This is a genomic window from Kitasatospora sp. NPDC052868 (assembly GCF_044547105.1).
Taxonomy (GTDB): Bacteria; Actinomycetota; Actinomycetes; order Streptomycetales; family Streptomycetaceae; genus Kitasatospora.
The window spans coordinates 115,343-223,095 of sequence record NZ_JBITZW010000009.1; the positions used below are offsets into that span (position 1 = coordinate 115,343).

Here is a 107,753-nt window from a genome sequence, read left to right on the forward strand (position 1 = left end):
ACTCGGCCGACCGGTAGTAGTTCGACGCCCGCAGGAAACCGTCCCGCGCACTCACCCGGTGCCCCGCCGCCAACGCCTTCCCCGCCTCGCCCGACACCCGGTCGGCAGTGGCGGCCGTTGACGGCGGCCGTTGACGGCGGCCGGGGACGGGACCGGGCCGGCTCCGGTGGCGGGAGACCCATCGTCCGGGGCCGGTCGCGCTCACCCACTGCTCACCCGCTGCTCACCAAGCCTAAGAACCTTCAAACAACAGGCCAACTCTCCATCATGGCCATGAATTGGTGCCCAATGCTCGGATGTTGGCGTAGAATCAGAGGAGCAAGGGAAGCCTCGGGTCGATGCCGAAGCCATCGACGGGCTACCCGCCGACAGGGGGAACCGCCATGAACCACCACCTCGACACCGCGCGCGCCATCGCCGACGAGCGGATCCGGGAAGCCGAGCAGCACCGCCTGGCCCGCGCGCTCCACCTGAAGAGCCGCGCCGAGGCCAAGAGCCGACGGGCGCGCCTGCTCCTGGCCCGCCTCGGCGGCTGAGCACCGCACCCTCGCGCCGGGGAGCGACAACGTGTAGGCGTACGAGGGAGGCGAGTTCGGCACCCAGGCGTACAGCGGTTGACGGCGTCGGTCCGCCGGAGCCAGGGGTGCCTGACGGCGCCGACCGGCAGGCCCGTATCCTGGGGTGGACGATGCGGGCACGGCTTCAGACGCGGGCACGGCTCATGCGTCGCAGCCGCTCGGCGCAGCCGGGTGCCGCCCCACTCCGGGTACGAGATTCCCGGCAAGCGATCGGGAGTTGACCGGTGATCAGTCCGGCCACAGCAGGGGCAGTGGCCCTGGTCGAACTGGGCATGGCCCTGACGCCGGGACCGAACATGATCCACCTCGCCTCTCGCGCGATCACCCAGGGCCGCAGGGCGGGGCTGGTCAGTCTGAGCGGGACCGCCGTGGGGTTCCTGTGCTACCTGCTGGCCGCGGCCGCGGGCCTGTCCGCGTTGTTCGCCGCCGTGCCGCTGGCGTTCACGGTGGTCAAGCTCGCCGGGGCCGCCTACCTGGCCTACCTGGCGTGGGGCATGCTCAAGCCCGGAGGCCGCTCGCCGTTCGCACCGGCCCGGGACCTGCCTGCGGTCTCCGACGCCCGCCTGTTCTCGATGGGGCTCCTGACCAACCTGCTCAACCCCAAGATCGCGCTCATGTACGCCGCTCTTCTGCCCCAGTTCATGGATCCGCAGGCGGGCCCGGACTGGGCGCAACTGCTCCAGCTCGGTGGTGTGCAGGTCATCGTGGGGCTGTCCGTGAACGCTCTGATCATGCTCGGTGCGGCCAGGGTGTCGGGGTTCCTGGCCGCCCGGCCTCGCGTGATGACCGCTCAGCGGTTCGCGTCAGGCGGCCTGCTCGGCGTCTTCGCGCTGCGCACCGCTCTGTCCCGTGCGGCCGTCTCGGCCTGAGCCGTGCCTGCGGGAAGGGCGATTCCCACGATCCCGGTGTGATCGGCATACTTCCGCGCATGGACATCGCGGACAACGCCGGCCACGGGTCCGGCCGGCAGCGGCAGCCTGGCCGCCTCGGCCTCGCGGGCCGGCCGTCGGAGTCCTGCGTGCCGAGGACGCCGACTCGGTGGATCAGCGGGCGATCGAGATCGCGAAGGGCGCGAATCCGGTGGACCGGATCACGTGCGGCACGAACAGTACCGCGGCCTCCGTGGCGCGGGCGGTCCTGATCCCGCCGAGGTCGGTGATCCACTCGGTGCGCCAGCCGAGGTCGGTGAGCAGCTCGCGGACGGTCTGCTTGGCCTGCGGGTCCTCGCCGGAGAGGAAGGCGTCGGGCGCCTGGGTGAGGATGGTGGGTGCGGTCATCACCGGGAAGAGCATGGTGTTGAGGGTCTTGACGACGCGTGTGTCCGGGAGCGCTTCCTGGATCTGCTCGGCGAGGCTGGAGCCGGGGTGGAGCAGGTCGGCGGGCAGTCCGTCCGGTCCGTCGGTGGTGGCGTTGGAGACGTCGACGAGGATCTTGCCCCGCAGTTCCCCGCGCAGGGCGGTGAGCCGCTCCAGCGAGCCGGCGCCGGGGGTGGCGTTGATGACGACCTCCGCGGCCCTGGCCGCGCCGGCGGCGGCGCCGGGCGAGCGGTCCGCCACCGTCACCTCGTGCCCCGCGCGGGCGAGGGCCGCGGCCAGGTTGCCGCCGACGCGGCCGTTTCCGAGTACTGCGATCGTGGTCATGGTGGGGAGGTCCTTCCGTAGGGGTGGGTCGGGGCGTGCGGTCAGCGCGAGAGCGTGGTCACGGCTTCGGCGTGGATGCCGGGGGCGGTGGCCAGGAAGCTCTCGCTCTGCGGGGTCCAGGGGCGGCCCTGGGTGTCGGAGACGCGTCCGCCGGCCTCGGTGACGAGCAGCGCTCCGGGGAGGAGGTCCGCGCGGGCGCCGGCGAACTGCCAGAAGGCGTCGACCCGGCCGGCGGCCACGTTCGCCAGGTGCAGGGTCGCGGGCACGGCGGTGCGCACGACGAGCGCGTCGAGGAGCATCTCGGTGATCGAGGAGCCGACGCGCCGCACCACCGTCTCGTCCTCGTCCGGCCGGGCCTGGCTGGTGGCCACGATGCCCAGGCCGAGATCCGTGGTCGGGGAGACGTGCAGCGGCCGGCCGTCGAGGTGGGCGCCCGCCCCGGTGAGCGCGGTGTAGGTCTCGCCGGTCAGCGGAAGGTGGACCACGGTGAGCACCGGGCGGTTCTCGCGCACGAGGGTGGCGGTGACCGCCCAGTCCGGCAGGCCGTGCAGGTGGTTGACGTTGCCTTCGGCCGGATCCACCACCCACCACTCGCCGGACGGCAGCGCCCCGCCGTCGAGCTCGTCCTCCACCCACCGGGCTTGCGGGCGCAGCCGTGTGAGGCGGGGCCGCAGGATCTCCAGGGCCGTGTCGTCGTTGGCGGCGAGCGCGCGCATCAGCTCGTCGCGGGTCCGGTGGCGGACCACGTCGCCGAAGCGCTCGCGCAGCGCGGAGCCGGCCTCGCGCACGGCGATCGCGGTCCGGCCGAGCAGGTCGGCGTCGGAGGCGGCGACGTCGGTGGTCTGAGGCGTTTCGGACATGGTGAACTCCCTTTTGAATGAGGGGTGATGAGGCCGTTCGGGCTGAACTGTGTGCTCTGTTCGGCGCCCTGTTCGGCGCTCTGGTCTCGAAGGTATAGAGCCCGATGATTAACTTCAAATGCATGTCAGGAACGTCTAGAGTTACCCGCATGCAATTGGATTTGAATCTGCTCGCCGCGCTCGACGCGCTGCTGGAGGAGGGCAGCGTGGCCGGCGCGGCCGCGCGCCTTCATGTCACCGCCCCCGCGATGAGCCGCAGCCTCGGCCGGATCCGGCGCACGACCGGGGATCAGATCCTGGTGCGCACGGGCCGGACGATGACACCGACGCCGTACGCGATCGCCGTACGGGCACAGGTGCACGAGCTCCTGCAGCAGGTCCAAGGGGTGCTGGCACCGAGCCGTGAACTCGATCTGGCGACGTTGGAGCGCACCTTCACGCTCCGCTGGCACGATTCCCTGGTCGCCGCGAGCGGCCCCGCGCTGCTCGCGGCCGTGCGCGCCCGGGCGCCGGGGGTGCGGCTGCGTTTCGTCGCGGAATCGAGCACCGACACCCCCGAGTTGCAGCGCGGCGAGGTCGACCTGGAGGCGAACGCCAACCGCCCGGGCACACCGGACATCCGCGCCGAGAAGGTGGGCGAGACCCGCCTCGTCGTCGCCCTGCGGCAGGGGCATCCCCTCACCCGCGACCGGACCGTCACCGCGGAGCGGTTCGCCGCCGCCGAGCACATCACCGTCTCCCGGCGCGGAAACCTCACCAACGCCCTCGACGACGCCCTCGCCCGGCTCGGCCTCACCCGCCGGGTGGTGGCGACCGCGCCCACCGAGGCCGCCGCACTGGAGTTCGCGCGCGACTCCGACCTCCTGGTCGGCGTCCCCGAGGCCACCACCCGCCGCGCGGTCACCGACCTCGGCCTGGCCGTACTCCCCCTGCCGCTCGAACTACCGCCGGCACCCGTCTACCTGTCATGGCATCAGCGCTACGACACCGACCCCGCCCACGCCTGGCTACGCGGGCAGGCGCGCACCGCACTGACGATGGGCGAGGCCTCCGCGTGACCGGCGCCGTCCGGGGGCCGGCTCGCAGGGTGCGGCAGGGGGCCTCTCCCCCGCGGGCGAGTACGGGGGCCGAGGGCCGGCGGGATCCGGGCCTCTTCCCGCGCGGCGCCGGGCTTCGAATACTGGGCGCATGGAAATCGTCGCGGTGGTCGGTTCGGGACTGGTCGCTCTTGCGGTTGCCCTGCTCGGCTACCTGCAGTGGAAGCGGACCGAGGACCGGCAGGCCGCAACCGAGGCCGCGAACCTTCGACTCGCGGAGATCGAGAGAACACGTGCATTGCGCGTTGTCTATCAGCAGGAACGCCTCCAGGCACTGCGTGAACTGACGCAGATGCTCAAGGCGATGGAACTCGCTTCACGCTGGCACGTAGGCGGCCATGACATGAGGTCGGAAGAACCCCGGCTGAATGCCTTCCTCATCACGCATCGGGCTGTACTGACCGATGAAGAGAAAGAACTGGCCCTCCAGTTCTTCGAGGGATTGACCTGGATCGACCGGGAGGTCGAGCGGGATCGCTTGAATTGGGAGCGGGAAAGGCAGTCCGGGCTGGAGAGCGGTGGAATCGACATCGGCTCCTACGAGAGCTCGTGGGGCACGACGAGGGAGCAGTCAGGCCTGGCCGATGCATGGAGTTTCGAACGGCGGTGGAGATCCGCATCAGCCGCCCTCGACGCGCGGCTGCGCGACGCCCTCCAAGGCATGTGACGCACTCAGGACCGGTGCCGCGTGTCAGCGGCCGATCATGCGGAGGGCGTCGACGGCGGCGGGAGAGAGGACCGGGTCGGCGAGGTCGGACAGGGGCAGCCAGCGGGCCTCGGCGGTGGATCCGTCGGTCTCGGTGACCTTGAGGGTGCCGAGCTTGAGGTCGACCCGGTAGAAGAGGCCGACGAGGTGCCAGTCCAGGCCGAGGCGGTGGGCGCTGTAGCTGCGGGCGTCGACGAGGCGGGAGTCGGCGAGTTCGAGGCCGGTCTCCTCGTGGAGCTCGCGGGCGAGGGTCTCCTGCGGCTGCTCGCCGGGGTCTATTCCGCCGCCGGGCAGGTGCCACAGGCCGGGCAGGAAGACCGGTGACGCCTCCGAGAGCCGGGTCAGCAGCAGTTGGTCCTCCATCGTCGCGATCGCGTACGCCGAGATGCGCGAGCGTATCTGCCCGGCCATGGGCCACCTCCGGGGATGGTGTGTCGTGAGGGTGAACTTCCGTACCCGGAAGTACTTCTGATCATGAGCCTAATGCCCGGGAGGCCGGGAGGCCGGGAGGCCGGGCGGCCGGGAGGCCGGGAGGCCGGGCGGGTGGTCAGCCGGTCGGGGCGGGGTCGGCCGCGGTGGCCGGCTGGCGGCCGCAGAAGGCGGTCGCCAGCAGCTTCTGCGAGGCCCTCCAGCCCTGGCCGGTGTTGCGGTAGCCGTTGGTCGAGACCGCCACCAGCCGGCGGCCGTCCGGGGTGCCGTAGAGGGCGCTGTTGTGCCCGCGGCCGGTGCTGCCGTTGTTGCCCCAGACCTCGCCGCAGGGCTCGGAAGCAGCGTCCTTCACCCGGTGCCGGTCCGTCCCGGCAGGGGGTCAGGGCCGGGGGGAAGCCAGGGCAGGAGGCCGTCCCGGTCCGCCGTGAGGGCTCCCGGCATGGTGGCCGCAGTGCAGAACCCGTATACGTACATGTCGAGCGGCTGCGAGCCGTTGTTCCGCCCGCCGGCGAACCATCCCCTGGGGCCCTGGTCCCACCACGGAGTGCTGGCGGTCATGGTGAAGGCGCCGGGGTTCCCGCCCGCGAACACGCCGCCGCTGACGGCCATCTCACCGGCCGGACACTGCCTGCTCCTCACCGTGGCCTCCTGTCCCGGCTGCAGGGTGATGTAGTTGCCCACTGTGTGGAGCTCGATCGGCTCTGCTGCGACCCGGGCGGGTCCGGCCTGCTGAGCGAAGGCGATTCCCGATCCGACGGCGAACGCCCCCACGACCGACACGGCGATGACACGGCTGCGTTTCACGAAGACCTCCCGTACGGCTGATGCGTCGCGAGGTTCCATCACCGCTCAGCGGGCCCTCCACCCCTGTGTTCACCCGGAGGCCGCAAGAGGCAACGATTCGCCACCGCCTGTTCGGGTGAGGCCGACGGCCGCCACCCGCGTCGACCACCCGGCCCCGCACACCACCCGCACCGGCAGCCGACCCGGGCGAGGTCGGGCCGACCACGGGCCGTACACCGCGTAGCCGGGGCCACGCCCCGTCAGAGGCGTCCGGACCGCACGATGTTCGTCAGCGTCCGCACGAGCGCGCTCACCAGGTCCGCCTTGGTGCGTCTGGCCACGACCGTGTCGACGTAGGCGGAGTTCAGGTGGAGCCCCGTGTCGTTGCGGTGCAGCCACAGGATGATGCCGTTGTGGCGCTCCAGCCAGACGTGGAGCCGGGGGCGCCACGTGGTGTGGTGCTCGGCTCCGGGTGAGCGGCGGTAGTCGCTGTAGGAGAAGAAGTTCACGGCGTGCGGCCAGTAGTGCATCGACGCGTACTCCGCCGGGGACAGCAGCCGCCACGCCTTCACGAAGTGCACATCGGAGTAGCGGCCCTGAAGGTCGACGGCGGCGTGGACGTGGGCCAGGAGGTCGGGGAGGTCCGTCCCTTCCGGTACCGGGAACTCGATGGGCACGGTGTTGATGAACCAGCCCACGGAGTGGGCGTAGGTGCCTCGTCCGCGCTCGTTGATCGGCATCAGCCCGCGGTAGACGTCGGGTCCGCCTTGTTCCCTGATCGCGACGCCGACCGCGGCCAGGAGGCCTGTGAAGAGCTTCCCTCCCGCCTCCTGGCAGCGGGTCTCCAGTGCGGCGGTCGCGGCGTCGTCCAGCAGGGTCACCGTGTCGTGCGCCGTCGGGTAGAAGCGGCCGGGCCGGGTACCCAGGTCGAGCGGGAAGCGCGGGAAGAAGTCGCCGCTGCGGGCCATGAACCCCCTCCAGTGCTCCAGCCGCTCGTCGTCGGCGGTCAGGGCCCGGTTGAGCTCCCGCTCCTCGCGGCTGAAGTCGAGGTAGCTGCCCGCTTGCGGCAGCTCGGGCTGCTCGTTGCGGGCGTACGCCGTGTATGCCGTGGCGATGTCGCGTACGGCGAGCGGGTTCGACAGGCCGTCCGTGACGAGGTGGTCCCAGGACAGGTGCACCGTGGCCGATGCCTCCCGGACCACGGCGCCCATGACGATCAGTGGCCAGCCCAGGGGGTCCACCCCCTGGAAGAACTCGTGGAGGTAGGCGCGGACCTCGTCGGCGGAATCGAGCCTTCCGACGTCGACGAGCTTGAGCTCGATGTCGTCCGGGTCGAGGGCCTCGCCGATGAGGTCGCCGGCGCTGGTCCGGTAGCGGCAGCGCAGCACCTCGTGCCGCCGCACGAAGTGCAACAGCGCGGCTCCGAGCGCGTCCAGTTCGACCGGACCGGGCAGCTCGAACGTCGTCGCCACGTAGGTGGGGACGGTCTCGCCCGCGTCGTGCGTGTGCTGGGCGACCGCGAAGTGCTTGACCTGGTTGTAGCCGGTGGTCCGCCGCCCCGCGCCGGATCCGCCGCCGCGCATCCGGGGGGCGGTCAGCCTCCACTCGTAGACGTGCCCCGGTTCGACCTCCGTATCGTCGATGGATGCCTGAAGCACGCTGTCCCCTTCCGCCCTCTGCGCCGGCCGCCATGACCTCGTCGACCTAACGAGACGGTTGGACAAGGGCAACGGCCGACCTGCTCGGACGCCGCCTTCGGCTTCCCGCGCGGCCACGCCGTCCTGCGGCGCGAAGGCACCCGCGGGGGCCGCAGACGGGCTCCGCACACCGTGTTCCGCGTGCAGCCCGGCCCGGGCCGGCCGGGCCCGTTCCTGCATGATGACGGGATGGACCACAGCGACCAGCGCTTCCACGTCATCGTGCTGTCGAACTTCGCGAGGGGCTTCGACAAATACGCGCTCACTTACGGTAAGTCGGGAATTCCGGAGAGCACCTATCCCGACCGGTTCCACCTGCTGACCCGTGCGGAGCTGGGAATCGGCATCGGCAAGGCGCGACGCCTGCTGGACCGCCTGGCCGTTCCGGGCGACCGGCTGCTGGTGCTGGAGACCACGGTGGACCCCGGCAAGCTGGTGCCCAACGTGTCGACCGGCCTCGGCATGGAACTGCACGAGGCCCGCATCCGGTTGTCGGCGGTCCACGAGCTCGACCGGGCGGGCGAGGAGTTCACTCTGCGCCCGACAACCGTCGAGGATGCGATGGCGGCCTCCCTGAACCTGCACGGATCGGCGCAGCGTCGCTACGCCGACACCCGACCGCGCTCGGTTTCGCTTCTTCCGGTCGCCTCCGCCTGCCAGGCCCGGTGTTCGTTCTGCTTCTCCTCGGCTTCGATCTCCAGCGACCAGGCGCCGGCCCGACTCCCGTGGGACGCGGTCGACCACTGGCTGGAGCGCGCCCGTGCGGCGGGTGCCGAGCGTGCGGTGATCACCGGCGGCGGGGAGCCCACGCTCATACCGTTCGAACAGCAGCTGCGCCTGGTGTCCGCCTGCTCTGCCGCCTTCCCGAAGGTCGTCCTGATCACCAACGCGCACACCTTGGCGAAGGGCGGGCACGCCGACCGGGCCGGCCGGCTCGAAGCCCTGAGCGCGGCCGGCCTGAGCGTGCTGGCGATCTCCCGGCACCATCAGGACGACGCCGCCAGCGAGCGGCTGATGATGCTGCGCACGCCGGTGGGCTCCGTGATCGACACCTGGCGCGTGGAACGCGACCGCTGGCCGGGGCTGCGGATGAGGCTGATCTGCGTGCTCCAGCACGGCGGCGTCGCCGACGCGGCCGGCGTCGCCCGCTACCTCTCGTGGGCCGCGGCTCTCGGTGTCGAGGAAGTCTGCTTCAAGGAGCTCTACGTCTCCACCAGTACGGAGTCGCTCTACTTCGACCGCGCCGCCAACCTCTGGAGCCGACAGCACCAGGTCTCGCTGTCCGTCGTCACCGGGTTCGCCGAACAGCACGGCTTCGAACCGGCGAGCCGCCTGCCCTGGGGCGCACCGGTCTACCACGGCAGTTGGGAGGGCCGGCCGATGCGGATCGCCGCCTACACCGAGCCCAGCCTGCTCTGGGAGCGCACCAACGGGATCGCGCGCAGCTGGAACGTCCTGGCCGACGGACGCTGCTACGCCTCCCTGGAGGACCGGGCCAGCGAGATCGTGCCGGAAGGTGCGGCGGCATGAGGTTCGACGAGTTCCAGGATTTCCGGCAGCGGCAACTCGGCGGTTCCCCGTCGCTTCTGGACGCCGCCGAGACCAACGTGTACCGGGCGCTTGCTCCGCTGCGACCGCAACCGCCGACCGGCACCGACACGGTGCACCGGTGCGATCTCGCCCGTGCCTGGCTTCGGCGCTTCGAGCTGCCGCAGGAGTGGTCCGGCCGCACCATGGTCTGCCGAGGGGTCCGGCACGGGCTCGGTGTGGTGTTCCACCGGCTGCGAGCCGAACAGGCCCGGTTGTGGCTGCCCGGCGACGTGTACCCGGTCTACTTCGAGCTGGCCCGCGCTGCGGGCCTGGCGCCCGCGTCCTACCCCACGCTGCCGGAGCCGGCCCTGCCGGGGTCGCCGGCGGACGACCGGCCCGAGTACCTGCTGCTCGCCAACCCCAGCAAGCCGCTCGGCCGGTACCTTTCCGATGCCGAGTGCGCCGCGGTGGTTTCGTGGCTGCGGGAATCACCACGCCGCCGCCTGCTGATCGACTGCGTCTACGACCTGGGAGCCCCGTTCGCCGCCGGCACACGGCGGTTGCTGGACACCGGCCGTGCGGTCCTGCTGCATTCGGTCACCAAGGGATGGCTGTGGCCGCGCACGTTCGGCGTGGTCCTGCTGGGTCCGGCGCAAACCGAACTGGCCGAGGCGTTCCGGGCGGATCCGCCGACGCCGGCCCAGCTGAGGCTCGCCGACCGCCTGCTGACCGAGCACAGCGACGTGCCCCGCCAGGTCGTCGACGAACTGGCCGCCCGGGCCGAGCGGTTGTTCGAGCGGTTGCCGGACGACGTGCTCGGGGCGATCCCCGTGGCGAGCCGGACCTGCCCCGGCAACTACTTCTTCCCGGTCGGGATCCCGGCGGAGACGCTCCGACGCGAGTACGGGGTGCTCGCCGTCCCGGCCGGCGTGTTCGGGGAGGGCGACTGGTCCGGCTCCATCCTGACCAGCCTTGCCGACGCCTTCGGCCCGACGCCGGTTTCGACCGCGCAGGCCGGCGGGCGCCAGGCCGGGCCGCGGGTGTAGGTCACCCGTCCGCGGACCGGGGCGAGCATCTCCTGCGAGGCGCTCTGCTGCGCGGGTGTGTCGTCCTGCGACACCTGGCTGACCGTCCGCAGCTGGCTCAGCAGCCCCCAGCCGTCCGGGCGTCTGGCACTCGGGACCACCTGGCAGTGGCGGGGCGGCCGAACGGCTGGGCCCGGCAAGGCCGAACGGCGATTGCGTGGCCGGAAGGGCCGCCCCGAAAGCCAATTGACCCATGGTTTCGGTCCTGGAATGCACCATTCCAGCGGTCGACCACCGGACTAGAGTGATCATCACAAGGTCGCGGCAGGGAGCCGGGACCGCCCGACACGGGGGATACCACCATGACCGCCAACCCGCTGAAGCCGCTGCTGACCCGCGCCGCCACCGCCGAGACCACCAGCGACCCGAGCAGCGTCATGACCCTGCTCGCCGACTGCGGGACCGACGGCAGCTCGATCACCAGCTACCGCTCCTCCTTCGCCAAGGGCGCCGTCGGCGCCCCGGCCCACTTCCACACCCGGGCCTCCGAGCTGTTCTTCGTCATCGGCGGCGAGCTCCAGGTACTGGTCGAGGACAAGGTCGAGATCCTCGGCTCGGGCGACTTCCTGCTCGTCCCCCCGCACACCCCGCACGCCTTCGCCGCCGCACCCGGCTCCGAGGCCGATGTGCTCTTCGTCTTCACCCCCGGCATGCCCCGCTTCGACTACCTGCGCCTGCTCGGCCGGGTCATGCGCGGCGAGGCCAGCCCGCAGGAGATCAAGGACTCCTCCGAGCAGTACGACAACCACTACGTCGACAGCCCGATCTGGCGCGCCGCCCTGGAGACCGCAGCCGGCAGCTGACCCAGGGGCGCAGAACACCGCCAAGGAGCCGCCAGGGTACGGGCCGGGGGCCGGACAACGGCGGAGGTGGAGGCCGGCCCCGCCGGCACCCGCACCCGGACCGGCACCGACCGGCACGGGCGGCCCGGGTCCGGGCCGGGTCCGGGCCGGGTCCGGGCCGGGTCCGGGCCGGGTCCGGGCCGGGTCCGGGCCGGGTCCGGGCCGGGTCCGGGCCGGGTCCGGGCCGGTGGTCAACTCCGGCGCATCGGGCGGGGTTCGCCGAAGCGCTCCTCGAACTCGGCGTCGCTCAGCGTCCGCAGCTCCTCCCCCGTGATCCGGCCCGCCAGCAGATCGGCGAGGAAGCCGGGGAGGGGCTCGGCGCGCATGGCGTCGGTGATCCCGCCGGGCACGGTGCGGATCTCGCTGTCGACGCGGCCGTCCGGGTACAGCGTGTAGGTACGGTAACCGGGCCCTTCCAGGCGCCGGTTCGCGTGGTCGATGCTGAAGAAGGTCGACGGGCACACGTACACGGGGCGTCCCTCGAACTCGCCCGACCGGTCACCGTGCAGGTGGCCGGCCCCGATCGCCCGGATCTTCGGGAAGTCACGTACGAGCAGAGCGAGTTCACTGTCCCCCTGGGCGTCCGGCGCGGTCTGCGGAAGCGGCGGCTGGTGCAGCCACACGAAGACGTGGTCGGCCCCCGTCGCCGCCAGGACCGCGCGGGCGCGTGCCTCCTCGAACGGGGTGAGGGCCGGCTGGGCAGCCGCGTGGACCCGGTCGTCGCGGTCGCGGTAGGTACCGTCACCGACGGCCTCGCGACCGTGCGCGTTGGTGTCGAGGAACAACATCAGCCAGTTCCCGACCCGGACCGCGGGTTCGAGGTGCACGTTGGGGCGGGGCAGGAAGGCCTGCAGTTCGTCCTGCCGGTCGTGGTTGCCGGCGAGGCAGTAGACCGGGGCGGGCAGGGCGTCCAGGACCTCACCCATGCGCTCGTACGCGCCCGCCTCACCCGTGTCCGCCAGGTCCCCGGTGGCGACCACCAGCGAAGCCTCCCCGATCTCCCGCTCCGCGTCGGCGAGGACGGCGGCGAGCCCGTCGTCGGGTTCGTGCGCGGCGAACGTCCGCGCGCCGGGAGCTTCCCGCAGGTGCAGGTCGGATATCTGGACGATGCCGATGGCTCCGGCGCCCTGGTTAGCCGCGGCCGGGGTGGTGTGTCGTTTCATGTGCCCTCGCTCGCTCGGTGGGGAAGGACCGACCGGCCTCCGGTCGGCACCGATCAACGTAGAGAAGTGGCAGAACTGCCATATGACAGTCATGCAAACTTCTGCCGAGCAGCTTCCGGCGTTCCGGGAACGCCACCCGCTCCGTCCGGCCTGTCGGCGTCGGCGCCGCCGCCGGCCCGGACCGGATGCCGAGTACCGCACTCGCCGATCCGGACGCCGGCCGGGACCGGGCCCGACAGGCACCCGGCGACCGTACGGCGGTTCAACCCGGCCTCCTTGGCGAACTGCTGCGGGCTCATCGCGCCGGACTCGGACAGCGCGCGGAACCGCCTCAACTCCAGCCGGCTCCCTTGGTCCCGTCCTTGGCGGCCGGAGCACTCCAACTGGTGCGGGAGGCCACCGTCCTGCCAGTGGTGTTCCCACGGTCCATGGTCGGGCCCGGCGGGGCCCGGACGGAAGTGGAACGCCCGGATTTCCCGGCGGCCGGAGGTCCGCGGGCGAGCTGCGCCTCCGGCCGTGGGGCACCCCGGGAACACGAGCCGGAACAGGGACCGGGGACCGGGCGCTGGAGCCGGCGCGCCCCAAGGGGCCGCAGGAGCACGCGTTGTCCCCTTCCGCCCACCGGCTCTGCCCACCGACGCTTCTTCACCAGGTCTTCACCGGTGACGTCACGACGAGCGCAGGTCCGTCCCGCATGCCGACGGGCCCTGCGTCAGTTCGCGGCAGCCCGCAGGTCGACGATCTTCTGATCGGTCGCGAAGGTGACGAGGCGCGGCCAGCCACTGGGCGCCGTCTCCCACAGCTGCAGGCTCGTGACGACCTGGGCCGGACCGACCTTCACAAGGGGCCCCGGGTTGGGCCTGCCACGGCTTACCCACGTGTGATCGGCACCGTCGCAGATGGCAGAGGCACCGATGGCGACCATCCCCTGCACCGAACTGTTGACGACGGCGTAGGACTTGGGTCCTGTGCAGCGGTACGTGCCCGAGAGGGTCACAATCGCGTTGCCGTCCACCGTCCCGGCGGGGTCAAGGGAGACCGTCCCGGTGAAGTTGGCGGGCGTCGTCCCCGAGGTGGCCGCCTGGGCCGGCGATGCAGCCCAGAACCCCGAGAGCAACGTGACGGATACGGCCGTGGACAGAGCAGCGGAAACAGAGCGGCGCAACGAACTTCCCTTCGCTGAATGATTATTGAGTTGTCTAGACCTGTCGCCGGGGACCGTACCACCCCCGCCCGAACGATCTGACACGAACTCAGTGCCCGTCAGCCGCAGGGCTTCCGCCGGGTCGCACTGCGGTAGCGCCGCCCGGGTGCGGCCGGCCCCGCACACCTGATCCACCCGCCGACACGCTCGACAGCGGCGTGGCGCCGGCTACCGGCTGCGCTCTTGGCCAGCGCTTTTGCCCTCTCCCCCGAGCAGCCGGCATCCTGCCGATCCACCACCGGGATGCCGCCCGTTCCCACGAGCCTCCGGTTCAGGCGCCGCCTCCCCAACCGCTGCTCTGCAAGCTGAACAGAGCCGGCACTGGAACGCGCGCAACGGCATCCGTTCCCCATCGGGCACGGCGCCACCGCCCGAAAGGGATACCGCCCCCGGGTGCCGCCCTCGACCCCGCCACCGGCGATGTGTTCGCCGGTGGCGGCGGCGGTTGATGAGCGGCAAGCCCGTGGATGTTCACGGGAGATGACGGCGGTGTCGCCCTGGGGCGGTCATATTCCGATGCGTGGAGTCCGGCGGGGTCCCAGACTGCGGGCATGGATGAAGCCAACAATCCCTCAGCGGTCACGCCTGCAGGGCAGTCGAGTGAGCTGCTGGGGTATCCGCCTGATGCGCGGCTGCTGATCGTCAACTGCGACGACTTCGGGATGTATCCGGCGATCAACGCGGCGGTGGTCGAGTCGGTCGAGGAGGGCATCGCCAGTTCGTGCAGCCTGATGGTCCCGTGTCCCGCGGCGCCGCAGGCCATGGAGATGCTTGGCCGACGGCCTCGGATCCCGTTCGGAATCCACCTCACCCTGGTGTGCGAGATGCCCCGCTTCCGGTGGGGGCCGCTGACCGCCAGGGAGCGAGTCCCCTCGCTGCTGGACCCTGCGGGCGAGCTGTTCCCGCCGTCGCCCGCCGGACGGGCGGCCCTGCTCGGCCAGGCCCGGCTCGACGAGGTCGAACTCGAGTTCCGCGCCCAGATCAACGCCGTCGCCGGCGCCGGGCTCACGCCGACCCACCTCGACTTCCACTGCCTGGCCGACGGCGGCCGCGACGACATCCTCGACCTGAGCGTCACGCTGGCCGCGGAGTACGGCCTCGCGGTCCGGGTCTGGCTCGAACCCGGGCGCCGGACGATGCGCACTCGCGGGCTGCCGGTCGTCGACAACGACTTCCTGGACAGCTTCTCCCTGGGCCTCGAAGGAAAGGCCGCCCGATACGTTCGGATGCTGCGCGACCTGCCTGCGGGACTCAGCGAATGGGCGGTGCACCCCGGCCTGGGCGACGAGGAGTCGCAGGCCGTCGACGGCGGCTGGCCCGTGCGCCGGACGGACTACGAGTTCCTGACTTCGCAGCGGGCCCGCGATGTGCTCCGGCAGGAGGACATCACCGTGATCGACTACCGGACGGTCCAGCAGGCCTGGTCCCGGCGCACGGGCTTGGGCTGAGCCGTCCGTCCTGCCCCCGGCTCGCCGTTCCTCCTTCACTCGCCGTGCTCCTGGCTCCAGCGGCGGCGAGCATCGCGGCCGGCAGGGTTACGGGGCGGACGTGGCCGGTGCGGAGGGGGGCTTGAGGCAGGGGGTGGTGACCCCCAGGACCATGCGGTTGTCGCCGGCGGTGCTGGAGACGTCGACGACATACCTGCTCTCGGGATGGCGTGCGATGACGGTCGAGCTCGGTTGGGCGGCGGGCGTCTCCTGGTAGGACGAGATCTTGAGACCTTCGTTCGTGAGGAGGTCCCTGACCTTGCGGACCACGTCGTTGTGCTGGGTGTTGGGCACGTAGCTGTGGACGGCGTAGATGAGGGTGTAGCGGTCGTCGGGCGCGGATTCCCCGTTCCTGCCGACACAGGGACTGAACAGCGGGTCGACCGGCTCGGCGTTGATCTGGATTCCGGCGATCTGGGCCAGGTGATCGGTGATCTGTCGCGCCCAGGCGAGTGCGTCGTCGCGGGACTTGACCGGCAGGGGAGCGTCCTTGCCCGTGCTGGGGTTCGCCATACAGGCTCCAAGACTTGAGACCGCCAGGGTCGCTGCCGCGAGGTACTTCAGCGCGGTGGCGAATGGACGGATGGGTGGGCTGACCATGGGTTTCTCCGGGTCGAGGCTCAGTGGGGGATCGAGCCCCAGAACGGGTCTTCCTTGAGGGTCGTGGTGGGTTTCCGACCGGCAATGATATTGCCCTGGTTGATCATGCTCTGCGTCTTGTCGTCCCAGTAACCGCCGTGCCCCGAGGTGTCGATTTCGATGTTGTGTCCTCCGAATCCCACGATGTGGGGGCTGGGCCCCAGGGAGAATCCGCCGACCAGGCGGGTGGGGTCGTCGGTGGCTTCTCCGATCCAGAGGTGGTCCGGATTGACTGTCAGCTGGTCTGCGGTCAGGACCCCCATGCCCGGGCTGCCGAGGGTCACGATGTCGTCGGCTTGAAGGCCGCCCTTCTCGCTGTCGGCAACGCCGACGGCGAAGCTGCCATAGCTGTGTGCGATGTAGCTGAGGTGGGTCTTCGGCTCGCCGTGCGCCACCCTGAGCCCGTCGGAGAAGCGGCGCATGTCATCGGCGGCATCGAGGCCGCGCATGGGGTTCGACGCCTTCGGGATGCTCTCCGGCGTGTCGTAGCCGAGGTACGAGATCACGGCGACGGTCTCGCCTTCCTTCGCGGCCCCGACGGCGTAGGTCTGGAGCCTGCGAATGAGGTCGATCTGCCCCGGAACACCTGGCAGCTCGGTGTTGGTCCCGGGAACGAAGACGGAGGTGTGGGTGGCCTTGTCCGGGTTGCCGGTGGCAACGATGGCGCGTCCGTCCCCGCCGTAGGCCTCGGGGTCGATGCCGAGGAGGAACATCTGGTGTGTCTCGTTCTTCGCGTCGGCAGTCTCCTCGAGCTTCTTCTTGATCTCGGCCAGCGCTGCCTTGCGCTTGTCGTACGTCGTCTGGTCAAGGCCGAAGGAGGCTGGAGTGCCGGCCTGCAGGGCGTCGAGCTTCTGGTCCAGCACGAGCCGGTTGGCCTCGTCCCGGACGGTGGCCGGCAGGCCGTCCAGACTCCCGATCCTGGCTGCGTTCAGGGCGAGGTAGGTCTCCTGCTGGCCGGGCGTGAGGCCCTTCCACCACTCGGCGTTCTTCTGCGGGTCCTTGCCGTCCGGGATGTAGGACTCGGCCAGGCCCAGGTCCTTCATCACGTCCGCAGAATCGGTGCGCGTCTCGGCGACGGCCCCGTTCACCCGCTGGCCGTTCAGGATGTCCCCGCTCAAACGCCCCAGGGCGGTGTTGCCCTGGTCGCTCGCCGCCTGGGCGTCTTTCAGCGCCTGGTCGATCCGGGTCTGGTATCCGGCTTTGAGGCCCATGAGGTTGCGGCGTGCGGTCTGGGCGTCCGGATCGTTGCGATCCTCCGGGAGCTCCGGCGCAAGGTCGACCTTCCCGTCGGCCGAGACCGTCAGGCCGGAGTCCTGCGCGCGGTGCACCGCGTTCGTCAGGTTCGTCCGAGCCTGGTACATACGGTCGGCAACCGTGTTCAGCGTCAGCGCGACCGTCTCCGCCTCGACCCGGACAACATCCAGCTGCTGCTCGGTTCGCGCCATGAACGGGAACGCCGCCTGGGCGTCGGCACCCTCCCAGTGCTGGTGAAGAGGCCCGTTCACCTGGTTGCGGTGACGCGAGCCCACGGTCTCCGCTGTGTGCGCCAACGCCTTCCAGTTCTTCGCGACGTCGCGCAGCCCTTGCGGGTCGAACTTCACCAGCAGCTCGTAGAGGTTGCTCACTGCTTCGCCCCCTGCTGGCTCCAGGCACCTGCCACCGCCTGCTCGTTGTGGTTGTGGGCATCGGCGTTCGCGTCGAGGTTGGTCCCCGTGGCCGCGATCCGCTGCTGGAGTGCCGCGAGCGGTGCGCTCCAACTGCTCCCCAACTGCCCGAGCCCGACGGAGACCGACCAGCCCGCGAGCTGACTGCTTGTCGTCGTGGCCGAGGTCAGCGCGGTCTGGACAGGAGTGCCGAGTTCCTCCGAGAGCCCCCTCACCACCTGCGCCGATGCATGCAGTTCCTGCAGAACGACGTTGACGTCAGCCAATGTAATCTCCCCCCGGAGTCAAAGTCCGCTGCGGTACCCAGCCGCAGCGAAGATCCGGCACCACCATACGCTGCGCATCCGTTCGAACACTCAAACGGCGGGCATCCGGCGCGCCGTCCGATCGTGCCGTAGGCAGCGAACGGGCCGGCGCCATGGGCCAGCAGGCCCCTGCGAGGGGGCTTGACGTCGGGGGTGTGGAGCGGTGCCATGGATCCGGGTGGAGGGGGGCGCAGGGTGGCCGATGAGGGTGGCGACGCCGAGGGCCGGGGCGATGACGGGGACGGCGGTCGGCCGGATCGCCCGCGCGGCCCGTATCGTCCAGGGCCCGAGGACACTTTCTGGGTGGTGGTGCTCGGGCTGATCGTGGTGGGGCTCTTCCTGGTCGGTCTGCTGTCCGGGACGGGTGCGGACAGCGGACCCGCGAACCAGGACTGGAACAGCGGCTGGCACTGAGCGGGTGAGCCGTGGGCGGGGTGCGGCCGCAGCGTCCGTACCCGGCCGGGGTCGTCATGGGGGGCCGGTGAGGTCGGCCAGGAGTTCGGCGACCAGCTCGCGGCGGCTGTGGACGCCGAACTTGTCGAAGACCGCCGTGAGGTGTTCCTGGACGGTGCCGGCGCTGATGTGGAGTTCGGCCACCATCTCGCGGGTGGAGCGGCCGCGGGCGACGAGGGCGGCGACGCGGCTCTGCGCGGGGGTGAGGCCGCGGGCGCTGAGCAGGATCGGCCCGAGGTCGGCGGGGCGGGCGGGTTCGATGACGACGCCGGTCTGCTCGCCTGCCCGGGTGGTGTGCAGGGCGATCCACCGGCCGGAGCGGCCGCGGAGCCGGACCGTGGAGGGCACCGGCCCCGCGGCGGCGGCGAGGATGGCGACGGGGATCCGGTCGGGGCCGTGCCGCTCCGGGTCGGGGAACTCCGCGAGCCACTGCTCCGCTTCGGGACTCATCGAGACCAGGCGCCGGCCGTGGGAGAAGAGCATCAGGCCGACCGCGCTCGGACCGGACGAGGGGTCCCGGGGCGGCGTGGTCGCTGTCGCCCGCAGGGCCCGGGCGAGGTGCGGGCCGAGTGCGCGCACGAGCGCGATGTCGCGGTCGGTGAAGCCGGGCGCCGTGTCCTGCCGGTGCAGGCACAGCACGCCCCAGCAGCGGCCCGCGCTGACCAGGGCGGCGCGCAGTTCGTCCCCGAGGCCGAGCGGGGCCATGATCTCCCGGTAGCGGGGGCTGGCCGCGCGGTCCTGTCCGGTGGCCCGGTCGAGCGAGGCCACCGGGTCCGCGGCCTGCGCCAGGGCGGTGAACTTGTTGACGTCCTCACGCCCGAACTCGTTGTCCAGGAACGCGGCCGTGGTCCCGCCCAGCGGGTCCTCGGCCCGGGCGGAGGTGAACAGCAGCGTCACCGGGTCGACCGCGGCGAGGAACGCCGCGTCCATCGGCACCACCCGGCGAAGCCGGGGAAGGATCTCCTGGTGCAGTGCGGTGGTGTCGAGGCCGGTCCGGCACCGCTCTCTGATGCCGGCGACCCTGCACCGAGCACCCGACCGCGGTCGGGTGCTCGAACCGGTGCGGTTCAGCGGGGCGTCTACGACGGTCGCACCGGCCCGAACCCGGCGGCGGGGGTGGTTCATTCGGTCGCGGGGGCCTCGTCCTCCCAGCGGAGCAGGTCGCCCGGCTGGCAGTCGAGGGCCTCGCAGAGTGCGGCGAGCGTGGCGAAGCGCACGGCCTTGGCGCGGCCGTTCTTGAGTACCGCCAGGTTGGCGGGCGTGATTCCCACGCGCTCTGCGAGTTCGCCCACGGACATCTTCCGCCTGGCCAGCATCACGTCGATGTCGACGGCGATCGGCATCAGATCACCGTGTCCAACTCGGCCTGCATCTGCGCCGCTTCGACGTCGCGGGCGACGGCCTGGGCGAGCAGCATCCGCAGGATGAGCACGATGAGCGCGACTCCCAGGATGGCCAGGGCGATGCCGCCCATGATGAGGGTGACGCCCGGGTCGTCCCGCTGGCCGGGGGCGTTGATCGCCGTGACCGTCAGCCAGACGAGAGCGGCCGCGACGATCGCGCCGATGATGGTGTCCACGTACCGGAAGGCGGCGTGGGAGAACACGGTTCCGTGCCGCACCATCGTCACCAGTCGCCAGACGCAGACCAGGGCGACCTGGGCCGTCCCGATGCCCAGGATCGTGATCACGCGCAGCGGGGTCAGCGGGAGCGAGCCGTCCTCCGGGTCGTTTCCGCTGACCAGCGCCCACGCCATCAAGGCCTGTACGAACACGGTGCCGGTGAGCACCACCACGAGCACGGCGCGCAGCGCGCGTACTGTCAGCTTTCCCATGACCCATCCTTGTATCGATCTACGATGGGAATCTATCGAGTTTCGATAGATGAGGCAAGGGCTCGGCCAATGGGTGCGGAAACCAGGTGTCGGCGTGGCGATGAGTTTTCCGGCTCCGGGGGGTCTACATCTCGAAGGGGCAACCACACACTCCGGGAGTACAGACATGGGCCTCATCCACATCGAGATGTTCGCGACCCTCGACCTCGTCGGGCAGGCACCCGGCGGACCGGACGAGGACCCGGCGGGGTTCCCGTACGGCGGCTGGCAGGCACCCCTGCTGGACGAGGCCACCGGGGCGCAGATCATCGCCGCCTACCAGGGCACGGACGCCCTGCTGCTCGGCCGGCGCACCTACGACATCTTCGCCGCGTACTGGCCGCACCAGAAGGACGGCGAGATCGCCGAGCTGTTCAACCGCGTTCCCAAGTACGTGGCCTCCCGCGGCACGCCGGACCTCCCCTGGGACGGGTCCACGCAGCTCGGCCCGGACCTCGCCGCCGCCGTCCGCGAGATCCGCGACCGGCACGAGAACGTGAAGGTCGTCGGGAGCCTGGACCTGGTGCAGACCCTGCTGCGGGAGAGGCTCTTCGACCGCCTCGACCTCTGGGTGCACCCGATCGTGCTCGGCGTCGGGAAGAAGGTGTTCGACGAAGGCGCGGTGCCCGCGAACCTCGCCCTCCTCGAACCGCCGGTGGCCGGTCCGCAGGGCACCGTGTACCTGCGCTACGCGCTCGCCGAGGGCACCCCCGCGACGGGCGACATGAGCGCACCCGACCGCGGCCTCGGACACGACGACGTCCGGTGATCCGATGACCACCGTCAGCGCCAACGGGATCTCCTTGGGCATCGAGTCGTTCGGTGACGACGGCGCGCCGCTCGTCCTGCTCGCGGGCGGGACGACGATGCTCTCCTGGCCCGACGCGCTGTGCGAGCGCCTCGCCGCCGGCGGGCGCCGTGTGGTGCGCTACGACCTGCGCGACAGCGGGGAGTCGACGACGGCGGATCCGCAGGCACCCGCCTACACCCTGCGCGGCCTCGCCGCCGACGCCGCTGCCCTTGCCGAAGCGCTCGGCGGGGCGCCCGCACACCTCGCGGGGATCGGCGTCGGCGGGATGGTCGCCCAGGTGGCCGTGCTCGACCATCCTGGCGCCTTCTGCGCGCTCACCCTGGTCGGCACCCGCGCGGTCGCCCCCGGCCCGGCCGACGACGACCTCCCCGACCACGACCAGGCGGCGATGGGCCGACTGTTCGCACGTCCGATGCCCGATTGGGCCGACCGCGGGGCGGTCGCGCGGTTCGCCGCCGCCGGCGCGGAGATCCTCGGCGACGACCCCGTCGCCGCGCACGCGCGCGCCGCACGCATCTGGGACCGAACCCCCGGCACCGCGCCCCCGGTCCAGATGGCCAACCAGATGGGCATGGTGTTCTCCAGGCTCGACTGCAGCCCCCGCTGGCGCGAGCGGCTGCCCGGGATCGAGGCCCCCACGCTCGTCGTCCACGGCCGCCGCGACCGGTTCTTCCCCGTCGGCAACGGCGAGGCGATCGCGCGCGAGATCCCCCGGGCACGGCTGCTCGTCCTCGAGGAGGCCGCCACCGCGATCCCCCACGCGGCGGTCGGCGAGATCACCGAGGCGATGCTCGCACTCGGGTAGGGAACGGCCCGGTGGAGGCCCGGGCCTGCCCCGCCCTGCCCCGCCCTGCTGTGGCTGCTCCTGCGGACGGCCGCCCCCGCCGGAGCACGGCTCCGGCGGGGGCTGGGGGCGTCACGCCGCGGCCGTCAGCTGTCCGCGCGCAGCGCCCCGTGGACCCGCAGGTCGCCCTGGATCGCCACCATGCCGTCGTTGACGTGCATGAGCTGCTGGCCCTTGTTGCGGACCGACAGGCACCCGTTGGCATTCACCTTCCCGAGGAACACCGAGTCCCCGTCGACGTGCAGGTCGCCCTTGGCGTTCACCCTCCCCTCGAGCTCCGATACCCCGTGGACGGTCAGGCCGCCGTTCAGGGTGAGGCGTTCCTCGACCTGGGCCCGGCGGGTGACCAGGTCGTTCAGGTCCGCCTTGTCCGCGGCGACGGTTCCCCACTGGCGGTCTCCGGCGCCCTGGAACACGTTCAGCCCGGCAGCGGGGAATTCGATCCAACCGTCGTCGGCCGTGCGCCCCTGCACCCACCTGGTGTTGACGCCGTTGAGGTCGGCCTTGTCCGCGGCGACGGTTCCCCACTCCTGGCCGCCGTCCTTGCGGACGTTGATCCCGGACTGGGGGAACTCCAGCCAGCCGCTGGCGCTGTTGCGGTCGCCGACCCACTTGGTGTTGACACCGAGGACGTCCAACCGGTCGGCGGTGACCACGCCGAGGTCCCGGTTCGGACCGTGGAAGACGTCGACACCACTGTCGGGGAAGTCGATCCACCCGGACGCCGGGGTCCGCCCCTTCACCGACCCCGTCCTCACATCCTGCACGTCCGCGGTGGCGGCGGTGACGGTGCCCAGGGCCTGGTTCCGGTCGTCGACCGTCACGCCGTCCGGCGTGAAGGTGACCCGGCCCCTGTCCGACGCCCCCTCGATCCACGGGGTGCGCGTCCCGCTCTCGAACTCGGGGACGAGCGCGTGCACGGTGGTGGTGAGGAAGTACCCGTGCTGCGCCTGCCCGCCGACGTTCGTCCCGGCGATCAGCGTGTACGTGGTGCCGCGCTTCGGGGCGGGGACGGGGGTGGCGCCGGGGGCGGGCCAGGTGTAGGGCTGGTCGACCACCGAGGGCCCCGGCCCCGCCTGGGCGACGTGCTCCGACGTGCCGTCCGGAAAGCGGATCCAGTAGTCGAGGTTGCTGGGCCCGTTCCACTCCAGCTTGACCTGCTCGCCCGCGTCCACGTCCAACCGGGTGCGCGCCGGGCGGAAGTTGCGCGGGACCTTCGGAACGTTCTTGAGCAGCCCGAGCGTGACCACGCGGGATTCGTCGGCCTTGGGCTTGCGGAAGGGGTGGGCCTTCTCGTGGATCTTCAGGAGGGCCAGTCCCGCCGCCGCGGCAACGGTGATGTTCTCCAGTTTCAGGACTATGGAGTCACCGGGGTCCACGTTGAGGGACATCCGCGGCTGCAACGTCAGCTGGAAGGCGCCCTTCGCCCCGTCCCAGTCGAACGTGATCGGCGGGTTGGGGAACTGGGGGTAGATCTCGAAACCCCTCTCGACCCGCTCGGGGTGGGGGGTCAGGTCGCCGGGGCCGTCGCCGACGGGCACCTTCACTTCGAGGGCGTGCAGGCCCACGGGGTCCGTGCCGGCGTTGGAGACGACCACGTACACCGCCCCCACGGACGGCGCCCCGTACTGCGACGCCTGAAGCGATGTCGGATCGGTGACGATGTCGTAGTGCAGCAAGGATGGCACGGTGAGGACTCCCTACCTCGGCGTTTCACACGATGCGGGCACAGGACGCGCGGTGGAGGATCGGTGTTCGCAGGCGCTGGGTCGGCGCGGTGCTGGGCCGACCCGGTGCTGGGCCGACCCGGTGACGGGTTCGGCGCGGTGACGGGTTCGGCGCGGTGACGGGTTCGGCGCGGTTCGGGCGGGAAGCTGCGAGGTCCGGGAGGGCGCAAGGTCCGGGAAGAGGCACACGTCGCCTGCGGCCGTCGAAGCCGCCCATGGCCGGCCGTCACGAACCCGCCCCCCGGGGGTTGTTGCCAGCAGACCTCTCGACAGTACGTTCCGCCCGGCGGCCCGGGCATCGCGATTGCGGTCGGCTGGCCCGAACCGCCCCCTGTCTGGCCGGAACCGCGGCCGGACGGGAGGCGGGGCGGCGCGCCGGGCGCGGCGCAGGCATCGGCCTTCTCCGCGGCGGCCGGCGGGTCCGGGAGCGCGGTTCTGCTGGACTACGGAGGACGGCGGTACGACATCGCGCAGAGATCAATCAGTGGCTGACCCTGATGGCGCCTCCTGAGCGGATGCGGGTGGAGTGGGTGCGAGGGCCGTGCTGTGCACGGCCCTCGCACCGGGTGTGGGGCGCCCCGTTCCCGCCCTCGTCGTCCGGATCTGCACATGGTGGTGAGCTGTGCGGTGTGCGCTGTCACCTGTACGCGGTGCTGAGCTGCACTGTTGGTGGGGAATCGAACCCCTGCGTTGCTCTTCACGCGCCAGGGGCCGGATTGACCGCCGACCCTCGGTGTGTGCACGCCTCCGTGACGACTACCTGCTTCCCACACCCTGCTTGTGGGGTCAGTCCTCGATCAGGTCGATCTCCCAGTTGGTGCGCTGGACCAGGGTGTCCACCTCGCGGATCTCCTTGGCCAGGGCGTCCGCCCGGGCGCGGAGCTCGGCGACCGGCAGGGCGGAGAGGATCCTGAGCTCGGACCGCAGCTGGCGTACGGCTCCGCGCTGGTCACGCCCGGAGGCGGCGTCGGCGGCCGCGGTCGTCACCGAGTGGCGCAGCCGCAGGACGTCCCGGCGGGCGAGGGCGTCGGTGAGGGTGCCGCCGCCCTCGATGAGCACGGTGGAGTTGGTCCGGTTGATCTGGCGGATCAGCCGCTCCAGCTCGTCCAGCACCTCTCCGGCCTGGGCCAGGACCTCCGCCGCGTTCTCGGCCGGTTCCTCGCCCTCCTGGTAGCGGGCGCTGCCGACGACGCGCGCCCGCAACTGCTCCACCTGCCGCACCGCAGCCGCGCGCTGCGCGAGCGCCTCAGCCAGTTTCACCGCGTCATCACCCCTACGTCCCACTGATCGTCCGGAAAGTATGCACGCCGGTGCCTGCGGCGCGGTTCGCGGGGCGGGGCGGCCTGCGGGCCCCGGTGGGGCCCGTGACCCGGCCTGGGCGCGCCTGGGAGGATTGTTGTCCGGACGTCATACTCGGGGAGTTGCGATGCAGGTAGCCGTGGTCACCTTCGACGGGTTCAACGAGCTCGACAGCTTCATCGCCTCGGCGCTGGTCAACCGGTGCCGCAAGGACGGCCTGGAGGCCTTCATCACGACGCCCGCGCCCGTGGTCACGTCGATGAACGGTGTCGAGGTGACCGGGCAGCGGCCGATGGGGTTCGTCGCCGAGGCCGATGTCGTGCTGATCGGCAGCGGGGTGAGGACGCGCGACGTGGTCGCCGACGACCGGATGCTCGCGATGCTGCCGCTGGATCCGTCGCGGCAGCTGATCGGTTCGCAGTGCTCCGGTGCGCTGGTGCTCGCACGGCTCGGGCTGCTGGACGGGATGCCGACCTGCGCGGACCTGACGAGCAGGCCCTATGTCGAGGCCTGCGGCGTCACCGTGCTGGACGCGCCGTTCCACGCCGAGGGGAACATCGCCACCGCGGGCGGCTGCCTGGCGTCGCAGTACCTCGCCGCGTGGGTGATCACCCGCACGCTCGGGGAGGACGCCGCGCGCGGCGCCATCGGTTACGCGGCTCCGGTCGGCGAGACCCGGGAGACCGTCGCGCGCGTGATGGGTGCCGTCCGCGCAGGCGAGGTCGCGCTGCGCTGAGGACAGCCCTCCCGGTACCCCGCGGGCGGCAGCGGCGGGCCGGGGCTCGGGCATGGCCGCGGCCGGGTCAGGAGCCGCCGAGGTGGCGGGACTCCATGTACACCGTCTGCTCCGCCTGTCCCCGGTCCTGGTCCGCCACCACGCTGAAGCGGCTCCCGGTGGAGGTCGTGAAGTCGACGAAGAGGTCGTAGGTCACGGCCTTGTCGAAGGACCAGCCGAAGTCCCGGGTCACCGTGTCGGAGTCGAACCCGGTCCCGGTCCCCTGCCCGGGGGTCCAGTGGACCGGGCGGGAGAGGTCGACGGAGTGTGCGGAGAGGAAGCGGCCCACGCAGTCCCTCGGAGCCCGGAAGCTCAGGTTGAGGTCCTGAGCGGGGTACTTCGAGCTCCCGGAGAACCCGACGCCCTTCAGGTCGCAGGCCGGCAGGTCCAGCCCGAACGCCTTCGCGACCCCTTCGAGGGTCTGCCCCTTCGGGGTGCCCGGGTACGCCCTCGGATCCGGGTCCGCAGCCGTGCAGCCGGATGCCAGGGCGACGGCGGCGACCACGTGCACGGCCACCGCGGCCGCGCGTCCCGGCCGGCCGGGGCCGCAGCGTCCAACCGTGCTCCGTACTCGCATGGCCGTCCTCTCCCTAGTGGGTACCGTCCCGCGGGGAAGGCCTCGCGGGACGGTACCCGATCCGGATCGGGTGATCAACAGAGGCGGTGCGGAGGGGGTCGGCGGAGCGGCGGGGCCACTGCTGGTCGCACCGGCCCGGGCTCCGCCCCGCCCGGGCCGGTGCGCCTGCGGTCTACCGGTCGGCGAGGGTGGTCTGGGACGATCCTGGCATGGGGCCGGCGCCCCGGATCCGGCCGGGGCCGTGGGAGGGGAGAGGCGACCGTGGGGGAACTGGACGGCAGGACGGCACTGGTGACGGGCGGCTCGCGCGGGATCGGGCGGGCGGTCGTCCTGCGGCTCGCGGCCGAGGGGGCGCTGGTCGCGGTCCACTACGGGGGCAACGGCGCGGCCGCCGCGGAGACGGTGGCGATGGTCGCCGAGGCCGGCGGGCGGGCGTTCGCGGTGCAGGCCGGGTTCGGCGAGAGCGGTGCGGTGGACCGGTTGTTCGAGGGGCTCACCGCCGGGCTGGCGGAGCACGGCGCGGACGGCCTGGACATCCTGGTGAACAACGCGGGCATCCACTCGGTCGGCTCGATCGGGCAGCTCACCGAGAAGGAGTTCGAGCGGCTTCTGGCGGTCAACGTGAGCACGCCGCTCTTCGTGGTGCAGCGGGCGCTGCCGCTGCTGCGGGACGGCGGGCGGATCGTCAACGTGGGCTCGGCGGCCACCCGGATCGCGAACCCCGTCCAGATCGGCTACACCGTCACCAAGGCGGCGCTGGCCGCCCTCGGCCCCTCGCTCGCCAACGAGTTGGGGCGGCGCGGGATCACCGTGAACACGGTCGAACCCGGGGTGGTGCTGACCGACATGACCGCCGGGTGGACCGGCGTTCCCGAGGCGATGGCCGGACTTGAGTCGATCACCGCGCTCGGCCGGATCGGCGAGCCGGGGGACGTCGCGGATGTGGTGGGCTTCCTGGCGGGTCCGCAGGGCCGCTGGGTGACCGGCCAGACCATCGACGTCTCCGGCGGCACCTACCTCGGCCCGATCGCGGGCGGGTGATCCGCCGCCCCGGGGCCGGTGCCGGGGCGGTTCCCGGGGTCGTTCCCGGGGCTGTTGCCGGAGTGCTCCTGCATCGGTCGTGGTGCCGTCGTCCGCATCCGGGCCGTTCCCCCCGCCGGGCCGGGTGATTGCCGACGGGGCTGTGCGGGCAGCGGGCGACGAGTCGCCAGGAGGAACTCCCGGGTGCGGCCCGGCGGTCGGCCGCCCTCCGCGGATCGGCCCGGTCAGGCGGCGAGGCCGAGGGCGAGGGTGACCGCGACGGGGGCGAGGTACAGGAGCGGGAAGGGCGTGGTCCTGTACGAGCGGGCCCGCACGTTGGTGATCACGGCGCCGAGGAAGTAGAGGATCAGGCCGACCGCGGCGGCGACGCCGATCGCCGGTACGGCAAGGCCGACCAGCAGGCCCGCGGCACCGGCGAGCTTGGCCAGGGCGAGCGGGGTCCACCACGAGCGGGGCACGCCGTACTGCACCAGCGGCTGGGTGACGAACTCCGCGCGGCGCGCCAGGGACACGCCGGAGAAGCCGACCCACACGGCACTGACGACGGCGAGGACGACATAGGCGACGGACATGGTGGTACTCCGGTTTCGGGTGATGGGAGGCGGACCGAAAGGGCTCCGACCGCCTGGCTGGTCTTGCTCGGACTGCTTGGTCTTGCTCGGACACTTCACTGACCCGCCGCCCGCCCCGGATGTGACAACGCGGCCGAAGAGGTTTTCCGCCGGGCGTCCCGGGACGGGGGCCGGGCGTTGCGGACGGACCGCGGGACGGCGGTCCGGGCGCAGCGGGACGGTCGGGCTCCTGGATCTGCCCCGGCGCCCCGGCCGGGTCGGGCAGGTCCACCGGGCTCCCTGCCGCATCCGGGCAGGGGGGTTCGCGGCGCGGTAGGAGCAGGCTCCTGCCTTCGGCCTTCGAGCCGGTGGCGGCCGGCGGTGGTCCGGTCCGTCAGGGCCGGTCGCCGGTAGGGCCGTTGGTGGGGTGGTGGAGTGTGGGCCTGCGCTGCCTGTGGGAGCGGCGCAGGGTGGCGGTGGGCATCACCCGGCGGGTGAAGACCAGGTGGACGATGATGACGATCACGGCGGGAACGGCGCCGGTCAGGACCATGAAGGCCGGTACGAGGTTGGCGAGGACGGCGAGGGCGGGGCGCGCGTCCAGCCCCCGCACCGCCCATGGCGCCACCATGAGCAGCGCGACGACGACGGGCCCGCCGATCACCAGTGCGGCCAGGGCGATGAGTGCGAGCGCGTCCTGTAGTGGGGAGTCCGGTGTCCAGGTGCCGTCGAGGGCCGCGATGAAGGCCGACGAGACCAGGACGAGGAACAGGGTGAACGGGGCCAGGAAGTAGGCGGCGTAGTACACCACGGCGTGTCCGAACCAGCGCAGGGCCGCCCGCCGGTGATCGGCCCAGGCGCGGGCGCCGATCGCGAACGGGAGGAGCAGGAGCGGCAGTACGAACAGGAGGAGCATCGCCGGGTCCCCGCCGGGGTAGCCGTCGGACAGCTCGAACACCGTCAGGTAGGCCGCGGGCAGCAGGACCAGCAGGGCGACGGTGAAGGACTGGACGGCGTCGCAGCACAGGTCGCTCCCCCTCCCCCTGCCCGGCCGCGGCCGACGCCGCCCGGTGCCGCCGCCTGCCGCCGGCGGGGGCGCGGCGAACGCTCCCCCGGCTGGTCCTGCGCCTGCCGCGGCCACTCCGGGCCAGACGTGCTGAACCATGTCCATGCCCCCCTCCACGAGATTGAACGCGTTCAAAATATGGTGTGGCGGCTCCCCCGGTCAATCCCGTTGTCGGCGCGCCCACCTGACGTCGACTCGGCCCGGCGGCCGGTCCGGCCCGGCGATCCGGTCCGGCGATCCGGTCCGGGCGGGGAAGGGGAAGCCGGGCGGGGGCTCAGCCGACGGTGACGGTCATCTTGCCCAGCGCCTCGCCCGATTCCATGACCCGGTGGGCCTCGACGATCTCGTCGAAGCGGAACACCCGGACCGGCCCCGCCCGCAGAGCCCCTGATTCGACCTTGGCGTAGATCGCGTCCAAGGGGACGTCGGCGAGCGGGTAGTCCGGGCCGCCCAGGACGAACGCGCTGCCGAAGAAGCTGAGTTGAACGCCGGTGGGGAGATCGGCGATCGGGTCGAAGTCGCGTACCGGCTCGAAGCCCCCGAGGAAGCCGAGTTGGCAGACCCGTCCACGGGGGCGGACCGTGGCCAGGGAGTCGCGCAGGGCGCTGTTGCCGATGAGGTCGAACACCGCGTCGACCGGCATCGCGCGCTTGTCGACCTGCGCGGCGAGGCGGCCGTCGTCGACGAGCACGTCCTCGGCGCCGAGTTCCTTCAGGAGCGGCGCGTGCGCGGGGTTCCGGGTGGTCGCGAGGACCCTCGCGCCGTGGTCGACGGCGAGGTTGACGGCGGCCTGGCCGAGGGAGGAGGTCGCTCCGCGCACCAGGACCCGCTCGCCCGCCTGCAGGTTCAGGTTGCCGAACAGCCCGTACCACGCGGTCGCGTAGACCTCGGGAACGGCCGCCAACTCGGCCCATCCCAGAGAGGAGTTCACCACCGCCACGTTGGCGGCCGGCACGGTGACCAGCTCGGCGTAACTGCCGTTGCGGGTACGGCCCATGCCGCCGAGGATCGCCACGACCCGGGCCCCGGGGGCGAGTCGGCCCGAGGGGTCGGCCTCGACCACGCCGGCGCACTCGATCCCGGGGACGGCCGCGACCTCGCCCCAGGCCCCCGCGCGCATGTAGGCCTCGGCGTGGTTGAGGCCGAACGCCTTGACCCGGATCAGCACCTCCCCCGGCGCGGGCACGGGATCGGGCAGGTCGGCGAGGCGCAGGACCTCGGGAGCGCCGTAGGTGGAGATGACAATGGCCTGCATGGACGGATCCATTCTTGAATAGTGATTCAACTATTGGCCCGGAAAGTGGGCCACCGCATGCGGTGGCCCACGGGGTCGAGCAGGTCGAGCGGGTAGTGCGTTAGACGAGCGGGCGGTACGGGTCGAACGTCAGGCGAGCACGGCGAAGGCGTTGTCGACGATGGCGCGCAGCACCGTCGCGTCGGGGTTCGCCTTTCCAACGACCATGAGCCCCTGGCAGGTCGCGACCAGCACCTTGGCGCTGCCGGACGGGTCCACCGAGGCGCGCACCCGACCCGCGTCGCGGGCGTTGCGCAGGGCCGTGGTCATGCACCGCTCGAGGCGGGCGAGGTGCCCGCGGACGACGGCGGCGGCCTCGTCGTCCTCGGCCGCGTTCTCGATCGCCGTGTTCACCAGCAGGCATCCCTGCCGGCCTTCGGGGCTGAGCAGGTCGTGCACCAGGCCGTCGAAGTACCCGCGGAGCGCGTCCAACGAGGCGCCGGGCGCCGCCAGTTCGCCCAGCTTCTGGGGGACGACCAGCTCGGCGTACCGCTCCAGCGACTTCAGGAACAGCGTGTGCTTGCCGCCGGGGAACACGCTGTAGAGGCTGCCCGGCTTCACCCCTGTCGCCTTGACGAGGTCCTCGACCGACGTGGCCCGGTAGCCCCGCAGCCAGAAGCGCAGCATGACCTGGTCCACCACGGCGTCGGGCTCGAACTCTCGGGGTCGGGGCATGGCGAAAAAATACATGAGCGACCATTCAAAAACAACCTTCGGCCGCCGCACACCCCGGATGTGTAGCGTTCGCCACCATGAGCGACGACTGGCGGATGGACCGGATCGGAAGTGCACTCCGGGGAGAGAACCCCGCCGTGCTCAGGCGCCTCGAGGCGGGCTTCGCGGTGATCGGGGACGTCCAGTTCCTGCCCGGGTACTCGGTGCTGCTCACGCAGGACCCGGATGTGCAGCGGCTGTCGGACCTGCCTCGGGCAGGGCGGCTGGCCTTCCTGTCCGACATGGACCGGCTGGGGGAGGCGGTCGAGCGTGCGTGCAGGCGCCTCGACCCGGCCTTCCGCCGGGTGAACCTGGAGATCCTCGGCAACACCGACGGCTTCCTGCACGCGCACGTGTGGCCGCGCTTCGAGTGGGAGCCGGCCGATCTCGTGGGCATGCCGGTGTGGCTGTACCCGCGCGAGCGGTGGAGCGACGGGCAGTTCGCGCTCGGCCCGCAGCACGAAGCGCTGCGGGAGGCCATCGGCACGGAACTGGACCAGTTGCAGGACGCGCGCTGACGGGTCGGCCCGCCGTGACGGCCGCGTGCGGGATCGGCGGGCCCTGTCGGTAGAACGGTGCCGAGGAGCCGAAGGACGGGCCCTGCCCCGGCACGGCCCGGGGCTGGCCTCTCAACCGCCGAGGTAGGACTCGGAGCCGTACCGCTCGGTGTCGCGGCGGTACTGGTCCTGCCAGTGCAGGAACTCGTGGCCGCCCTGCCCGAACATGCGCTGCAGGTCCGCGGGGAGGCCGCCCGTGCAGGCCCTGGCCAGGAATTCCACAAGGCCGTACGGCAGGACCGTCAATTCCCCGGCGTCGTACACGCACACCGGCCACTCGGCGCTCGATCCGCCCTCGATGCGCCACAGGAGGTAGGCGCCGCCGTCATCGACGCCCCAGTGGATGTACGACTCCCCGTCTCCCAGGACCTCAGCGTTCCCGGGCTTGGCGGCAGCCCGGCGGAACGTCCCCGTGATCTCCAGGGTGCCGGGCCATCCGGGCTCGATGTACTCGTAGACGAACGCGATGTCCGTGGTCTCGGTGTTGGTCAAGGTCATCGTGATGGTGAAGGTCTCGCCGGGCCGGACGGTGCGCTTGTCGATGGAATAGGTGTCCCAGGCCTCCGCGGCGGACGCCGGTGACGCCACCATGGCGAGGCAAGTCCTAGGAGGAGGAAGAGAGTTGTGCCGGCCCTCTGCAGCCGGAAGGGTGTCATGAAGGAGACGATGCGAACGCGTCGGGCCACCTGTCCGTATGTTCACCATCCGGTCGCGCCCGGACGGCGATCGTGCGGGTGGCGCGCGGCGCGGGCCGCGTGGCTTCACTCAGGGCAGAACGACGCTCCCTTCCCCCCGCGCCCCGGGTGCCTAGTCTGAAGGGGTGAGCACTCATGCCCCGAACGAAGCCCGCGTCATCCCCTTGCGCCCGAAGGCCTCGCCGCCCGCGTCCGGTGGAACGGCCCGTACCCCGCAGCGGCCGGCGGGCGCCCCGCAGCCGGCCGCGCCGAAGGAACCCCTGTGGCGCGATGTCGTCGGCGACGTGCTGCGGCGCGAGCGGCTCGCCCAGGAGCGCACGCTGCAGGACGTCGCGCAGTCGGCCCGGATCTCGATGCCGTACCTGTCGGAGCTGGAGCGCGGACGCAAGGAGGCCTCCTCCGAGGTCCTCGCGGCGGCCGCCCGGGCCCTCGGGCTCGGCCTCGGCGATCTGCTCTCGCTCGCCCAGGACGAGCTGGCCCGGTACACCCCGAGCCGGGTGGTCGGCCGCGGCCGCTCGGCGCCCACGGCACGGTACGACGGCCTCTGCCTGGTCGCCTGACCCCACCGCACCGGCGGCCGGGTCGGGGTTCGAGTCGAACTCCCGGCCCGGCCCGGTCCGTCCCGGTGCGGGCTCAGTCGAACGGGAGCCGCCGGCTCAGCACCTCGTCGGCGATCCCGTAGGCGACGGCCTCCTCGGCGGTGAGCACCTTGTCCCGGTCCATGTCCGCACGCAGCGTCGCCGTGTCGTGCCGCGTGTGCCGGGACAGGACCTCCTCCACCTGCGAGCGGATGCGGACCATCTCCTTCGCCGCGAGGCTGAGGTCGGAGACCGTCCCTTGCCGGCCGCCGCTGGCCGGCTGGCCGAGCAGCACCCGCGCGTGCTGGAGCACGAACCGCCGCCCGGGGTCCCCGCCCGCCAGCAGCACCGCCGCCGTGGAGGCCGCCTGGCCGACGCAGAACGTGGCGATCGGGGACTGCACGAACGTCATCGCGTCGTAGATCGCCATGAGCGAAGTGAACGACCCGCCAGGCGAGTTGAGGTAGATCGAGATCTCGCGCTCCGGGCTCTCCGACTCCAGGTGCAGGAGTTGGGCGATGACCACGTTGGCGACCCCGTCGTCGATCTCGGTGCCGAGGAAGATGATCCGCTCGTTCAGCAGCCGGCTGAAGACGTCGTAGGACCGCTCGCCCTGCGCGGTCCGCTCGATGACGTAGGGAACCGTGTACGAGCCCATGTCACAACCCCATCCGTCGACGCGACGAGGCCGGGCGGATGTCGGCGACCGACTCCACCACCCGGTCCACGATCCCGTACTCCCTGGCCTGCTCGGCCGTGAACCAGCGGTCCCGGTCGCCGTCCCGCGCGATCGTCTCCACGCTCTGCCCGGTGTGCTCGGCGGTGATCCGCTCGATGGACTCCTTGGTGTACTGGAGGTTCTCCGCCTGGATCTCGATGTCCGAGGTGGTGCCGCCGATGCCCGCCGAGGGCTGGTGCATCATGATCCGCGCGTTCGGCAGCGCGAACCGCTTGCCCGACGCCCCGACGGTGAGCAGGAACTGGCCCATGCTGGCGGCGAAGCCCATCGCCAGCGTCGAGACGTCGTTCGGAATGAGCCGCATGGTGTCGTAGATGGCGAGACCGGCGGTGACCGAGCCGCCGGGGCTGTTGATGTACAGGCTGATGTCGGTGCGCGGGTCCTCCGCCGACAGCAGCAGCAGCTGCGCGCACACCCGGTTGGCCGACACGTCGTCGACCTGCGTGCCGAGCAGGACGATCCGCTGGGCGAGCAGCTGCGCCGCGAGGTGGTCGTCGAATCGGCTGGGCGGTGTGTCGCCCTCCCCCGCGCGGGGCGGGGGCGTGGTGAGTGGAGTCATCGGATCTCCTTGTCGGGGCGGGGTTGCCTCGACTCCACTCTTGACCGGGGAAGGCCCCCTGATGCGCTTTCTCTGCCCGCCGCAGATTCGCCACAAGCAGAGCCCCCGGCCCCTCCCCTCCCCCGATCGATTTGTGCCCGCCTCGCGAGGGTGTCGTGACAGGGCAGGCAGGGCGGCCGTAGCGGGGCCGTACCGCCTGCACGCTGCGGTTATGCTGTGCGGCGGCCTTGACGGGCCGTGAGTGGAACGGGGGCAGAGATTTGACTGGCAGTACGGGGACGGGCTTCACCGCCCATCCGGAGAAGCCGGATTCGGCGGCGGACAAGCTGACCGCCGCGGGAAACGATGCGAAGGCCGTCCTGCCCCTGCGGGTGACCAGCCGGGAGGCGGCGGCGTGACGAGGCGCCGGATCCTGCCGACCGTGGCCGCCGTGCTGGTCGTCGTGGTCGCGGCGGGGGCGGTGGGGGTCCAGCTGCTGACCCGCGGCAAGCTCGACCACGGCAGGGTGTTCACCGCCGTCTCGGGACAACTCACCGTCAAACCAGGGCAGTTGTTCTCGATCGAGGTCGGCGCCTACCCGACCTGGGGCGACACCTGGCACCTGGCCGCCCCCGGCCCGGATGCGGCCACCGTCCAGACCGCGGGCCAGGAGTTCGTCCGCAACCTCGGCCTGGTGTCCGGCCACTACGACAACGTGCTCGCCTCGGGCGGCCACTACTACTTCGTCTTCCGGGCCGGGAGTCCGGGCCAGGCGACGATCACGCTGCGCAGCAGGTATGGGGACGACCCGCACCCGTCGGCCGACAAGACACCGGAGATGCTCGGCCGCAGCTTCACCGTGGACGTGCGGGCGTAGCACGCGGTCCGGTGGGGTGAGCGGCGTCGCTCTCGTCGCCGGCCGCCCTCGGGGCCCGGCCCGCACGGCCCGCCCCTCCGAGGACCGGCGTCTCGGAGGGGCGGGCCGTTCGGCGCTGCGCCGCTCGCCGCCCGCAGGGGGGTCAGCCCATGCTCTTGGCCCCGTCCAGGGCCTCGCGGATGATGTCGGCGTGACCGGCGTGCTGGGCGGTCTCGGCGATGATGTGGAGCAGGACGCGGCGGGCGGACCACCGGACGTCGCCGTCGAACCAGGGCGCCTTCGGCAGCGGGTGGGAGACGTCCAGGTCGGGCAGGGTGGCGACCAGGTCGTCCGTGCGGCGGGCGACCTCCGCGTAGTCGGCGAGCACCCCGGCCAGGGTCTCGCCGGGCAGCAGCCGGAAGCTGTCGTGGCGCTCGGCCAGGTCCTGCTCGGTCATGGCGGTGAAGTCCGGCATCGCGGACGGGCCTTCGAGGATGAACGCGACCCAGGTCTTCTCGACCCCCGCGACGTGCTTGAGCAGGCCGCCGACGCAGAGCTCGCTCACGGTGGAGCGCTCGGCGGCCTGCGCGTCGGTCAGCTCGTTCGCGGTGAAGCGCAGGAAGAACCGCGCCTGGCCGAGCTGCTCCAGCAGGTCCGCGCGCTCGCCGGTGAGGGCCGGGGTCAGGGTGTCGGTGGTGGGCTCGGTCATGGTCTTCTCCGCCTTCGTGAGGTGCTGTGCTGTGGTGCGCTGCGCTGTCCTGTCGACGAGACATACGATAGGCGGGATCTAGGTCAGGTCATGGCCTAGATCGACCGTCGGCCGCACTTAGGCCGCGCCCGGGCGGTCGCAGCCGCCCTCCCCGCGCAACGGATTTGGCTCTGCGTCACATCCGCTGCAGCCGGTGCCGCCGCGTCTTCGGCATCTGCGTCGCGGTCGACGGGGTCCCCCGGTCCGGCGCCGCGGGCAAGAGCCCGGGCGCCTCGAAGCCGGTCCTGAACGACGGACCCGCGGTCCCGCCGTCGCGGCCGCCGCCCATACTGGCCACCATGCAGTTCACCTCCGGCGGCACCCACGGCCCGCGGTTCGACGTGGACGGGTACGACCTGCGCCTCGGCAACAACGTCTACGGCTTCCTCCCGTCGGCGGTGAGTGCCCTGAGGACCGCACAGGCCTTCCACACGGCAGGTTGGCGGGTGCGCATGTCCAACTGGACCGACTACGAGGTCGAGCACACCTACGCCGAACTGGAGCTGTGCCCCGACACGCCCGTGAGATTCGCGGGTGTCGTGGTTCCCGCACAGGTCGACGACCTCCTGTCCGCGTTCGCCGCTCTCGGACTGTCCTACACCGTCGAGCTGTACGACCAGGACGACAACGTGACGATCTACCGGTCGTGAACCGCTCGCCGCGGGCGAGGTCGCGGCCGGCCTGGCGGTGCCGGGCCGGGCCGGGGCCTACAGCTGTTCGAAGTGGAACGAGCGGATGAAGCAGTCCCGCGGCTGGCCGATGGCGAACAGGACGCAGTCGAGGACGGATTGGGCGGTCAGCGGGTCGCGCGCGGTCCGGGGGGCGTCGTCCCAGGCGGGGTGGAGCGGATCGCCGTCGTTGAAGTCCGGGGGGAAGAGCGAGATGACGCGGATGCCCTCCGGGCGGAGCCGGTGGGCGAGTACGTCGGCGAAGCCGGCCTGAGCGGCCTTGGCGGCGTAGAAGGCGGGGTGCGCCTGGGAGCGGTGGTTGCGGGCCTCGGCGGCGGAGGAGACCAGGTTGACCACGTCCGCGGCGGCGGAGGCGCGCAGCAGCGACAGGAAGTGCTTGACGGTCAGCAGCGTGCCGGTGGCTCCGGAGGCGACGGTGTCGGTGATCGCGTCGTCCTCGGCGTCCCACAGGTCGGGGCCCTCCAGGTAGCGGGCACCGTTGTTGACCAGTACGTCCACCCGCTCGGTGCGGGCGGCGACCCCCGCGGCGAAGGCCCGTACGGAGGCCGGGTCGGCGAGGTCGCAGGCGAACGCGTCAGCCGCCGCGCCGCTGTCCGCGGCCACCTCGTCGGCCACCTTCTGGGCCGCGGCCAGGGTGCGCGCGGACACGAGCAAGCGCGCGCCCAGCCGCCCCGCCTGCAGGGCCAGGGCCCGGCCGAACCCGCGCCCGGCCCCGGTCACCACCATCGTGCGACCCGTGAGATCCACTCGTACGTCCCCTTCTGCCCGGTGATGATCTCCGGCGAGCGTATCCGGGCCGTCCGGCGCCCTGCACGGCCCGGTCGGTGCAGGGGCGGTCCACCGCCCTCGCCCCCGCCGGACGGGCTCAGGGCGTGGTCCGCTCTGCGTCGAACCAGGCCCGGACCTCCTGCTCGTTCGGCCAGACCAGGGCCACGACGGCCACCACCAGCAGCAGGAGCCCGAAGAACCGGAGCACCGGCAGGAGCGGCAGGGCGAGAGCGAGTGCCGTCCAGCCGTAGGCGCGGGCGGAGGACCTCACGTTGGGCCTCCGGGTAGGGAACTGCAGGGCGGTGACGATCCCCCAGGCGGCCACCGCCAGTAGGAGGACGCCGGCGAAGGTGACGAGCCCGGCGTGCGCTTCGCCCTGTGTCCGGCAGCAGTGCTGTGACACCCCGTCATTGCCCCAGACCGCTATGGCCACCGAGAGGCTGTTGGTGACCAGGAACAGCCCGGAGACGGCCTGAGCGGCGCCGAGGACCGTCATCAGCACACGCAGCCTCCGCACCAGCTGGGGCATCCCCTCCTCCCCCGGCGGGCCTTGGCCCGCGGGCCGGCCCCGACCGGCGCCGGAGCCGCCCGCGTGGAGCCCCTCGTCCTCAGGGTGCTCCCAAGGCCGCCTGTTCTCCGCACCCATCGCATCCCCCGGGCCCTGCGCCGAATCCACGTGGTCCTCGCGCAATCGTCCAGTGCCCCACAACGCCTGTCCAGACCGTCCGAACCGCAGCACCGTCCGGATCACCCACCGGTCGATCTCCGGTGGTAGCGGTCGAGTCGGGCCGGTCCGGCCGGGCGCTCACGGGTCCATGGTGAGAACCCCGAAACACGTCGTGTCGGGGCCCTGGCAAAGATCACGCGGATCGGGCGACGGGTGGGCACCCGGTCGGACACTCGGCGGACCCGCCGGCGGCGGACCACCGCTCCCCTCGTCCAGAAGGAGCGTCCGCGAGGCCGCCCTTGCGAGATATGATGCTTCGTCAATTTTGCCCTCCCCCCAGTGAACTGGCGTGGAGGATGCGGTCGGCCACCAGGTCCGGCTGGTCGGTCGGCAGTGCGTGGCCGGCGTCGGGCACGATCTCCACCCGGGCCGAGGGGACGAGCCGGCCCAGGCGGTCGGCGACCTCGCGCGGGTCGTGCAGGGCGCTGCGTGCGCCGAGCAGGAAGAGCGAGGGGACGCTCAGGGCGCGCAGTTCCCCGTCGGAGAAGACCGGGGGTACCGGGAGTGCGCGTCGAAATCCCATCGACGCGCGCATCAGGCCCATCAGTTCGCTCTCCAGGATGGTGCTGTTGCCGACCAGGCGGGCCAGGCGGGGGCGGAGCGGGCGGGGTGCGGCCGCGGCGAGGCCGCCGGCGATGAGCCAGGCGTAGAACCGGGGTCCGAAGCCGGCGAAGCCCGCGGGGTCCAGGAGGGTCAGGGAGGCGGTGCGGCCGGGGCGGTGGATCTGGTGGTTCAGTGCGAGCCAGCCGCCGTAGGAGCAGCCGACGAGGTGGGCGGCCGGCACCTCCAGTGCGGCGAGGAGTTCGTCCAGCCAGGCGGCGCCGTCCCGGCCGTCGCCGATGGGGGCGCTCTGCACGCTCGCGCCGGGCTCGCCGACCGTGTCGACGGCGATGACCGGGCGGTGCCGGGACAGCCTGTCGATGTACCGGTACCACATCAGCGCGTTTCCGCCCGAGCCGGGCAGCAGGACGATCGGCTCGCCGCTCGGCGGGCCGGTCCGGTAGGCGCGGGTGGTCCCGAACGCGGTCGGGAGGTCGAGCACCGTCCGCTGCCCGGGCCACAGTTGTGCAAGCGTCCGCTCGTAGGCGGTGCGGAATCGGTCCTGGGCCCGGTCGTTCTTGAACTGGCTGATTCGCATGATACATGTGTATCACAGCATGATACGGGTGTACCACGAGAGGGAGGTCGCACCATGGCCGCGCAGGCGGATCACGAGGAACGCCGACGACAGATCGCCGAGGCGCTCCTGCGTATCGCCGACACCCAGGGCCTGCAGGCGGCCAGCATGCGGGCGGTCGCCGCCGAGGCCGGCGTCTCCCTGCGGCTGGTGCAGTACTACTTCACGACCAAGGAAGGGCTGCTGCTCGACGCGCTGGCCAGGCTCGGCGCCCAGCTCCAGGCCCGCATGGAGCAGTGGATCCGCGCAGCGGGATCCCCGCCCACGCCGCGCGGCATCGTGACCGCGGTCCTGTCGTGCGTCCTGCCGACCGATCCGGAGAGCCGCCGGATCACCAGGACCTACTCCGCCTACTACACGCTGGTGCTCAGCGACCCCGAGGTGCTGGCGAAGCACGGCGCGCGCCAGCCGGAGCTGCTGGAGGGCTTCCTCGCCAAACAGCTCCGCGCGGCCCAACAGGCCGGGCAGATCGACTCCGCCAAGGACCCCGAGATGACCGCCGCCGGACTGCTGGCCATGGTCAACGGCCTCGGCTCGAGCGTGCTGGGCGGCCAACGCACCGGCGACGCCGCCCTGGCGATCCTCACCCACCACCTGGACGAGCTGTACCGGTCCCCCTGAAGCAGGCCTTGAGGCTCCACTCGGGGCGCACATTCCAGGGGCTTCTGTGTCGACTGGGCCAGCCGGCTGAACATCGATCCGAACCACGTGTGGATCGGCGAAGCCAGCGACGATGCCACCCGGCTCGTCGGCGGCTACACCCTCGGTCCCGGCCCCCCACATCCAGGGGTTCGGCGGCCACAACCTCCACATCGACACCTCGTCGACGTCTCAAGCACCGCCGGCGACAACCGCATGGTCCTCAGCATCGTCACCCCCTGCCTGATGCCGCCCACCACCTCTCCCGGCCCTTCCTGGGGAGACAGCGGCCGGCTGCCGCGGTCGGCGGTGAAGGCGCGGTGCGCGCAAACGCGGCAGGTACGCCGAGGGGTGGTCAGGTCATCCGTAGGAACCGATCGGGATGAAGCTGCCGCGGTGAACCTTGGAGGCGATGGAGAACGATCCCGTCTCGCCGCTGGCAATGCACTTGAAGAGGAATTCGGAAACCTCCATACGGTAGGAGAAGGCCCGGTCGTCCTCGGTGATCGCAACGATGGGCCACTCGCCCGGATCCGCCCCTGCGGTCTCCCAGAAGAGCGAGTCGCCCCGACCGGTGACCCCCCAGATCAAAAGGCCTCCCTCGCGGGGGAAGAGCCCATGGGGGGCGTACAGTTCCTCGAATTCGCCGTCCATCTCGACAAGCTCCGCCAGTCTCCTGGCCTCGCCCGCCAGACCGCCGGGAGCGAGGTCGGGGGTCGCGGCGAAGACCTCGAAGGAACCGTTGTTGAACTCGCCCCATCCGAAGGTCTCGGCATGCGACTTGTAGGTGGCGGGGAGGGGGCTGCCGAGCAATGACTCGACGGCAGGCCAGTCGATCGGCCCGCGGCGCCCGGTCCAGCCGGTTTCGGCGGCAAGGTGCTCAGTCCAGCTCTGCACGTCGGAAACCGCCTCTACGGTCAGCGGACATTCGAAATCCTCGCTGCTGTTCGTTCCGGCCGGCATCGACGGGCGGGCGCCGGCCCGGTGCGGGCCCGGCGGCTTGGCGCTCACCCCTGGTGGAGCCCCTCGGCCACGCGGAGGAGTTCGCCGTCGGTGAGCGATGCCGGACGGCCGCTGGAAACGGCGTAGGTGTAGGTCCCGTCCGACCAGATGACCGAACGGGGCCCTGACGCCGGTGAGCCGCTGACGAAGGCGGCAGGGTGCCCGTTGACCGAGGCCTGGGGCTCCCCCTGGGCAGGGGGCTCGCCGCCGCGGGTCTGCGTGATGAGCAGGCGGGGACCTGACCGCGATTGCGCCCCGTGCTGGAACCCGACGGTCCAGCTGGGCACGTTCGCAGGAGGCGAAGCCAGGCCGGGGAGGTACGGAACGGGATCCTCGTCGGGGTGGTCGTACTCCGGGGGGAGATAGCTCGGCGTTGCCAGTTCCCGGCCGTCGAAGTGCACAACAGGCTGACCGGTGACCCCGTCCACCAGCGGCCGGGAGGCCAGGGGTGCACGGAGGCGGGTACTGATCCTTGCCGTGCCGCCTTCGGGGCACTGGTAGGTCGGACCCATGAACCCCTTGCGGTGGAGGAGCACATCGACGCGGTCGCCGCTCTCCCGCGCTATGAGGTCAGGCTCCTGCTCACACTGCCATTCGACGGTGAGCGTGATCGTCCGGCCGTCCGGACCCACCAGCATCCGGCCGGTCGCCGCGGCGTCGTAGGTGTGCCACTTCGCGGGAAGCCACCACGTCTGCAGGGCCACTTCGACGCCCACAACGGCCAGCACTGCGATGACGATCCAGCGTGCGCGCCGTGACAGGCGGGGCATCCGGTTCCGCCGCAAGGCGCCCTCCTCGTAGATCAGGGGCAATGCTGTCGAGCCGCCGGGCACCGGTCAAGCGAGTGGTACCGGTGTGCACTCCGACAGGTAGGGCCGGTAGTCCGACGTCCGCTGCCGGCTACGGCTCGGTGAGAGCGCCGTCGCCCCCGGTCGGGACGGCGGCGCCCAGTCGCCACGCCTCGATGTCGCGGTAGCGGATCGGCCCGGGGCCGCGGCCGATGTTGCTGCCGACCAGGTGGAGGTGCTCGGTCCGCCACGGGCGGCCCACGAACCCGGCGAGCCCGGCCGCGGCCTGCGGCACGCTGGCGGGGTCGTCGCGGCGGGAGCGCGCCAGGGTCAGATGGGGGTGCAGCGGGCGGTCCCTGAACTCGATGCCGCAGGACCTGACCAGGGCCCGGACGTCGGCGGCGAGCAGGTGCAGCCCCTCCAGGTCCCCGTCGATGCCGCTCCACAGCAGTCGCTGGTCGAAGTGGCCGCCGCCCCGCAGGCCCAGGTCCAGGGCGGGGTGCGACGCGGCCTGGGCGGCCAGCGCCGCCCGCAGCGGCGGCACCGCCGTGGACGGCAGTTCGCCGAGGAAGGCCAGGGTGATGTGCCAGTCCTCGATGCGGTTCCACCGCAGCTGCGGGTACCTGGTGTAGGCGGGCTGCAGGGCCCGGGCCAGCTCGTCCTTGGCGTCGTCGGGCGGGGCCAGTGCCACGAAGACGCGCAGGGTCGAGGGCTCGGGGTGATCGTCCACGAAGGGGGAGGTTAGCCGAGGACGGGCCGCCCGCGCCCACCGGGTGCGGCCGGGGTCGGCGCCCTGCCCGCCGGCCGCTACCCCGCCGGGCCGTCCGGGGTGGCGGCGACCACGAACCAGTGGGCCGGCAGCGCGACCCGGGTGCCGTCCGGGTGGCGCTCGCTCATCGCGAGGTCGGTGCCGCCCTGGTCGAGGATCTCCAACCCGGCGCCGTGCAGCAGCTCGGGCAGCTCCCCCGGGGCGACCTCGGCCGGGCGCAGCTGGTGCTTGCGGACCTGGCGGAGCTTCTCCGGCGGGCCGCCGGGCCGTTCGGCGACCTGTTGGAGCACCGTCTTGGCGGCGGCGGTCGGCTCGACCACGAAGCCCCGGCCGCGCCGTCCCAGCAGCAGGGCGACGGCGGCCGCGACCGGCGCCCGGTCGGCCGGGTCGCTCTGGTGGAGCACCGCCCGCAGGTAGACATTGGCCTCGCCGAGCCGGTCGCCGAGCCGCCGTACCCCCGCCAGGTCGGTGAGGTCGAGCTGCTCGAACTCGGCCACCGCGTCGCGGTCCGAGCGCCGGGCGTGTGCCACGGCCGAGGCGGACAGGTCGACGCCCACCGCGCGTGGGAAGTGCCCGGCCAGGTAGCGGGTCTGGGTGCCGTTGCCGCAGCCGAGGTCGACGATCGGCAGCGTGCGGTCGACGTGGCCTGCGAGCAGCGCGGTGTGCGGGGCGGCCGTCAGCGCCGGATCCGCGTCCCAGAACGGCTCGCCAGGCTCGCCCGTGTTCTCCGCCCAGAAACCCTCCCACGCGCGCAGGTAGCGCTCCGAGGTACTCATCGGCAGGTCTCTCCCGGGTGTCGTGGCAGCGGGTCCCAGCCTCCATACCGGCGCCCGCACCAGCGGAAACCCTTCGACCGGATCCTTCACACCGCGTTCGACCCCCACACCGGTAAACCACCCGATCGGCTGGCCCCGGCCACGCCTGCGGCGGGTCTTGCGCGCACCCGCCGCGGCACCGGTCCCGGCGTGCCGGCCTCGTGGCGCGTCCGGCGGATAATGGCCCGCGCCGCAGTCGGCAGCGACTGCGGCGCCGAGCGGATGAGAGGCGGAGGACGGATGCCCTTGAAGGAAGGCCAGCGTGTCGGGCTGGCGGAGGACCTCGGGATCGGCGAGGCGGTCGCCGGGGAGCCCGGGGCCGTCGTCGGGTTCCTGTCCCTGCCGGCCGGGACCGAGGGCACGGTCGAGCGGGTGGACGGGGAGCTCCCGGAGAGCGAGGAGGTCCTCGAGTACCAGCGGCTCAAGGCGCTGTTCGAGGACTACGGGCACACCATGCCCGCGGAGAGCCTGAAGCGGCTGGAGGCGGAGATCTCCGCGCTGGAGCCGCACTGGGCCGCGCACCGGGAGCGGGGGAAGCTGGTGACGGTGCGGGTCCGGCTGGACAACGGCTTCGTCCTCGACGGGACGCACGAGGACATCCTCACCCCCCTGTGACGGGCGCCCTGCCCCGTACCCACTTATTTGTGGGTACTGGGCAGGGCGGTGCGCGGCGGGCAGGCTGGATCCCGGCGGGCGGGGGGAGATGACGGCAGGTCAGGAGGCTGCCGGTTCCGCCGGTTCGGCGGTCAGGCGGTCGAGGCGTTCGTGGCCCCAGTCGGAGACGGGGCCCAGGGCCTCGGAGAGGCGGCGGCCAAAGCCGGTCAGGGAGTAGACGGTCTTCAGCGGGAGGACGTCGTGCACCTCGCGGTGCACCAGGCCGTCGGACTCCATCTCGCGCAGCGCCTGGGTGAGGACCTTCTCGCTCAGGCCCGGCAGCCGTCGGCGGAGTTCGGCGGGCCGGTGCGGGCCGGCCTCCAGCAGCCAGAGCAGCGACGTCTTCCACTTGCCGTCGATCACGGAGATCGCGGCCGTCACCCCGCAGACGTTCGGGTCCATGGCCCGGCTGCGCGTCATCCCCGCCCCCTTGTTCTCGATGTCCACCACCATGTCTACAGGAGCCGAAGTATGTCCACCAACCACATACCGTCCGCCGTCACCGTGCTCGGCCTCGGGCCGATGGGCCGCGCCCTGGCCGGCGCCTTCGTCGCCGCCGGGGTGCGCACCACGGTCTGGAACCGCACCCCCGGGCGGGACTCCGAGCTGGCCGCCCGGGGCGCGGTGAGCGCCGCGACCGCCGAAGAGGCGGTGGCGGCAGCCGAGTTGGTCGTCGTCTGCGTGGTGAACTACGACGCCTCCGACGCCGTGCTGCGCCGCCCGGAGGTCACCGCCGCGCTCAGGGGCCGCACGGTGGTCAACCTGACGGCCGACTCGCCGGAGCGGGCCCGTGACACGGCCGTCTGGGCGGCGGAGCACGGCGTCGGGTACCTGGACGGCGCCATCATGACCCCGGCCCCGAGCATCGGCACGCCGCAGGCGGTGTTCATCCACAGCGGCCCGGCGGAGCTGTACCGGCGGCACCAGCCGGCGCTGGCGGCGCTCGGCGGCGCGCACACCCACCTCGGCGAGGAGATCGGCCGGGCGGCCGGGTTCGACATCGCGCTGCTGGACATCTTCTGGACGGCGATGGCCGGGTACGTGCACGCGCTGGCGCTGGCCAGGGCGGAGGGGATCAGCGGGCGGGAGCTGGCGCCGTTCGCCCAGGGCATCGGCGCGATCCTCCCGCCGCTGTTCGCCGAGTTCGCCGAGGACTTCGACAGCGGCACCTACTCGGGCGCGATCAACCCGCTCACCTCGGCGGTCTCCACGATGGCGCACGTCGTGCACACCGCCGAGTCGCACGGCATCGACTCCGGTGTGATGCGCGCGGCCGAGGGGCTGGTCCGTCGGACCATCGCGCTCGGCCACGGCCGGGACGGGGTGAGCCGCCTCGCCGAGGTCCTCGGCCGGCGCTGAACTCCGCCGGGGCGGGCGGCTGTTCGGGCCGTCCCGCCCCTGACCGGGGTCGGGACCGGCGCTCCCCCGCACAGCGGGGCCCTGCGGTCCGAGCGGACCGCAGGGCCTTTTCCGGGTCATAGGCCGGACAGGGCCTAGCGCTTCGGCGCCACGAGGCGGGCGCCCGTCCAACCCTCGGCCACGGACACGGACTTGGTCTGCGACAGGCCCGCCGTCTGGGCGGCCTCGCTGACGTCGCCGGGCTCCAGGTAGCCGTCACGTCCGCTCTTCGGCGTCAGCAGCCAGACGATGCCGCCGTCCTCGAGCAGTCCGATCGCGTCGACCAGCGCATCGGTCAGGTCGCCGTCGTCGTCTCGGAACCACAGCAGGACGGCGTCGGCGACATCCTCGTACTCCTCGTCCACCATGTCCTGGCCGGTGATCTCCTCGATCGCCTCCCGCAGCTTCCGGTCCGCGTCGTCGCCGTACCCGATCTCCCGGACCACCTGGCCGGGCTCGAAGCCCAGCCGCGCCGCGGGGCTGGTCCGCTCCTCTGCCACCGACATCGCCGTACTCCTTCGTCCCACTCCACCGGCCCTTACAGAAGGTAGCCGATCGAATGCACGCAGCACCGAAGGCGGGCCCCGCGCGCCGGGGGTGAGCGGCGGCCTGCCACCGCCGCCCACCCCGGGGTCACAGGCCGAGCGCCTGCCCGGCCAGGGCGGTGCCCCGCACCCGTGCCCCGATCTTGGCGAAGGCCACCTCGCGCGAGGTGGAGGTGTCGTCGGCGAAGGGCGAGAAGCCGCAGTCGTCCGTGGTGCCCAGCTGCTCGACCGGGATGTACCGGGCCGCCAGCAGCACCCGGTCGCGCACCTGCTCCGCCGACTCGACGACCGGGCTGATCGGGTCGGTCACCCCGACGAACACCCGGATGCCCGGGCGCAGTTGGTCGGCGATGACGCGCAGCACGCGCTCCGGGTCGGCCTCGCTGGCCAGCTGGACGTAGAAGTTGCCGACCTTCAGCTGGAAGAGCCTGGGCAGCAGGTCGGCGTAGTCGACGTCCAGGCTGTGGGTGGAGTCGTGGTCCCCGCCGGGGCAGGTGTGCACCCCGAGGCGGGCCCGCTGCTCCTCGTCGAACCGGCCGAGCACCTCGTTGTTGAGGCTGACGAACTGGTCGAGCAGGCCGCCGGACGGGTCCAGCTTGAGGGACAGCCGGCCCTCGGTGAAGTCGAGTTGGACGCTGTGTGCGCCGGCGTCCAGGCAGCCCCGGATGTCGGCCTCGGCCTCGGCGGCCAGATCGGCCAGGAACGCCTCGCGCGAGTACCCGGCGATGCCGTCGGCCGGGTAGAGCAGGCTCAGTGCGGAGGGCGCGATGACCGCCTGCTTGACGGGCCGCTCGGTGTGCCGCTGCGCCTCGCGCAGGTAGCTGTGGGCACCGACCTGGTAGCGGAAGGGGCCCTCGGTCAGCACCGGCAGCTGCCTGGTGTGGCCGTCGGCGAAGGGGATGACGGCGCCGCCCGGGTCGAGGGTGGTCAGCCCGGCGAGGGGGTAGGTGACGAAGCTGGGCTTGCTCTGCTCGCCGTCCACCAGGACGGTGCAGCCCAGCTCCTCCAGCGCGGTGAGGGTTTCGGCCGTGGCCTGGGCCTGAAGCTTCGTCAGATCGGCTTCGCTCAGGCGGCCTTCGGCATGTTCCGCGAGGGCGTCCTGGAGGGCGCGCGGGCGCGGGATGCTGCCGATGGGCTCCGTGGGAATACTCATGACAGTGAAGGTAGGAATCGCCAACGACCGGTGCAATAAGGCCTGGACGCCGATTCGCCCCTTCTCGGCGGCCGGTCCCGTCGCCTCATGATCGGGAATCCCGCAGGTCAGCGGCGCGACGGTGGGCGGCCGGGGCCCGGGGCAGGATCGCCGACCGGGCGCGGGGCGCCTGGGATTGCTTGCGGAAGTTCACTACATCGGTTCGATTCCGGCCCGAAATTGACCCGATCAGGAGCCGTTCTGCCACAATGCCCACCCGGTCGGTCGGCGACGGGCAGGCCTAAGGCCTCCGCCAACTCTCGCCGTGCAGCCGTCTGTTCACCGGCGGGGAGCCCCGGGCTCCGCCCGGCCTGCGCGGTGCGGCCGTCAGCAGTCGGTGTCGCCGGAGTTGGGGCGGCGGGAGGACTTCGCCACGGCCTTGAAGGCGACGAGGAGCCCGTCACGGGCGACCCCCGCGAACAGCACGGCGACCCGCATCCGGTAGCTGCGGGCGTACCGGGCGCGGAGGGAGCGGACTGCCGTGTCCTGGCGGGGCGACGGGTGGCGTGACTCGTTCATGAGGGGACGGTACCCCGGGGGCCCGGCGATGCCGCAGCGGGCCGGTCCGGGCGGTGTGCGACCGGCACCCGGGCCGGAAACGGCCGGTGCGGGTGCCGGGCCGGAAGACCCGGCTGCGGCACCCGTACCCGTACCGCTACTTCCAGGAGATGGCGCCCTTGCCGAGGCTGTACGGGGAGCCCCAGTACTCGGCGCCCGAGACCTTGGTGGCCGTCGGGGCGAGGGCGACGGCGCAGCCCTGGGCGGTCTGGCCGTTGGTGAACCCCTTCGGCAGCGAGGGGCTCGCGCACTTGGCGAAGCTGCCGATGATCATCAGCTCCTGGGCCTCGCTGCCGTCCGGCAGGAGGCCCTTGATGTGGTCCACGCTGGTGAAGGACAGGTCGGTGGTGCCGGTGTTGGTGATCGTGTAGCGCACGTAGTACGGGACCAGGCCCTTCACCTTGTCGCCGAGCTTGAGCGCGTCCAGGTCGGTCGGGTCGCCGGCCTCGATGGCGCTGACGGACAGCGCGATGACGCCCTTGGTGCTGCCGGAGGTGAACTGCACCTGGGCGGGCTGGCCGAGCTTGAAGGTCTGCCCCGGGGTGGCGTCCTTGCCACCGCCGGCGGCGGGGGCGGGCGCGCTGGTGGGCGCGCCGCCCGGGGCGCTGGCGGACGGGGCGCCGGCGGACGGGCTGGCGGCCGCCGGGGTGGTCGGCGCGGCGGCGGGCGTGCTCGCGGCGGCCGACGGGGTCGTCGGGGCGGCGGCCGGCGGCGGGGTGCTGATCGCCGTGTCGGCCGCGTTGTCGTCGTTGCAGGCGGTGAGGGTCAGTGCGCCGACTGCCGCGAGAGCGGCGAGCGTCCACATTCGCTTGCCGGTGTGGATGCTGCTCATAGGAGGTCCCCCCGTGTTCCGGGCCGTCAGGCGGCGGCCCTGCTCACACGTTAGTAGCGTGGCGGAGGGGGCCTGCGCCATGGCTTTGGCGCGCTCTTGACCCGGATGTGACGTGATCGCGTCGAGGTTGTTGACGAGCCGATACGGACGGGAGGCGCCCGGGGCCGCTCAGGTGTGCACCTGCGGGCCTGCGGGCCCGGCGCGAGGGCGTGCCGGGGGCCCCCGGGGCGGCCGCGGCCGGGGTGGAGGCCGGCTGCCGGGCCTGAACGGTCAGGCGGCTCGGCAGAGCTCCGCGGCGCTGGTCGGGGCGCCGGCGCGGGCCACGGCCGCGGGCAGGGGAAGGGCGGCGCGGGCGGTGGCCGCGGCCTGCGAGCGGCCGCGCGCGAAGACGACCAGGCGCAGCACCGCGAAGCGTGCGATGCCGGCGAGCGCGGAGGCCGTCAGGTAGACGGCCTGTTCGAGCATCGCACCGGGCGCCGCCGCCAACTGGTGCAGCGCCAGCATCGCCGCGCAGGTCACCGCGTACGCCGCCACCGCCGACCCGGCCGACTGCGCGTGCTGGCGGCGGGTCGCGCGCCCGCCCGCGCCGAAGGTGAAGCGGGCGTGCAGCTCGGTGGCGAGGAGCGTGGAGAGCGCGGTGACCAGGGCGTTGGCGAGGACCCAGGGAATCCGGGAGGCGAGGGCCGCCACGGCGAAGCCGGAGGCGACCCCCACCCCGCCGCCGCAGAGCACGAAGCGGGCGAAGGCCGTGAACGCACCGGGCGCCGCCTGTTGCCGGTCCTGTGCCGTCTCCATGATCCCCGCCCCCTTTTGATGACTCGTCACGTGCGTGCGCGCCGTCGTTTCCGATGATGGAAAGCTACGTTGCCTTTACGGTTCGCGCAACAAGATTGTTGCGCAAGATACAGATAAGTGCAGGTGGGAGCGACAGTATCGTTGCAATGATCGAGAACATAATGCAACGCCAGCCGGAGGCCCTCCGCACCGTCACACCCCCCTCGGCGGTACGCCCCCGGCGATCGGTGTGATCACCAGACGATATCGGGGTGCTCTCCCCGGGGGTCGGGCCGGGCCCGTGCCGCGGGCCGGTCCGGGGTGGGCGGGTGGATCCCGTAGGGTCGGCCAATGGCGAAGTACTTCGACGTGCACCCGCAGACCCCCCAGGCCCGCACCATCGGCACCGTGGCCGACAGCCTCCGCTCCGGAGCCCTCATCGCGTACCCGACCGACTCCTGTTTCGCCCTGGGCTGCCGCATGGGCAACCACGAGGGCCTCGAACGGATCCGGTCGATCCGGCGTCTCGACGACCGCCACCACTTCACGCTGATGTGCGAGAACTTCGCCCAGCTCGGGCAGTTCGTCCACATCGACAACGCCGTCTTCCGTGCCGTCAAGGCCGCGACGCCGGGCAGCTACACCTTCATCCTCCCCGCCACCAAGGAGGTCCCGCGCCGCCTGATGCACCCGAAGAAGAAGACGGTGGGGGTCAGGATCCCCGACCACGTCGTCACCCAGGCGCTGCTCGCCGAACTCGGCGAACCCCTCGTCTCCAGCACCCTCCTGCTGCCCGGCGAGGACGAGCCGCTGACCCAGGGGTGGGAGATCAAGGAGCGGCTCGACCACGTGCTGGACGCCGTGGTGGACTCCGGCGACTGCGGCACGGAGCCGACGACGGTCGTCGACTTCTCCAGCGGCGAGGCGGAGATCGTCCGACGCGGAGCCGGCGACCCCGCGCGCTTCGAGTAGCCCCAGGGCCTGGATATTTCGAGGAATCCAAGAGCAGGGCATTAGGTGGGATTAAATGTCTTTCTTTCGGGGGCTTTTTCCGACCCCTGAACCTCCCTATCTTATTTGTGGACACACCGTTTCGGTGTGATGCCACCCGTTCGGGAGGGGAAACCGTGCTTGCCATGCGCGCCTGTGTCATCGCCGCCACCTCTGTCCTGCTCGCCAGTGCCGCCACCACCGCCTCGGCGCAGACCGTCAGCCGCTTCGACGACGGCAGCTTCGAGTACCCGAGGGCGGCGGCCAACGGCTTCACCCCCCTGGCCGCGGGGCAGACCATCGGACCGTGGCGGGTGACCGCGGGAAGCGTCGACCTGATCGGCGCCGGCTTCTGGCAGGCCGCGGAGGGCGACCAGTCCGTCGACCTCAACGGCTCCAACTCCGGCGCGGTGGCCCAGACCTTCTCCACCGTCCCCGGCGCGACCTACACCGTCACCTATGCCCTGGCCGGAAACCCCGCGGGCGCCCCGGCCCTCAAGACCGGAAGCGCCCTCATCGACGGGCAGAACTTCCAGGACTTCTCCTTCAACACCACCGGCAAGTCGTTCACGAACATGGGATACGTCGGCCGGCAGTTCACCTTCCAGGCCACCGGCTCGGCCACCTCGATCGGCTTCACCAGCACCACGGCCAACAGCGCCTACGGGCCGGTCGTCGACGACGTCCAGATCCAGCGCTGCGCGCCCTGCCCGCCCTGCGGCACCAGCTGACCGGCGCGGCACACCGGCCGGGCGGAGCCATCCGGCTCCCGCCCGGCCGACGCGTGCCCGCGGCGGCTACCGGTCAGTCCTCGCCGTACCGGCCCTGGTCCTGGCCCTGGTCGTCGCCGTCACCGTCCTCGTCGCCGTGGTGCCCGGTGGTGCGGGCGAAGACCTGGTTGTCGGCGGTCGCGGGGCCGCCGGTGCCGGCGGTCAGGTTGCCGCTGGTCGAGCCGAACACCACCGTCCGGCCGCGGGCGTCCACGGCCGGGGCGATCGAGGACCCGTTGCCGAGCGAGCCGTCCGGCGCGGTGGCGACCCGCTCGGTACGGCCGGTGCGCAGGTCGTGGCGGTAGACGTCCCAGTCCCCGTCCGGGTGCTGCGGGCCCGCCACCAGGTTGTCGGCGGCGGAGGAGAAGTAGACCCAGCGGTTGTCGGCGGTGATCCGGCCGTGGTCGGAGGAGCCGACCGAGGCGGTGCCGGGCAGGCCCCCGCTGATCTTCGTCACGGTGCCCTTGCCGAGGTCCCGGACGTACAGCACGGTGTGGTACCGGTGGCCGTGGGTCGATCCGCCGGGCTCGGGCAGGGTGTAGACCGCGCGCCGCCCGTCGGGGCTGATCGTCGCGTCGAAGCCCGCGTAGCCGAGGTTGCCGTCGAGGTCGAGGCTCGCGGCGGAGATGCGGCCGGACCCCACGTCGTAGGTGTAGTAGGCGCCGCTCGTCGGCCGGGCCAGGTCCGCCCGGGCCGCGCCCTCCCGGGCGCCGCGGGGCTCGGCCGGGGCGGTGCCCGGGGCCGGCTCCACGTCGGCGGGGGCGGCGCCCGTGGCGGCCGGGGCGGCGGGGGTCTGCCCGGCGGGCAGCAGGTTGCCGGCCAGGGAGGTGAAGCCGACGGTGCGGCCGTCCGCGCTGATCGTCGGGTTGAGGGACATGCCGTCGCCGGGCCCGCCGTCCACGCCGCGGGTCACCAGGCGGGTCCTCCCGCTCCAGCGGTCGGTCACGTAGATGTTGTAGTCCCAGGTGTAGGGCCTGGCCAGCGAGGGCTCGCCGCCCTGGAGGCCCGGGACGAGGTCGGTCCGGCTGGAGGTGAAGGCCACGTAGCGGCCGTCCGCGCTGATCGAGGGCGCGTACGAGGCGTGGAACCGGTCGGTGTCGGTGCTGGTGAGCCCCCCGCTGACCAGCTCGGTGCGGCCGGTCCTCCGGTCGCGGACGTACACCTCATCGCGCCCCTGGACCTGCTTGCCGGGCACCACGTCAGCGGCGTCGCTGTCGAAGGCGACGTAGCGGCCGTCGGCGTTGATCGCGACGTAGTCGGTGAAGCCGTCCAGCGCGTTGCCGTCGTCGGACAGGTTGACCCGCTCGGTGCGGCCGGTCCTGAGGTCGCGGACGTAGGCGTCGCGGGCGCTCTTCGCGGGCTGGGACACCAGGTTCGTGGCCCACGAGGTGAACAGGGCGTAGCGGCCGTCGGCGCTGACCGCCTGGCTCCATGACTGGCTGTCCGGCGCGGCGCCGTTCACTCCGACGCTGATCTGGACGGTGCCGCGCGGTGCCGGGCCGGCCTGGGCGGGCGCGGCGGTCGCGACGAGTACGGCGGTCGCCGCGAGGATGCCGCCGCCGACCGACCACCGGTTGCCGGTGGTACGGGTGCGTGCCATGAGGTCCGTCCTTCCCCTGGGATCGCCCGGCCGGGCTCCCTCCCGGCGACGGGCTCCAGGAGAGCCAATCGTGGGGAGGCACCACGGTCAACGTTCGCGGGTGATCTCGGCGGAAGATACGTCAACGGACGTATCCCGCAGGGGGGTCACCGGTGGTACGGGCCGCGCCCGCGGCGCGGCCGGCGGTGCCGGGCCGGTTCGTGCCGGGCCGGGCCCGTCCCGGGCGGTGCCGGGCGGTGCCGGGCGGTGCCGGGTGGAACGGACCCGGGGCGGCACCGGCCACCGGCGCCGCCCCGGGTGTGTGTCCGGGTGTGCGTCCGGTCAGTCGCAGTCGCGGCAGACGGGCCCGCTCTTGTCCGCGCGCGCGAGCCGGCTTCGGTGGTGGACCAGGAAGCAGCGGGTGCAGGTGAACTCGTCGGCCTGCATCGGCTGGACGGTGACGGTGAGTTCCTCGCCGGAGAGATCGGCACCCGGCAGCTGCACGCCGTCGGCCGACTCGAGCTGGTCGACGGCGTCGATGCTGGAGGACGAGGTGTCGGTGCGTCGGGCCTTCAGCTCCTCGATGCTGTCGTGCGACCCCTCATCGGAGTCGGTCTTGCGGGGGGCGTCGTAATCGGTTGCCACAGGTGGTGGTTCCCTGTCCTCGTGGGTGTAGAGCCGTGTCGTGTTTGCGGTGCGCCCGGTGGTGTCCGCGATGGGTGGAGCGTTCCCCGGCCGCAGCGTCCGCTGTGCGGGATGATGATGTCAGGCGCCGGCACCCGCGCCCGCTGCCGAGGCGGTCGTGCGTGCCGTGTGTCCGGCGAAGACGTCCGATGGACGGCGTCGCCGGAGCGTGGCGGCCGTGTGGAGGAGGGCTCCGGCCTTCCCCTCGCCCCGGTCGCTCGCCTGCCGCTCCCCCGCCGGGCCGCGGTGGCGCGGGCGGGCCTGCCGGTGCCGGGACCCTCCAGCCGGTCCGCACCGAAGAAGGTCGGCAGGCCTGCCGACCGTGCCGACGGATCGTCGGAACCCCTCGCCGTGATCGGTGCCACGGCGCCGGGCCCCGCCGTCGCGCGCGAGCCGCGCCACTGCCCGTGGCGCGTCGACCCGGGCACGGGTCGGGCCCCGGTGGCAGAAGATCCGTTGATGCTCCGGTGACTGTCCGCTGTCACGGTCCGGCACCGTCCACGACGATACAACGGGTGAAGCATTCATGCGCAAACGGCCCCGCGGGACCGCCGCCGACGACGCCACCACGGCGGCGGGCGCCGGGGCCCGGGGCGCCGGGACGGCCGGCTGCGGCCGGGGCACGGGCGCGGCGTTCGCCGGGCGGCCGCTGCGGCCCGGGTGCACCCGGGCGCGGCACCGCGGCGAAACGGCCGAGGGCGGCCGCAGGGCCGGGGCCCGGGGCGCCGGGGAGAGCCGGGCCGGGCCGGGCCGGGCGGGGCCAGGGCAGGGCAGGGGCGGCGCACGGCCCGGGCGCACCCCGACGGGTGCGCGCCGGGCCGCCGTCACGGGCGCCGGGGACGCCGGGGCCGGTCAGCTGTAGGAGACCCACCCCTGCTGGGCCAGGGTGTTCGGCGGGCAGTAGACGCGCACGTTCTGGAAGGTCGTGTAGGGGCCGGCCGTCCGCGTGGTCCCGTTCGAGCAGCTGACGTTGACCCACCACTTGGTGGTGCCGGTGGCCGAGCAGGAGATGTTGAAGTACTGCTGGTTGCCGTCGCTGCCGAAGGTCCCGGTGCTGCAGTTGATGCCCTGGAAGACGGTCGGCGAGGCGCTCCGGGCCTGGGCGGCCGGAGCGGCCACCGTGATGGACGCGGCGGCCGCGACCACCGTCAGAAGACTTCCGGCGACCCTGTTCCTGGTCTGGCTGTTCACAGTTCTCCGCCCTCGGTGTCGAAGTGGCGTACCGGCCCGCAGGCGATCGCCGGACCGGCCGCACGGGGTGTCCGGGGCCCGAATATAGGAACTCCCCGCACCCCGGTGCATATGACGGCGGAAAACCCACCGGCGCCGCCGCCAGGCAGGCACGTTCGCCCCGCGGCGGGCGGATCCTGGGGCGGGACCGCACCCGGTGGGCGGCTGGGGCCCTGCGCCCGGGGCCGAATCGTCCGAAAGTCGCGCCCTCGACGCGGCCCCGCCGGGGACCGCCCGACGCAGCCCGCTCGGACGCCGCAGGTCAGCCGCGGTCTGCCGCGGGCGGGGGCGGCGCCCCGCGGTCCGATGAGGTGGCGCTCCGTGGCGCTCCGTGTCGGTCCGTATGCATCCGGTCCTCCGCGGGTTGAATCGTCCCGTTCATCGCTCTGCGGTATCGGTCCGCGGTGCCGTGCGGCGCCGCACGAACGAGGGAGTCCCGCCCATGGCACTCGTACCGAGCGGCACCTACGGCATCAACAAGCCCGACGAGCAGCTGCTCAGCCTTCCGGGGCCGGCGGAGAACGTGGTCCTCCTCCCGCCCACCGAGGGCGAACTGGAGGCGCAGTCGTGGGAGGTGGAGGAGCTGGACAACGGCAACGTCGTGCTCCGCAACCAGCGGCACCGCTCCTACGCGGGCTACGAGGGCGACCCGAAGGAGAACTCCGAGGTGGTCGGCTCGCCCGAACCCCGGGAGTGGGAGCTTCGCCCGGCGGGGCACCCGGACATCTTCCGCTTCCACGTGGTCGTTCCCGGAGGGCCGGTCGGGGGCACCGAGCTGGCCCTCGACCTCAGCGTGCTGGACATCGCCCCGCAGCGGATCGCGCTGCGCCCGCTGGACGTCCACGACGAACAGCAGGCCTGGGGCTTCCTGATCCACATCCCCGGCTAGGCCCTGCCCGGCCCTCGGCTGCCCGGCTGCCCGGCTGCCCGGCTGCCCGGCCCGGGCGGCGCAGTTTAGGAACGATTGTTCTTGACTGATCGTTCCTCAACTGCGTACGGTCATCCCATGGGACGACCAAGAGGATTTGACGAGGCCGAAGTGATTCGGTCGGCGGCGGAGCTGTTCGCCGGCCGGACTTACGACGGCATCTCCATCGACGACCTGGTCACCCACCTCGGGGTGCACCGCAACAGCCTGTACAAGACGTTCGGCAGCAAACGCGGGCTCTACCTGGACGCGTTGCGATGGTCCCTGGACCACGACCTCGCGCCCCTGATCGACCGCATCGCCGCAGCCGCCGGCCCGCTTGAGGCGGTGCGCGAGGCCCTCGCCGCACCGGCCCCGGGGGCGGGTCTCGACCTGCTGCTGCTGGCCGCCGCCGAACGCGCGCCGGAGGACACCGAGGTGGCCGACCTGGTCGCCGAAGCCTTCGCCGCCCTGGACCGGGCCACCGGCGCCCTGGTCCGGGCGGACGACGGCGGAGAAGCGCCCGCCCTGGCCACGGCGCTCACCGCAGCAGTCCTCGGGCTGCGCCTACGGGCCAGGTCCGGCGCTGCGGGCGCGGCCGTCGACCAGGCCGGCGTCGCCCTTGCGCAGCGCCTCGACCAGCACTGAACCAGCCACCGCAAAGGACCCGACATGGCCAACGTCCGTATCGACGGCGACAACCTGATAGTGGAGATCGAGGGGCTCGACAAGCTCTGGGCCCTCAAGAGCCGACTGGTCATCCCCCTGGCCAACGTCCGCGGTGCGACCGCCGATCCGGGGATCTCCCGGGAGTCGAAGGGCTTCCGGGCCCCCGGCACCCACTTCCCCGGCATCATCACCGCCGGCACGTTCCACATCCACGGGGACCGGGTCTTCTGGGACGTCCACGACGCGGCCAAGGCCGTGGTCATCGAGCTGGCGGACGAACGCTACGCCCGCCTGGTCGTCGAGGTCTCCGATCCGCGCGCGACCGTGGCGCTCGTCGAAGGCGCCACGGCGGCGAACTGACTCCTGCACGGCGACCGCCGCCGGATCCGGGCCCGGCTCGGACCGGTACACGCCGGTCCGCCCCCGTCCGGCGGCCGTCACCCCGGCACAGCACAGCCCACCACGCGAACGCCCCTCCCCCTGGGGAAAGTCATCGCGCGCCAGTGTTCGCGGCCCGCTCGGCCCGTCGCAACTCCTCTTCCGCGGTGGCCGGCGCCTCGTCGGGCGCCGGCCCGCCGCCGTGACGGCGTGTGAGGTGGATCACTGTGCGGGCCCGTATGGTCGGCGGGCGGGAACGGGCGCCTGCCGATCCCGCGTCCCCCCTCAGGGATGAACGGGCCTGGACGGCCCGCAAAGGGACGGCCGTCGTGCCCGGTGGCCGCACGAGCGAAGGGAGTCGGCCATGGAATCGCGTCCGGGTCGGCGTGGGGTTCTTGCCGGGGTCGCCGCGACGGCCCTCACCGTCGTCCTGCCGGCCGGGGGGACGGCCTTCGCGCAGGAGGCGGGCGACGAGGGAGGGGGGATCGCGGGGCGGCTGCGCGCTCTCGAACAGGCGCATTCCGCGCGCCTGGGGGTCTTCGCGTGGGCGGCGGGCACCGGCAGGACGGTCCGGTACCGCGCGAACGAGCTGTTCCCGATGTGCTCGACGTTCAAGACGATCGCCGCGGCCGCCGTCCTGCGGGACCTCGACCGGGACGGGGAGTTCCTCGCAAGGCGCATCCGGTACACGCGGAAGGACCTCACGGACTCGGGCTACGCGCCGATCACCGGCCTGCCCGGGAACCTCGCCGACGGCATGACCGTCGCGGACCTGTGCGCGGCCGCCATCGGCTACAGCGACAACACCGCGGCGAACCTCCTGCTGCGCGAGCTCGGCGGCCCCGGGGCGGTCACCCGCTTCTGCCGTTCCCTCGGGGACGGGGTGACCCGGCTCGACCGGTGGGAGCCCGAGCTGAACTCGGCGGAGCCGGGGCGGGTGAGCGACACCTCCAGCCCCCGCGCGATCGGCCGGACCTACGCCCGGCTCGCGCTGGGGGACGCCCTGGAGGCGCGGGACCGCGAGCGGCTGACCGGGTGGCTGCTCGCCAACACCACCGGCGGCAACCGGCTGCGGGCGGGGCTGCCCGCGGGCTGGACCGTCGCGGACAAGACCGGTACCGGCCGCTACGGCACCGCCAACGACGTGGGCATCGCCTGGCCGCCCGGCCGGGGGCCGATCGTGATGGCGGTCCTGTCCACCCGGGACGGCGCCGCCGCGCCCGTGGACGAGCCGCTGCTCGCCGAGACCGCCGCGCTGCTGGCAGCGGCCCTGGCCTGACCCCCGCCGGCGGCGGCAGCGCAGCAGCGTAGGGGCCGGGCGGGGCCTCGCCGGGCGGGGCCCCAGCAGGGCCTGCGAACAGGTACGGGAACAGGTACGGGGCGAGAGATAGGTAGTCCCCCGCATTGTTCCCCTGGCGGTTCCCGAGGTCCGCTTGACCATCTGCCTGGGGCGCCCCACGGGTCACAGCGGCCACCGGAGCACCGGACGGTACCGCGGCCGCGCCGGACGCGGCCCTCCCGTCGCACCGACCTCCACGGCAGGCCCCCGCACACGGCTTCACGACAGCAAGGCCAGGTGAAACGGCATGGACGACGCCCGCACGCCGGCGAGACCGCTCCGCCGATCCGCGATGTACCTGCGGTGCCACCCGTACGACACCCGCGAGGCGCAGTACGTGCGCACCGCCATGGAGATGCTGGCCGCCCGGCTGGGGCTGCCCTGCCCGGAGGGCTACGCCGACCACGGCCGGTCCGCCAGGGGTCCGCTGCCCGCCCTGGAGAACCTGGTGGCGGCGGCCGAGCAGGGGTGGGTCGACGTCGTCCTGGTCCCCGGGCCGTTCGTGTTCTCGCTCGACGACCGCGTCGCCGCGGCGACCGTCGCCCGGCTGGCGCGGGCGGGCTGCGAGGTCGTCGAGACACCGGGCCGCGTCGTGCGGCCCGCGGAGCGGGTCCTGGGCGGTGTCCCGGCCGGCCTGCCCGGGTGAGAGCGGGCCGTGCCGCGAAGGCGGCCGCACCCCGCCGGGGGCCGTGCCGCGCCGCGGTCCGTGCCGCGGTCCGTGCCGCGGTCCGTGCCGCGGTCCGTGCCGCGCCGGGGTGCGGGGGCCGACCGGCCGGGCCCGCCCGCGCGGGGCAGGGGCATCATAGGGTCATGCCCGCCCCGACCGGACCCGCCGTCCGCCACCACCGCCCCACGGCACCGCGGCGATGAGCCGGCCCCAGCCGCCGGCCGCCCGCGGCGCCGGATTCGCGTTCGTCGGCCGCGAGGGCGTACTGGCCCGCGCCCGTGAGGCGCTGTCCCACCCGCCGGCCGTGCTGGTCGTCGAGGGCGAGGCCGGCATCGGCAAGTCGCGCCTGGTGGCCGAGGCCGTCGCGGCCCAGGCCGGGCAGGGGCGCGCCGTCCTCGCCGGCCTCTGCCACCCGCTGCGCGAACCGCTGCCGTTCGGCCCGGTGGTCGACGCGCTGCGGGACGCCGCCGCGCTGCTGCCCCCGCCCGGGGACCTCCCGCCCAGCACCGGGGCGCTGCGCTGGGTGCTGCCCGATCTCGCCCCGGCCCTGCCCCCCGCGCCGTCCGGCGGCGAGGGCCTGCTGTCCAGGCGCCATCTGCTGGCCCAGGGGCTGCGCGCGCTGCTCGGCGCGCTCGACGACCCGGTCCTGGTGATCGAGGACCTGCACTGGGCCGACGACGCGACGCGCGACCTGCTGCTCCAGCTGGCCCGCGACATGCCGCCGCGTCTCGCCCTGGCGGTCACCTACCGCGCCGAGGACATGGCGCCCGACACCCCGGCGTTCGGCGCGGCCTACCGGCGCCCGCCCGGTGTGGCCGGTGCGGTGATCCGGCTGGGCCCGCTGACCGAGCCGGACGTCCACGAGCTGGCCCGCGCCGCACTCGGCCCGCGCGCCACCTCCGACCTCGCCCGGGTGCTCTTCGAGCGCAGCCAGGGGCTGCCCCTGACCGCCGAGGAGGATCTGCTCGCCATCGCCGAGCGGCCCCGGCCCGAGGGCCGCTCCGGCGGCCGGCCCGGCGGCGACCAGGCCCCCGACCTGGCCGCCGACCTGGCCCGGCGCGATGTGCCGCAGGGGCTGCGGGACGCCGTCACCGAACGGCTCGCCCGCCTCGGCGCAGGCGGCGGCGCCGTGGTGGCGGCGGCCGCCGTCCTGGCCGTCCCCGCGGACGAGGACCTGCTGGCGGCCGTCGCCGGGCTGGACGCCGCCACCGGGGCGAGCGGCCTGACGCAGGCCCTGCACGCGGCCGTCCTGCACGAGACCGCCCCCGACCGCTACGCCTTCCGCCACGTGCTGGCGCAGCAGGTCGCCTACCAGCGCGTTCCCGGCCCGCAGCGCCGGGTCCTGCACCGCAGGGCGGTCGAGGCCCTGGACACCCGCGTCCCGCGGCCGCTGGTCCAGATCGCCCACCACACGCTGGCCACCGGCGACCACCGGGCCTGGCAGGACCTCGCCCAGGCCGCCGCGGACCAGGCGGTGGCCCTCGGCGATCCGGGCAGCGCCCGGACGATGCTGCGCGGCCTCCTCGACGAACCGGGCCTCGACCCGCAGCGGCGCGGCCGGGCCGCGCTGGCCCTGGCCCGGATCGCGGCCGACGACGTCGACCCGGCGGCCAGCATCCAGGTCCTGAGCGGCATGATCGCCGACCCCCGGCTCCCGGTCGCCGACCGCGGCGAGATCCGCCTCGCGCTCGGCTTCCTCACCGCCGTGCACAGCGGCAACCGGGCCGGGTTCGACCGGATCCGCGACGCCCTGGAGGAGCTGGAGGAGCGCCCCGCCCGGGCGGCCCGGGCCATGGTGGCGATCGCCATGGACGAACGCGACGGCGCCGGCCGGCAGGCGGCGGCCTGGCTGTCGCGGGCGGAGGGCCTGCTGGCGGCCCATCCGGACGAGGACGTGGCCGCCGCGGTGCGGGCCACCTCCCTCACCTTCCTGGCCCGGGACGGCGACCCGACGGTGTGGGACCGGCTGGACGAGCTGCCCCGGGCCTCCGAGCGCCCGGAGGTCATGCGCCAGACCACCCGGGCGCTGTACAACGCGGGTGAGATCGGCATCGAGCTCGGCTTCGACCGCCGGGCCTCCCACCTGCTGGCGGAGAGCCGGCGGCTGGCCCGGCAGACGGCCATCCCGTACCTGGAGTGCTACAGCCGCCTCGCGCTGATCCGGCTGGACATGCTGGCCGGCCACTGGCAGGGGCTGGAGCAGCGCTTCGACAGCCTGGGCGCGGAGTTCGACGACCTGGCGATGGCCGGGGCCGAGCGCTCCCTGCTGCTCGGGCGCCTGGCCGCTGCGCGCGGCCGGCTGGCCCTGGCCCGCGAGGAGTTCGAGATCGCCGGCCGGTACGGCCAGCGGGAGTCCCAGGTCACCGCCGCCCTGCGCGCGGCGGCCGGACTCGCGGGCCTGCAGCTGCTGGAGGGCGACGCCGTCGCGGCCGCCGCCACGGTCGGCCCCGCCCTCACCACCGCGCGCCAGGCCGGCGCCTGGGCCCGTACCGCCGAGCTCCTGCCGGTGGCCGTCGAGGCGCTCATCGCGACCGGCGGCCACGCCCTGGCGGGCGCCGTCGCCGAGGAGGCCGCGGACGCCCTCACCGGCCGGGACGCGCCCGCCGTGGCGGCGGCCCTCGACCTCGCCCGGGGCCTGCTGCTGACCGCGGCCGGGGAGCCCGGCGCCGAGCAGGCGTTCACCCGGGCCCGGGACCAGTGGCACGACATCGGCCGGCCGTACGAGGCGGCCCGCGCCGACGAGCGGATCGCCGCCGCGCTCGCCCCGCAGGACCGGGCCCGGGCCGCCGAGCGGATCGCCGCCGCGGAGCGGGTCTACCTCGCCGTGGCGGCGACCTCCGACACCGCCCGCTGCCAGAAGCTCCGCCGGGACCTCGACCTCGGCGGCACCGGATCGCCGGGACGCCGCGGCTACGGCAAGCGCCTGTCGCCGCGCGAGCGGCAGGTCGCGGAGCTGCTCGCGCAGGGGGCCGGCAACCAGGACATCGCCCAGGCCCTGTTCCTCTCCCCCCGGACCGTCGAGCACCACGTGGCGAACGTGCTCCACAAGCTGGGTACGAGCCGCGGCGAGACGGCGCGGGCGCTCGCGAAGGCCGACGCGCAGGAGGCCGACGCGCAGGAGGCCTGGGACGGCGCGGCGGGGCTCTGACCTGCGGGCCCTCCGCCGCCCGGCCCGTCCGGTTCGCGGACGGCCCACCCAGTGTTCGCCCGGGCCGGTAGGTAGTCCCCCGCATTGATCCGGCGGCCGCGGGCCGGTTCCCTGGAGTTGCCGGCGAGAGGTTTGCCGGCGAGGAGGGCCGCCGTGCCCCGACCGGGAAAGGCTCCGCCGACATGAGCGCACGTCACCACTCGCTGAACCCGCCCGCCGCGCCGCTGTACGGCACGGAGCACGCCCGTGCCACGGTGTGGATCTCCCCCTCCCCCCGCAGGGGCGCCAACCACCCGCTCGCCCTGGTCCGGCTGGCCCGGCTGAGCCGCCCCGGCACGGTCTGAGGCGGGGGCTAGCGGGGCACGGTGTCGTCGGGCTTGAACGGGGCGCCGTGGCCGGGCACGATCAGGTCCGCGGCGGCCAGGACCCGCAGCCGGGAGGCGCGCAGTACCTCGCGGTCCGGGGCCACCGGGTCGTCCGCCGGCCCCTGCGAGTGCCACCACAGGTCGCCGGCGAACGCCACCACGCCCGAGTCGGTGCCCGCCAGCAGGGTGATGTCCTCGGCGCTGTGCCCCGGGGTGCGGATCAGCCGTAGCGACGGGGTGAGCTCGTAGCCCTCCGCGTCCCGGTTGCGCCACTGGTCGCCCAGGTACTCCACCTTGTGGTCGTGCACCCGGGCGCGGCCGAACAGGCCCACGTTCATGGTGTTGTCCGGGTGGTGGTGGCTGAGCACCACGTCGGTGATGTCGTCGGGGCCGAGCCCCAGCCCGGCGAGCGGGCCGAGGATGCGGTCGGGGCCCGCGACCATGCCCGGGTCGAAGATCACGTGCCGGCCGGCGTCGGAGACGTAGGAGACGGTGGCGGCGACCCCGGGGCCGGTGGAGCCCACGTAGCCGGTGGTCAGGACCTGGTACACGGCGCTGCGGCCGAGCGGTGCGTCTGTCATGGCTCCATCCTTGCGGGCGGGCCGACCGCCCACGAGTGGCACTGATGCCACTGATCGCAGGATTCGTGCCAGGCGTGCCAGACTGCTCCCGTGCCGCCTTTCACGACCGTCGCCGCGTACGCCCCGCCCGGAGTCGGCATGCTCGCCGTCGGCATCGTCGCGGAGGTGTTCGGCCCGCACGGGGAGGCGCTGCCCGGCTTCGACTTCGCCCTGTGCACCGACCGGCCCGGGCCGGTGCCCACCGATCTCGGTGTGCCGCTCACGATCGCGCACGGCCTGGACCGGCTGGCCGGCGCCGACCTGGTGATCGCCCTGCCGTGGGCCGGATTCCGCACTCCGCCCGCCCCCGCCGTGCTCGACGCGCTGGCGGCCGCGCACGGGCGCGGCGCGCTGGTCGCCGCCCACTGCGTCGGCACGTTCGCGCTCGCCGCCGCCGGGCTGCTCGACGGCCGGCGGGCCACCACCCACTGGCGGTTCGCCGAGCTGCTGGCCCGCCGGCACCCGGCCGTCGCCGTCGAACCCGACGCCCTGTACATCGACGAGGGGCGGATCACCACGGGCGCGGGGGCCGCCGCGGGCTTCGACCTGTGCCTGCACCTGCTGCGGCGGGAGTACGGCGCCGCGATGGCCAACGCCGTCGCCCGGGACATGGTGCTGGCGTCCCACCGCGACGGCGGGCAGGCCCAGTACCTGGCCGCCCCCGTCCCCGAGGACTGCCAGGACGAGCGGCTCGCCGAGGTGCTGGCCTGGGCCCGCGCCCACCTCCACGAGCCGCTCCCCGTCGCGGACCTGGCCCGGCGCGCCGTGATGAGCAAGCGCTCCTTCGCCCGCCGCTTCGCCGCCGCGACCGGGACCACCCCGCACGCCTGGCTGCGGGGCCTGCGGCTGAGCAGCGCCGAGGAGCTCCTGGAGACCACGGACCTGCCGGTCGAGGAGATCGCCCGCCGGGTCGGGTACGGGAGCGCGGCCGTCCTGCGCGAACAGTTCGTGCGCCGCCGCGGCGTCCCGCCCCGCTCCTACCGCCGCTCCTTCACCAGCACCCCGTAGCGGACGGGGCGCGCCCTGGCGAACAGCGTGCGCCTTGCCGATCCGCCACCGGGCCGGAACAGTCGGCGGGGAGGTGCCAGGAGGTCTCCGACATGCCTCCCGTACGATCCCGATCATGCGTCCCGGTCGAATTCCTGTGCTGTTCTCCGCGGCTCTGGCCCTGGTCAGCGCCTGCTCCAGCGCGGTGGCCCCCACCCCCGTAACGTCCTCGGCGCCCGGCGCGGAAACCCGGACGAGCGCCGAACCGTCGCCCGAGCCCACCCGCGTCGACCTGCGCGCCCTCACCCCGGCCGAGCTCCAGGGCCGCTGGTGGAGCTGGGCCGCGTCGATCGAGTCCGGGCGCAACCCGGTGGTCGACCCGGACGGCCGGTTCTGCGGCGAGCAGCAGAAGGACGGCATCTGGCTGTTGGCGGGCACCTTCGGCAAGACGGTCACCCGTACCTGCACCCTGCCCGTGAACACGCAGATCGCCTTCCCGGTGCTCAACCTGTACGGACCGGCCGCGGACTGCCTGCCCTTCATGAACGACGCGAAGGGCAGCGCCGTCCTGGACGGCCGGAACCTGCCGATCGAGGAACTGGGCGCAACCCCGATCACCATGAACACGGTTCGGGGCAACCCCGTCTCCGACAAGCCGGGCTACTTCTTCACCTACTCCTGCGGCCTCTGGGTGCGCCTCGACCCGCTCGCGCCCGGCCGCCACGAGATCGTCTTCCGCGGGTCGTCCGGGGACTTCTCGGTCGGCGTCGACTACTCGCTCACCGTCACCGACCAGACCCCGTCGCCGTCCTTGTCGCAGTCCGTGTAGGCAGGGCGCCCTGCGTGCTCCGACGGCGGGGCGCCCTGACCCGGGCGCCCCGCCGGGGTCAGGCCTGGGCGAGCAGCGGGTCGTAGGCGGTGGAGCGCCGGCGGCCCGCCATGAAGGCGAGGAAGTCCTTGACGAAGGCGGCCCGCGAGTACGTCCCGTCCGGGTCGAGCAGTTCGCGCCGGAAGCCGGTGCGGAACAGGGCGCGGTACTCGTCCGCGTCGATGGACTGGTTGCCGTCGGCGTCGGTCACGTCGAACAGCACCTCGGCGACCCGGATCAGGGCCGGGCCGGCGAGGGAGGGGACCGCCTGCGCGTACTCCTGCCGGCTGATCCGGCCGTCGCCGTCGGTGTCGAGCGTCGACTGGAGCTCCCGCCACCACGCGGCGTAGGCGGCGTAGAGCCTGGTCTCCTCCGGCTCGTCCAGGTCCAGGCGCCCGGACAGCTCCCGGGCCATGGCCGCGAGGTCGGGCCAGTCCAGGTAGCCGTTCCCGGTCTGGTCCAGCACGGTGTCGAAGAACTCCTCGGCGCCGCGCTGCGGGGCGCCGTCCCGCGCCGTGCGCCCGGCCGACCGGCCGGGGCCGGGGCGGTCGGGCTCGTTTGGCAGCGGGGTGACCAGCCGCAGGAACGCACCGAACCGCTTCATCCCGTCGCCCACGGCGGCCAGTGTCCTGGCCCTGGGGTCGTCGCTGTCGGGTGACAGCGAGAGCAGGTCGAGGAGGTTCTCGGCGGTGAGCCAGCCGTCCGGCAGCAGGCGTGCCGCGCCCAGGGCCAGATAGGCGCTCTGGGTCAGCGCCTGGGCGCCGGGGAGCTCGGTCAGCCCGGCCCGCCTGCGGAACGCCTCCGGGAGGGAGGCGACCGTGACCACGCCGATCGTCGGCCCGGCCAGGGCGCGCCCGGCCGCCCACACCGTGGGCAGGCCCTCCAGCAGGGGCGGCGCCGGGAGGTGGTCGAAGAGGTGGTAGAGGATCGTGCGCAGCGCCTCGGTGTTCTCCAGCTCCTCCTCGACCACCCGGTCGTAGTACGGCCAGAAGTCCCGCAGGGATTCGGGGAGCCGGCCGGCGGAGTCGCCCATCACCGCCTGGAAGGCCCGGAACTGCGCGTACAGCTCCTCCATCGCGGCCTGGTCGAGTGGCCGCCCGCTCCAGCGGAACATGGTGACGGCGCTCTCGAACATGGTGGCGACCACCCACGCGCGGGCCGCCGGGTCCATGGCGTCGTAGGGCCTGTTCGCGGTGTCGGTGCCGTTCAGCCGGGCGTGCATCCGGTTGAGCCGGGCCGCCTCGCGCTCCCGGGCCGGTTCGTCCGTGCCGGTCATCCGCTGCAGGCTGCGCAGGGTGTTGGTCAGCCGCCGCCAGGGGTGCGTGACGAAGGTGGAGCTGTCGACCAGGGCCGCGCCGATCTGCGGGTGGGCGGCCTCCAGGACGGTCGCCCGGATCATGGCCAGGGCCCAGCACGGGTCGTCGAAGAGCCGGTGGAACCTCGTCCCGGGGCCGAACAGCGGTCCCGGCCGCGCGGCGGACCCGGCGTCGGGTTCAGCGGTGGGCTCGGCGGTGGGCGCGCCCGTTTCGGCGGCGGGCTCCGTTTCGGGGGCGGGCTCCGGGCTGCCCGGGTGGTTGCCGGTGGTCTGGGTCACGGCCTGGGTTCTCCGTTCGTGTCGGACGCCACCGCGCCGAACCGGCGGTGGCGTCGCTGATAGGTGTCGAGGCACTCCAGGAAGTGCGTGGCGCGGAAGTCGGGCCACAGCACCGGCGGGAAGACCCACTCGGCATAGGCGACCTGCCAGAGCATGAAGTTCGAGATGCGCTGCTCCCCCGAGGTCCGGATGACCAGGTCCACGTCCGGGGTGTCGGGGAAGGGCAGATGGGCCGCGAAGCAGTCCTCGTCCACGGCCTCGGGCGCCGCACCGCTGCGGATCAGCGAGCGCGCGGCCTCGACGATGTCCCGGCGCCCGCCGTGGTCGAACGCCACGGTCAGCGTCATGCCCCGGTTGCGGCTGGTGAGCGTCGTCAGGTCGGCGAAGTCCCGGGCCAGTGCGGCCGGGATCCGCGGGTCGGCGCCCCCGAGGAAGCGGCAGCGGATGCCGCGTGCGTGCAGCAGCGGCGCGTGTTTGCGCACGACCCGGCGCACCAGGCGCAGGAGGTAGTCGACCTCCTCGCCGGGGCGGTGCCAGTTCTCGGTGGAGAAGGCGTACAGGCTGAGCCATCGCACGCCGGCCGACCGGGCCGTCTCGATGACGTCGATCACCGTCGCCTCGGCGGCGCGGTGGCCGGAGGTGCGCGGCAGGTCGCGCCGCGCCGCCCAGCGGCCGTTGCCGTCCATGACGCAGGCCACGTGGTGCGGTGCCGTGCCCGGCCGCGCGCCGGCGCCCTGCCGGGGCACCACCGTGCCCAGGGGCGGGGCGGGACCTCCGAAGACCTGTTCCACCGCCACTGCCGCCCCTCCGATCGCCGCCGGCCCGCGATCCCCGCGAACCCGTCAGCAGCGTGCCGGTGGCCGGCCCGGTGTGTCCGGCACTCGGGGGATCTTCACCCGATCCGGTAACGGGCCCGGCGCCGTTGCCGAACGGCGGTTCTGCCCGGCGTCGGTCCGCGGGCGGGGCTTGGAGACGGGCCCGGGGGGTGCAGTCGGCCGAGACCGCGGGGACGGGGGGCGCTCCGCGGTCCCGGCCGTGGGAGGCACCGGCCGTACGGAGGCGCGGCCGGGCTGCTCAGCAGCCCGTCAAGGGGGTGGTGGGGCTGCTGTGACCGGAATGCTAGACCCGCCCGATGACCATGGAAAGGGCTTTGACCTGCAATTTTTCGGCCGCGAACATGCCAGGAAGCCGGAGGTTCCCGGCCCGGCCGGGCGGCCGTGCCGGGGGCGGGTCAGATCTGCCGGTCCGGGTCGGAGAAGGTGAGGCCGCCGATCGCGAGCGGGTGCCGGGCCGGGGCGGGTTCGGACACGCTCTCGCCCGGCGGCTGGCGGAAGTCGGCGCCCTGTTCGAGCGGCGGCAGCCGGCGCGCGCCCGGCTGGGCGGGCACCGAAGCGTCGGCGGCGGGCTCGGAGAAGGCGGGCAGCGCGAGGCTGCGACGGTCAGGGGTCATGATCCCAGTCTCGCAGCACGGGCCGGCGAAGTGGGCCGGAGCCCCGTCGCTGCCGCCGCGCGGGCCCGCGGACCCGGCCCGGTACCGGCCCGCCGGGCCGGCCCGCGGACCCCGGTGCAGGGCGCCCGTCAGCGCTTGGGCTGCGGGATCCCCTCGGGAGCGCCGACCCGGAGTCCGGCCTTGCCCAGCGCCCGCAGCGCCACCAGCAGGAAGCCGATGTCGTCCAGCAGGACGGGGTCGGGCAGCAGGTCCACGGGGCTGACCAGGTAGGCGATCGACGCCCAGAACAGGACCTTGGTCGACATCGGGATGCCGGTCGCCCCCAGCAGCCGCCGGACCCGGATCAGCTTGACGACCAGGACGACCGCCACCACCGCGGTGACCGCGACGAGGCCCGCGGCCACCCACCAGAACACGCTCGTGCCGTCCATCCGCTGCCCCTTCCGCCCGGAGTCGCCGGGGAACCTGTCCCGTCTTTCGGCAGAGCGTGCGCGCGATCGGGCGACGCCGGCCTTCCTCTCGACGATACGGGTACCGCCGGGCCCGCGTCCGGTCCTCTGCGCCGGGGCCGGCCTGCCCGCCGGACCCACGGGGTCCGGGCCGGGCCCGGCCTGAGGGCGGTGCGCCCGGGCCCGGGACGCTGGCATGATCGCCGTATGGCAGAACGCATCATCAGCGCATGTGACGGCGCTTCGAAGGGCAACCCGGGACCGGCCGGCTGGGCCTGGGTCATCGCCGGGGCCGACGGCCGGCCGGAGCGCTGGGAGGCCGGTCCGCTGGGCCGCGCGACCAACAACGTCGCCGAACTGACCGCGCTGAAGGAGCTGCTGGGCGCGGTCGGGCCGGGCACGCCGCTGGAGGTGCGGATGGACTCCCAGTACGCGATGAAGGCGGTCACCCAGTGGCTGCCCGGCTGGCGCCGCAAGGGCTGGAAGACCGCCGCCGGGACGCCGGTCGCCAACAAGGACCTGATCGTGGCGATCGACGCCCTGCTGGCCGAGCGCGACGTCGAGTTCGTCTACGTCCCCGCGCACCAGGTGGACGGCGACCCGCTGAACGCCTTCGCCGACCGGGCGGCGAGCGACACGGCGGTGGCCCAGCAGCCCGCGGGCACCTCCCTCGGCTCCGCCGCGCCCGACCTGCTCGCGCAGTCCGCGCCGCCCGCCCGCAGGGGCTCGGCCGGGTCCGCGGCCGGGTCCGCGGGGCAGGCGCCGCGGGCCCGCTCGGGCGGCAGGCCGGGCGGCGCCTCCGCGGGCGGCCGGACCAAGGCCAAGTTCCCCGGCGCGTGCCGCTGCGGGCGCTCCTACGCCGTCGGCGACCCGATCGCCAAGAACCCGGACGGCTGGGGGCACCCGGACTGCGCGAAGGCCGCCGCCGCCTCCGCCTGACCTGCCGGGACCCCGCCGCAGGGGCCGCCGCCCGCCCGCCCTGGTGCGGGCGGCGGCGCTCACCCGCCGTCCGGCGGGGTCCGCGGCCCCTTGCGTGGGTGCAGCAGTAGCGGGAGGAGCGAGAGCACCACGACCGCTCCCACCAGCAGCCATAGGTAGTGCTCGATCCCGGGGACGGCGGCGCCCAGCCAGTAGCCCGCGAGGACCAGGGACTGCGACCAGAGCACGCCGCCGACGATCTGCCAGAGGGTGAAGGTGCGGGTGGGCACGTCGAGCATGCCCGCCAGCGGGCTGAGCACCGTGCGGACCAGCGGTACGAAGCGGCCGATCACGATGGCCTTGCGGTAGCCGTAGCGGCGCAGCAGCGCCTCCCCGCGGGCGGCGGCGGCTTTCAGGCGTCCGCTGCGGGTGCGGGCCAGGAGCGGGCGGCCGCCGTGGCGGCCGAGCAGGAAGCCCAGCTGTGCCCCGGCGATCGCGCCGACGGCGGCGCAGAGCATCACCTGCCAGAGCGACAGGTGGGGTCCGGTCCGGCTGCCGGCGGCGCAGAGCACTCCGGCGGGCAGGAGCAGGGTGTCGCCGGGGAGCAGGAAGCCCACCACCAGCAGGCCCGACTCGGCGAAGACGACCACCAGGACGGCCAGGGCTCCGAAGGCGGCGAGCAGGGAGTCCCCGCTCGTCGGGTCGACGGCGAGCAGTGGCCCGGTCATCGGGGTCCGGTCGCGGCCGCCCGGTGGTTCGGGGGTCGTCCTGCGGGGGAACCGGGCACGTCTCGACCGTACTCGGGCGGCCGGGACGCCCGCCACAGCAGGAGGCGGGGCCGCGGCGGGGCGGTGGGGCGGGGCGGTGGGCGGCGCAGCGGCGGGGGTGCAACGGGGCGGGCGCCGGGGGCGGTTCACCGGTGGGGGCGGTTTCCGCGGCCGGGGGCGGTCGGTGCCCGTTCGGGCACGGGGTGCGGGTGCCGGTGCGCAGGGGTTGCGGCCCCCCGCTGCACTTTCGCCCGGTGGCCTGGACGGGCCGGGCGTCCACGATCGAGCATCGGGTGACACTTCGTCACATCCCTGCTCCCGCAGCGCTTTCGGCGCTGCCGATTCCCGTGGAGGACCGCAGTGCACCACCGTTCCCGTCCGGCGGCCAAGGCCCTCGGCGCGGGCGCCGCCCTGAGCCTGGCGCTGGCGCTCACCCTGGCCTCCTCCCCCGCCCTGGCCGCGCCGCCGGGCCCGGCCGCGGAACCCGATCCCGTCCCCGGCCTGGTGGCCGGGGAGGGCACCGCCGCCCCGCAGTTGGTGACCGGGCTGTCCGAGGCGGCGCCCGGCAGTCCGGTGGAGGCGGCGCTGGCCCATCTCGCGGCCCATTCCGACCGGTACCGGATCGACCCGGGGAAGCTGGCCGGGCTCGCGGTCGAGCGCACGGCCGAGGGCCGGCAGGCCGTCAGATTCCAGCAGTACCACGGCGGTGTACCGGTGCTCGGCGGGCAGTACCTGGTCCGCCTCGTCGGTGCGGGGGCCGGGCAGCGGGTGGAGTCGGTCGGCGGCAAGTACTTCACCGGGCTCACCGCGCCGACCGCCCCCGCCGTGCCCGCCGCGGCCCTGCGGCGGCTGGCGCTCGACTCGCTCACGGACCCGCGGGCCCGCTCCGGGGCCACCGCCGAGGACCGCGGCCCGGTCGTCCTGCCGGGCGGTACCGGGCGGCTCGCCCAGCACTTCACGGTGCGGGCCGCCGACCCGGCCACCGGGGGCCCGCTGGTCCGCGAGGTCTACGTGGACGCCACCCGGGGTGTGGTCGCCCTCGCCCACGACGCCGCCTCCCCGCTCCAGGCCGAGGGCGCCGGCGCCGCCCGTGCCGCGGCCGCCGCCGGGCCGTCCGGGGCCGCCGCGGAGCCCGCCACCGGGACCGCCCCGGACTTCCTCGGCCGTACCGTGCCGGTGAACATCGCCCGGCAGCCGGACGGGGGTTACCGGCTCGTCGACCTCACCCGGCCCGCCACCATCTCCACCTACGACGGGGAGGGGCGGGACTACACGGAGTTCGGCGCGCTGCCCGAGGGCGGCCTGCCGGTCGGCTCCCCCGGCCCGGACTTCCCCGCGTCCGCCGGTACCAGCGGCGCCACCGACGCCCACCTCAACGCCGCCGCCGTGTACGACTTCTACCTCGGCCGGCTGGGCCGGGCGGGCCTGGACGGCAAGGGCAGCCCGATCATGTCCGTGGTGAACGTGGGCAGCGGCGGCGAGCCGTTCCCGAACGCCACCTGGGACGGGCGGAAGATGATCTACGGCAACGGCGACGCCAGGTACCGCCAGTTCGCCGTGGCGCTCGACGTGGCCGGCCACGAGATGACCCACGGCGTCATCCAGCACACCGCCGACCTGCAGTACTCCGGGCAGTCCGGTGCGATGAACGAGGCAATCGCCGACTACTTCGGCAACGCCGTCCAGGTGACCGCCCACAAGGTGCCGATGACCGACCCGAGGGCCGCGCTGCTCGGCGAGGACCTGTGCCGCACCGGCACCCCGGAGGAGTGCGCGGGGCGCCGGCTGGACGACCGCCGCACCACGGTGGACGACTACCTCGGCACCGGCCTCGACCTCGACAGCGGCGGGGTGCACCTCAACTCCACCATCTTCGGCGGGGCGTTGTGGGACATCCGGCGCACCCTGGACCCGCTCACCGCCGACCGGCTGGTCTACCGCGCGCTCGCCGAGTACCTCACCCCGCTGGACGGCTTCGTCGACGGGCGCAACGCCGTCCTCGCCGCGGGCCGCTCGCTCGGCCTCGGGCGCTCCGAACTGCGCGCGGTGGCGGCGGCGTTCGACGCGCACGGGATCCGGGCCGGCTGGCAGGGCCGGATCGCGGCGGACAGCCGTGCGCTGCTGCGCGGCGCCTCCACCCCGGTCGGGCCGGCCGCCGGCGGCGGCCACTGGGTGATGGGCAACGCCGAGGACCCGGCCGGCCAGGGCGGGGTCGCCCTGTACACCGGCTCCACCACCGCGCCCGGCACCCCGACCCGGCTCAGCCCCGAGGACGGCCGGATCCACGGCTGGGCCGCCACCGACGGGAAGGCCGCCGTCTGGCTGGCGATCGGGCCGGACGCCACCGGTACCTGGGGGACGGAGGTCCTGACCCGGCCGCTGTCCGGCGGTCCGGTGCGCAGCGTCTTCCAGTCCTCGAAGCAGTCCCCCGGCAGTGTGCGGATATCCGGCGGGGACATCGCCTTCGTGGTGACCGACGGCGAGAGCGGCCGCAGCCGGATCCAGCTCTCGCGGGGCGGCGCCGCGCCGGTGGAGATCCCGCTGCCCGAGGGCCACGACCTGCCGTCGTACGCCCTCTCCTTCCTCACCTTCAAGGACGGCCTGCTCGGCTGGATCGAGACCTGGACGACCGGGGAGGCGACGGTCCAGGCGCCGACGGTGTTCTCGGTCGCCGACGGGCGGGTCACCGCGCAGTACCCGGTCAGCACCCCGAGCAGCACCAGGGCGCCGCACCTGTCGACGCCGCTGCTCGCGGGCGGGCGGCTGCTGTGGCTGCAGGCCTCGGCCGACCCCGGCGCCGGGAGCGCCATCCGCTCCGGCGCCGTGGACGGCTCGGGTGTGAGCGAGCTGCTGTCCGCGGGTGCGCCGTACACCCCGTCGGACAGCGAACTCACCGCCTCCGACCAGGTCGTGACGTTCCAGCACCGCAGCGCCCGGCCGAGCGGCGGCTGGTCGAACGCCGCGTTCCCCAAGCTGTACCAGCTCCCGGTCGCCGGCGGCGCCCCGGTGCGGGTCTCCTGCAACCGGGGCAGCCAGCTCCACCCCGCCGCCGACCAGGGCTCCCGGGTGGTCTGGCTGGACTCCACGCCCGGCCGCGACGACCTGGTGGTCCGAGGCCGCCCGGCCGGGTCCTGCTGATCGGCCCTGCGCGGGGCCGTCCCGGGACTGCCCCGGGGCCGCGCTGCTGTCGGCCGGTCTGGCAGCGCTGACCGCCGCGGCGCCCGCCCGGCCCGTCCCTGCGGGGGCTGGGCCGGGCGGGTGGGGTCCGGCGGTGTACCGGTGTGGCCGCGGGGGGTGGGGGCGGTCGGGGGCGGGAGGCTGGTGCCCGACAGGCGGACCGGCAGGGAGGGCGGGCATTGGGCGGGCGCAGCAGTCGAGGTGTCCGCGGCCCGCTGGCCGCGGGCAAGGACCGGGCGGCCGGGGATCCGGGGGTGCTGGGGACGGCGCTGGCCGTGGTGCTGGCGTTCTCGCTCGCGCAGGGCTCGTGGCAGTGGTTCTCCACCTATCTCGGGGTGACGCTGCTCGTGGTGGTGCTGTCGTTCGGCCGGGTGCCGGTGCCGGTGGCGGGCCGGCGGGCCTCCTACGGGTGGAGTCTGGCGGCGTACTCGCTGGTCGTGGGTCTGTGCGTGGCGCTGGCGGTGGCTCCGGCGCTGCAGCGCTGGGACTGGCTGTTCCCGGTGCCGGGTGCCCGGCACGGGTGTGTGGAGTCGGGCCGGTACGAGAGTCTGCGGACGCAGGCCGCGCTGGGGGATCTGGCCGGTCGTGACGTTGTCGCGTTGGCGTACACGCAGCGGGAGCAGAGCCGCCAGGTGGTCGACGTCTGCCTGGCGGCGACGACGACGCGGTGGCTGCCGGTGTACGCGCTGGGGGCGGCGCTGCTGGTCGGGGCGGGGGCGTGGGTGCGGACCAGGGAGCGGCGGGCGGCGCCCGGGGCCGGTTGAGCCGGCCCCCGGCAGCGGGGAGCGCGCGCCGGTCGGCCTCCTGGTGCAGGGACCGGTCCTGTACGGATGAACCCGTCCCGTCGCCCGCGCCGTTATCCCGTGCGGGGGGAGTGCCGTTCGCGCTCCCCTCCCCCTGCGCGATCGTCTGGAGACCTGATGGGCCGCTATGTCATCCGTCGGCTGCTGCAGGCGCTCCCGGTGCTGGTCGGTGCGACGTTCCTGATCTACGCCGTGGTCTTCGCGCTGCCCGGGGACCCGGTGCAGGCGCTGGCCGGCGACAGGCGCGCCAATCCGCTCGTGGCGGAGATGATCCGCCAGAAGTACCACCTGAACGACCCGTTCCTCCTGCAGTACTGGTACTACGTCTCGGGTGTCCTCCAGGGCGACCTGGGTGAGAGCCTGACCGGCCGCCCGGTCGGCGACATGATCGGCGAGGCCTTCCCCTACACCGTGAACCTCTCCCTGGTGGCCTTCGCCATCGAGACGGTGGCCGGTGTGCTGGCGGGTGTCATGGCGGCCCTGCGCAGGGGCGGGTTCCTGGACCAGCTGCTGCTGGTCAGCACCCTGATGGTGATCTCGATCCCGGTCTTCGTCACCGGCTTCGTCCTCCAGTTGCTGCTGGGCGTGAAGCTGAAGACGGACTACGGCTTCGACTTCTTCCCGGTCTCGTTCAACGAGGAGGACGGGCTGCGGGCGTACCTGCTGCCCGCGTTCGTGCTGGCGTCCGCCTCGCTGGCCTACGCGGCGCGGCTGACCCGGACCAGCCTGATGGAGACCCTGCGTGCGGACTACGTCCGCACCGCGGTCGCCAAGGGCCTGAAGCGCCGTCGGGTGATCGCCCGCCACGCCCTGCGCAACGCGCTGATCCCGATCGTCACCTTCCTCGGTACCGACCTCGGCGGCCTGATGGGCGGCGCGGTCATCACCGAGAGCATCTTCAACGTGCATGGCATCGGCGGTCTGCTGGCCCGCGCCGTGTACCAGAAGCAGGGCACGACCATCATCGGCGTGGTGACGCTGCTGGTGCTGGTCTACCTGGTCACCAACCTGGTCGTGGACGTGCTGTACGCCGTGCTCGACCCCCGGATCCGCTACGAGTGAGCGGAGCCGCCGGCCCGGGCCGGGCGCGGTGGCGGCGGCGCCGGGCGTGCCGGGCGCAGTTCGGCGTAGACCGACCAGGCGACCGAGGCGGCGGGGACGGCGACCACGGCGCCGATCACCCCGGCCGCGATGCTGCCGGCGAGGACGGCGACCGCGACCACCACGGGGTGCAGGCTGACGGCCCGGCTCATCACCAGGGGGTGGAGCAGGTGGCCCTCGATCTGGCCGATCACCACGATCAGCAGCAGCACCACGATGGCGGTCACCGGGCCGCGGGCGGCCAGGGCCACGAGGGAGGCGACCAGCATCGCGACCGGTGAGCCGACCAGGGGGACGAAGGAGGCGAGGAACTCCAGCACGGTCAGCGGCAGGGCGAGCGGCACGCCGAGGAGGAACAGGGCGATGCCGACCATGATCGCGTTGCTGGCGGCGACGATGAAGATGCCCCGGGTGTAGCCGGCGAAGGTCCGCCAGGCCGCCCGGCCGCCCCGGTCGAGGTGGTCGGCGGCGGCGGGCGGCAGCTGGGCGGCGGTCCACCGCCACATCCGCTCCCCGGAGTGCAGGAAGAACACCGACATGAAGAGGGCGAGCGCGGCGCCCGTGGCCACCTCGAACACCCGGTGGGCGCCGCTGACGGCCGTGCTGATCAGGGTGGAGCGGTGCTTGGCGGCGAAGTCGGAGATCTTGTGCTGGAGGTCGTCGAAGACGGAGGGGTCCAGGCGCAGGGGCGGCCTCTGCAGGACCCGTTCCAGCCGGTCCAGGCCGCCCTGGAACTCCTTGGTCAGGCGGTCCACGTCGTCCGCGACGCTCTCGCCGATCAGGGTGAGCAGCCCGGCCGGTACCAGGATCGCCACGGCCAGGCCGATCAGCACCGCGAGCGGGCGCGGGACGGCGCGGGCGGCCAGGTCGACCACGGGCCGGATCACCGAGGTGATCACCAGGGCGAGGAAGGCGGACAGCGTGATCAGGTGGAACCGCCCGAGCACCGTCAGCACCAGGTAGGCGGCCACCGCGACGACGAGCAGCCGCCAGGCGTAGTCGGACAGGCGGCGCAGTGCCGGGCCCGCGCCGGCGGGGGTCGCGGGGCCGGGCCGGCGGGGTCGGGGCGGCCTCACCGGCATGCCGTGCCGCCGCAGGGGGTCGGGCCGCCCGGGGTCGGGGGCCTGGTGCGGGGCCGGGGGCTGCTGGGGTGCGAAGGCGACATGAACCCTGGATAGCGGGTGGAGCGCCGTGCGGGGTGTTCCCGCGCCGACGGGCACCCGCCGCGCGGTCGATCCTTCACCCGGTTCCGGGGCGGGTGCGCGGGGTCAGGGGCGGTCGCCGACCCGTAGGTGGGTGGCGAGCTGGCGGCGGCCGCCGGTGAGGGCCTCGACGAGGACGGTGAGGGTGGTCAGCGCGGCGAGGACGGCCGCCGGCAGCAGGAGCGGGGCGGGGGCGGGGCGCAGGCTGGTCGGGACGGGGGCTCCGACCAGGGTGGACAGGTCGACGGCCGGTCCGAGCAGGGTGACGGCGGCCAGTGCGGCGAGGGTGCCGCCGACCGCGGCCGTGAGGGTCTGCGGCAGTGTCTCGGCGAGGATGAGCGCCAGTCCCTGGCGGGGCCGCAGGCCCATGGTGCGCAGTCGGGCGAGGACGGCGGCCCGGTCGGGGGCGGCGCGCAGCAGGGTGAGCAGGACGGCGAGCAGGGTGAGCGCCGCGGCGGCGGTGACGGCGTGCCGGAAGAGGCGGCCTGCGGCGTCCTGGAGCGGGTCCTTGGCGAGGTCGGCGGCGACGGAGGCGCTGGTGCGGGTGACGTAGCCGCTGCGCAGGGCTTCGGGGTCGTTGCCGACCACGGCGACGGAGGCGGTCGGGCCGGCGGACGGGGCGCCGGGGTCGGAGAGGATCGAGGGCGGCAGTTGGCGGACGAGTCCGGCGAGGGCCGGCTCGTCGATGTGGCCGACGGCGAACCAGTGGGTGGCCCGGTCGAGTTCGGGCAGCGCGGCGGTGGCGGCGGGGGTGGGCAGGACGACGAAGGGGCGGGTGGCGCCGGGCAGGGCGGGGGTGGCGTCGAGGGCGCCGGCGCTGGTGGCGAGGACCTCGCCGCCGCTGGGCAGCCGGAGCCGGTGGCCGCCGGGGCCGAGGTGGCGTGCGAGGTCGCTGCTGAACAGGGCGGGGACGGTGGGCGTTGCGGTGGGCGGGGTGGCGAGCGCGGCCGGGTCGAAGGCGCCCGCGCCGACGGTCCGGGCGATCCGTGCGTACGCCTGCGGTTCGGCGACGACCAGGGTGACCTGGGTGGCGTGCGGGTCGACTCCGGTGCCGACGCCCGGGAAGCCTTCGAGCAGGAACGCCTCGCTCTCCAGCCGGGCGGCGGTGGCGGCGGTGACTCCGGGCAGGGCGGCGGCGGCCGGGCCGAAGCCGGGGGGCAGGGTGAGGCCGGTGGGCGCGGCGACGGAGGCGTCCGCGCCGACGGTGAGCCGGGCGGCCCGCTGGCGGGCGAGGTCGACGCCGCCCAGCACGCTCGTGCCGAAGCCGGCGGTGGTGACGGCGAGGACCAGGGCGAGCAGGGGCAGTGCGGAGGGGCGGGGGCGGCCGTCGCTGCCGCGGGCGGCGCGGGCCAGGCCGAGGAAGCCCACCACTCCGGGGGTGCGGACGGCCGTGCGGGCCAGTGCGCCGGCGAGGAGGGGCAGGGTTCGTGCGAGCAGCAGTGCCGCGGTGAGGGCGATCAGCAGGGGTGCGGCGACGAGCAGCAGGTCGGGGTTGTCGCCGGGGGGTGCGGCGCCGCGGCGCCGGACGCCGGCCACGGCGGCGGCGGTGAGGGCGAGGACGGCGAGTTCGGCGGTCAGGCGGCCGCGCCGGGCGGCTTTGCCGCGGTGCTGTCGGGCCGGCGGCAGTGCGGCCCGGACGGGGGCGGTGAGCAGCGCGAGGAGGGTGGTGAGCAGGGCGGCGGTGGCGGCGGCGCTCCAGCGGGGGGTGGGCAGCAGCCACAGCGCCAGCGCGGTGGCGGCCGCGGCGGCGGGGAGCACGCCCGCCGCGCCTTCGCCGAGCAGGCGCAGCAGGAGGCCGGGGCCGGAGCCGCCGCGGGCGCGCAGCAGGCGCAGTTCGGCGCCGCGTCGTTCGATGGTGAGGGCGGTGGCCAGGGCGAGGACGACGCCGGCGATCCCGGCGACGGCCGCCGGTCCGATCAGGGCCAGTGGGGCGACGGCGGCCTGGCGCTGGGCGGCCTGGCGCAGGTGGCCGGGCAGCCGGGAGGTGGTCGACAGGCTGGGGCGGTCGATGGCGGCCATCAGCCGGGTTGCGGTGGGGCCGGTGAGGTAGGAGGCGAGGTCCCGTTGGGCCGCGGGCAGCCGGTCGGTGCGCAGGGCGCCGGTGTCGACGGGCAGCCGCCAGAAGTCGCGCACCTGGCGGCCCCAGGTGGCGAGGGCGGGCAGGTTGTCGCCGCCGACGACCCCGGCGGTGTGCCAGTGCCGGGCGTTCGGCTCGCTGGGGGAACGCACCAGGCAGGCCCGGCCGGTGCAGGGCAGGTCGGACCAGTACGGGTCGGCCTGGTCGGTGACGGTGTAGAAGCCCGTCACCCGGACCTTCTTCGGCGGGGCGGAGTCGTCGTCGAGGACGGCGTCGAGGCGGATGCCCATGGCCTCGGCCGCGGCGAGGCTGACGGCGATGGGGATCGGGTCGCCGGGGGCGGTGGTACCGCTCGGCCAGCTGCCGGCGGCCAGGGTGGTGTGGTCGGTGAGGCCGTGCAGGTAGAGCAGTTGCAGGGTGGGTGCGCTCTTGCCGTCCGGGCGGTCCAGGCCGGGGGTGGTGAGGGCGCGCAGTTGGACGCCCCGGGCGCCGAACACCGGTCCGGAGGGGACCACGGAGAAGCCCTCGCCGGTGCGGGCGAGGAGTTGGCCGGCCACCTTCTCCAGGTCGGCGACGGTTTCGGCGCCGCCGTCGAGGGGGGCGGCGGTGCTGAGCAGGCTGGTCTCCAGCGGGCCGCGGTCGTGGAGGAAGTCGCGGAGCGCGGCGTCGGCGCCGCGGTCCAGGGCCAGTGGGAAGGCGGCGGCGAGGAACACCAGGACGAAGGCGAGGGCGGCGGTGAGCAGCGCGGCCGAGGGTGCCGTGCGCAGCCTGGTGCGCACCCAGGGAGCGGGGCGGTGGTCGCCGGTGGTCGCGGCGGGGGCCGTGCCGGCGGGGCGGGTCGGGCGGGTGCGGCGGCGGGCGGGGGCGGTCACATGGTCCTCCGTCGGGTGGGACGGCGGTCACCGACGTTCCGTCACGGGATAGCGGACGATGCTGTCAGAAGTGGTGCCCGTGGGGGAAGGGACCTGTGCGAAGTGTGTGCCGAAAGGGCAGATCCGGTGCGGCCGTCGGGGCAGCGGTCCGCCGGGGTCCGGGTTCGTGTGCAACGTTTCGCCCCGCCCGGCACGTCTCCATGGTGTCGGGGCGGTGGGGCGGGAGGAGCGTACCGAATTCCTTGCGAGTGGCTGTCGAATTCCTTGCGGGCGGCCGTCGAATTCCTTCCCCGCGATGATTCGGTACGCATGCGAATGGATGTCCCGGAAATCCCGCTGCTTTTGTCACAGGTTTGTGACACCCTTGCGGAGCACGGTGGTTCGATCGCGGGAGGTGGGCGGCTAGTGTTCCGGCATGGCATCGAACCTCCCCCCGATATGGAATTCATCCGATAGCGCTCCCCTTCCTCCGCCGCGCAATTCGCCGCTTCGGCTGGCCCGCTACGGTGCGACGTTCCTGGGGGTGAGCGTGGTGTCGGGTGCGCTGCTCGCCGGTATGGCCCTGCCCGCCGCCGGGGCGCTCGGGCTGACCGCGAAGAACACGGCGGAGGGCTTCGACGACATCCCCGACGACTTCAAGACCCCGCCGCTCACCCAGGCCACCCAGATCTTCGACGCCAGGGGCGGACTGATCGCCAAGGTGTACGAGCGCGACCGCACGGTGGTCACCGCCGACCAGATGTCCCCCCTGATGCGCCAGGCGCAGGTGGACATCGAGGACGCGCGCTTCTACGAGCACGGCGCCGTCGACCTCAAGGGCGTCCTCCGCGCGCTGAGCAAGAACGCCGAGAGCGGCACCGCCTCCCAGGGCGCCTCGACGCTGACCCAGCAGTACGTGAAGAACGTCAACGTCGAGAAGGCCGGCGACGACCAGGCCGCCGTCCACGAGGCGCAGCGCAAGACCCTGGGCCGCAAGATCCAGGAGCTGAAGGTCGCGATCAAGCTGGAGGAGGAGCTGACCAAGGACCAGATCCTCACCAACTACCTGAACATCACGTACTACGGGAACGGCGCCTACGGCGTGGAGGCCGCCTCGCAGCGCTACTTCGGCAAGAGCAACAGGGACCTGACGGTCGCCGAGGCGGCGACCCTGGCCGGGCTGGTGCAGAACCCGTCGGCCTACGACCCGCGGCTGCACCCGCAGGCCGCGCAGAACCGCCGCGACGTGGTGGTCGACAAGATGCTGGAGAACCGGCACATCACCGCGGAGCAGGCGAGGGAGGCGAAGGCCGCCCCGCTGGGCCTGAGGTTCAAGGAGCCGCAGAACGGCTGCATCACCGCCGGCGCCGGGATGGGCTTCTTCTGCGACTACGTGCGCCACGTGGTCAAGCAGGACCCGGTGTTCGGCAAGACCGCCGCCGAGCGCAAGAGCTTCTGGGACCAGGGCGGCCTGAACATCTACACCACCCTCGACCCGGACAAGCAGGCCGCCGCCCAGAGCGCCGTGAGCGACAACGTGCGCGTCACCGACAGCGTCTCGGCCGCCGCGAGCATGGTCGAGCCGGGCAGCGGCAAGATCCTGGCGATGGCCCAGACCCGCCCGTACGGCCTGGACAAGGACAGGAACCAGACCGTCGTCAACCTCAACGTCGACGCGGCGATGGGCGGCGGCAACGGCTTCCAGCCCGGGTCGACGTTCAAGCCGGTCGTCGCGGCCGCGGCGCTGGAGGCGGGCCTGTTGCCGACCCAGGAGTACTCCTCCCCGAACAGGCTCGAGTACCCGACGATGAAGACCTGCGCGGGGACGTGGAAGAACGACTCCCGGCCCAAGGCCGTGGTGCCGAACGAATCCGCGAGCGAGAAGGGCCCCTACCAGCTGAAGAAGGCGATGGCGCTCTCGGTCAACACCTACTTCGTGCAGATGGAGCAGGAGATCGGGCTCTGCCCGGTCAAGCAGATGGCCAACAAGCTCGGCATCACCGCCCGGGCCAGCGGCAAGCCCCTGGAGGAGGTCCCGGCGATGGCCCTGGGCGTCGAGGAGGTGAGCCCGCTGACCATGGCCGACGTGTACGCGACCTTCGCCGCCGAGGGCAAGCACTGCGACCCGGTCGCCATCACCAGGATCACCACGGTGGACGGCAAGGACGTCCCCGCCCCGGCCGGCCGGTGCGACCAGGTGTTCTCCGACACGACGGCGCAGGCGATCAACACCATCCTGAACGGGGTGACCGCGGACGGCACCGGCATGGCGCTCAACCTGGAGGGCAACCGGCAGATCGCCGGCAAGACCGGGACCTCGGACCAGAAGAAGGCCGCCTGGTTCAACGGCTACACCCCCCAGCTCGCCACCGCCGTCTGGCTCGGCGGCCCGAACGGCGGCGTCGAGATGCGCAACATCACCATCAACGGGAAGTACCGCACCGAGGTGTTCGGCGCCGACGGCCCCGGCCCGATCTGGCAGGCCGCCATGAACCGGGCCCTGCGCGGCGCGCCCAAGCAGCCCCTGAAGATGGCCGACATCCCCGACCCGGCGCCCGCGCCCGACCCGGGCCCCACCGGGACCGCGACCGGGACCGCTCCCGGCATCGCGCCGGCCGCCCCGCCCGCCGCACAGCGCTGACCGTCGCGGAGGCGGGCTCCGGGACGGCCGGGCGGGGCCCCGTACCCTCCCGCCCGCCCGGCCCGGCGCCCCGTCAGGCCTGGTCAGGTCTCGTCAGGTCTGGCCAGGCCCGGTCAGCCCTTGGTGGCCGCGTAGGCGGCCTCGGTGGCGAAGCCCCAGCCGGGGGCGGCGTCCCAGGGGATGTCCATGGCGTCGTCGGTGGCGTAGACGTAGCCGGCGCCGCGGGTGAAGGCGGTGTCCAGGGCGGTGCGCATGGCGGCCGCGTCCGGGGTGTCGTACACCAGGTGCCAGAACGCCGTGCCGCTCGGGTCCAGGGCGGCGCCGGAGTAGTAGCCGGCGGCGGGGTTGAAGACGTTGCCGCCCAGCCAGCCCGCGGCGTAGTCGGCGTAGGGGCCCTCGAAGGTCACGAAGACGTCGGCCGTGCGGTGGCCGGGCTCCAGGTAGCAGTCCGCGACGGCGGTGCCCGGGTTGTCCACGACCAGGTCCTGAGCCTGCGGCGATATCGCGTAGACGGTCTCCTGGACGTAGGCGCGCAGCGCCGCGTAGTAGTCCCGGGTGGCGTTGGCCGCCCCGCAGTCCCGTTCGGACTGGTCGAAGAAGATGCCGTCGACGTGCAGGCGGTGGTCGGCGGTCTTCAGGTAGTTGTCCACGGTGGCCCGGACCACGGCCTGCGGCAGCGTGCCGTGGGCGGTGTCGACGTAGCCCAGCACCCGGGTGCGGCCGCCGTGCGCGGTGGTGCCGGTGCGCAGGGCGTCGGCCTGCGCCTGCCAGGCGGCGTCGAACGGGGCGTAGCCGTTGTAGGGGTTGAGGATGACGATCGAGGGCGCGGGGCGGGTGGTCGGCAGGGCGGCCAGCATGGGGTCGCCGGGCAGCACGTAGGCCGGGACGGCGACCTCCAGGCCCCGCGGTCTTTCGGCGGCCGCCGCGGCACCGCCGCCGGGGGCCGCCACCGCGGTGGCGGCCAGCGCCGCGCCGGCCAGGAGTGCGGGCAGGGTCTTGGTGAACGAACGCATCGTGTCCCTTGATCGGAGAGGTGACAGTCGGGTGATGGAGTCGAGGGGCGACGTCCCCCGCGGTGTCCGGGCGCGGCCATCCCCGCCCCCGGCGTCCCCCCGCGCCCGGCCCGGGCGGGCCGAACGCCCCCATTCCTACCGCCCGCCCCTCACCCGGGTGGCCAACTTCGTTAGAACACAAGGAACTTCGTGGAAGCACCACCGCCCCGCGACCGGGCGTACTTCACCGCCCAGTACTCCGGTGCCCTGGTGGCGGCCGGTGAGCCGGACGAGGCCGCCTCGACCGCGCTGGAGGCCCTGGCGCTCGCCGCGGGCGCCCGCTTCGGGCAGGTGCTCGCCGAGCTTCGTCGCACCGCCGACGATCTCGTGCCGTACGCCGGGCGTCCGGGCGTGCGGGAGTTCCGGCAGCGCCTCGGCGAACCGGTGGTGGCCTAACCGAGGAAGGCGCTCACCTTCGCGATGACCTCGCGCTGCCACGCCTGCGACTTCGGGTGCAGGTACTGCGGGTCGTCGTGGACGGCGAAGCCGTGCTGAGCGCCGGCGAGCTCCAGCAGTTCCACCGGACCGCCGAACATCGGCCGGTGCCGGCGGGACGACTCGACCGGCACGAAGGTGTCCGCGGTGCCGTGCACCATCAGCACCGGCGCCCGCACCCCGGCCAGGATCGCCGGAGTGTCCAGGTGGAAGACCTCGTTCAGCAGGGACCGGTTCAGCTCGAACGGCGACTTCTCGGTGAAGCCCTGCGCGTTCAGCCGCACCGCCATGTCCTTGGACAGGTAGTCGTCCGACCAGCCCGGCCGGGAGGTGACGTACCGCTCCTTGTAGTCCAGCCGAGGGTTCAGCAGCACCAGCCTGTCGACGTCGCCCGGCCGGTGGGCGGCGTGCAGCGCGGCGGCGCCGCCCGAGAACGAGGCGGCGATCACGTGCACCGGACCGGGCCTGCCGGTATGTGCGCGCAGGTGGTCGCCGGCCGCGCGGATGTCGTTGGTCACCGACGCGATCGTCAGCTCCGACTCGCGCCCGCCACTGGCCCCGTGCGCCCGCAGGTCGAATCGCAGACTGGTCACCCCGGAGGCTGCCAGCGCGGCGGCCAGGCGCGTGAAGAAGCCGCCCTCCTCCCGGGTCACCCCCGACCCGTGGACCAGCACCGCCGTCCCGACCGGCGCCTCCGCCGAGCAGACCGTACCGAACAGCGCGGTACCGTCCAGGGACTGAAACGCCGTCTCGTGATCGACCATGAGCAGATCGTAGCCACTCGACCCGACCGCCCGGGACCGGGGTCAGCCGCCGGGGTGGGGGGCTGCGGCCGGCGGGGGCGGGTACGGGCCGGCCGGGGCGTTCGCGGCGAGGTGGGTGCGGGTGGCGGCGAGGGCGGCGGCGGCGGTGCGCAGGTGGTGGGCGATCAGCGGCAGCAGGCTCGGGGCGATCGCGCGGGCGGTGTGGCGTCTCGCGGCGTCGAGCGGGGCGGTGGCCTCTTCGAGGAGGTCCGCGGTGCGCTCGCCGAGGCCGCTGGAGCGGGTCTCCCCGATGGTGCGCCGCAGGAGGATCAACGCGTCCTCGGCGTCCGGCGGGCCGTCGGGGAACTCATGCCCCCACCAGGTCAGTTCGTACTCGACGGCGCGGGCGTGCCGGTCGCAGCGGCCGGCCCAGAAAACGGTCGACGCCGACGGAGGTGACGGTCGCGGGTTCTCACTCTGCACGCACAGATCATGTCTCACCTGCGGCCGGTCCGTGGCCGGTTCGGGAATCCGGCGGGACGGAATCCGGCGGGTCAGCGCTGGACGGTGACGGCCTCGACCCTGCTGAAGTCGGCGGCGGCCAGGTCCTCGTCGCGGATCACGTAGTAGAGCGGGCAGCCGGTGAAGTCCGGGCGGCCCGCGTCGAGCAGGATCCGCTCCGGGCCGCGGCCGCCCGGCGCCACCACGTACTGGTCCGTCTCCCGGTCGGGGCCCAGCAGCACCATGTACGCGCGGTGCTGCGGGGCGGTGTCCAACGCGGCCCGGTCCAGCGCGGCCAGCCGGTCCGCGGCCTCCTGCGGGAGCTCGACGAGCGGATCGTCGTGGAACCGCCCGACCTGCGCCACCATGGCCTTGCCGGCGGCGTACAGCGGGGCCGGCGGGCCGGTGAACTCCCATGGCGGGGCGCCCCAGCCGGCGTCGGGGTCGGCGAACAGCGGGTCCGAGGCCACCGGGTGGGGCGCGGTGTCGGCGGCCGAGTGGTCCGGGAAGTAGAGGACGTGCACCGGGTCGCGGCCGCCGAAGCCCTCGTCGCCGAGGAAGAAGAAGTAGAGCAGTCCGCGCGGCGGCAGCAGCCCGTTGGCGTCCTCGCCGCGGACCTCCGCCAGGTCGATCTGGGCGACGAAGCAGTCCGCCGGCGCGTCCGGGTCGGCGCCCGTGCTCGGCCACGCGAAGCCGGGCGGGACGTCCGGCACGCCGCCGCACCGGGAGAACGGCTCCGGCCCCTCGAAGCCGGCCGGCCGCGGCCCCAGCGCGATCCCGTGCTCGGCCACCCCCGTCAACTCCGCCTGCCACGGCGCGAGTCCGGCCTCGCCGATCAGCCGCCGCAGCATCCGCTCACCGTCGGCGGTCACAGGGTTGGGGCGCATCATGGCGCCACTCTACGAAACCCCCGCCCCCGAAGCCGGGGGCGGGGGCCGGGCGGGCTGTGCGGGCTACGCCCCGGCCGAGGCGGCGTGGCGGGCGCGGGCGATCGGGGGGTAGCGGACCGTGAAGAGGACGGGGAGGGCGAACGCGGCGACGGTGAGCAGGGTCCGGGCGTCGCCCGCGTCCGGCTCGTAGTGGCGCAGCAGTGCGCCGCCGATGCCGGAGAGGGTGAACGCGGTGGCCCACACGGTGGTGATGACGCGGTTGATCCGCAGGAACAGCGGGCTGTTCCAGAGGTGTTCGGGCGCCTGGGTGCGGGCGATGCCGAGGGTGAAGGGGCGGCCGAGTGCGAGGGAGCCCCAGGCGGTGGCCGCCAGCCAGAGCGAGGAGAGCGGCGGGCCGTAGTGGGCGACGGTGCTGGAGTGGGGGGCGGCGAACGCGGCGGCGGTGTAGCCGGCGAGGAACAGGACGGCGCTGGCCTCGATCACCTGGGCGTCCCAGGCGCGGCCCGCGCGGCGCTGGGTCGCGACGAGGGCGACGGCCAGCAGGAGGCCGGTGAGCGCGGCCCAGCGGATGTCGACGGTGCCGGTGAGCAGGGCGACGGCGATCCACGGGACGAAGCTGCGGATGTGGCCCATGGCGATGGTTCCCCCTGTGCTGGTGCGGTCCGCGTCGGTCGGCGGCGACCTGTGCCGGCGCGGGTCCGCGTCGGTCGGCGCCGCGGGCGGTCCCTCCGCCCGGCGCGTCGTTGCCAGCATGCCGAGCGCCCGTGTGCAGGCGGAACCGGGAGATGGTGCAACACTCCTTGCAGGAAACTGCACGGTGGTGAGGGGGGCGGCGATGAGTCTTCAGAGCCTGGGGCTGACGTACGACCAGGAGCGCGTCTACCGCTACCTGCTGCGTACCCGGCACACCGATCCCGACACCGCCGGGGCGGAGCTGGGCCTGCCGGGCCTGCGTGCGGTCCTCGCCGAGCTGCAGGCCCTGGGGGTGGTCGACGCGCGGATGACCGCGCTGGCGCCCGCGGCCGCGGTGGACCTGCTGGTGCGCCGCCGGGTGGAGCACACCTCCCGTGAACTGGCCCGGTTGGACGCGGCCTTCGACGTGGTGCGGGAGCTGGCGGAGGAGTCGCGCCAGGGCCGGCCCGTCGAACTCGTCGAACGCATCCTGGACCCCGCCGAGGTCACCCACCGGATCCGTACGATGCCCGGCCGCTTCGAGATGATGAACGCCAAGCGCCTGCCGCGCGGCAGGACCCCGTGCCAGGGCGTGGAGGCCGACCGCTTCCGGCGCCAGCTCGCGGACGGGCTGGCCAACCGGACCCTCATCAGCACCGCGGCCCTCGACCGGCCCGAGCAGATGGCCTACGCCCGGTACTGGCACGCCCTGGGCGACGTGCACCGGGTGACGGCCGAGCCGTTCGGCCAACTGCTCATCGTCGACCGGCGGGTGGCCTTCGTGCGGATCGATCCGGACCGGCCGGATTCCGACACCCTGCAGATCGCCCAGCCCGGGATCGTGGCCGCGCTGGTCGACCTGTTCGAGCGGCAGTGGGCGCGTGCCACGGACATCGACCGGCTCGACCTCAGCGCCGTCGAGGCCGAGGTGCTGCGCACGCTCAGCGAGCACGGCAAGGACGAGACGGCGGCCCGCGAGCTGAACATCTCGGTGCGCAAGTACCGCTCCCATGTGGCCGATCTGCTGACCCGCCTGAACGCCGCGACCCGCTTCCAGGCCGCCCTGCGCGCCAAGGAGCGCGGCTGGCTGTGACCGCCGGGCCCCGGGCGGGGCGGCGCCCCCGGCTGTGACGATGTCGCGGCCCTGTCACCGGTTCGCTGGAGAGTCGGCGCAGGAGTGTGCCCCGGGGGCGGCCCACCGGAGAATCGGACGGGTCGGATGTGCGGACGTACGGGTGTACGGGTGTACGGGGAGAGGGGGGCGAGGTGGCGTTCGGGCCTTCCGTGCGGTGGACGGCGTTCCAGCGGCGCTGTGCCGCGGGCGTGGTGGTGGCGGTGGCGGTCCTGGCGGTCGCGGCCGCGCCGGTGGTGTGGGCGGGTTCGCAGGACGCGCCGGGTGACCGGGGCTGGTGGCCGGAGGTCTGCGGGATCGCGCTGCTGGCGGCCGTCGGCGCCTCGCTCCCGCTGCGCCGGGAGGTCTCCGGCGCCGGCTACGCCGTCTCCTGCCTGGCACTCGGGGTGCTCCTGGTCCTCGCCCTGGGCACGGTGTTCGCGACGGCCCAGGCCGACCACGCCATCCGGGACCGGCAGCACGAACCGCCCGGTGTGACGGCCACCGTGACGAACTGCCGCACGACGGGGCGCACGGTGAACGCCGAGGGCGGCGGCCACGCCACCTACGGCTGCGTCTACCACTGGAGCGCCGACGGCCGCGAGTTCAGCGAGGAGCGGCCGGTCGAGAAGGTGTATCCGGACGGGCACGAGACCAGGGTGTGGCTCGAGAGCGGGCGGATGATCACGGGCAGGCCGAGCGTCCTCGCGATCCCGCTGTGGATCGCCGCCGCGCTGGCCGGGCTGCTGGGCACGGTCCGGTTCGCGGTGGCCCTGGCCTGGAAGGCGCGCGAGGAGGGTCTGTTCGGCCAGGCGGCGGGGCGGGCGGGGCGGGCACGGGTGAGGGCGGGCGCCGGTCGCGGCGCCCGCCCCGGGTCCCGCAAGGGGGTCAGCTCCAGGGGTTGGCGGGCTGGTCGCTGATGGCGGTCCAGAAGCGGGTGTTGGCGGGCAGCGTGCCGTTGGCCCACAGGCCCCAGCCGGAGCCGTCGTGGAACTCGGCCATCCGGAAGCCGGCGCCGAAGGAGTCGGCGCACTTCTGGTCGGCAACCGCGCGGCTGGTGAGCTGGGATCCGGGCAGCGGCGCGGTGGCCTTCACCTCGCCGCCGGCCCAGCTGTGGAAGCCGCTGGTGGGGACGCCGGCGGGGGCGGGGCGGCCGTCCTGCCTGAGGCACAGCAGCGGCAGCACGGCGCTCGACGGGGTGTCACCGCTGTACGGGTTGCTGTTGGTGGCGTTGTCGTAGCCGACGTGCACCACGTTGTCGGCGCGCTGCTCCAGGGTGGCCCAGGTCATGCCGTTGTGCCGGCCCGGCGCGCCGAACAGGGCCTGGTAGGTGTCCGGGTAGACGTTCCACTGCTGGTACGGGCCGTTGTCGCAGCCGCGCATGACCAGCTTCCAACCGCCGAAGGTCCTCCGCGAGTTGTCCAGGCAGTTCGAGCTCGACACGTTCTTCAGCCGCAGCCCGACCAGGCCGTACAACGGCGCCTCCGCCTGGAAGGGGGTGACCTCCCACTGCTGGGTGGTCAGACCCGCCAGACACGAGCTGGTCTTCGGCAGGTCGTCGGACGTCAGGCAGATGTCCCCGTCGGCAGTGCGGGTGGTGATCGTGTACCGCTCGGGGTAGCCCGGGACGTTCCTGATCACCCACTTGCCCGGGGTGTCGGACGGGGCGCAGACGCGCATCTCCTGGAGCCCCGACCTCCCGTCCGGGCAGCGGTCGGAGTACTGGTTGAACAGGATCGTCTCCGGGGTGTCGGCGGACGCGGCGCCCGGCACCAGGGCCAGACCGGTCAGGGCGAGCGCGATCGCGAGGACGAGGCGCCTGAGGGATGAACGCAAGACTGCTCCAGGAGGTGTCGGCACAAGGGGAGGACCGCCCGCCGCTTGGGGCAGCCACTCGCGGCGGGCGATCACTCGCTAGTTTGTCCGCGTCCTGCCAGGATTCGGTATCCCAGCTTTCTGGGATGCCCGGCGTCCGCCCTTGCCACAGGCGGGAGTTCGAGGTCGGGGCCCCTAGCGGTCGAGCCGGCCGGCCTCGGTCCGTGCGCCGAGGTCCGCGGCCGCCCGGGCGACTCCCGTGACCGCGCTGTCGGCCGTGCGGCTCGGGCAGGCCAGGGAGCGGGAGCACTCCACGGCCTGGCCGAGCCGGAGGGCGAACAGGGCGACGGCGGCGGTGAGCGCCAGCAGCAGCGCGGCGGCGGACAGTGCGACAACGGTCTGGAGGTGCCTGGCAGTCAAGGGGTACTCCGTGCGGTCGGGGGCGAGGCGCACCTCGCCGTCTCTTTCGACATGGCGCCCGCCCGCCGCGGCGGCCCGCGGCCGGGGGGCCTGCGGGGACGCGCCCGCGCCGGGCCGCGGGAGGCCGGCCGGGCGCGGCGGGCACGGACCGGTCCGGCTGCCGCAGTTGACGGGCGGCCACGACCGCGAGCATAGGTCAATGATGAGAGTATGTCGATGGCTGATCTATTGATCCACCCGCAGAGGCCCCGCCCCCGCCGAAAGCGGGACAAGCCGCCGTCCGGGGCCGGTCCGGGCCCTGGCGTGATCCGACCGCGGCCCGGCGGGTGCGCATACGTCCTGCACAATGGCCCTTGTCATGACCGGGGTTGATCGGGCGCAGGGGGAATCGTGCAGGCGGGGGACCAGATCCTCGGGAGGTACCGGCTCGACGCACGGCTCGGCCGGGGCGGCATGGGCGAGGTGTGGAAGGGCCACGACGTCGGGCTGGAGCGCGGCGTCGCGGTGAAGGTGCTGCTGGAGTTCGACGCGGGGGACGAACTGCTCCAGCGGTTCCGGCGGGAGGCCTCGATCGGTGCGGGGCTCCAGCATCCGGGGATCACGGTGGTGCACGACTTCGGACGCCACGAGGACCGGCTGTTCATCGTCATGGAGCTGCTGGAGGGGCGGGACCTCGCGGCGGTCCTGGCCGGGGCGCCGGGCGGCCTGCCCGTCGCCGAGGCGGTCCCCCTCGCGCTCCAGGCCGCCGAGGCGCTGGCCGCCGCGCACGCCCGCCAGGTGGTCCACCGCGACCTGAAGCCGGGCAACCTGTTCCTGCTGGACGACGGCCGGTTGAAGATCTGCGACTTCGGGATCGCCCGCACCGCGGAGGCCACGACCGGGCTGACCATCACCGGCCGTCCGTTCGGCACCCCGCCCTACATGGCGCCCGAGCAGTGGCGCGGCGAGCAGGTCGACGGGCGGTGCGACCTGTACGCGCTGGGGTGCGTGCTGTACGCGCTGCTGACCGGCGCCCCGCCCTTCCCCGCCACCGAGCAGGCCTGGGCGCTGATGCGCCGCCACCTGGACGAGGTGCCGGCACCGCTGCGCTCGGTGCGCGCCGACGTCCCGGTCGAACTCGACCGGCTGGTGGCCTCGTTGCTGGCCAAGGACCCGGCCGAGCGGCCGGACACCCCGGACGTGGTGCGCCGGCTGCGCGGGCTCCGGCAGCCCGCCGCCCACCCGGCCGCCCCCACCCTCGACCTGGGCACCGCCCCGGCGCCCGCACCGGCTGCGGCGGCCGTGGTGCCGATCGACCGCGCGCCGACCGCGGCCGCCACCGCGTTCGCGCCGGGCGCCGCACCGACCGACCCGGCGGCCGACCCGTCGGCCGCCCGGCGCGGCCCGAGCCGGCGCGCCCTGCTCCTCGGCGGCCTCACCGCGCTGGCGGCCTCGGGCGGGACCTTCCTGGCGCTGCGGCCCACCGGTGGCTCCGGCGGATCCGGCGGCGCCGCCAAGGGCCCCCGGGTGGGGTTCGTCCTCGACCCGGGATCCGGCACCCGGGTGGACGCGCTGGCGTTCGGCCCCGACGGCAGGACCGTCGCCGGCGGCTGCCACGACGGCGCCATCCGGGTGTGGGACCTCACCACCCGGACCACCACCACCGTCCTCAGCGGCAGCATCGGCTCGGTGGCCTCGGTGGCGTTCAGCCCCGACGGGAGGAGCCTGGTCAGCTGCGCCTCCGAGAGCGCCGTCCGGCTGTGGGACCTCGCCTCCGGGGCCGGTACCGGCACGCTGCTCGGCCAGCACGAATCGGCCGTGTCCGCGGTGGCGTTCAGCCCGGACGGGAGGAGCGTCGCCAGCGGCGACCGGGCGGTCCGGCTCTGGGACCTCGCGAGCGGATCCGTCACCGCCGTCTTCACCGGCCACACCGACTACGTGAGCTCGGTGGCGTTCAGCCCCGACGGGAAGACCCTGGCCAGCGGCAGCGGCGACACGACGGTCCGGCTGTGGGACATCCCCACCCGGACCGCCACCGCCACCCTGAGGTGCACCGACATCGTGAACGCGGTGGCGTTCAGCCCCGACGGGAAGACCCTGGCCGGCGCCGGCTGGGACAACTCGGTCCGGCTGTGGGACGTCGCGACCCGGACCGCCGCCGGCACCCTGGAGAACGGCGGCGGCAACGTGTTCGAGGTGGCGTTCAGCCGGGACGGCGGCACCGTTGCCGGCCTCCTCGGCAACGGCGAGGTCCAGGTGTGGGACACCGCCACCCGGGGTGCCACCCACGCGCTCTCCCCCGCCGCCAACGCCGAGAACGGCTCGATGGCACTCAGCCCCGACGGGAGGACCCTCGTCACCAGCGGCGGCAGCGAGGGCGCCCTACGGGTGTGGCAACTGCCCCCGGGCCCGCAGTCGACCGCCACACCGCAGGCGGGGGCCTGAGGGCGGGCCCTACGGCCGCTCGAAGTACTGCAGGACGCCGCCGACCGAGAAGCACAGCGCGCCGGCGAAGGTCCCCCAGTTGGCGATGCCGGTGCTGACCAGGTCGCCGGTCTTCGGGCGGGTGAAGGCGGCCAGCGCGGAGACCAGGAACAGCACGGACCCGAACTGGTTGACCGCGACGACCCACCAGCCGAGGCTGCGCGAGCGCCAGCACGGGCGGCCGTGGCAGACCTCGACCAGCGCGAGGTGCCCCGAGACCAGGAACAGCGCGCAGCCCACCATGTCGGGGGCCCAGATCAGCCGGTCGACCTGCTGGGCCGAGAGCCCCTGGAGGAACGAGTCGAACAGGTTGACACCGAACACGAGCGTCCCGGCGAACAGGACGAAGGTGCTCAGCCAGTCGATCCGCCCGGGCTCGTAGCTCCACCACCGCCAGCCGCCCGTGACCAGCGAGTCCGCCGTGCCGGAGCGGCGCGGGGCGTTGACCGCCTGGAGCAGCGAGGCGTAGCCGCCGGTGTTGAAGAACAGGCCGCCGGCGAAGTAGACCGAGGCGATCGCGGTGGGGCCCGCCGAGCCGGCCTCGGCGAGGGCGGAGCCGAGGGCGAACAGGGCGCCGCCGATCGTGAAGGCGACGGCGGCGACGGTGTTGAGGACGCGCAGGCGGTGCAGTGCCCGGTCGTCGGCGCTGCGCGGCGGGCCCTCCGCCCCCGTCTCGGCGCGGACCCTGAGCGCGCCGCGCTTGCGGGCCAGCCGGGACTCCCAGACGGCCGAGCCGCCCTCGGCCAGCCGCCAGGTGAGGCGGGTGGTGAACGGTCCGGCGCCTTCGGCGCGCTCGTCGGGGCGAACCATGAGGTGAGCCTAGGCCCTGTCCGGTCGATCTTGGCGGATCAGCGCGGTGCGGTGGTGGCGCCGGGCCGGGTCAGGCCAGCACGTTGACGGCCCGGGCGACGACCAGGCCCAGGATGAGCAGGGAGATGATGGACTGGGCGGCCATCGCGATCTTGGCCCAGGGTGCCAGCGGCATGACGTCGGTGGGGCTGAAGGCGGTGGAGTTGGTGAGCCCGAGGTAGAGGTAGTCGATGTACCGGGGCCGCCAGTGCGGGGGGCTCAGCTCGGGGGTGAGCTGCTGGGGGAAGGCGAGGGCGGGGGCGGCGGGCATCCGGTGGGCGCGGACGGCCGGTCCCCCGCTGTCGAGTTCGAAGTAGAGCAGGGAGAAGGCCAGCACCGTGTTGCCCCAGACGCCGCCGCCGGCGCGCAGCAGTGCGGCGGCCGAGGCGGTCTCACTCCCGCCGTGGACGAGGTCGTCGACCAGTTGGGCGGTCGACCAGGCGGCGCTGAGGACGAGTACGCCGACCAGGGCGATCGACAGGGCGCGCAGGGCGGTCGAGCGGCGGTCGATGCGTCCCGGGTCGCCGGCGATCAGCGCCACCAGGAGCAGTCCCTCGACGAGGGGGACCACCCAGCGGGGTGCCAGTCGCAGGTCGTCGGGCAGCAGCACGGTCAGCACCATCGCGGTGCCGACCGCGGTGGCCATCGGCCAGCGGGCCTCGCCGGGGACCGGCTGGTGTCCCGGTCCGGGGTCGTCCGCCGTGCGGGGGTCGGTGGGGCGGTGTCCTGTCATGGTGGGTGGGCTTCTTCGGGTCGCCGGGTGGTGGGGGCGGTGGCCTCGCCGGGCTCGGGCCGGGCGGCGGGGCGGGGCGCGCCGGGATGAGGCGCAGCGGGGCGGGCTGCGAGCGTAACCCGGTGGTGGGCGGCTCCCCGGGTGGCCGGGCCCGGCGGGTGGGCGCGTGTCCTCCCGGCGGCCGCAGGGGGGTGGGAGGGGGCTCGGCGGCCCTCGGCCGGACTCCGAGATACTTGCTTGCGCCGACTACCTGTATTCGCGGTTAATTGCACATGTGAGCTATCCTGGAGTCGTAGTCGCCCGGGACGGAGGAACCACCCCATGACCGCTACGGACCCCGCCCTCACCGCCCTCGCCCAGGGCTGGTGCGCGCTCTCGCTGCTGCACGACAGGATCGAGACCCGTGTCGAGCGGGCCCTGCAGGCCGGGCACGACCTGAGCGTGCGCGAGTACTCGCTGCTCGACGTCCTCAGCCGCCAGCACGACGGCGAGGGCGGCCACCTGCAGATGAAGCAGGTCGCCGACGCCGTCGTGCTCAGCCACAGCGCCACCACCCGTCTGGTCACCCGCCTCGAGGACCGCGGGCTCCTGGCGCGCTACCTGTGCCCCACCGACCGCCGGGGCATCTACACCAACGTCTCCGCGGACGGCCTGAAGCTGCTGGAGGAGGCCCGCCCCACCAACGAGGCCGCGCTGCGCGAGGCGCTGGAGGCGGCGGACCTCGACCCCCGGCTGCGGCCCCTGGTCGCGACCGTCAGGGCGGCCGGCGCCCCGGCATGACGGGCGCGGCGCGGCCCTGACCGACCGTCCGCTCCCCCACCTGTACACATCCTCACGACAAGGAACGTCTCCCATGGCATCCGCCCCCACCGTCAAGCTCAACAACGGCGTCGAGATCCCCCAGCTCGGCTTCGGCGTCTTCCGGATCCCCGACGACGAGACCGCCGCCGCGGTGGGCTCCGCCCTGGAAGCCGGCTACCGCTCCATCGACACCGCCGCGGTCTACGGCAACGAGGCCGGTGTGGGCCGCGCCGTCGCCGCCTCCGGGCTGGCCCGCGAGGACCTGTTCATCACCACGAAGGTGTGGAACGCCGACCAGGGCTACGACGCCACCCTCAGGGCCTTCGACGCCAGCCTCGCCAAGCTCGGCACGGACTACGCCGACCTGTACCTCGTCCACTGGCCCGCCCCCGCCCTGGACCTCTACCTCGACACCTGGCGCGCCCTGGAGAAGCTGGCCGCCGAGGGGCGCATCCGCGCCGCGGGCGTCTCCAACTTCCTGCCCGCGCACCTGCGCCGCCTGGCCGAGCACGGCTCCCTCGTCCCGGCCGTCAACCAGATCGAGCTGCACCCCGGCCTGCAGCAGGCCGAGCTGCGCGCCCTGCACGCCGAGCAGGGCACCGTCACCGAGGCCTGGAGCCCGCTGGCCAAGGGCGCGGTGCTCGGCGACGAGGCGATCGTCGCCGCGGCCGCCCGGCACGGCAAGTCGCCCGCCCAGGTCGTCATCCGCTGGCACCTGCAGCTCGGCAACGTCGTGATCCCCAAGTCCGCGACGCCGGCCCGGATCCGCGAGAACATCGACGTCTTCGACTTCACGCTCTCGGACGAGGAGATGACCGCCATCGCCGCGCTCGACCGCGACCTGCGCACCGGCCCGCACCCCGACGCCGTCAACTAGGGTCTTTCTTCCGGACCAGCGGGCGGACCGGACGAGGATGCCTGCGATGTGGAGTCCGGCCTGGTAGACGGTGGCGGTCCTCTCGTAGCGGGTGGCCAGGCTGCGCCGGTTCTTCAGGCGGCTGCCGGCCGTTCGACCGTGTTGCGCTGCTTGTAGGCGTTGCGGTCGAAGGCCGGCGGCCCCTCGGGCGCATCACTGGCCGCCTCATCGCGCCCGCGCGCCGGCTGTCGCCGTGCGGGTGACCTGCCGGCAGGGGTTTCGTTGAGTGGATCATGACCTTAGTCAAAGAGTCGTACCACCAGACGCCCGACGGCCGTACCAAACGCCAGGAGACTGCGCCGGCACCCTCCGAGAACCCCGGCCCTGGAGAGTCGGGGCAGGAGGGGCTGGAGCGGATGACCGCACTGCCCGCCGTCGCGACGATGGGCACCAGCCAGCACCTCGACGGCGCCCAGTGGCTCGCCAGGCTCGGCACGGGCCGCGTCTACATGATGGGCGACAACCCGGCCCTGCCGCCGATGCCCGACCAACCGACCCTCGCCGACTTCTTCCGCCTGCGCCTCTCCCAGGACCGTTTCACCGGCCTGCACCTGATCCACAGCGCACGCCGGGCCCGTGCCCTTGACCTGGGCGACACGGTTGTCACCGCGTGCCTGCTCCACGACATCGCCGTCGGCGGGCTCCTGCGCAGCCACCACGGCCACTGGGGCGCCCAGTTGGTCGCCCCCTACGTCAGCGAAGAGGTCGCCTGGGCGATCCGCCAGCACGAGATCCTGCGCTTCTTCCCCGACGCCACGGTGGGCTACGACTACCCGCAGGCCTACAACGCCTTCTTCGGCCCCGACTACCGCCCGCCGGCGCACGTGCTCCGCGCCTACCAAGAGATCCGCGCCCACCGGTGGTACATGACGGCCAGACTGGTCACCCTCAACGACCTCTACACGTTCGACTTCGACCCGGCTGAGGAAATCGAGATCAGCGAGTTCGAGGACACGCTCGGCCGGTGCTTCCGCCAGCCCCGTGAAGGGCTGGGGTTCGACGGCTCACCCGTGGCCCATATGTGGCGCACCATGATCTGGCCCAACAACTTCCTCTGACAGTTCCCGGGACCCCGGCGCACCGCCGTGGGCCCCAAAGCCGTTTCCAGCCCGGGCCCCGGGCCGCGGGGGCGGGCGCGCTCAGGCGAGGCTCCTCTCCCGGAGCCGGCCGGGCGCGGCCTCGGCGACGTCCGGCCGGCCGCTGTCGACGATCGGGCGGGGGCCGCGGTCGTCGAACCCGCGGTACCCGGTGGCGGCGCCGGACTTGCGGTCCTGCCTGGGCGTGGGCCCCGCTCCCCGGGCCCGGCCGCACACCCGGCCGAATCCCGCGGGCGGACCCGGCCGGGGAGCGGGGGCCGCTCGCGGACCGGCCGGGTGCTCAGGCCGCTCGGCCGGGAGCCGGCCCGGCGGCCCCGGCGTCAGCCGGAGTGCTCAGCCACCGCTCTTGCGGCGGAAGTTGCGCTTGCCGCCCGCTGCGCTGTGGGCGCCGTGGATCTTCGAGTCCCCGTCCGGACCGCCGCTCCTGCCGCCGGTCTTGGCGCCGTGCTTGCGCTCCAGCGCGGCGAGGAAGCGGGCCTTCACGTCGTCCTGGGAGCCGGGCGCCGGAGCCTGGGCGGCCTCGGCCGTCTCGGATTCGTCGGGCGTCTCGGGGGTGTTGGATGGCGCTACGTCGCTGCTCATGCAGGACCTCCTGGGTGGGTGGTGCCGGTAGACGGCTTCACGGGACACCATGTCATGTCCGAAGGCCCCCTGCTGACGGTGCCCGTCGTGCCCGGGCGCAGCCCGCACCACCCGCCCGGCCACCCGCGGCCAGGGGCGTTGAGGACGGCGGGCGTTGAGGACCACGGCCGTTGAACACCGGCCCGGCGCCACCCGGCGGCCCGCCGCACGCACCGGCCCCGGGCGGCATCGGTCGCAGCCCGGGGCGGGAGACGGAGCGTTCGGGCTCAGGCCATGCAGGCGTACCACTGGCCGCGCGCGAAGGCGGCGCCCCCGGCCCAGTAGTTGACGTTGTACGCCGCCACGCACTGGTCGTACTTCGACAGCTGCAGCACCCCGACCGGCTGGTCGACGGTGATGTCGAGCGGCAGGTCGACGACCGTCGGCTTGGAGGTCGGCGCCGCGGCGTTCGCCTGGGCCCCGGCGGTCATGACCAGCACGGGGGCCAGCACGGCCACGGCGGCCGCTGCGGTGATCATTCGGCGGATTCTCATGGGTGTGCACTCTCCTTCGAGGCGGGCGGGTGGCCCGGCGGCAGTGCGCACCCGCGGTACGGCGCGTGCGCACTCCCCCGATGTCCGGGCCCCCGCGGCGGCTTGCGGCGCCCGGCACCTGACCGGCGTCCGGCGCCGTACGCCGGATCCTCTCAGCGGCGATCGGTGCGGCGACATCCCATGTTCCAGGGATGTTCCCGGGCACGCCCGGGCCGGCGGGCGGTGCGGGGCGCCGTCGGCCGGGGGTGCGTCAGGTCCACTGCCGGGCGGGGGCCACGCCGGGGACGGGCTTGCCGATGAGGGCGAGCGGCACGAAGAAGTTGACCTGGCCGATGGCGATGGTGAGGGTGGCCAGCGCCCTGGGGTCGTAGTGGCGGGCGGCCTCGGCGTAGAGGGCGTCGGGGACGCGCTCGCCGTGGGGGTTGGGGGTGAGGACGGCCTCGACGAGGGCGAGGGCGGCGCGCTCGGCGTCGGTGAAGTACGGGGCGGTGGGCCAGGTCGCCACGGCGTCGATGCGCTGGTCGCTCTCGCCGGCCTTGCGCAGCAGTCCGGTGTGCATCGCGGTCAGGTAGGTGGAGCCGACGATCTGCCCGGCGCGCAGCTGGACCAGGCCTATCGTGGTGCGGGCGACGGAGTGGTTGCCGGTGGCCCGGTAGAGCCAGCCGCCCAGCTCCTTCAGCTCCGGGACCAGCTCGGACGGGTCCGACATCCGCGAGGTCAGCCCCGCGGCGGCCTCGGTGGCCTCGGCCTCGGCGGCTGTCCCGGCGGCGGCGGTCTCGGTGACGGGCTCGGTCTCGGTGGCCTCGGTCTCGGTGGCCTCGGTCTCGGCGGCGGTGGTGTTCATGGCGGGCTCCCCTTCAGCGGTCTCTCGTGCCTACACCCCACTGACGGATCCCGGAGCGGGGATGTGACAGGCCGCCGCGGGGAAGGGGTCCGCGGCTGCCGGCGGGTCGACGTCGGTGGTCGAAGCCGGCGGGCGGCGGGATCGCCCGCCACCGGCCGCGCCCGCCGCCGGACCCGGTCAGCGCCGGGCCGCCGCCTCGGGCAGCTCGCCGCCGAACGGGTCCGGCCAGGCGTCCTGCCACTGCTGCGGGTCGGCCGGGCCGGCGGGCTCCAGGAAGGGGGACCGCTCCACGGGCAGCAGGCGGGGGCGCTCCTGCTGGGCGGGCAGGTCGGCGGCGGCTTCGGAGAAGGGGCGCCACGAGGGGCGCTGGTCGGCGGTCATGATCACCAGTCTGTCAGTCCCGGGCCGGCTGCGGCGCCGGATCGCGGGCCGGCGGGTGCGCCGCGGTGAACCCGCTCCGTCTGACGGCCCGTCGACACGGGTACGGGACCTCCCGCGGCCGGCGGTCCGCGGCGCTTAGGCCCTGTCCGGCCGAGCCGTGCCCTTCGGGGGGCCCGGGACCGGGCCCCGGTCGGGCCTGCGGGCGGTGAGTTTGATCACAGAGGCGTGTCATCCGGGCACCGTGCGCAATTAGTCAGAGCATGATCCCCATTCCTGGCATGCGCGCGGTCGGTACCGGCGCACCCGACACGCCGGCCGACCCGGCCACCGCCGAGTTGAGCGGCCTCCTCTTCGGGGCGGACCGCGAACGGGTCCACGGGCCGTGGCGGGAGTTAACCACCGACCCGTGGATGCACCGGCAGCCCGAGACGAACCCCGCCGACCAGCTCACCGCGTCCTACCGGCGGCTGCGCCGGGTGAACCAGGCGGCCGACCCCGCCCGACTGGCCTGCGACCCCTACCTGCTGACCGCCCTTCACGAGTGGACCGCCCTGCTGGACGGCGGGCTCACGGTCCTGGCCGGCATCCACTACAACCTCTTCCTCGGCAGCCTGCTCGACCACGACCCCCACGACAAGCGGCCGTTGGACGAGTACCTCGCCATGGAGCGGGTCGGCACCTTCCTGTGCACCGAACTGGGCCACGGCAACGATGCCGCCGCCCTGGAGACGACCGCGGTCTACGACCCGGCCGACCGCACGTTCACCCTGCACACCCCGCACGCCGGCGCGCAGAAGTTCATGCCGAACACCGGTCCGGCCGGCGGCCCCAAGTCCGCCGTGGTCGCCGCCAGGCTCCTGGCCGAGGGCCGCGACCACGGGATCTTCCTCTTCCTCACCCCGCTCACCGACCAGGACGGCACCCTGCCCGGGGTCACCGTCCGCCCGCTCCCGCTGCGTCCCGGCAGCCCGGTGGACCACTGCCTGACCTCCTTCGACCAGGTCCTGCTGCCCCACGAGGCACTGCTGACCGGCGAGCACGGCCGGCTCGGCGACGACGGCACCTTCACCAGCGCACTGGGCAGCAAGCGGAAACGGTTCCTCACCAGCATCGGCCGGGTCGCCCTCGGCAAGCTCTGCATGAGCGCCAGCGCCATCGGCGGCGCCCGGGTCGCCCTGGCCACCGCCGTCCGCTACGCGCACCACCGCCACGTCACCGGCGCCCGCCCGGACCGCAGGGTGCCCCTGTGGGCGCACCGCACCCACCACGGCCCGCTGCTGGAAGGGCTCGCCACCGCCTACGCCATGACGGCGCTGCACCGCGCCACGACCGCCCTGTGGGCCGGGCACGAGCGCACCGACCCGGCCGCCAGGGCCCTCGCCGAACGCCGGGTCGCCCTCGCCAAGGGCTGGATCACCTGGCAGGCCCGTGCGCTGCTGATCGAGTGCCGCGAGCGCTGCGGCGCCCAGGGGCTGCTGCCCGTCAACGGGATCGTCTCCCTCACCATGGACATCGAGGGGACGATCACCGCCGAGGGCGACAACCTCGCCCTCTGGGCCAAGGCCGGCGCCGAACTGCTGCTCGGCCACGACACCCCGCCGGCCGCCGCCCCCGAGGGCGAGCCGACCGACCCGGCCGTACGCCAGCAGCTCCTCCAGGCCGCCGAGCACCTGCTGCTGGCCCGCGCCCGCACCCGCCTGCGCCAGGCGCCGCCCGGCGACGGCCTGCGCCGGTGGAACGCCGCCGCCCCCGCCGCCCTGGCCGCCGTCACCGCCCACGCCGAGCACCGCGCCGCGGCCGCCCTGCTCGCCATGGCCGGGCACGCCGCCGACCCGACGGCCCGCGCCGTGCTCCTCGACCTGCACCAGCTCTTCACCGTGCGGCGCATCCAGGCGCACGCCGCCGTGCTCCACGCCGGTGGGTACCTGGCGGCCGACCGGATCGACGCGCTCGCCGACCTGGCGGAGCAGGGCATCGCCCGGCTCGCCGGCCACGCGGCAGCGCTGGTCGACGCCTTCGACATCCCGGAGCAGGTCCTCGCCGGGCGCCCGATCGCCAACCCCGGCTACCAGGAGGCCTTCGACGACCCGACCGCGCACTGGAACGCCGCGCACCGCTCCTGAGCGGGCCGGGTGAGCGCGTCCGGGGGGCGGGGCGGGCGCCGCCCCGCCCCCCGGCGCCCCGGGAGCGGGGTGCAGCGGGCGGGCGGCGGGGCCGGGGGGTGCGCCGCCGTCAGCGCTTGACGATCAGGTCGAGGACCTCGGCGAGGCGGGCCTTGACCGCCTCGCCGTGCGGCAGGGGCTGCGGCGGCGAGGCGCCGTCCCAGCGCACGCCCCGGTCGGCGAGGACGTAGAGCATGCGCAGCGTGCGCAGGCAGTTGCTGCGGTCGGCGGGGACGGGGACGCCGATGACGGGGGCGCCGAAGCGGGCGGCGACCTGGTCCAGCCAGGCCGTCGCGTCGTGCCGCTCCAGGTCGGGCCGGGTGAGGATGCGGGCGACCGCCCGTGCCAGGCGGTCGTCCTCCAGCTGGTCGAAGACGTGGTCGGTGGGGGCCGTCAGCCGGGCGGCGGCGAGGTCGAGCATGCGTGTCGGAGCGACCTCGGGGTGGCAGCCGAACCGGCCCAGCAGGTCGGCGCCGTGGGCGACCGCGTGGAGCCAGCCGAGTTCCCCGTCGTGGCCGCGCAGGTCCTGCTCCTGCGGGTACCACTGCTCGAAGGCCGTCACCCAGGGGGCGCTGAAGTCCCCCGCGCCCACCAGCATGTCGAGGACGAGGGGGGCGAACGTGCGGGCCTGGATCTCCCGGTCGAGGAAGCGGGCGGCCATCTCGTCGCCCAGCGCCAGTCGCCGGGGGGCGTCGATCACCCCGCGCTCGATCCAGGTCGACAGGACCTCGTAGGCCGCTCCGTCCCGGATCAGCGGGTCGGGGTCCGCCAGGGCCCGGGAGAGGCCTTGTACGAGCTCCTCCAGGGGTCGGTCGGCGGGTATGGCGCAGTCGGCGGCTTCGATCCCGCTCCAGTCGATCATGATGGGGAGGATAGGGCCGCCATGCGGTGCGGCGCCTCCTATTTTCGAGCCCGCGCGGCCGGGCCTGGGCCGGGAGCGGGTGCCCCGCGGCGGACGGCCGGCGGGCCCGGGGTGGTGTCGCCCCGGGGCCGCCGGCCGTCGAACCCCTGGTGCGGCCGTCGGCCGCGGGTCGGCCGGGCCGATCAGCCGTGGGTCTCCTCGGACGCGACCAGCCAGTTGATCCGCGGGCCGACGAGGCCGACCGCGGCGTTCCCGGCCTCCAGCTTGCTCAGGGAGGAGGGCAGCTGCGGCTGGTGCTGGCCGCCGTACGCCAGGGCGGCGGTCGGGGCGGCGACCGCGGCGGCGGCGGCCAGGGTGGCGATCACGACAAGCTTGGGGAGCGTTCCACGCACCGACATTTCAATGTCCTTCCGGTCGTCTCTGGTCTTCCACCGGCCCGCAGGGCGAAGCACCCCGGGCGGGCCGGGCATGGAGCTCCCGCAGGGGAGCCGCCGAAGAGACGTTTGCACACAAACTCCTGCCGTCCGCAATCCGCCCGGCGCGGACGGGTGAACGGATGCCCCGACCGGGTGAGGAATGCGGTCATCCAGCCCAAGAGGCCGCTCTGGCGGGCGGTCCTGACGGCCCGTCGGGCGCGGCGCCCCGGGTCCGGCCGGCCCGGTCCCCCGTTGCTGTTCGGGCCGGCCGGTGTCACGTGTGCGGCGCCGGGCGCGGCGCCGCGGATGCGGGGCGGGTCAGAGGCGGTCGGCCGTGATGGACAGGGAGCCGCCCCCGTAGAAGAAGAGCGTGGCGGCGGGGTAGCCCGACCACTTGTTCACCGGGCCGGCGGAGACGCCCACGCCGGTGCCGCCCACCTTCCACTCCGAGTACAGCTGCTCGCCGTTCGCGGCCCGGACCCGCACCTGGTAGCTCTTGTTGGTCTTGTCGGAGTAGCCGTTGGCCCAGGCGTAGCCGTCCCTGCTGACGTGCACGGCCACCCAGTCGCCCTGGTACCACTTGGAGGCGTTGAAGTACATCTTGCAGCTGGAGTCGTTCGATCCGACCTCGTTGTCGCAGCTCCTTGTCCCGCTCATCAGCGGGACGGGCGCGGCGGAGGCCTGCGCCGGGACGGCCATCCCCGCTCCCAGCAGGGCCAGTGAACTCAGCGTTGCAGCAAGGAACTTCGATCGCATGGCGGATTCCCATCGGTCGGCCCGCCCGTGGTCCGGGCGGCGCTTTCGGTCCTGTGGAGGACTGTGCCGCCGGGCGCCACGGATCCGCCCCGGTTCCGCTATGGCCTGTACACGCCCCGCCCTCTTGGTGGGGCCGCGGCCGTCTGTCAGGGTGGCATACGGACGGTCCGGTGGGCGGACGCGGCGGCCAAGGGCGGGGGCCTGGTGTGGAGTTGAGGGTGCTCGGGCCGCTGGAGGCGGCGGTCGGCGACCGCCCTGTGGCCCTGCCGGGCGGTCGCGCCCGGATCCTGCTCGCGGTGCTCGCCGTGCAGCTCGGGCGGTCGGTGTCGGTGGAGCAGCTGACCGCCGCCGCGTGGGGACCCGAGCCGCCGGCCACCGCCCGCGCCCAGGTGCAGGCCATGGTGTCGGCGCTGCGGCGCGCCCTCGGTGCGGGCGGCCCCGGGCGGGCGGCGGCGATCGAGACCCGGGAGGCCGGCTACCGGCTGTCCGCGGACGCCGTGGACACCGATCTGGGCCGCTTCGAGCGGCTGGTCCTCGACGGGCGGGCGGCGGCGGCCGGGCGGCGCCCGGCCGAGGCGGTCCAGCGACTGCGGGCGGCCCTCGCCCTGTGGCGCGGGCCCGCGTTCGACGGGTTGGCCTCGGAGCCGCTCCAGGCGGAGGCCGCACGGCTGGCGGAGGGGCGGGTGGAGGTCCTGGAGGAGTGCCTGGACCTCGAACTGGCCCTCGGTCCACGGCCGGACCTGGTCGCCGAGGTGCGGGCCGTGGTGCGCGCCCACCCGCTGCGGGAGTCTGCGTACCGGCTGCTGATGCTCGCCCTGTACCGGGCCGGGCGGGCCGCCGAGGCGCTGTCCGCGTTCCAGGACGCCCGGCGGGTGCTGTCCGCCGAGCTGGGCGTGGAGCCGGGGGCCGCGCTGCAGGAGCTGCACCGGCTGATCCTGACGGAGGACCCGGGCCTGCCGCCTGCCGCGGCCGCCGTCCGCGCGCCCGGACCGGCGCCGGACCCTGCTCCGGGCCCGGCGCCGGTGCGGTCCGCCGTCGTCCGGTCCGCGCCTGTGCGGGCTCCGCTGTTCGGGCGGGACGCGGAGGTGGCCGAACTGGCGGCGCTGCTCGCCACCCGGCGGCTGGTGACCCTGGTGGGCCCGCCCGGGGTCGGCAAGACCAGCCTGGCGCTGGCCGTCGCGCAGCGGGCCGGCGACGAGAGCGGGTGCGGGAGCGGCGGGGACGGGGGCAGCGGGGACGGGGGCGGGAGCGCGCGGGCGAGCGGGGGCGGGTGCGGCGGCGGGCACGGGTGCGGGATCGGCGGCGGCGCCCGGCCGGTGGAGCTGGACGCCGTGGACGAACCCGAGCTCGTGCCCGCCGCCGTCGCCGCCGCGCTGGGACTGCCCGCCGGGCCGGGCCGTCCGATCCTCGACGCCCTGTCCGCGGGGCTGGCCGCCCACGACGCCCTGCTGGTGCTCGACAACTGCGAGCACGTGCTGGAGGCGTGCGCCGACCTGGCCGACGCCCTGCTGTCGCGCTGCCGCGGCCTGCGCATCCTGGCCACCAGCAGGGAGCCGCTGGCGATCCCCGGCGAGAGCGTGCGCACGGTCGGTCCGCTGGAGGTACCGGCGCGCGACTCGCCCGAGGAGGTCCTGCGGTCGGCGGCGGGCCGGATGCTGGTCGACCGGGCCGTCGCCCAGGTGCCGTCGTTCGCCGTGACGGCGCGCACGGCGCCGTCGGCGGCCCGGATCTGCCGGGCCACCGAGGGGCTGCCGCTGGCTCTGGAGCTCGCCGCGGCGCAGCTGCGGACGCTGCCCTCGGCCACGGTCGCCGCCCGGCTGGACCGGCAGTTGCAGGTGCTGGCCCGGCGGCGGGCCCGGCCGGCCCGGCACAACTCGCTGCGCTCCGCGATCGGGTGGAGCCACCGGCTGCTGACCGAGGAGGAGCAGTACGTCTTCGCCCGGCTGTCGGTGTTCGCCGGCGGGTTCACCGAGCAGGCCGCGCTGGCGGTGGCCTGTGGCGGCGACAGCGGCGGCGGGCCGGGGGTGGGCGCGGTGCTGCGCGACCTCGTCGAGCGCTCGCTGGTCGTGGCGGAGCACGACGGTGACGCGGTGCGCTACCGGCTGCTGGGGGCCGTACGGGAGTTCGCGGCGGAGCAGCTGGCCGCGGAGCGGACGGCCGAGCACCGGGCGGCGGACGGGGGTGCGCGGGCGCAGGCGCTGCGCCGGCACGCCGCCCACTACTGCGAGCTGTGCGTCCGGGTCGGGCAGGGCGCGGGCGACGGCAGCGATGTCGGGCTGCGCACGGAGCTGCGGCGGGAGTTGCCGAACCTGCGGGCCGCCCTGGAGTGGGCGCTGGGCTCCGGCGCCCGCGCACCGGGCGATCCGGCGCTGGGGGCGGACCTCGTCGGCGCCATGGCCTGGCTGTGGGCCGACCTGCCGCGCGAGGGGCTGTACTGGGTGCGGCGGGCCCTGGAGCGGCTGGATCCGCCCGCACCGCCCGAGGCGCGCCGGCAGGTGCTGTACGCGGCGGGCATGATCTCCTTCAGCATCGACCTGAACCATTCGGCGAGCATGCTGGCCGAGGCCGCCCGGCTCGCCGAGGGCTGCGGCGACGTCCCGCTGTGGCTGGAGGCGCTGGCCCAACTCTCGGTCGTGCGCTGCCTGCAGGGCCGTGCGGCGGAGGGCGCCGCGATCGCGGCGGGCGTGCTGGCGCCCGTGCTGCGGCACGGCACGCGGCAGGCCGTCGCGCAGCTGCGCACCGCGGTGGCGATCACCCACTGCGCGCTGGGCGACACGGCCGCAGCCGGTGCCGAACTCGCCCGCGCCGAGGAGGTCCTGGCGGCCTGCGGGGCCCGCACTCCGCTGGCCGCAGTCCGCTGGGCGCGGGCCGAGACGGCCTACTACGGCGGGGATCCGGCGCGTGCCGCGGCCCTGTCGGGGGCCGCGCTGCGGGACACCGCCGTGGCCGGCGACCTGTTCGCCGCCGTGTGCCACCGGGCCCAGCACGCCCGGAACCTGCACGCGGCCGGCGATCCGCGCACGGCCGCCCGGTGGCTGGCGGCGTCCCTGCGCGGCTGCCTGGAGGCGGGGCTGTGGATGCCCGTGGTGGACGCGCTGACCACGGCGGCGCGCCAGGAGGCCGGGGCCGGGCGGCCGGAGCGGGCCGTGGTGGTGCTGGCCGGGGCGCAGGCGCTGCGCGAGCGGACCGGGCGCCACCCCGCGCCCGTGGAGCTCCCGCTGCTGCGGGCGCTCCACGAGCGCCTGCGCGGGCAGGTGGGCGAAGCGGACCACGCGCACGCGCTCAGGAGCGGCGCCGCCATGGGGGTGGAGGAGGTCGTCCGCTACGCCCTCGCCACCCTGTGAGCCCGGGCCGGGGCCGGGGCGGGGCCGGGGCCGGGGCGGGGCGGGGGCGGGGCCGGGGCCGGGGCGGGCGAACAGGCGCGGAGGGCCGTCGCCCTGACGCGTCGTAGGATCGGATGGTACGCAGAGCACCGATTCCCCGGCGGAGGCGCCCACCCATGTCCGACCAGCGCGTTGTCCTCGTCACCGGCGGCGGTACCGGTATCGGTGCGGCCACCGCCCGGCTGCTGCGCGCCGAGGGCTGCCAGGTGGTGGTCTCCGGGCGGCGCCCCGAGCCGCTGGAGCGCATCGCCGAGGAGTGCGGCGCCCTCGCCCACGTGTCGGACGCCACCGACCCGGAGGACGTCCAGGCGCTCGTGGAGGCGGCCGTGTCGGCGTTCGGGCGGCTCGACGGGGTGGTGCTCAACGCCGGTGTCGGCCGGGGCGGTTCGGTGGGCGACGTCACCCTGGAGGACTGGGAGCTGGTGATGCGCACGAACCTCACCGGCCCCTTCCTGCTGCTGCGGGCCGCGCTGCCGCACCTGCTGCGCGCGCGGGGGGCCGTCGTCGCGGTCTCCTCCGTGGCCGCCCTGCGCAACGGGGGCTCCAGCGCGGCCTACGCCACCTCGAAGGCCGCGCTGCTCCAGCTCTGCCGCTCGCTGGCCGTGGACTACGGCCACCTCGGGCTGCGGGCCAACACCGTCTGCCCGAGCTGGGTGCGCACGGAGATGGCCGACCGCCGGATGGCGCGCTTCGCCGCGGAGGAGGGCCTGGCCGGCGGCGCCGAGCAGGCGTACCGGGAGGCGACCGCGCTGAGCCCGGCGGGCCGGCCCGGGGAGCCCGCGGAGGTGGCCGAGGCGATCGGCTGGCTGCTGTCGCCGGCGGCGAGCTATGTGAACGGCGCGGTCCTCACCGTCGACGGCGGGGTCACCGCGCTCGACCCGGGGACCTCCGCCTTCGACTTCCGGATGGAGCCGCGGCGCCCGCGCTGACGCCGACGCCGCCGGGGCGGCCGGCGGCTCCGGGCCCAGGTGCCGGTGCCCCGTGGGGTCAGCGGGCCCGGGCGCGGGGGGCCGGGTAGTCGGGCAGGGGCCGGCGGGAGCCGCCGGGGGCGAGGCGGCGCTCCGCCGCCGCCATGACCCGCATCAGCGGCAGCCGGACCAGGGTGTCGCGCACCCATCGGGCGGAGCTGGTCCCGGGCACCATCAGGCGGATGTTGGCGCCGATCCGCTGCTTCTCCTCCACCCGCGCGCGGTGGCCCTGCCGGTAGCGCCGGAACGCGCTCCCGTGGTCGCCGCCGGCCGCCGCGAGCTCGCCGGCCAGCCGGTAGGCGCCGACCAGGGCGAGTTCCGCGCCCGCACCGGACGCCGGCGAGGCGCAGTGGGCGGCGTCGCCCACGAGTGCCACCCGGCCCGTCGACCACGAGTCCATCCGCACCTGGCTGAGCGCGTCGAAGTAGAACTCCGGATCGGCGAGCGCCCCGGCCAGCAGGTCGCCGGTGCGCCAGGACGCGTCGGCGGCGAAGGCGGCGCCGACCAGGCGCTTCTGCCGCTCGACGTCGCGGTGGTCGTAGGCGATCGGCTCCTCGCTGCGGAAGATGAAGTACGCCTTGGCCTGGGCGTGGTTGCCCGATCGGTAGATCCCGGCCATCCTGCCCGGCAGGTTGTACATCGTCACCCAGCGGTCCTCCCCCAGGGCCGCGTCGGCATCGGCGAAGGCGAAGTAGTGGCCCTTGTACCGCAGGAACCGCGATTCGGGGCCGAACGCCAGCCGCCGGACGGTGGAGTGCATGCCGTCGGCGCCGACCACCAGGGCGAACCGGCGGGCGGGGCCGTGCTCGAAGGTGACGTCGACGCCGCCGTCGTCCTGCCGCAGGGAGGTGACGGAGTCGCCGAAGAGGTACTCGACGCCGCTTCCCGCCGCCTCGTGGAGAAGCGCGACCAGGTCCCCGCGCATGACCTCCACCCCGTCGTCCACCCGGGTGTCGATCCGCGCCACGTCACGGTCGGCGGCGTCCACGAACCTGATCCCGACGACGTCCGTCGCCGCCGCCCGGACCCGGTCCATGATGCCCACCCGCTCGGCCACCTCGATCGCCTGGCCGCGCAGGTCGACGCCGTTGCCGCCGGCGCGCAGCCCGGGTGCGCGCTCGACCAGGGTGGGCCGGAAGCCGGACCGTGCCAGCCAGTGCGCCAGGGTCAGGCCGGCGATGCCCGCCCCCGAGATCAGGATCCGGTCGTTCGTCGGCATGGCGTCCCCCGGGCTTAAGTGAAATACTCATTTCAGTTAGACCGTAGAGAGAGGCCGATCACGATGTCAACACCCCATCCGCAGCTGCGCGCGGACGCGGCCCGCAACCGCCTGCGGACGCTGGAGGCGACCAGGGCGCTGCTGGC

Annotated in this window: 114 protein-coding genes (2 of these 114 running past the window's edge); 47 read left to right on the forward strand and 67 right to left on the reverse strand. The window is 73.9% G+C overall.

Annotation, left to right across the window (positions count from 1 at the left end; translation table 11 throughout):
- Window positions 1-55: the 5' portion of an alpha/beta hydrolase family protein gene (locus ACIGZJ_RS17475; RefSeq protein WP_396458011.1), read on the reverse strand. It extends 635 nt beyond the left edge of the window; only the first 55 of its 690 coding nucleotides appear in the window; it begins with the start codon at window positions 53-55; the stop codon falls past the left edge of the window.
- A gap of 328 nt (window positions 56-383) precedes the next feature.
- On the opposite strand from ACIGZJ_RS17475, the gene ACIGZJ_RS17480 reads away from it, so the two are divergent.
- Window positions 384-536: a hypothetical protein gene (locus ACIGZJ_RS17480; protein ID WP_392935447.1), complete on the forward strand. Its 153-nt coding sequence runs from the start codon at window positions 384-386 to the stop codon at window positions 534-536.
- Between the two features lie 266 nt (window positions 537-802).
- Window positions 803-1,447 carry a LysE family translocator gene (locus ACIGZJ_RS17485; RefSeq protein WP_396458012.1) on the forward strand — a complete coding sequence of 215 codons (645 nt, stop codon included), beginning with the start codon at window positions 803-805 and terminating at the stop codon, window positions 1,445-1,447.
- A 174-nt stretch (window positions 1,448-1,621) separates the two neighbouring features.
- On the opposite strand, the gene ACIGZJ_RS17490 is transcribed toward ACIGZJ_RS17485, so the two are convergent.
- Both ACIGZJ_RS17490 and ACIGZJ_RS17495 read right to left on the reverse strand, forming a co-directional pair.
- Window positions 1,622-2,218, reverse strand: a complete 597-nt coding sequence (locus ACIGZJ_RS17490) for an NADPH-dependent F420 reductase (protein ID WP_396458013.1) — start codon at window positions 2,216-2,218, stop codon at window positions 1,622-1,624.
- Between the two features lie 41 nt (window positions 2,219-2,259).
- On the reverse strand, window positions 2,260-3,078 hold the full coding sequence (locus ACIGZJ_RS17495; RefSeq protein ID WP_396458014.1) for an inositol monophosphatase family protein: 819 nt from the start codon (window positions 3,076-3,078) through the stop codon (window positions 2,260-2,262).
- 149 nt (window positions 3,079-3,227) lie between these two features.
- On the opposite strand from ACIGZJ_RS17495, the gene ACIGZJ_RS17500 reads away from it, so the two are divergent.
- Together ACIGZJ_RS17500 and ACIGZJ_RS17505 are read left to right on the forward strand one after the other, a co-directional pair.
- Complete coding sequence (locus ACIGZJ_RS17500; RefSeq protein ID WP_396458015.1) at window positions 3,228-4,136, forward strand: LysR family transcriptional regulator; 909 nt, start codon at window positions 3,228-3,230, stop codon at window positions 4,134-4,136.
- A 130-nt stretch (window positions 4,137-4,266) separates the two neighbouring features.
- Window positions 4,267-4,842, forward strand: coding sequence for a hypothetical protein (locus tag ACIGZJ_RS17505; RefSeq protein WP_396458016.1), 576 nt, complete (start codon window positions 4,267-4,269; stop codon window positions 4,840-4,842).
- 24 nt (window positions 4,843-4,866) lie between these two features.
- Here the strand turns inward: ACIGZJ_RS17505 and ACIGZJ_RS17510 are convergent, their stop codons facing one another.
- The 4 genes from ACIGZJ_RS17510 to ACIGZJ_RS17525 all read right to left on the reverse strand — a co-directional run bounded on the left by ACIGZJ_RS17510 (window position 4,867) and on the right by ACIGZJ_RS17525 (window position 7,751).
- A complete protein-coding gene (locus ACIGZJ_RS17510; protein WP_396458017.1) occupies window positions 4,867-5,292 on the reverse strand; it encodes an NUDIX domain-containing protein in 426 nt (141 codons plus the stop codon).
- 136 nt (window positions 5,293-5,428) lie between these two features.
- Window positions 5,429-5,662: a hypothetical protein gene (locus ACIGZJ_RS17515; RefSeq protein WP_396458018.1), complete on the reverse strand. Its 234-nt coding sequence runs from the start codon at window positions 5,660-5,662 to the stop codon at window positions 5,429-5,431.
- Window positions 5,659-6,114 carry a hypothetical protein gene (locus ACIGZJ_RS17520; protein WP_396458019.1) on the reverse strand — a complete coding sequence of 152 codons (456 nt, stop codon included), beginning with the start codon at window positions 6,112-6,114 and terminating at the stop codon, window positions 5,659-5,661. Before ACIGZJ_RS17520 ends, ACIGZJ_RS17515 begins: the two co-directional genes overlap by 4 nt.
- A gap of 239 nt (window positions 6,115-6,353) precedes the next feature.
- Window positions 6,354-7,751, reverse strand: coding sequence for a condensation domain-containing protein (locus ACIGZJ_RS17525; RefSeq protein ID WP_396458020.1), 1,398 nt, complete (start codon window positions 7,749-7,751; stop codon window positions 6,354-6,356).
- Window positions 7,752-7,979: 228 nt separating this feature from the next.
- On the opposite strand from ACIGZJ_RS17525, the gene ACIGZJ_RS17530 reads away from it, so the two are divergent.
- From ACIGZJ_RS17530 to ACIGZJ_RS17540, 3 genes are all read left to right on the forward strand, one after another.
- Window positions 7,980-9,320 (forward strand): radical SAM protein, encoded by a 1,341-nt coding sequence (locus tag ACIGZJ_RS17530; protein ID WP_396458021.1) that lies wholly within the window; start codon window positions 7,980-7,982, stop codon window positions 9,318-9,320.
- Window positions 9,317-10,366, forward strand: coding sequence for an aminotransferase class I/II-fold pyridoxal phosphate-dependent enzyme (locus ACIGZJ_RS17535; protein WP_396458022.1), 1,050 nt, complete (start codon window positions 9,317-9,319; stop codon window positions 10,364-10,366). Before ACIGZJ_RS17530 ends, ACIGZJ_RS17535 begins: the two co-directional genes overlap by 4 nt.
- A gap of 341 nt (window positions 10,367-10,707) precedes the next feature.
- Complete coding sequence (locus ACIGZJ_RS17540) at window positions 10,708-11,208, forward strand: cupin domain-containing protein (RefSeq protein ID WP_396458023.1); 501 nt, start codon at window positions 10,708-10,710, stop codon at window positions 11,206-11,208.
- A 230-nt stretch (window positions 11,209-11,438) separates the two neighbouring features.
- On the opposite strand, the gene ACIGZJ_RS17545 is transcribed toward ACIGZJ_RS17540, so the two are convergent.
- Window positions 11,439-12,410 (reverse strand): metallophosphoesterase, encoded by a 972-nt coding sequence (locus tag ACIGZJ_RS17545; protein ID WP_396458024.1) that lies wholly within the window; start codon window positions 12,408-12,410, stop codon window positions 11,439-11,441.
- Window positions 12,411-13,122: 712 nt separating this feature from the next.
- On the reverse strand, window positions 13,123-13,575 hold the full coding sequence (locus ACIGZJ_RS17550) for a DUF6299 family protein (RefSeq protein ID WP_396458025.1): 453 nt from the start codon (window positions 13,573-13,575) through the stop codon (window positions 13,123-13,125).
- Between the two features lie 590 nt (window positions 13,576-14,165).
- Between ACIGZJ_RS17550 and ACIGZJ_RS17555 the strand changes: the two genes are divergently transcribed.
- The gene (locus ACIGZJ_RS17555) at window positions 14,166-15,062 is read left to right on the forward strand and encodes a polysaccharide deacetylase family protein (protein WP_396458026.1); all 897 of its coding nucleotides are present in this window, start codon (window positions 14,166-14,168) and stop codon (window positions 15,060-15,062) included.
- Between the two features lie 87 nt (window positions 15,063-15,149).
- Here the strand turns inward: ACIGZJ_RS17555 and ACIGZJ_RS17560 are convergent, their stop codons facing one another.
- From ACIGZJ_RS17560 to ACIGZJ_RS17585, 6 genes are all read right to left on the reverse strand, one after another.
- Complete coding sequence (locus ACIGZJ_RS17560) at window positions 15,150-15,614, reverse strand: hypothetical protein (RefSeq protein WP_396458027.1); 465 nt, start codon at window positions 15,612-15,614, stop codon at window positions 15,150-15,152.
- Window positions 15,615-15,721: 107 nt separating this feature from the next.
- The gene (locus ACIGZJ_RS17565) at window positions 15,722-17,365 is read right to left on the reverse strand and encodes an alpha/beta hydrolase (RefSeq protein WP_396458028.1); all 1,644 of its coding nucleotides are present in this window, start codon (window positions 17,363-17,365) and stop codon (window positions 15,722-15,724) included.
- Entirely contained in the window at window positions 17,362-17,670 is a 309-nt protein-coding gene (locus ACIGZJ_RS17570; protein WP_396458029.1) for a hypothetical protein, read from the reverse strand. Before ACIGZJ_RS17570 ends, ACIGZJ_RS17565 begins: the two co-directional genes overlap by 4 nt.
- A 507-nt stretch (window positions 17,671-18,177) precedes the next feature.
- A complete protein-coding gene (locus ACIGZJ_RS17575) occupies window positions 18,178-19,092 on the reverse strand; it encodes a LuxR C-terminal-related transcriptional regulator (RefSeq protein WP_396458030.1) in 915 nt (304 codons plus the stop codon).
- Between the two features lie 191 nt (window positions 19,093-19,283).
- The gene (locus ACIGZJ_RS17580; RefSeq protein WP_396458031.1) at window positions 19,284-19,505 is read right to left on the reverse strand and encodes a helix-turn-helix domain-containing protein; all 222 of its coding nucleotides are present in this window, start codon (window positions 19,503-19,505) and stop codon (window positions 19,284-19,286) included.
- The gene (locus ACIGZJ_RS17585; RefSeq protein ID WP_396458032.1) at window positions 19,505-19,996 is read right to left on the reverse strand and encodes a DUF2975 domain-containing protein; all 492 of its coding nucleotides are present in this window, start codon (window positions 19,994-19,996) and stop codon (window positions 19,505-19,507) included. The genes ACIGZJ_RS17580 and ACIGZJ_RS17585 overlap by 1 nt, the downstream gene beginning before the upstream one ends.
- Window positions 19,997-20,162: 166 nt before the next feature.
- Between ACIGZJ_RS17585 and ACIGZJ_RS17590 the strand changes: the two genes are divergently transcribed.
- Window positions 20,163-20,804 (forward strand): dihydrofolate reductase family protein, encoded by a 642-nt coding sequence (locus ACIGZJ_RS17590; RefSeq protein ID WP_396458033.1) that lies wholly within the window; start codon window positions 20,163-20,165, stop codon window positions 20,802-20,804.
- 4 nt (window positions 20,805-20,808) lie between these two features.
- Window positions 20,809-21,651 carry an alpha/beta fold hydrolase gene (locus ACIGZJ_RS17595; protein WP_396458034.1) on the forward strand — a complete coding sequence of 281 codons (843 nt, stop codon included), beginning with the start codon at window positions 20,809-20,811 and terminating at the stop codon, window positions 21,649-21,651.
- A gap of 125 nt (window positions 21,652-21,776) precedes the next feature.
- Here the strand turns inward: ACIGZJ_RS17595 and ACIGZJ_RS17600 are convergent, their stop codons facing one another.
- Both ACIGZJ_RS17600 and ACIGZJ_RS17605 read right to left on the reverse strand, forming a co-directional pair.
- On the reverse strand, window positions 21,777-23,378 hold the full coding sequence (locus tag ACIGZJ_RS17600; RefSeq protein WP_396458035.1) for a hypothetical protein: 1,602 nt from the start codon (window positions 23,376-23,378) through the stop codon (window positions 21,777-21,779).
- 825 nt (window positions 23,379-24,203) lie between these two features.
- The gene (locus ACIGZJ_RS17605) at window positions 24,204-24,677 is read right to left on the reverse strand and encodes a DIP1984 family protein (protein WP_392935428.1); all 474 of its coding nucleotides are present in this window, start codon (window positions 24,675-24,677) and stop codon (window positions 24,204-24,206) included.
- A gap of 166 nt (window positions 24,678-24,843) precedes the next feature.
- Between ACIGZJ_RS17605 and ACIGZJ_RS17610 the strand changes: the two genes are divergently transcribed.
- Window positions 24,844-25,452 carry a DJ-1/PfpI family protein gene (locus tag ACIGZJ_RS17610; RefSeq protein ID WP_396458036.1) on the forward strand — a complete coding sequence of 203 codons (609 nt, stop codon included), beginning with the start codon at window positions 24,844-24,846 and terminating at the stop codon, window positions 25,450-25,452.
- Window positions 25,453-25,519: 67 nt separating this feature from the next.
- On the opposite strand, the gene ACIGZJ_RS17615 is transcribed toward ACIGZJ_RS17610, so the two are convergent.
- Complete coding sequence (locus ACIGZJ_RS17615) at window positions 25,520-26,068, reverse strand: hypothetical protein (RefSeq protein WP_396458037.1); 549 nt, start codon at window positions 26,066-26,068, stop codon at window positions 25,520-25,522.
- 261 nt (window positions 26,069-26,329) lie between these two features.
- Here ACIGZJ_RS17615 and ACIGZJ_RS17620 point away from each other — a divergent pair, with 261 nt between their 5' ends.
- Complete coding sequence (locus ACIGZJ_RS17620) at window positions 26,330-27,109, forward strand: SDR family NAD(P)-dependent oxidoreductase (RefSeq protein WP_396458038.1); 780 nt, start codon at window positions 26,330-26,332, stop codon at window positions 27,107-27,109.
- Between the two features lie 224 nt (window positions 27,110-27,333).
- On the opposite strand, the gene ACIGZJ_RS17625 is transcribed toward ACIGZJ_RS17620, so the two are convergent.
- The 4 genes from ACIGZJ_RS17625 to ACIGZJ_RS17640 form a co-directional block, all read right to left on the reverse strand.
- Window positions 27,334-27,681: a DoxX family protein gene (locus tag ACIGZJ_RS17625; RefSeq protein WP_396458039.1), complete on the reverse strand. Its 348-nt coding sequence runs from the start codon at window positions 27,679-27,681 to the stop codon at window positions 27,334-27,336.
- 373 nt (window positions 27,682-28,054) lie between these two features.
- Window positions 28,055-28,831, reverse strand: coding sequence for a hypothetical protein (locus tag ACIGZJ_RS17630; protein WP_396458040.1), 777 nt, complete (start codon window positions 28,829-28,831; stop codon window positions 28,055-28,057).
- Window positions 28,832-29,000: 169 nt separating this feature from the next.
- Window positions 29,001-29,981, reverse strand: coding sequence for a zinc-binding dehydrogenase (locus ACIGZJ_RS17635; protein ID WP_396458041.1), 981 nt, complete (start codon window positions 29,979-29,981; stop codon window positions 29,001-29,003).
- 129 nt (window positions 29,982-30,110) lie between these two features.
- Entirely contained in the window at window positions 30,111-30,695 is a 585-nt protein-coding gene (locus tag ACIGZJ_RS17640) for a TetR/AcrR family transcriptional regulator (protein WP_396458042.1), read from the reverse strand.
- A 77-nt stretch (window positions 30,696-30,772) separates the two neighbouring features.
- Here ACIGZJ_RS17640 and ACIGZJ_RS17645 point away from each other — a divergent pair, with 77 nt between their 5' ends.
- Window positions 30,773-31,252, forward strand: coding sequence for an HIT family protein (locus ACIGZJ_RS17645; RefSeq protein WP_396458043.1), 480 nt, complete (start codon window positions 30,773-30,775; stop codon window positions 31,250-31,252).
- Window positions 31,253-31,363: 111 nt separating this feature from the next.
- On the opposite strand, the gene ACIGZJ_RS17650 is transcribed toward ACIGZJ_RS17645, so the two are convergent.
- Window positions 31,364-31,882 carry a hypothetical protein gene (locus ACIGZJ_RS17650; RefSeq protein ID WP_396458044.1) on the reverse strand — a complete coding sequence of 173 codons (519 nt, stop codon included), beginning with the start codon at window positions 31,880-31,882 and terminating at the stop codon, window positions 31,364-31,366.
- A 229-nt stretch (window positions 31,883-32,111) separates the two neighbouring features.
- On the opposite strand from ACIGZJ_RS17650, the gene ACIGZJ_RS17655 reads away from it, so the two are divergent.
- Window positions 32,112-32,546, forward strand: a complete 435-nt coding sequence (locus tag ACIGZJ_RS17655; RefSeq protein WP_396458045.1) for a helix-turn-helix domain-containing protein — start codon at window positions 32,112-32,114, stop codon at window positions 32,544-32,546.
- 73 nt (window positions 32,547-32,619) lie between these two features.
- Here ACIGZJ_RS17655 and ACIGZJ_RS17660 read toward each other — a convergent pair whose 3' ends face one another.
- Together ACIGZJ_RS17660 and ACIGZJ_RS17665 are read right to left on the reverse strand one after the other, a co-directional pair.
- Entirely contained in the window at window positions 32,620-33,222 is a 603-nt protein-coding gene (locus ACIGZJ_RS17660; RefSeq protein ID WP_396458046.1) for a ClpP family protease, read from the reverse strand.
- Between the two features lies 1 nt (window position 33,223).
- The gene (locus ACIGZJ_RS17665; RefSeq protein ID WP_396458047.1) at window positions 33,224-33,862 is read right to left on the reverse strand and encodes an ATP-dependent Clp protease proteolytic subunit; all 639 of its coding nucleotides are present in this window, start codon (window positions 33,860-33,862) and stop codon (window positions 33,224-33,226) included.
- A 260-nt stretch (window positions 33,863-34,122) separates the two neighbouring features.
- On the opposite strand from ACIGZJ_RS17665, the gene ACIGZJ_RS17670 reads away from it, so the two are divergent.
- Window positions 34,123-34,260: a hypothetical protein gene (locus ACIGZJ_RS17670; RefSeq protein WP_396458048.1), complete on the forward strand. Its 138-nt coding sequence runs from the start codon at window positions 34,123-34,125 to the stop codon at window positions 34,258-34,260.
- The gene (locus tag ACIGZJ_RS17675; protein WP_396458049.1) at window positions 34,257-34,718 is read left to right on the forward strand and encodes a protease inhibitor I42 family protein; all 462 of its coding nucleotides are present in this window, start codon (window positions 34,257-34,259) and stop codon (window positions 34,716-34,718) included. The genes ACIGZJ_RS17670 and ACIGZJ_RS17675 overlap by 4 nt, the downstream gene beginning before the upstream one ends.
- A 142-nt stretch (window positions 34,719-34,860) precedes the next feature.
- On the opposite strand, the gene ACIGZJ_RS17680 is transcribed toward ACIGZJ_RS17675, so the two are convergent.
- Window positions 34,861-35,406, reverse strand: coding sequence for a DinB family protein (locus ACIGZJ_RS17680; protein WP_396458050.1), 546 nt, complete (start codon window positions 35,404-35,406; stop codon window positions 34,861-34,863).
- A 338-nt stretch (window positions 35,407-35,744) separates the two neighbouring features.
- Here ACIGZJ_RS17680 and ACIGZJ_RS17685 point away from each other — a divergent pair, with 338 nt between their 5' ends.
- Window positions 35,745-36,095 carry a hypothetical protein gene (locus ACIGZJ_RS17685; protein ID WP_396458051.1) on the forward strand — a complete coding sequence of 117 codons (351 nt, stop codon included), beginning with the start codon at window positions 35,745-35,747 and terminating at the stop codon, window positions 36,093-36,095.
- A 57-nt stretch (window positions 36,096-36,152) separates the two neighbouring features.
- Here the strand turns inward: ACIGZJ_RS17685 and ACIGZJ_RS17690 are convergent, their stop codons facing one another.
- From ACIGZJ_RS17690 to ACIGZJ_RS17700, 3 genes are all read right to left on the reverse strand, one after another.
- A complete protein-coding gene (locus tag ACIGZJ_RS17690; protein WP_396458052.1) occupies window positions 36,153-36,881 on the reverse strand; it encodes an SDR family oxidoreductase in 729 nt (242 codons plus the stop codon).
- A gap of 118 nt (window positions 36,882-36,999) precedes the next feature.
- The gene (locus ACIGZJ_RS17695) at window positions 37,000-37,431 is read right to left on the reverse strand and encodes a hypothetical protein (RefSeq protein ID WP_396458053.1); all 432 of its coding nucleotides are present in this window, start codon (window positions 37,429-37,431) and stop codon (window positions 37,000-37,002) included.
- A gap of 457 nt (window positions 37,432-37,888) precedes the next feature.
- Window positions 37,889-38,767 (reverse strand): alpha/beta fold hydrolase, encoded by an 879-nt coding sequence (locus ACIGZJ_RS17700; RefSeq protein ID WP_396458054.1) that lies wholly within the window; start codon window positions 38,765-38,767, stop codon window positions 37,889-37,891.
- Between the two features lie 54 nt (window positions 38,768-38,821).
- Here ACIGZJ_RS17700 and ACIGZJ_RS17705 point away from each other — a divergent pair, with 54 nt between their 5' ends.
- Window positions 38,822-39,427, forward strand: coding sequence for a TetR/AcrR family transcriptional regulator (locus ACIGZJ_RS17705; RefSeq protein WP_396458055.1), 606 nt, complete (start codon window positions 38,822-38,824; stop codon window positions 39,425-39,427).
- A 378-nt stretch (window positions 39,428-39,805) separates the two neighbouring features.
- Here ACIGZJ_RS17705 and ACIGZJ_RS17710 read toward each other — a convergent pair whose 3' ends face one another.
- From ACIGZJ_RS17710 to ACIGZJ_RS17725, 4 genes are all read right to left on the reverse strand, one after another.
- The gene (locus ACIGZJ_RS17710) at window positions 39,806-40,456 is read right to left on the reverse strand and encodes a hypothetical protein (RefSeq protein WP_396458056.1); all 651 of its coding nucleotides are present in this window, start codon (window positions 40,454-40,456) and stop codon (window positions 39,806-39,808) included.
- On the reverse strand, window positions 40,453-41,259 hold the full coding sequence (locus ACIGZJ_RS17715; protein WP_396458057.1) for a hypothetical protein: 807 nt from the start codon (window positions 41,257-41,259) through the stop codon (window positions 40,453-40,455). Before ACIGZJ_RS17715 ends, ACIGZJ_RS17710 begins: the two co-directional genes overlap by 4 nt.
- 88 nt (window positions 41,260-41,347) lie before the next feature.
- Complete coding sequence (thpR, locus tag ACIGZJ_RS17720; protein WP_396458058.1) at window positions 41,348-41,965, reverse strand: RNA 2',3'-cyclic phosphodiesterase; 618 nt, start codon at window positions 41,963-41,965, stop codon at window positions 41,348-41,350.
- Window positions 41,966-42,042: 77 nt separating this feature from the next.
- Window positions 42,043-42,780 (reverse strand): class I SAM-dependent methyltransferase, encoded by a 738-nt coding sequence (locus ACIGZJ_RS17725; RefSeq protein WP_396458059.1) that lies wholly within the window; start codon window positions 42,778-42,780, stop codon window positions 42,043-42,045.
- Window positions 42,781-43,059: 279 nt separating this feature from the next.
- Between ACIGZJ_RS17725 and ACIGZJ_RS17730 the strand changes: the two genes are divergently transcribed.
- Window positions 43,060-43,434 (forward strand): hypothetical protein, encoded by a 375-nt coding sequence (locus tag ACIGZJ_RS17730; protein WP_396458060.1) that lies wholly within the window; start codon window positions 43,060-43,062, stop codon window positions 43,432-43,434.
- A gap of 99 nt (window positions 43,435-43,533) precedes the next feature.
- On the opposite strand, the gene ACIGZJ_RS17735 is transcribed toward ACIGZJ_RS17730, so the two are convergent.
- Window positions 43,534-43,893, reverse strand: coding sequence for a winged helix-turn-helix transcriptional regulator (locus tag ACIGZJ_RS17735; protein ID WP_396458061.1), 360 nt, complete (start codon window positions 43,891-43,893; stop codon window positions 43,534-43,536).
- Window positions 43,894-43,944: 51 nt separating this feature from the next.
- Here ACIGZJ_RS17735 and ACIGZJ_RS17740 point away from each other — a divergent pair, with 51 nt between their 5' ends.
- Window positions 43,945-44,832 carry an NAD(P)-dependent oxidoreductase gene (locus ACIGZJ_RS17740; protein WP_396458062.1) on the forward strand — a complete coding sequence of 296 codons (888 nt, stop codon included), beginning with the start codon at window positions 43,945-43,947 and terminating at the stop codon, window positions 44,830-44,832.
- Between the two features lie 134 nt (window positions 44,833-44,966).
- On the opposite strand, the gene ACIGZJ_RS17745 is transcribed toward ACIGZJ_RS17740, so the two are convergent.
- The 5 genes from ACIGZJ_RS17745 to ACIGZJ_RS17765 form a co-directional block, all read right to left on the reverse strand.
- Window positions 44,967-45,377, reverse strand: coding sequence for a DUF3052 domain-containing protein (locus ACIGZJ_RS17745; protein WP_396458063.1), 411 nt, complete (start codon window positions 45,375-45,377; stop codon window positions 44,967-44,969).
- A gap of 127 nt (window positions 45,378-45,504) precedes the next feature.
- Window positions 45,505-46,569 carry a cobalamin-independent methionine synthase II family protein gene (locus ACIGZJ_RS17750; protein WP_396458064.1) on the reverse strand — a complete coding sequence of 355 codons (1,065 nt, stop codon included), beginning with the start codon at window positions 46,567-46,569 and terminating at the stop codon, window positions 45,505-45,507.
- Window positions 46,570-46,935: 366 nt separating this feature from the next.
- Entirely contained in the window at window positions 46,936-47,127 is a 192-nt protein-coding gene (locus ACIGZJ_RS17755) for a hypothetical protein (RefSeq protein ID WP_396458065.1), read from the reverse strand.
- 136 nt (window positions 47,128-47,263) lie between these two features.
- Window positions 47,264-47,998: a hypothetical protein gene (locus ACIGZJ_RS17760; RefSeq protein WP_396458066.1), complete on the reverse strand. Its 735-nt coding sequence runs from the start codon at window positions 47,996-47,998 to the stop codon at window positions 47,264-47,266.
- A 270-nt stretch (window positions 47,999-48,268) separates the two neighbouring features.
- Window positions 48,269-48,793 carry a hypothetical protein gene (locus ACIGZJ_RS17765; protein ID WP_396458067.1) on the reverse strand — a complete coding sequence of 175 codons (525 nt, stop codon included), beginning with the start codon at window positions 48,791-48,793 and terminating at the stop codon, window positions 48,269-48,271.
- Window positions 48,794-49,123: 330 nt separating this feature from the next.
- Here ACIGZJ_RS17765 and ACIGZJ_RS17770 point away from each other — a divergent pair, with 330 nt between their 5' ends.
- Window positions 49,124-49,744: an L-threonylcarbamoyladenylate synthase gene (locus ACIGZJ_RS17770; RefSeq protein WP_392935348.1), complete on the forward strand. Its 621-nt coding sequence runs from the start codon at window positions 49,124-49,126 to the stop codon at window positions 49,742-49,744.
- Window positions 49,745-49,908: 164 nt separating this feature from the next.
- Window positions 49,909-50,493: a choice-of-anchor C family protein gene (locus ACIGZJ_RS17775; protein WP_396458068.1), complete on the forward strand. Its 585-nt coding sequence runs from the start codon at window positions 49,909-49,911 to the stop codon at window positions 50,491-50,493.
- 73 nt (window positions 50,494-50,566) lie between these two features.
- Here ACIGZJ_RS17775 and ACIGZJ_RS17780 read toward each other — a convergent pair whose 3' ends face one another.
- The 3 genes from ACIGZJ_RS17780 to ACIGZJ_RS17790 form a co-directional block, all read right to left on the reverse strand.
- The gene (locus ACIGZJ_RS17780; RefSeq protein WP_396458069.1) at window positions 50,567-52,132 is read right to left on the reverse strand and encodes a TolB family protein; all 1,566 of its coding nucleotides are present in this window, start codon (window positions 52,130-52,132) and stop codon (window positions 50,567-50,569) included.
- A gap of 321 nt (window positions 52,133-52,453) precedes the next feature.
- A complete protein-coding gene (locus ACIGZJ_RS17785; RefSeq protein ID WP_392935340.1) occupies window positions 52,454-52,756 on the reverse strand; it encodes a DUF4193 domain-containing protein in 303 nt (100 codons plus the stop codon).
- Window positions 52,757-53,647: 891 nt separating this feature from the next.
- Window positions 53,648-53,986, reverse strand: a complete 339-nt coding sequence (locus tag ACIGZJ_RS17790; protein WP_396458070.1) for a hypothetical protein — start codon at window positions 53,984-53,986, stop codon at window positions 53,648-53,650.
- Window positions 53,987-54,467: 481 nt separating this feature from the next.
- Between ACIGZJ_RS17790 and ACIGZJ_RS17795 the strand changes: the two genes are divergently transcribed.
- From ACIGZJ_RS17795 to ACIGZJ_RS17825, 7 genes are all read left to right on the forward strand, one after another.
- Window positions 54,468-54,914 carry a hypothetical protein gene (locus ACIGZJ_RS17795; RefSeq protein ID WP_396458071.1) on the forward strand — a complete coding sequence of 149 codons (447 nt, stop codon included), beginning with the start codon at window positions 54,468-54,470 and terminating at the stop codon, window positions 54,912-54,914.
- Between the two features lie 117 nt (window positions 54,915-55,031).
- Window positions 55,032-55,580, forward strand: coding sequence for a TetR/AcrR family transcriptional regulator (locus ACIGZJ_RS17800; protein WP_396458072.1), 549 nt, complete (start codon window positions 55,032-55,034; stop codon window positions 55,578-55,580).
- A gap of 24 nt (window positions 55,581-55,604) precedes the next feature.
- Window positions 55,605-55,961: a hypothetical protein gene (locus ACIGZJ_RS17805; RefSeq protein ID WP_396458073.1), complete on the forward strand. Its 357-nt coding sequence runs from the start codon at window positions 55,605-55,607 to the stop codon at window positions 55,959-55,961.
- Window positions 55,962-56,343: 382 nt separating this feature from the next.
- Entirely contained in the window at window positions 56,344-57,258 is a 915-nt protein-coding gene (gene bla, locus ACIGZJ_RS17810) for a class A beta-lactamase (protein ID WP_396458074.1), read from the forward strand.
- 307 nt (window positions 57,259-57,565) lie between these two features.
- Window positions 57,566-57,964: a hypothetical protein gene (locus tag ACIGZJ_RS17815; RefSeq protein ID WP_396458075.1), complete on the forward strand. Its 399-nt coding sequence runs from the start codon at window positions 57,566-57,568 to the stop codon at window positions 57,962-57,964.
- Window positions 57,965-58,184: 220 nt separating this feature from the next.
- Window positions 58,185-61,133 (forward strand): ATP-binding protein, encoded by a 2,949-nt coding sequence (locus ACIGZJ_RS17820; RefSeq protein WP_396458076.1) that lies wholly within the window; start codon window positions 58,185-58,187, stop codon window positions 61,131-61,133.
- 182 nt (window positions 61,134-61,315) lie between these two features.
- On the forward strand, window positions 61,316-61,477 hold the full coding sequence (locus tag ACIGZJ_RS17825; protein ID WP_392935321.1) for a hypothetical protein: 162 nt from the start codon (window positions 61,316-61,318) through the stop codon (window positions 61,475-61,477).
- A gap of 8 nt (window positions 61,478-61,485) precedes the next feature.
- On the opposite strand, the gene ACIGZJ_RS17830 is transcribed toward ACIGZJ_RS17825, so the two are convergent.
- Window positions 61,486-62,079, reverse strand: coding sequence for an MBL fold metallo-hydrolase (locus tag ACIGZJ_RS17830; RefSeq protein ID WP_396458077.1), 594 nt, complete (start codon window positions 62,077-62,079; stop codon window positions 61,486-61,488).
- A 138-nt stretch (window positions 62,080-62,217) separates the two neighbouring features.
- Between ACIGZJ_RS17830 and ACIGZJ_RS17835 the strand changes: the two genes are divergently transcribed.
- Window positions 62,218-63,126, forward strand: a complete 909-nt coding sequence (locus ACIGZJ_RS17835; RefSeq protein WP_396458180.1) for a GlxA family transcriptional regulator — start codon at window positions 62,218-62,220, stop codon at window positions 63,124-63,126.
- 115 nt (window positions 63,127-63,241) lie between these two features.
- Window positions 63,242-63,934: a signal protein gene (locus ACIGZJ_RS17840; RefSeq protein ID WP_396458078.1), complete on the forward strand. Its 693-nt coding sequence runs from the start codon at window positions 63,242-63,244 to the stop codon at window positions 63,932-63,934.
- 58 nt (window positions 63,935-63,992) lie between these two features.
- Here the strand turns inward: ACIGZJ_RS17840 and ACIGZJ_RS17845 are convergent, their stop codons facing one another.
- The 4 genes from ACIGZJ_RS17845 to ACIGZJ_RS17860 form a co-directional block, all read right to left on the reverse strand.
- Entirely contained in the window at window positions 63,993-65,432 is a 1,440-nt protein-coding gene (locus ACIGZJ_RS17845) for an oxygenase MpaB family protein (protein WP_396458181.1), read from the reverse strand.
- Window positions 65,433-65,563: 131 nt separating this feature from the next.
- A complete protein-coding gene (gene uppS, locus ACIGZJ_RS17850; RefSeq protein WP_396458182.1) occupies window positions 65,564-66,253 on the reverse strand; it encodes a polyprenyl diphosphate synthase in 690 nt (229 codons plus the stop codon).
- A gap of 545 nt (window positions 66,254-66,798) precedes the next feature.
- On the reverse strand, window positions 66,799-67,017 hold the full coding sequence (locus ACIGZJ_RS17855) for a hypothetical protein (RefSeq protein ID WP_396458079.1): 219 nt from the start codon (window positions 67,015-67,017) through the stop codon (window positions 66,799-66,801).
- A gap of 128 nt (window positions 67,018-67,145) precedes the next feature.
- Window positions 67,146-67,448 (reverse strand): YkvA family protein, encoded by a 303-nt coding sequence (locus tag ACIGZJ_RS17860; RefSeq protein WP_392935313.1) that lies wholly within the window; start codon window positions 67,446-67,448, stop codon window positions 67,146-67,148.
- 225 nt (window positions 67,449-67,673) lie between these two features.
- Between ACIGZJ_RS17860 and ACIGZJ_RS17865 the strand changes: the two genes are divergently transcribed.
- Window positions 67,674-68,405 carry a ribonuclease H gene (locus ACIGZJ_RS17865; protein ID WP_396458080.1) on the forward strand — a complete coding sequence of 244 codons (732 nt, stop codon included), beginning with the start codon at window positions 67,674-67,676 and terminating at the stop codon, window positions 68,403-68,405.
- A gap of 59 nt (window positions 68,406-68,464) precedes the next feature.
- Here ACIGZJ_RS17865 and ACIGZJ_RS17870 read toward each other — a convergent pair whose 3' ends face one another.
- Window positions 68,465-69,112: a DedA family protein gene (locus ACIGZJ_RS17870; protein ID WP_396458081.1), complete on the reverse strand. Its 648-nt coding sequence runs from the start codon at window positions 69,110-69,112 to the stop codon at window positions 68,465-68,467.
- Between the two features lie 399 nt (window positions 69,113-69,511).
- Here ACIGZJ_RS17870 and ACIGZJ_RS17875 point away from each other — a divergent pair, with 399 nt between their 5' ends.
- The 3 genes from ACIGZJ_RS17875 (at window position 69,512) to ACIGZJ_RS17885 (ending at window position 74,193) form a co-directional block, all read left to right on the forward strand.
- Window positions 69,512-72,289, forward strand: coding sequence for a M4 family metallopeptidase (locus ACIGZJ_RS17875; protein WP_396458082.1), 2,778 nt, complete (start codon window positions 69,512-69,514; stop codon window positions 72,287-72,289).
- 218 nt (window positions 72,290-72,507) lie between these two features.
- Window positions 72,508-73,092, forward strand: a complete 585-nt coding sequence (locus tag ACIGZJ_RS17880; protein ID WP_392935304.1) for a hypothetical protein — start codon at window positions 72,508-72,510, stop codon at window positions 73,090-73,092.
- Window positions 73,093-73,248: 156 nt separating this feature from the next.
- Window positions 73,249-74,193 carry an ABC transporter permease gene (locus tag ACIGZJ_RS17885; RefSeq protein ID WP_396458083.1) on the forward strand — a complete coding sequence of 315 codons (945 nt, stop codon included), beginning with the start codon at window positions 73,249-73,251 and terminating at the stop codon, window positions 74,191-74,193.
- On the opposite strand, the gene ACIGZJ_RS17890 is transcribed toward ACIGZJ_RS17885, so the two are convergent.
- Window positions 74,184-75,314: an AI-2E family transporter gene (locus ACIGZJ_RS17890; RefSeq protein ID WP_396458084.1), complete on the reverse strand. Its 1,131-nt coding sequence runs from the start codon at window positions 75,312-75,314 to the stop codon at window positions 74,184-74,186. The genes ACIGZJ_RS17885 and ACIGZJ_RS17890 overlap by 10 nt on opposite strands.
- 186 nt (window positions 75,315-75,500) lie before the next feature.
- Complete coding sequence (locus ACIGZJ_RS17895) at window positions 75,501-78,383, reverse strand: hypothetical protein (RefSeq protein ID WP_396458085.1); 2,883 nt, start codon at window positions 78,381-78,383, stop codon at window positions 75,501-75,503.
- Between the two features lie 523 nt (window positions 78,384-78,906).
- Here ACIGZJ_RS17895 and ACIGZJ_RS17900 point away from each other — a divergent pair.
- On the forward strand, window positions 78,907-81,003 hold the full coding sequence (locus tag ACIGZJ_RS17900; protein WP_396458086.1) for a transglycosylase domain-containing protein: 2,097 nt from the start codon (window positions 78,907-78,909) through the stop codon (window positions 81,001-81,003).
- Between the two features lie 113 nt (window positions 81,004-81,116).
- Here the strand turns inward: ACIGZJ_RS17900 and ACIGZJ_RS17905 are convergent, their stop codons facing one another.
- Complete coding sequence (locus tag ACIGZJ_RS17905) at window positions 81,117-82,016, reverse strand: spherulation-specific family 4 protein (protein ID WP_396458087.1); 900 nt, start codon at window positions 82,014-82,016, stop codon at window positions 81,117-81,119.
- A gap of 189 nt (window positions 82,017-82,205) precedes the next feature.
- On the opposite strand from ACIGZJ_RS17905, the gene ACIGZJ_RS17910 reads away from it, so the two are divergent.
- Window positions 82,206-82,451 carry a hypothetical protein gene (locus tag ACIGZJ_RS17910; RefSeq protein WP_396458088.1) on the forward strand — a complete coding sequence of 82 codons (246 nt, stop codon included), beginning with the start codon at window positions 82,206-82,208 and terminating at the stop codon, window positions 82,449-82,451.
- Here ACIGZJ_RS17910 and ACIGZJ_RS17915 read toward each other — a convergent pair.
- The 4 genes from ACIGZJ_RS17915 to ACIGZJ_RS17930 form a co-directional block, all read right to left on the reverse strand.
- The gene (locus ACIGZJ_RS17915) at window positions 82,448-83,254 is read right to left on the reverse strand and encodes an alpha/beta hydrolase (protein WP_396458089.1); all 807 of its coding nucleotides are present in this window, start codon (window positions 83,252-83,254) and stop codon (window positions 82,448-82,450) included. The two genes, ACIGZJ_RS17910 and ACIGZJ_RS17915, sit on opposite strands and share 4 nt — an antisense overlap.
- A gap of 42 nt (window positions 83,255-83,296) precedes the next feature.
- Window positions 83,297-83,716: a hypothetical protein gene (locus ACIGZJ_RS17920; RefSeq protein ID WP_396458090.1), complete on the reverse strand. Its 420-nt coding sequence runs from the start codon at window positions 83,714-83,716 to the stop codon at window positions 83,297-83,299.
- 71 nt (window positions 83,717-83,787) lie between these two features.
- Window positions 83,788-84,624, reverse strand: coding sequence for a DUF1963 domain-containing protein (locus tag ACIGZJ_RS17925; RefSeq protein ID WP_396458091.1), 837 nt, complete (start codon window positions 84,622-84,624; stop codon window positions 83,788-83,790).
- A 63-nt stretch (window positions 84,625-84,687) separates the two neighbouring features.
- Window positions 84,688-85,257, reverse strand: a complete 570-nt coding sequence (locus ACIGZJ_RS17930; RefSeq protein WP_396458092.1) for a hypothetical protein — start codon at window positions 85,255-85,257, stop codon at window positions 84,688-84,690.
- A gap of 202 nt (window positions 85,258-85,459) precedes the next feature.
- Here ACIGZJ_RS17930 and ACIGZJ_RS17935 point away from each other — a divergent pair, with 202 nt between their 5' ends.
- A complete protein-coding gene (locus ACIGZJ_RS17935) occupies window positions 85,460-86,389 on the forward strand; it encodes a hypothetical protein (RefSeq protein WP_396458093.1) in 930 nt (309 codons plus the stop codon).
- 173 nt (window positions 86,390-86,562) lie between these two features.
- Complete coding sequence (locus ACIGZJ_RS17940; RefSeq protein ID WP_396458094.1) at window positions 86,563-87,327, forward strand: hypothetical protein; 765 nt, start codon at window positions 86,563-86,565, stop codon at window positions 87,325-87,327.
- On the opposite strand, the gene ACIGZJ_RS17945 is transcribed toward ACIGZJ_RS17940, so the two are convergent.
- Both ACIGZJ_RS17945 and ACIGZJ_RS17950 read right to left on the reverse strand, forming a co-directional pair.
- Window positions 87,296-88,243, reverse strand: coding sequence for a hypothetical protein (locus tag ACIGZJ_RS17945; protein WP_396458095.1), 948 nt, complete (start codon window positions 88,241-88,243; stop codon window positions 87,296-87,298). The genes ACIGZJ_RS17940 and ACIGZJ_RS17945 overlap by 32 nt on opposite strands.
- Window positions 88,244-88,417: 174 nt before the next feature.
- The gene (locus ACIGZJ_RS17950) at window positions 88,418-88,642 is read right to left on the reverse strand and encodes a hypothetical protein (RefSeq protein WP_396458096.1); all 225 of its coding nucleotides are present in this window, start codon (window positions 88,640-88,642) and stop codon (window positions 88,418-88,420) included.
- 390 nt (window positions 88,643-89,032) lie between these two features.
- On the opposite strand from ACIGZJ_RS17950, the gene ACIGZJ_RS17955 reads away from it, so the two are divergent.
- Window positions 89,033-91,066 carry a WD40 repeat domain-containing serine/threonine protein kinase gene (locus ACIGZJ_RS17955; RefSeq protein ID WP_396458097.1) on the forward strand — a complete coding sequence of 678 codons (2,034 nt, stop codon included), beginning with the start codon at window positions 89,033-89,035 and terminating at the stop codon, window positions 91,064-91,066.
- 9 nt (window positions 91,067-91,075) lie between these two features.
- Here the strand turns inward: ACIGZJ_RS17955 and ACIGZJ_RS17960 are convergent, their stop codons facing one another.
- Window positions 91,076-91,915 (reverse strand): hypothetical protein, encoded by an 840-nt coding sequence (locus ACIGZJ_RS17960; protein ID WP_396458098.1) that lies wholly within the window; start codon window positions 91,913-91,915, stop codon window positions 91,076-91,078.
- A 70-nt stretch (window positions 91,916-91,985) separates the two neighbouring features.
- On the reverse strand, window positions 91,986-92,687 hold the full coding sequence (locus tag ACIGZJ_RS17965; protein ID WP_396458099.1) for a hypothetical protein: 702 nt from the start codon (window positions 92,685-92,687) through the stop codon (window positions 91,986-91,988).
- 321 nt (window positions 92,688-93,008) lie between these two features.
- Between ACIGZJ_RS17965 and ACIGZJ_RS17970 the strand changes: the two genes are divergently transcribed.
- From ACIGZJ_RS17970 to ACIGZJ_RS17980, 3 genes are all read left to right on the forward strand, one after another.
- Window positions 93,009-93,467: a MarR family winged helix-turn-helix transcriptional regulator gene (locus ACIGZJ_RS17970; RefSeq protein ID WP_396458100.1), complete on the forward strand. Its 459-nt coding sequence runs from the start codon at window positions 93,009-93,011 to the stop codon at window positions 93,465-93,467.
- Window positions 93,468-93,540: 73 nt separating this feature from the next.
- Window positions 93,541-94,365, forward strand: a complete 825-nt coding sequence (locus ACIGZJ_RS17975) for an aldo/keto reductase (protein ID WP_396458101.1) — start codon at window positions 93,541-93,543, stop codon at window positions 94,363-94,365.
- Between the two features lie 272 nt (window positions 94,366-94,637).
- Complete coding sequence (locus ACIGZJ_RS17980; RefSeq protein ID WP_396458102.1) at window positions 94,638-95,462, forward strand: hypothetical protein; 825 nt, start codon at window positions 94,638-94,640, stop codon at window positions 95,460-95,462.
- A gap of 372 nt (window positions 95,463-95,834) precedes the next feature.
- Here the strand turns inward: ACIGZJ_RS17980 and ACIGZJ_RS17985 are convergent, their stop codons facing one another.
- The 4 genes from ACIGZJ_RS17985 to ACIGZJ_RS18000 all read right to left on the reverse strand — a co-directional run bounded on the left by ACIGZJ_RS17985 (window position 95,835) and on the right by ACIGZJ_RS18000 (window position 97,841).
- Window positions 95,835-96,083: a DUF5302 domain-containing protein gene (locus ACIGZJ_RS17985; RefSeq protein ID WP_396458103.1), complete on the reverse strand. Its 249-nt coding sequence runs from the start codon at window positions 96,081-96,083 to the stop codon at window positions 95,835-95,837.
- Window positions 96,084-96,349: 266 nt separating this feature from the next.
- Entirely contained in the window at window positions 96,350-96,601 is a 252-nt protein-coding gene (locus ACIGZJ_RS17990; protein ID WP_396458104.1) for a hypothetical protein, read from the reverse strand.
- A 265-nt stretch (window positions 96,602-96,866) separates the two neighbouring features.
- The gene (locus ACIGZJ_RS17995; RefSeq protein WP_396458183.1) at window positions 96,867-97,325 is read right to left on the reverse strand and encodes a carboxymuconolactone decarboxylase family protein; all 459 of its coding nucleotides are present in this window, start codon (window positions 97,323-97,325) and stop codon (window positions 96,867-96,869) included.
- A gap of 312 nt (window positions 97,326-97,637) precedes the next feature.
- Window positions 97,638-97,841 carry a hypothetical protein gene (locus tag ACIGZJ_RS18000; RefSeq protein ID WP_396458105.1) on the reverse strand — a complete coding sequence of 68 codons (204 nt, stop codon included), beginning with the start codon at window positions 97,839-97,841 and terminating at the stop codon, window positions 97,638-97,640.
- Between the two features lie 260 nt (window positions 97,842-98,101).
- On the opposite strand from ACIGZJ_RS18000, the gene ACIGZJ_RS18005 reads away from it, so the two are divergent.
- Window positions 98,102-99,964, forward strand: a complete 1,863-nt coding sequence (locus ACIGZJ_RS18005) for an acyl-CoA dehydrogenase (protein ID WP_396458106.1) — start codon at window positions 98,102-98,104, stop codon at window positions 99,962-99,964.
- A 109-nt stretch (window positions 99,965-100,073) separates the two neighbouring features.
- Here the strand turns inward: ACIGZJ_RS18005 and ACIGZJ_RS18010 are convergent, their stop codons facing one another.
- From ACIGZJ_RS18010 to ACIGZJ_RS18020, 3 genes are all read right to left on the reverse strand, one after another.
- The gene (locus ACIGZJ_RS18010; RefSeq protein ID WP_392935243.1) at window positions 100,074-100,865 is read right to left on the reverse strand and encodes a DUF2785 domain-containing protein; all 792 of its coding nucleotides are present in this window, start codon (window positions 100,863-100,865) and stop codon (window positions 100,074-100,076) included.
- A gap of 182 nt (window positions 100,866-101,047) precedes the next feature.
- Complete coding sequence (locus ACIGZJ_RS18015; protein WP_387943830.1) at window positions 101,048-101,263, reverse strand: hypothetical protein; 216 nt, start codon at window positions 101,261-101,263, stop codon at window positions 101,048-101,050.
- A gap of 336 nt (window positions 101,264-101,599) precedes the next feature.
- Entirely contained in the window at window positions 101,600-102,037 is a 438-nt protein-coding gene (locus tag ACIGZJ_RS18020) for a hypothetical protein (protein ID WP_396458107.1), read from the reverse strand.
- 218 nt (window positions 102,038-102,255) lie between these two features.
- On the opposite strand from ACIGZJ_RS18020, the gene ACIGZJ_RS18025 reads away from it, so the two are divergent.
- Both ACIGZJ_RS18025 and ACIGZJ_RS18030 read left to right on the forward strand, forming a co-directional pair.
- Window positions 102,256-105,381, forward strand: a complete 3,126-nt coding sequence (locus ACIGZJ_RS18025; protein ID WP_396458108.1) for an AfsR/SARP family transcriptional regulator — start codon at window positions 102,256-102,258, stop codon at window positions 105,379-105,381.
- Window positions 105,382-105,536: 155 nt separating this feature from the next.
- Window positions 105,537-106,349, forward strand: a complete 813-nt coding sequence (locus tag ACIGZJ_RS18030; protein ID WP_396458109.1) for an SDR family NAD(P)-dependent oxidoreductase — start codon at window positions 105,537-105,539, stop codon at window positions 106,347-106,349.
- A gap of 58 nt (window positions 106,350-106,407) precedes the next feature.
- On the opposite strand, the gene ACIGZJ_RS18035 is transcribed toward ACIGZJ_RS18030, so the two are convergent.
- Complete coding sequence (locus ACIGZJ_RS18035; protein ID WP_396458110.1) at window positions 106,408-107,607, reverse strand: FAD-dependent monooxygenase; 1,200 nt, start codon at window positions 107,605-107,607, stop codon at window positions 106,408-106,410.
- A 63-nt stretch (window positions 107,608-107,670) separates the two neighbouring features.
- Here ACIGZJ_RS18035 and ACIGZJ_RS18040 point away from each other — a divergent pair, with 63 nt between their 5' ends.
- Window positions 107,671-107,753, forward strand: partial view of a TetR/AcrR family transcriptional regulator gene (locus ACIGZJ_RS18040; protein WP_396458111.1) — the 5' end (the start) only. Its footprint extends 496 nt past the window's final position; 83 of the gene's 579 nt are visible here — the first part of the coding sequence; its start codon is at window positions 107,671-107,673; the stop codon falls past the right edge of the window.

Coding starts and splice junctions, on each gene's coding strand:
- ACIGZJ_RS17840 (WP_396458078.1), top strand. CDS start 63,242: ATGCGTCCCGGTCGAATTCCTGTGCTGTTCTCCGCGGCTCTGGCCCTG.
- ACIGZJ_RS17730 (WP_396458060.1), top strand. CDS start 43,060: ATGCCCTTGAAGGAAGGCCAGCGTGTCGGGCTGGCGGAGGACCTCGGG.
- ACIGZJ_RS18015 (WP_387943830.1), bottom strand. CDS start 101,263: ATGTCGGTGCGTGGAACGCTCCCCAAGCTTGTCGTGATCGCCACCCTG.
- ACIGZJ_RS17540 (WP_396458023.1), top strand. CDS start 10,708: ATGACCGCCAACCCGCTGAAGCCGCTGCTGACCCGCGCCGCCACCGCC.
- ACIGZJ_RS17905 (WP_396458087.1), bottom strand. CDS start 82,016: ATGCGTTCGTTCACCAAGACCCTGCCCGCACTCCTGGCCGGCGCGGCG.
- ACIGZJ_RS17735 (WP_396458061.1), bottom strand. CDS start 43,893: ATGACGCGCAGCCGGGCCATGGACCCGAACGTCTGCGGGGTGACGGCC.
- ACIGZJ_RS17970 (WP_396458100.1), top strand. CDS start 93,009: ATGACCGCTACGGACCCCGCCCTCACCGCCCTCGCCCAGGGCTGGTGC.
- ACIGZJ_RS17870 (WP_396458081.1), bottom strand. CDS start 69,112: ATGACCGGGCCACTGCTCGCCGTCGACCCGACGAGCGGGGACTCCCTG.
- ACIGZJ_RS17635 (WP_396458041.1), bottom strand. CDS start 29,981: ATGCAGGCCATTGTCATCTCCACCTACGGCGCTCCCGAGGTCCTGCGC.
- ACIGZJ_RS17480 (WP_392935447.1), top strand. CDS start 384: ATGAACCACCACCTCGACACCGCGCGCGCCATCGCCGACGAGCGGATC.
- ACIGZJ_RS18030 (WP_396458109.1), top strand. CDS start 105,537: ATGTCCGACCAGCGCGTTGTCCTCGTCACCGGCGGCGGTACCGGTATC.
- ACIGZJ_RS18000 (WP_396458105.1), bottom strand. CDS start 97,841: ATGACCGCCGACCAGCGCCCCTCGTGGCGCCCCTTCTCCGAAGCCGCC.
- ACIGZJ_RS17830 (WP_396458077.1), bottom strand. CDS start 62,079: ATGACAGACGCACCGCTCGGCCGCAGCGCCGTGTACCAGGTCCTGACC.
- ACIGZJ_RS17780 (WP_396458069.1), bottom strand. CDS start 52,132: ATGGCACGCACCCGTACCACCGGCAACCGGTGGTCGGTCGGCGGCGGC.
- ACIGZJ_RS17700 (WP_396458054.1), bottom strand. CDS start 38,767: ATGCGAATCAGCCAGTTCAAGAACGACCGGGCCCAGGACCGATTCCGC.
- ACIGZJ_RS17860 (WP_392935313.1), bottom strand. CDS start 67,448: ATGGACGGCACGAGCGTGTTCTGGTGGGTGGCCGCGGGCCTCGTCGCG.
- ACIGZJ_RS17580 (WP_396458031.1), bottom strand. CDS start 19,505: ATGCCGATCGCCGTCGACATCGACGTGATGCTGGCCAGGCGGAAGATG.
- ACIGZJ_RS18035 (WP_396458110.1), bottom strand. CDS start 107,607: ATGCCGACGAACGACCGGATCCTGATCTCGGGGGCGGGCATCGCCGGC.
- ACIGZJ_RS17805 (WP_396458073.1), top strand. CDS start 55,605: ATGGCCAACGTCCGTATCGACGGCGACAACCTGATAGTGGAGATCGAG.
- ACIGZJ_RS17595 (WP_396458034.1), top strand. CDS start 20,809: ATGACCACCGTCAGCGCCAACGGGATCTCCTTGGGCATCGAGTCGTTC.
- ACIGZJ_RS17630 (WP_396458040.1), bottom strand. CDS start 28,831: ATGGACATGGTTCAGCACGTCTGGCCCGGAGTGGCCGCGGCAGGCGCA.
- ACIGZJ_RS17680 (WP_396458050.1), bottom strand. CDS start 35,406: ATGACCGAGCCCACCACCGACACCCTGACCCCGGCCCTCACCGGCGAG.
- ACIGZJ_RS17815 (WP_396458075.1), top strand. CDS start 57,566: ATGGACGACGCCCGCACGCCGGCGAGACCGCTCCGCCGATCCGCGATG.
- ACIGZJ_RS17665 (WP_396458047.1), bottom strand. CDS start 33,862: ATGACTCCACTCACCACGCCCCCGCCCCGCGCGGGGGAGGGCGACACA.
- ACIGZJ_RS18020 (WP_396458107.1), bottom strand. CDS start 102,037: ATGCGATCGAAGTTCCTTGCTGCAACGCTGAGTTCACTGGCCCTGCTG.
- ACIGZJ_RS17615 (WP_396458037.1), bottom strand. CDS start 26,068: ATGCGAGTACGGAGCACGGTTGGACGCTGCGGCCCCGGCCGGCCGGGA.
- ACIGZJ_RS17795 (WP_396458071.1), top strand. CDS start 54,468: ATGGCACTCGTACCGAGCGGCACCTACGGCATCAACAAGCCCGACGAG.
- ACIGZJ_RS17650 (WP_396458044.1), bottom strand. CDS start 31,882: ATGGTGGCGTCACCGGCGTCCGCCGCGGAGGCCTGGGACACCTATTCC.
- ACIGZJ_RS17855 (WP_396458079.1), bottom strand. CDS start 67,017: ATGACCCCTGACCGTCGCAGCCTCGCGCTGCCCGCCTTCTCCGAGCCC.
- ACIGZJ_RS17575 (WP_396458030.1), bottom strand. CDS start 19,092: ATGGACGCGGCGTTCCTCGCCGCGGTCGACCCGGTGACGCTGCTGTTC.
- ACIGZJ_RS17800 (WP_396458072.1), top strand. CDS start 55,032: ATGGGACGACCAAGAGGATTTGACGAGGCCGAAGTGATTCGGTCGGCG.
- ACIGZJ_RS17560 (WP_396458027.1), bottom strand. CDS start 15,614: ATGGCGAACCCCAGCACGGGCAAGGACGCTCCCCTGCCGGTCAAGTCC.
- ACIGZJ_RS17930 (WP_396458092.1), bottom strand. CDS start 85,257: ATGGGCCACATCCGCAGCTTCGTCCCGTGGATCGCCGTCGCCCTGCTC.
- ACIGZJ_RS17865 (WP_396458080.1), top strand. CDS start 67,674: ATGGCAGAACGCATCATCAGCGCATGTGACGGCGCTTCGAAGGGCAAC.
- ACIGZJ_RS17625 (WP_396458039.1), bottom strand. CDS start 27,681: ATGTCCGTCGCCTATGTCGTCCTCGCCGTCGTCAGTGCCGTGTGGGTC.
- ACIGZJ_RS17660 (WP_396458046.1), bottom strand. CDS start 33,222: ATGGGCTCGTACACGGTTCCCTACGTCATCGAGCGGACCGCGCAGGGC.
- ACIGZJ_RS17545 (WP_396458024.1), bottom strand. CDS start 12,410: ATGAAACGACACACCACCCCGGCCGCGGCTAACCAGGGCGCCGGAGCC.
- ACIGZJ_RS17770 (WP_392935348.1), top strand. CDS start 49,124: ATGGCGAAGTACTTCGACGTGCACCCGCAGACCCCCCAGGCCCGCACC.
- ACIGZJ_RS17755 (WP_396458065.1), bottom strand. CDS start 47,127: ATGAACGAGTCACGCCACCCGTCGCCCCGCCAGGACACGGCAGTCCGC.
- ACIGZJ_RS18005 (WP_396458106.1), top strand. CDS start 98,102: ATGATCCCCATTCCTGGCATGCGCGCGGTCGGTACCGGCGCACCCGAC.
- ACIGZJ_RS17695 (WP_396458053.1), bottom strand. CDS start 37,431: ATGCCCCAGCTGGTGCGGAGGCTGCGTGTGCTGATGACGGTCCTCGGC.
- ACIGZJ_RS17960 (WP_396458098.1), bottom strand. CDS start 91,915: ATGGTTCGCCCCGACGAGCGCGCCGAAGGCGCCGGACCGTTCACCACC.
- ACIGZJ_RS17985 (WP_396458103.1), bottom strand. CDS start 96,083: ATGAGCAGCGACGTAGCGCCATCCAACACCCCCGAGACGCCCGACGAA.
- ACIGZJ_RS17995 (WP_396458183.1), bottom strand. CDS start 97,325: ATGTCGGACCCGTCCGAGCTGGTCCCGGAGCTGAAGGAGCTGGGCGGC.
- ACIGZJ_RS17915 (WP_396458089.1), bottom strand. CDS start 83,254: ATGGTCGATCACGAGACGGCGTTTCAGTCCCTGGACGGTACCGCGCTG.
- ACIGZJ_RS17885 (WP_396458083.1), top strand. CDS start 73,249: ATGGGCCGCTATGTCATCCGTCGGCTGCTGCAGGCGCTCCCGGTGCTG.
- bla (WP_396458074.1), top strand. CDS start 56,344: ATGGAATCGCGTCCGGGTCGGCGTGGGGTTCTTGCCGGGGTCGCCGCG.
- ACIGZJ_RS17980 (WP_396458102.1), top strand. CDS start 94,638: ATGACCTTAGTCAAAGAGTCGTACCACCAGACGCCCGACGGCCGTACC.
- ACIGZJ_RS18010 (WP_392935243.1), bottom strand. CDS start 100,865: ATGATCGACTGGAGCGGGATCGAAGCCGCCGACTGCGCCATACCCGCC.
- ACIGZJ_RS17740 (WP_396458062.1), top strand. CDS start 43,945: ATGTCCACCAACCACATACCGTCCGCCGTCACCGTGCTCGGCCTCGGG.
- ACIGZJ_RS17705 (WP_396458055.1), top strand. CDS start 38,822: ATGGCCGCGCAGGCGGATCACGAGGAACGCCGACGACAGATCGCCGAG.
- ACIGZJ_RS17590 (WP_396458033.1), top strand. CDS start 20,163: ATGGGCCTCATCCACATCGAGATGTTCGCGACCCTCGACCTCGTCGGG.
- ACIGZJ_RS17765 (WP_396458067.1), bottom strand. CDS start 48,793: ATGGAGACGGCACAGGACCGGCAACAGGCGGCGCCCGGTGCGTTCACG.
- ACIGZJ_RS17685 (WP_396458051.1), top strand. CDS start 35,745: ATGCAGTTCACCTCCGGCGGCACCCACGGCCCGCGGTTCGACGTGGAC.
- ACIGZJ_RS17935 (WP_396458093.1), top strand. CDS start 85,460: ATGAGTCTTCAGAGCCTGGGGCTGACGTACGACCAGGAGCGCGTCTAC.
- ACIGZJ_RS17505 (WP_396458016.1), top strand. CDS start 4,267: ATGGAAATCGTCGCGGTGGTCGGTTCGGGACTGGTCGCTCTTGCGGTT.
- ACIGZJ_RS17585 (WP_396458032.1), bottom strand. CDS start 19,996: ATGGGAAAGCTGACAGTACGCGCGCTGCGCGCCGTGCTCGTGGTGGTG.
- ACIGZJ_RS17965 (WP_396458099.1), bottom strand. CDS start 92,687: ATGACAGGACACCGCCCCACCGACCCCCGCACGGCGGACGACCCCGGA.
- ACIGZJ_RS17645 (WP_396458043.1), top strand. CDS start 30,773: ATGAGCGACGACTGGCGGATGGACCGGATCGGAAGTGCACTCCGGGGA.
- ACIGZJ_RS17975 (WP_396458101.1), top strand. CDS start 93,541: ATGGCATCCGCCCCCACCGTCAAGCTCAACAACGGCGTCGAGATCCCC.
- ACIGZJ_RS17495 (WP_396458014.1), bottom strand. CDS start 3,078: ATGTCCGAAACGCCTCAGACCACCGACGTCGCCGCCTCCGACGCCGAC.
- ACIGZJ_RS17835 (WP_396458180.1), top strand. CDS start 62,218: ATGCTCGCCGTCGGCATCGTCGCGGAGGTGTTCGGCCCGCACGGGGAG.
- ACIGZJ_RS17535 (WP_396458022.1), top strand. CDS start 9,317: ATGAGGTTCGACGAGTTCCAGGATTTCCGGCAGCGGCAACTCGGCGGT.
- ACIGZJ_RS17530 (WP_396458021.1), top strand. CDS start 7,980: ATGGACCACAGCGACCAGCGCTTCCACGTCATCGTGCTGTCGAACTTC.
- ACIGZJ_RS17775 (WP_396458068.1), top strand. CDS start 49,909: ATGCGCGCCTGTGTCATCGCCGCCACCTCTGTCCTGCTCGCCAGTGCC.
- ACIGZJ_RS17610 (WP_396458036.1), top strand. CDS start 24,844: ATGCAGGTAGCCGTGGTCACCTTCGACGGGTTCAACGAGCTCGACAGC.
- ACIGZJ_RS17750 (WP_396458064.1), bottom strand. CDS start 46,569: ATGAGTATTCCCACGGAGCCCATCGGCAGCATCCCGCGCCCGCGCGCC.
- ACIGZJ_RS17925 (WP_396458091.1), bottom strand. CDS start 84,624: ATGATGCGCCCCAACCCTGTGACCGCCGACGGTGAGCGGATGCTGCGG.
- ACIGZJ_RS17820 (WP_396458076.1), top strand. CDS start 58,185: ATGAGCCGGCCCCAGCCGCCGGCCGCCCGCGGCGCCGGATTCGCGTTC.
- ACIGZJ_RS17725 (WP_396458059.1), bottom strand. CDS start 42,780: ATGAGTACCTCGGAGCGCTACCTGCGCGCGTGGGAGGGTTTCTGGGCG.
- ACIGZJ_RS17640 (WP_396458042.1), bottom strand. CDS start 30,695: ATGCCCCGACCCCGAGAGTTCGAGCCCGACGCCGTGGTGGACCAGGTC.
- ACIGZJ_RS17990 (WP_396458104.1), bottom strand. CDS start 96,601: ATGATCACCGCAGCGGCCGCCGTGGCCGTGCTGGCCCCCGTGCTGGTC.
- ACIGZJ_RS17510 (WP_396458017.1), bottom strand. CDS start 5,292: ATGGCCGGGCAGATACGCTCGCGCATCTCGGCGTACGCGATCGCGACG.
- ACIGZJ_RS17490 (WP_396458013.1), bottom strand. CDS start 2,218: ATGACCACGATCGCAGTACTCGGAAACGGCCGCGTCGGCGGCAACCTG.
- ACIGZJ_RS17890 (WP_396458084.1), bottom strand. CDS start 75,314: ATGCCGGTGAGGCCGCCCCGACCCCGCCGGCCCGGCCCCGCGACCCCC.
- ACIGZJ_RS17555 (WP_396458026.1), top strand. CDS start 14,166: ATGGATGAAGCCAACAATCCCTCAGCGGTCACGCCTGCAGGGCAGTCG.
- ACIGZJ_RS17825 (WP_392935321.1), top strand. CDS start 61,316: ATGAGCGCACGTCACCACTCGCTGAACCCGCCCGCCGCGCCGCTGTAC.
- ACIGZJ_RS17500 (WP_396458015.1), top strand. CDS start 3,228: ATGCAATTGGATTTGAATCTGCTCGCCGCGCTCGACGCGCTGCTGGAG.
- uppS (WP_396458182.1), bottom strand. CDS start 66,253: ATGGACGGCAACGGCCGCTGGGCGGCGCGGCGCGACCTGCCGCGCACC.
- ACIGZJ_RS17745 (WP_396458063.1), bottom strand. CDS start 45,377: ATGTCGGTGGCAGAGGAGCGGACCAGCCCCGCGGCGCGGCTGGGCTTC.
- ACIGZJ_RS17760 (WP_396458066.1), bottom strand. CDS start 47,998: ATGAGCAGCATCCACACCGGCAAGCGAATGTGGACGCTCGCCGCTCTC.